This window comes from Mesorhizobium sp. SP-1A (genome assembly GCF_032460275.1).
Lineage (GTDB): Bacteria > Pseudomonadota > Alphaproteobacteria > Rhizobiales > Rhizobiaceae > Mesorhizobium.
Genome location: NZ_JAVXZD010000001.1, coordinates 908,165 through 1,020,063, shown reverse-complemented (window position 1 = coordinate 1,020,063; position 111,899 = coordinate 908,165). Strand labels below are relative to the sequence as shown.

The 111,899-nt window shown below is 65.9% G+C and carries 109 protein-coding genes and 1 tRNA gene (2 of these 110 running past the window's edge); 49 read left to right on the top strand and 61 right to left on the bottom strand.

What is annotated here, in order from left to right; translation table 11 throughout:
• From QU595_RS04860 to QU595_RS04845, 4 genes are all read left to right on the top strand, one after another.
• Positions 1-372, top strand: the 3' portion of a protein-coding gene (locus QU595_RS04860; RefSeq protein WP_315919553.1) for a TIGR02301 family protein. It extends 6 nt beyond the left edge of the window; the window shows 372 of its 378 coding nt (coding positions 7-378); its start codon lies off the left edge, out of view; it ends in the stop codon at positions 370-372.
• Positions 373-535: 163 nt separating this feature from the next.
• On the top strand, positions 536-793 hold the full coding sequence (locus QU595_RS04855; protein WP_315919552.1) for a hypothetical protein: 258 nt from the start codon (positions 536-538) through the stop codon (positions 791-793).
• Between the two features lie 206 nt (positions 794-999).
• Positions 1,000-1,710 (top strand): hypothetical protein, encoded by a 711-nt coding sequence (locus tag QU595_RS04850; protein WP_315920711.1) that lies wholly within the window; start codon positions 1,000-1,002, stop codon positions 1,708-1,710.
• A gap of 48 nt (positions 1,711-1,758) precedes the next feature.
• Positions 1,759-2,232, top strand: coding sequence for an SRPBCC domain-containing protein (locus tag QU595_RS04845; RefSeq protein WP_315919551.1), 474 nt, complete (start codon positions 1,759-1,761; stop codon positions 2,230-2,232).
• Here QU595_RS04845 and QU595_RS04840 read toward each other — a convergent pair.
• On the bottom strand, positions 2,229-3,560 hold the full coding sequence (locus QU595_RS04840; protein ID WP_315919550.1) for a dihydroorotase: 1,332 nt from the start codon (positions 3,558-3,560) through the stop codon (positions 2,229-2,231). The two genes, QU595_RS04845 and QU595_RS04840, sit on opposite strands and share 4 nt — an antisense overlap.
• 82 nt (positions 3,561-3,642) lie before the next feature.
• Here QU595_RS04840 and QU595_RS04835 point away from each other — a divergent pair, with 82 nt between their 5' ends.
• Entirely contained in the window at positions 3,643-4,521 is an 879-nt protein-coding gene (locus tag QU595_RS04835; RefSeq protein ID WP_315919549.1) for a folate-binding protein YgfZ, read from the top strand.
• Complete coding sequence (locus QU595_RS04830; RefSeq protein WP_315919548.1) at positions 4,521-5,159, top strand: HD family hydrolase; 639 nt, start codon at positions 4,521-4,523, stop codon at positions 5,157-5,159. The genes QU595_RS04835 and QU595_RS04830 overlap by 1 nt, the downstream gene beginning before the upstream one ends.
• Here the strand turns inward: QU595_RS04830 and QU595_RS04825 are convergent.
• The 15 genes from QU595_RS04825 to rpoZ form a co-directional block, all read right to left on the bottom strand.
• Positions 5,129-6,202 (bottom strand): FAD-binding oxidoreductase, encoded by a 1,074-nt coding sequence (locus QU595_RS04825; protein WP_315919547.1) that lies wholly within the window; start codon positions 6,200-6,202, stop codon positions 5,129-5,131. The two genes, QU595_RS04830 and QU595_RS04825, sit on opposite strands and share 31 nt — an antisense overlap.
• A gap of 96 nt (positions 6,203-6,298) precedes the next feature.
• Positions 6,299-7,762 (bottom strand): RimK family protein, encoded by a 1,464-nt coding sequence (locus QU595_RS04820; RefSeq protein ID WP_315919546.1) that lies wholly within the window; start codon positions 7,760-7,762, stop codon positions 6,299-6,301.
• The gene (locus QU595_RS04815) at positions 7,759-8,865 is read right to left on the bottom strand and encodes a GNAT family N-acetyltransferase/peptidase C39 family protein (RefSeq protein WP_315919545.1); all 1,107 of its coding nucleotides are present in this window, start codon (positions 8,863-8,865) and stop codon (positions 7,759-7,761) included. The genes QU595_RS04820 and QU595_RS04815 overlap by 4 nt, the downstream gene beginning before the upstream one ends.
• Before the next feature lie 196 nt (positions 8,866-9,061).
• A complete protein-coding gene (locus QU595_RS04810) occupies positions 9,062-9,856 on the bottom strand; it encodes an anti-sigma factor (protein ID WP_315919544.1) in 795 nt (264 codons plus the stop codon).
• Positions 9,853-10,371 (bottom strand): RNA polymerase sigma factor, encoded by a 519-nt coding sequence (locus QU595_RS04805; RefSeq protein ID WP_315919542.1) that lies wholly within the window; start codon positions 10,369-10,371, stop codon positions 9,853-9,855. Before QU595_RS04805 ends, QU595_RS04810 begins: the two co-directional genes overlap by 4 nt.
• Before the next feature lie 122 nt (positions 10,372-10,493).
• Positions 10,494-11,255, bottom strand: coding sequence for a DNA repair protein RecO (gene recO / locus QU595_RS04800; protein WP_315919540.1), 762 nt, complete (start codon positions 11,253-11,255; stop codon positions 10,494-10,496).
• A gap of 202 nt (positions 11,256-11,457) precedes the next feature.
• Positions 11,458-12,582 (bottom strand): porin, encoded by a 1,125-nt coding sequence (locus QU595_RS04795; protein ID WP_315919539.1) that lies wholly within the window; start codon positions 12,580-12,582, stop codon positions 11,458-11,460.
• 318 nt (positions 12,583-12,900) lie between these two features.
• A complete protein-coding gene (gene era, locus QU595_RS04790) occupies positions 12,901-13,809 on the bottom strand; it encodes a GTPase Era (RefSeq protein ID WP_315919537.1) in 909 nt (302 codons plus the stop codon).
• Positions 13,806-14,522 carry a ribonuclease III gene (gene rnc / locus QU595_RS04785; RefSeq protein WP_315920710.1) on the bottom strand — a complete coding sequence of 239 codons (717 nt, stop codon included), beginning with the start codon at positions 14,520-14,522 and terminating at the stop codon, positions 13,806-13,808. The genes era and rnc overlap by 4 nt, the downstream gene beginning before the upstream one ends.
• On the bottom strand, positions 14,522-15,271 hold the full coding sequence (gene lepB / locus QU595_RS04780; protein ID WP_315919536.1) for a signal peptidase I: 750 nt from the start codon (positions 15,269-15,271) through the stop codon (positions 14,522-14,524). Before lepB ends, rnc begins: the two co-directional genes overlap by 1 nt.
• 76 nt (positions 15,272-15,347) lie before the next feature.
• A complete protein-coding gene (acpS, locus tag QU595_RS04775; protein WP_315919534.1) occupies positions 15,348-15,761 on the bottom strand; it encodes a holo-ACP synthase in 414 nt (137 codons plus the stop codon).
• Complete coding sequence (locus tag QU595_RS04770) at positions 15,758-16,309, bottom strand: DUF2062 domain-containing protein (RefSeq protein ID WP_410000475.1); 552 nt, start codon at positions 16,307-16,309, stop codon at positions 15,758-15,760. Before QU595_RS04770 ends, acpS begins: the two co-directional genes overlap by 4 nt.
• A 74-nt stretch (positions 16,310-16,383) precedes the next feature.
• Entirely contained in the window at positions 16,384-16,962 is a 579-nt protein-coding gene (gene pyrE, locus QU595_RS04765) for an orotate phosphoribosyltransferase (protein WP_315920709.1), read from the bottom strand.
• A 29-nt stretch (positions 16,963-16,991) separates the two neighbouring features.
• Positions 16,992-19,247, bottom strand: coding sequence for a bifunctional (p)ppGpp synthetase/guanosine-3',5'-bis(diphosphate) 3'-pyrophosphohydrolase (locus QU595_RS04760; RefSeq protein WP_315919532.1), 2,256 nt, complete (start codon positions 19,245-19,247; stop codon positions 16,992-16,994).
• Positions 19,248-19,361: 114 nt separating this feature from the next.
• Positions 19,362-19,763 (bottom strand): DNA-directed RNA polymerase subunit omega, encoded by a 402-nt coding sequence (gene rpoZ / locus QU595_RS04755; RefSeq protein ID WP_315919530.1) that lies wholly within the window; start codon positions 19,761-19,763, stop codon positions 19,362-19,364.
• Positions 19,764-20,048: 285 nt separating this feature from the next.
• On the opposite strand from rpoZ, the gene QU595_RS04750 reads away from it, so the two are divergent.
• Both QU595_RS04750 and QU595_RS04745 read left to right on the top strand, forming a co-directional pair.
• Positions 20,049-20,630: an NYN domain-containing protein gene (locus QU595_RS04750; protein ID WP_315919529.1), complete on the top strand. Its 582-nt coding sequence runs from the start codon at positions 20,049-20,051 to the stop codon at positions 20,628-20,630.
• The gene (locus QU595_RS04745; protein WP_315919528.1) at positions 20,627-21,295 is read left to right on the top strand and encodes a uracil-DNA glycosylase; all 669 of its coding nucleotides are present in this window, start codon (positions 20,627-20,629) and stop codon (positions 21,293-21,295) included. Before QU595_RS04750 ends, QU595_RS04745 begins: the two co-directional genes overlap by 4 nt.
• 67 nt (positions 21,296-21,362) lie before the next feature.
• Here the strand turns inward: QU595_RS04745 and smpB are convergent, their stop codons facing one another.
• Positions 21,363-21,842, bottom strand: a complete 480-nt coding sequence (smpB, locus tag QU595_RS04740) for an SsrA-binding protein SmpB (RefSeq protein WP_315919526.1) — start codon at positions 21,840-21,842, stop codon at positions 21,363-21,365.
• Between the two features lie 111 nt (positions 21,843-21,953).
• On the bottom strand, positions 21,954-22,835 hold the full coding sequence (dapA, locus tag QU595_RS04735) for a 4-hydroxy-tetrahydrodipicolinate synthase (RefSeq protein ID WP_315919525.1): 882 nt from the start codon (positions 22,833-22,835) through the stop codon (positions 21,954-21,956).
• A gap of 261 nt (positions 22,836-23,096) precedes the next feature.
• Here dapA and QU595_RS04730 point away from each other — a divergent pair, with 261 nt between their 5' ends.
• Together QU595_RS04730 and QU595_RS04725 are read left to right on the top strand one after the other, a co-directional pair.
• The gene (locus QU595_RS04730; protein WP_315919523.1) at positions 23,097-25,121 is read left to right on the top strand and encodes a lytic transglycosylase domain-containing protein; all 2,025 of its coding nucleotides are present in this window, start codon (positions 23,097-23,099) and stop codon (positions 25,119-25,121) included.
• Positions 25,122-25,349: 228 nt separating this feature from the next.
• Positions 25,350-26,264, top strand: a complete 915-nt coding sequence (locus QU595_RS04725; RefSeq protein ID WP_315919522.1) for an alpha/beta hydrolase — start codon at positions 25,350-25,352, stop codon at positions 26,262-26,264.
• 92 nt (positions 26,265-26,356) lie between these two features.
• On the opposite strand, the gene QU595_RS04720 is transcribed toward QU595_RS04725, so the two are convergent.
• On the bottom strand, positions 26,357-27,379 hold the full coding sequence (locus QU595_RS04720) for a site-specific integrase (protein ID WP_315919521.1): 1,023 nt from the start codon (positions 27,377-27,379) through the stop codon (positions 26,357-26,359).
• Between the two features lie 238 nt (positions 27,380-27,617).
• Entirely contained in the window at positions 27,618-28,763 is a 1,146-nt protein-coding gene (locus QU595_RS04715) for a porin (RefSeq protein ID WP_315919520.1), read from the bottom strand.
• A gap of 433 nt (positions 28,764-29,196) precedes the next feature.
• Between QU595_RS04715 and QU595_RS04710 the strand changes: the two genes are divergently transcribed.
• The 3 genes from QU595_RS04710 to QU595_RS04700 all read left to right on the top strand — a co-directional run bounded on the left by QU595_RS04710 (position 29,197) and on the right by QU595_RS04700 (position 31,900).
• A tRNA-Ser gene (locus tag QU595_RS04710) sits at positions 29,197-29,287 on the top strand.
• A gap of 220 nt (positions 29,288-29,507) precedes the next feature.
• Positions 29,508-30,626 carry a porin gene (locus tag QU595_RS04705; RefSeq protein ID WP_315919518.1) on the top strand — a complete coding sequence of 373 codons (1,119 nt, stop codon included), beginning with the start codon at positions 29,508-29,510 and terminating at the stop codon, positions 30,624-30,626.
• A 161-nt stretch (positions 30,627-30,787) separates the two neighbouring features.
• Positions 30,788-31,900 carry a pyridoxal phosphate-dependent aminotransferase gene (locus QU595_RS04700; protein WP_315919516.1) on the top strand — a complete coding sequence of 371 codons (1,113 nt, stop codon included), beginning with the start codon at positions 30,788-30,790 and terminating at the stop codon, positions 31,898-31,900.
• A gap of 24 nt (positions 31,901-31,924) precedes the next feature.
• Here QU595_RS04700 and QU595_RS04695 read toward each other — a convergent pair whose 3' ends face one another.
• On the bottom strand, positions 31,925-32,530 hold the full coding sequence (locus QU595_RS04695) for a histidine phosphatase family protein (RefSeq protein ID WP_315919514.1): 606 nt from the start codon (positions 32,528-32,530) through the stop codon (positions 31,925-31,927).
• Between the two features lie 144 nt (positions 32,531-32,674).
• Here QU595_RS04695 and QU595_RS04690 point away from each other — a divergent pair, with 144 nt between their 5' ends.
• Together QU595_RS04690 and QU595_RS04685 are read left to right on the top strand one after the other, a co-directional pair.
• Positions 32,675-33,316, top strand: coding sequence for a TetR/AcrR family transcriptional regulator (locus QU595_RS04690; protein ID WP_315919513.1), 642 nt, complete (start codon positions 32,675-32,677; stop codon positions 33,314-33,316).
• A complete protein-coding gene (locus tag QU595_RS04685) occupies positions 33,285-34,448 on the top strand; it encodes an isovaleryl-CoA dehydrogenase (protein ID WP_315919512.1) in 1,164 nt (387 codons plus the stop codon). The genes QU595_RS04690 and QU595_RS04685 overlap by 32 nt, the downstream gene beginning before the upstream one ends.
• Here the strand turns inward: QU595_RS04685 and QU595_RS04680 are convergent.
• Positions 34,445-34,813, bottom strand: a complete 369-nt coding sequence (locus QU595_RS04680; RefSeq protein WP_315919510.1) for a type II toxin-antitoxin system HicB family antitoxin — start codon at positions 34,811-34,813, stop codon at positions 34,445-34,447. The genes QU595_RS04685 and QU595_RS04680 overlap by 4 nt on opposite strands.
• Positions 34,810-34,989 (bottom strand): type II toxin-antitoxin system HicA family toxin, encoded by a 180-nt coding sequence (locus QU595_RS04675; RefSeq protein ID WP_315919508.1) that lies wholly within the window; start codon positions 34,987-34,989, stop codon positions 34,810-34,812. The genes QU595_RS04680 and QU595_RS04675 overlap by 4 nt, the downstream gene beginning before the upstream one ends.
• Before the next feature lie 180 nt (positions 34,990-35,169).
• On the opposite strand from QU595_RS04675, the gene QU595_RS04670 reads away from it, so the two are divergent.
• The 5 genes from QU595_RS04670 to QU595_RS04650 all read left to right on the top strand — a co-directional run bounded on the left by QU595_RS04670 (position 35,170) and on the right by QU595_RS04650 (position 39,981).
• On the top strand, positions 35,170-36,777 hold the full coding sequence (locus tag QU595_RS04670) for a carboxyl transferase domain-containing protein (RefSeq protein ID WP_315919507.1): 1,608 nt from the start codon (positions 35,170-35,172) through the stop codon (positions 36,775-36,777).
• 51 nt (positions 36,778-36,828) lie between these two features.
• A complete protein-coding gene (locus QU595_RS04665) occupies positions 36,829-37,344 on the top strand; it encodes a DUF1993 domain-containing protein (RefSeq protein ID WP_315919506.1) in 516 nt (171 codons plus the stop codon).
• Positions 37,345-37,373: 29 nt separating this feature from the next.
• The gene (locus tag QU595_RS04660) at positions 37,374-39,332 is read left to right on the top strand and encodes an acetyl/propionyl/methylcrotonyl-CoA carboxylase subunit alpha (RefSeq protein ID WP_315919504.1); all 1,959 of its coding nucleotides are present in this window, start codon (positions 37,374-37,376) and stop codon (positions 39,330-39,332) included.
• 62 nt (positions 39,333-39,394) lie between these two features.
• A complete protein-coding gene (locus QU595_RS04655; protein ID WP_315919502.1) occupies positions 39,395-39,676 on the top strand; it encodes a type II toxin-antitoxin system RelE/ParE family toxin in 282 nt (93 codons plus the stop codon).
• 5 nt (positions 39,677-39,681) lie between these two features.
• Positions 39,682-39,981 (top strand): HigA family addiction module antitoxin, encoded by a 300-nt coding sequence (locus QU595_RS04650; protein WP_315919501.1) that lies wholly within the window; start codon positions 39,682-39,684, stop codon positions 39,979-39,981.
• 60 nt (positions 39,982-40,041) lie between these two features.
• On the opposite strand, the gene QU595_RS04645 is transcribed toward QU595_RS04650, so the two are convergent.
• Together QU595_RS04645 and QU595_RS04640 are read right to left on the bottom strand one after the other, a co-directional pair.
• A complete protein-coding gene (locus QU595_RS04645) occupies positions 40,042-41,169 on the bottom strand; it encodes a branched-chain amino acid ABC transporter substrate-binding protein (protein ID WP_315919499.1) in 1,128 nt (375 codons plus the stop codon).
• Between the two features lie 342 nt (positions 41,170-41,511).
• Entirely contained in the window at positions 41,512-41,778 is a 267-nt protein-coding gene (locus tag QU595_RS04640; RefSeq protein ID WP_315919498.1) for a sel1 repeat family protein, read from the bottom strand.
• A gap of 425 nt (positions 41,779-42,203) precedes the next feature.
• On the opposite strand from QU595_RS04640, the gene QU595_RS04635 reads away from it, so the two are divergent.
• Complete coding sequence (locus QU595_RS04635; RefSeq protein WP_315919497.1) at positions 42,204-42,548, top strand: DUF2147 domain-containing protein; 345 nt, start codon at positions 42,204-42,206, stop codon at positions 42,546-42,548.
• A gap of 113 nt (positions 42,549-42,661) precedes the next feature.
• On the opposite strand, the gene QU595_RS04630 is transcribed toward QU595_RS04635, so the two are convergent.
• Positions 42,662-43,363, bottom strand: coding sequence for a glutathione binding-like protein (locus QU595_RS04630; protein ID WP_315919496.1), 702 nt, complete (start codon positions 43,361-43,363; stop codon positions 42,662-42,664).
• Positions 43,364-43,538: 175 nt separating this feature from the next.
• Between QU595_RS04630 and QU595_RS04625 the strand changes: the two genes are divergently transcribed.
• From QU595_RS04625 to QU595_RS04610, 4 genes are all read left to right on the top strand, one after another.
• On the top strand, positions 43,539-43,688 hold the full coding sequence (locus tag QU595_RS04625; protein WP_315919495.1) for a hypothetical protein: 150 nt from the start codon (positions 43,539-43,541) through the stop codon (positions 43,686-43,688).
• A 27-nt stretch (positions 43,689-43,715) separates the two neighbouring features.
• On the top strand, positions 43,716-43,910 hold the full coding sequence (locus tag QU595_RS04620) for a hypothetical protein (RefSeq protein WP_315919494.1): 195 nt from the start codon (positions 43,716-43,718) through the stop codon (positions 43,908-43,910).
• 49 nt (positions 43,911-43,959) lie between these two features.
• Positions 43,960-45,462, top strand: a complete 1,503-nt coding sequence (locus tag QU595_RS04615; RefSeq protein ID WP_315919493.1) for an AMP nucleosidase — start codon at positions 43,960-43,962, stop codon at positions 45,460-45,462.
• A 190-nt stretch (positions 45,463-45,652) separates the two neighbouring features.
• Positions 45,653-46,711, top strand: a complete 1,059-nt coding sequence (locus tag QU595_RS04610) for an endonuclease/exonuclease/phosphatase family protein (RefSeq protein WP_315919492.1) — start codon at positions 45,653-45,655, stop codon at positions 46,709-46,711.
• Here QU595_RS04610 and QU595_RS04605 read toward each other — a convergent pair.
• Together QU595_RS04605 and QU595_RS04600 are read right to left on the bottom strand one after the other, a co-directional pair.
• The gene (locus QU595_RS04605; protein WP_315919490.1) at positions 46,670-48,451 is read right to left on the bottom strand and encodes a hypothetical protein; all 1,782 of its coding nucleotides are present in this window, start codon (positions 48,449-48,451) and stop codon (positions 46,670-46,672) included. The two genes, QU595_RS04610 and QU595_RS04605, sit on opposite strands and share 42 nt — an antisense overlap.
• 48 nt (positions 48,452-48,499) lie before the next feature.
• Entirely contained in the window at positions 48,500-50,179 is a 1,680-nt protein-coding gene (locus QU595_RS04600) for an electron transfer flavoprotein-ubiquinone oxidoreductase (protein ID WP_315919489.1), read from the bottom strand.
• Between the two features lie 238 nt (positions 50,180-50,417).
• Here QU595_RS04600 and QU595_RS04595 point away from each other — a divergent pair, with 238 nt between their 5' ends.
• The 3 genes from QU595_RS04595 to QU595_RS04585 all read left to right on the top strand — a co-directional run bounded on the left by QU595_RS04595 (position 50,418) and on the right by QU595_RS04585 (position 52,648).
• Positions 50,418-50,996: a hypothetical protein gene (locus tag QU595_RS04595; RefSeq protein WP_410000495.1), complete on the top strand. Its 579-nt coding sequence runs from the start codon at positions 50,418-50,420 to the stop codon at positions 50,994-50,996.
• Positions 50,997-51,095: 99 nt separating this feature from the next.
• Positions 51,096-51,740, top strand: a complete 645-nt coding sequence (locus QU595_RS04590) for a hypothetical protein (RefSeq protein ID WP_410000494.1) — start codon at positions 51,096-51,098, stop codon at positions 51,738-51,740.
• Between the two features lie 62 nt (positions 51,741-51,802).
• Positions 51,803-52,648, top strand: a complete 846-nt coding sequence (locus QU595_RS04585) for a uracil-DNA glycosylase (RefSeq protein ID WP_315919486.1) — start codon at positions 51,803-51,805, stop codon at positions 52,646-52,648.
• Between the two features lie 19 nt (positions 52,649-52,667).
• On the opposite strand, the gene QU595_RS04580 is transcribed toward QU595_RS04585, so the two are convergent.
• Together QU595_RS04580 and QU595_RS04575 are read right to left on the bottom strand one after the other, a co-directional pair.
• On the bottom strand, positions 52,668-53,567 hold the full coding sequence (locus QU595_RS04580) for a DMT family transporter (protein ID WP_315920706.1): 900 nt from the start codon (positions 53,565-53,567) through the stop codon (positions 52,668-52,670).
• 41 nt (positions 53,568-53,608) lie between these two features.
• On the bottom strand, positions 53,609-55,915 hold the full coding sequence (locus QU595_RS04575) for a xanthine dehydrogenase family protein molybdopterin-binding subunit (protein WP_315919485.1): 2,307 nt from the start codon (positions 55,913-55,915) through the stop codon (positions 53,609-53,611).
• Between the two features lie 155 nt (positions 55,916-56,070).
• Here QU595_RS04575 and pepN point away from each other — a divergent pair, with 155 nt between their 5' ends.
• Together pepN and QU595_RS04565 are read left to right on the top strand one after the other, a co-directional pair.
• Positions 56,071-58,713, top strand: coding sequence for an aminopeptidase N (pepN, locus tag QU595_RS04570; RefSeq protein ID WP_315919484.1), 2,643 nt, complete (start codon positions 56,071-56,073; stop codon positions 58,711-58,713).
• A gap of 173 nt (positions 58,714-58,886) precedes the next feature.
• Positions 58,887-61,202 (top strand): PAS domain-containing sensor histidine kinase, encoded by a 2,316-nt coding sequence (locus QU595_RS04565; protein ID WP_315919483.1) that lies wholly within the window; start codon positions 58,887-58,889, stop codon positions 61,200-61,202.
• Between the two features lie 112 nt (positions 61,203-61,314).
• Here QU595_RS04565 and QU595_RS04560 read toward each other — a convergent pair whose 3' ends face one another.
• The 16 genes from QU595_RS04560 to QU595_RS04485 form a co-directional block, all read right to left on the bottom strand.
• The gene (locus QU595_RS04560) at positions 61,315-61,782 is read right to left on the bottom strand and encodes a hypothetical protein (protein ID WP_315919481.1); all 468 of its coding nucleotides are present in this window, start codon (positions 61,780-61,782) and stop codon (positions 61,315-61,317) included.
• Positions 61,783-61,844: 62 nt separating this feature from the next.
• Positions 61,845-64,811, bottom strand: a complete 2,967-nt coding sequence (locus QU595_RS04555; protein WP_315919479.1) for a bifunctional [glutamine synthetase] adenylyltransferase/[glutamine synthetase]-adenylyl-L-tyrosine phosphorylase — start codon at positions 64,809-64,811, stop codon at positions 61,845-61,847.
• Complete coding sequence (locus QU595_RS04550; protein ID WP_315919477.1) at positions 64,808-66,301, bottom strand: ATP-binding protein; 1,494 nt, start codon at positions 66,299-66,301, stop codon at positions 64,808-64,810. The genes QU595_RS04555 and QU595_RS04550 overlap by 4 nt, the downstream gene beginning before the upstream one ends.
• A gap of 6 nt (positions 66,302-66,307) precedes the next feature.
• Positions 66,308-66,982: a response regulator transcription factor gene (locus QU595_RS04545; protein ID WP_315920704.1), complete on the bottom strand. Its 675-nt coding sequence runs from the start codon at positions 66,980-66,982 to the stop codon at positions 66,308-66,310.
• A 190-nt stretch (positions 66,983-67,172) separates the two neighbouring features.
• Positions 67,173-68,705: a Do family serine endopeptidase gene (locus QU595_RS04540; protein ID WP_315919476.1), complete on the bottom strand. Its 1,533-nt coding sequence runs from the start codon at positions 68,703-68,705 to the stop codon at positions 67,173-67,175.
• 195 nt (positions 68,706-68,900) lie between these two features.
• On the bottom strand, positions 68,901-69,368 hold the full coding sequence (locus tag QU595_RS04535; RefSeq protein WP_315919475.1) for a cytochrome c-type biogenesis protein: 468 nt from the start codon (positions 69,366-69,368) through the stop codon (positions 68,901-68,903).
• Positions 69,365-71,350 (bottom strand): heme lyase CcmF/NrfE family subunit, encoded by a 1,986-nt coding sequence (locus tag QU595_RS04530; protein WP_315919473.1) that lies wholly within the window; start codon positions 71,348-71,350, stop codon positions 69,365-69,367. The genes QU595_RS04535 and QU595_RS04530 overlap by 4 nt, the downstream gene beginning before the upstream one ends.
• Positions 71,351-71,361: 11 nt before the next feature.
• On the bottom strand, positions 71,362-71,805 hold the full coding sequence (ccmE, locus tag QU595_RS04525) for a cytochrome c maturation protein CcmE (RefSeq protein ID WP_315919472.1): 444 nt from the start codon (positions 71,803-71,805) through the stop codon (positions 71,362-71,364).
• Positions 71,806-71,809: 4 nt separating this feature from the next.
• Complete coding sequence (gene ccmI / locus QU595_RS04520) at positions 71,810-72,985, bottom strand: c-type cytochrome biogenesis protein CcmI (protein ID WP_315919471.1); 1,176 nt, start codon at positions 72,983-72,985, stop codon at positions 71,810-71,812.
• A gap of 112 nt (positions 72,986-73,097) precedes the next feature.
• On the bottom strand, positions 73,098-73,538 hold the full coding sequence (locus QU595_RS04515; protein ID WP_315919469.1) for a hypothetical protein: 441 nt from the start codon (positions 73,536-73,538) through the stop codon (positions 73,098-73,100).
• A 99-nt stretch (positions 73,539-73,637) separates the two neighbouring features.
• Entirely contained in the window at positions 73,638-75,047 is a 1,410-nt protein-coding gene (locus QU595_RS04510) for an ATP-binding protein (RefSeq protein ID WP_315920702.1), read from the bottom strand.
• A gap of 10 nt (positions 75,048-75,057) precedes the next feature.
• A complete protein-coding gene (locus QU595_RS04505) occupies positions 75,058-75,723 on the bottom strand; it encodes a response regulator transcription factor (RefSeq protein ID WP_315919467.1) in 666 nt (221 codons plus the stop codon).
• Positions 75,724-75,808: 85 nt separating this feature from the next.
• The gene (locus QU595_RS04500; protein ID WP_315919466.1) at positions 75,809-76,105 is read right to left on the bottom strand and encodes a hypothetical protein; all 297 of its coding nucleotides are present in this window, start codon (positions 76,103-76,105) and stop codon (positions 75,809-75,811) included.
• A gap of 127 nt (positions 76,106-76,232) precedes the next feature.
• Positions 76,233-76,439 (bottom strand): hypothetical protein, encoded by a 207-nt coding sequence (locus QU595_RS04495; protein WP_315919464.1) that lies wholly within the window; start codon positions 76,437-76,439, stop codon positions 76,233-76,235.
• Positions 76,440-76,497: 58 nt separating this feature from the next.
• A complete protein-coding gene (locus tag QU595_RS04490; RefSeq protein WP_410000474.1) occupies positions 76,498-76,905 on the bottom strand; it encodes a terminase large subunit domain-containing protein in 408 nt (135 codons plus the stop codon).
• Complete coding sequence (locus tag QU595_RS04485; protein ID WP_315919463.1) at positions 76,859-77,359, bottom strand: hypothetical protein; 501 nt, start codon at positions 77,357-77,359, stop codon at positions 76,859-76,861. The genes QU595_RS04490 and QU595_RS04485 overlap by 47 nt, the downstream gene beginning before the upstream one ends.
• 318 nt (positions 77,360-77,677) lie before the next feature.
• Between QU595_RS04485 and QU595_RS04480 the strand changes: the two genes are divergently transcribed.
• From QU595_RS04480 to QU595_RS04470, 3 genes are all read left to right on the top strand, one after another.
• Positions 77,678-79,834, top strand: coding sequence for a PBP1A family penicillin-binding protein (locus tag QU595_RS04480; protein ID WP_315919461.1), 2,157 nt, complete (start codon positions 77,678-77,680; stop codon positions 79,832-79,834).
• Between the two features lie 82 nt (positions 79,835-79,916).
• Complete coding sequence (locus QU595_RS04475) at positions 79,917-80,501, top strand: DUF1214 domain-containing protein (RefSeq protein WP_315919459.1); 585 nt, start codon at positions 79,917-79,919, stop codon at positions 80,499-80,501.
• A complete protein-coding gene (locus QU595_RS04470) occupies positions 80,494-81,045 on the top strand; it encodes a DUF1254 domain-containing protein (RefSeq protein ID WP_315919458.1) in 552 nt (183 codons plus the stop codon). The genes QU595_RS04475 and QU595_RS04470 overlap by 8 nt, the downstream gene beginning before the upstream one ends.
• A 78-nt stretch (positions 81,046-81,123) precedes the next feature.
• On the opposite strand, the gene QU595_RS04465 is transcribed toward QU595_RS04470, so the two are convergent.
• Positions 81,124-81,318, bottom strand: a complete 195-nt coding sequence (locus tag QU595_RS04465) for a hypothetical protein (RefSeq protein ID WP_315919457.1) — start codon at positions 81,316-81,318, stop codon at positions 81,124-81,126.
• 177 nt (positions 81,319-81,495) lie between these two features.
• On the opposite strand from QU595_RS04465, the gene QU595_RS04460 reads away from it, so the two are divergent.
• Positions 81,496-82,491, top strand: a complete 996-nt coding sequence (locus QU595_RS04460; protein ID WP_315919455.1) for a hypothetical protein — start codon at positions 81,496-81,498, stop codon at positions 82,489-82,491.
• Here QU595_RS04460 and QU595_RS04455 read toward each other — a convergent pair.
• The 3 genes from QU595_RS04455 to QU595_RS04445 form a co-directional block, all read right to left on the bottom strand.
• Entirely contained in the window at positions 82,478-82,825 is a 348-nt protein-coding gene (locus QU595_RS04455) for a DUF1491 family protein (protein ID WP_315919453.1), read from the bottom strand. The two genes, QU595_RS04460 and QU595_RS04455, sit on opposite strands and share 14 nt — an antisense overlap.
• Before the next feature lie 183 nt (positions 82,826-83,008).
• A complete protein-coding gene (locus QU595_RS04450; protein WP_315919451.1) occupies positions 83,009-83,779 on the bottom strand; it encodes a peptidoglycan-binding domain-containing protein in 771 nt (256 codons plus the stop codon).
• The gene (locus tag QU595_RS04445) at positions 83,754-85,556 is read right to left on the bottom strand and encodes a HAMP domain-containing sensor histidine kinase (RefSeq protein ID WP_315920700.1); all 1,803 of its coding nucleotides are present in this window, start codon (positions 85,554-85,556) and stop codon (positions 83,754-83,756) included. The genes QU595_RS04450 and QU595_RS04445 overlap by 26 nt, the downstream gene beginning before the upstream one ends.
• A gap of 490 nt (positions 85,557-86,046) precedes the next feature.
• On the opposite strand from QU595_RS04445, the gene QU595_RS04440 reads away from it, so the two are divergent.
• Both QU595_RS04440 and QU595_RS04435 read left to right on the top strand, forming a co-directional pair.
• Complete coding sequence (locus QU595_RS04440; protein WP_315919449.1) at positions 86,047-86,382, top strand: DUF5330 domain-containing protein; 336 nt, start codon at positions 86,047-86,049, stop codon at positions 86,380-86,382.
• A 159-nt stretch (positions 86,383-86,541) separates the two neighbouring features.
• Positions 86,542-86,967, top strand: a complete 426-nt coding sequence (locus QU595_RS04435; protein ID WP_315919447.1) for a SufE family protein — start codon at positions 86,542-86,544, stop codon at positions 86,965-86,967.
• A 24-nt stretch (positions 86,968-86,991) separates the two neighbouring features.
• Here QU595_RS04435 and QU595_RS04430 read toward each other — a convergent pair whose 3' ends face one another.
• Positions 86,992-87,771, bottom strand: coding sequence for a DUF6456 domain-containing protein (locus QU595_RS04430; protein ID WP_315919446.1), 780 nt, complete (start codon positions 87,769-87,771; stop codon positions 86,992-86,994).
• Positions 87,772-87,794: 23 nt separating this feature from the next.
• On the bottom strand, positions 87,795-88,205 hold the full coding sequence (locus tag QU595_RS04425) for a helix-turn-helix domain-containing protein (protein WP_315919445.1): 411 nt from the start codon (positions 88,203-88,205) through the stop codon (positions 87,795-87,797).
• A 212-nt stretch (positions 88,206-88,417) separates the two neighbouring features.
• Here QU595_RS04425 and QU595_RS04420 point away from each other — a divergent pair, with 212 nt between their 5' ends.
• Positions 88,418-88,795 (top strand): hypothetical protein, encoded by a 378-nt coding sequence (locus QU595_RS04420; RefSeq protein WP_315919444.1) that lies wholly within the window; start codon positions 88,418-88,420, stop codon positions 88,793-88,795.
• Positions 88,796-88,810: 15 nt separating this feature from the next.
• Here QU595_RS04420 and QU595_RS04415 read toward each other — a convergent pair whose 3' ends face one another.
• The gene (locus QU595_RS04415; RefSeq protein ID WP_315920698.1) at positions 88,811-89,236 is read right to left on the bottom strand and encodes a MucR family transcriptional regulator; all 426 of its coding nucleotides are present in this window, start codon (positions 89,234-89,236) and stop codon (positions 88,811-88,813) included.
• A 409-nt stretch (positions 89,237-89,645) separates the two neighbouring features.
• Here QU595_RS04415 and QU595_RS04410 point away from each other — a divergent pair, with 409 nt between their 5' ends.
• Positions 89,646-91,760: a S9 family peptidase gene (locus tag QU595_RS04410; RefSeq protein ID WP_315919442.1), complete on the top strand. Its 2,115-nt coding sequence runs from the start codon at positions 89,646-89,648 to the stop codon at positions 91,758-91,760.
• A 167-nt stretch (positions 91,761-91,927) separates the two neighbouring features.
• On the opposite strand, the gene QU595_RS04405 is transcribed toward QU595_RS04410, so the two are convergent.
• The 4 genes from QU595_RS04405 to QU595_RS04390 form a co-directional block, all read right to left on the bottom strand.
• Positions 91,928-92,878: a cytochrome c gene (locus tag QU595_RS04405; protein ID WP_315919440.1), complete on the bottom strand. Its 951-nt coding sequence runs from the start codon at positions 92,876-92,878 to the stop codon at positions 91,928-91,930.
• On the bottom strand, positions 92,878-93,315 hold the full coding sequence (locus QU595_RS04400) for a c-type cytochrome (RefSeq protein WP_315919438.1): 438 nt from the start codon (positions 93,313-93,315) through the stop codon (positions 92,878-92,880). The genes QU595_RS04405 and QU595_RS04400 overlap by 1 nt, the downstream gene beginning before the upstream one ends.
• Positions 93,316-93,500: 185 nt before the next feature.
• Positions 93,501-94,109 carry a superoxide dismutase gene (locus QU595_RS04395; RefSeq protein WP_315919436.1) on the bottom strand — a complete coding sequence of 203 codons (609 nt, stop codon included), beginning with the start codon at positions 94,107-94,109 and terminating at the stop codon, positions 93,501-93,503.
• A gap of 136 nt (positions 94,110-94,245) precedes the next feature.
• On the bottom strand, positions 94,246-95,124 hold the full coding sequence (locus QU595_RS04390) for a branched-chain amino acid aminotransferase (RefSeq protein ID WP_315919435.1): 879 nt from the start codon (positions 95,122-95,124) through the stop codon (positions 94,246-94,248).
• Between the two features lie 161 nt (positions 95,125-95,285).
• Here QU595_RS04390 and QU595_RS04385 point away from each other — a divergent pair, with 161 nt between their 5' ends.
• Positions 95,286-95,948, top strand: a complete 663-nt coding sequence (locus tag QU595_RS04385; RefSeq protein ID WP_315919433.1) for a haloacid dehalogenase type II — start codon at positions 95,286-95,288, stop codon at positions 95,946-95,948.
• A 207-nt stretch (positions 95,949-96,155) separates the two neighbouring features.
• The gene (locus tag QU595_RS04380) at positions 96,156-96,959 is read left to right on the top strand and encodes a L,D-transpeptidase (protein WP_315919432.1); all 804 of its coding nucleotides are present in this window, start codon (positions 96,156-96,158) and stop codon (positions 96,957-96,959) included.
• Between the two features lie 67 nt (positions 96,960-97,026).
• Here QU595_RS04380 and QU595_RS04375 read toward each other — a convergent pair whose 3' ends face one another.
• Complete coding sequence (locus QU595_RS04375) at positions 97,027-98,523, bottom strand: DUF853 domain-containing protein (protein WP_315919430.1); 1,497 nt, start codon at positions 98,521-98,523, stop codon at positions 97,027-97,029.
• 200 nt (positions 98,524-98,723) lie between these two features.
• Here QU595_RS04375 and QU595_RS04370 point away from each other — a divergent pair, with 200 nt between their 5' ends.
• The 4 genes from QU595_RS04370 to QU595_RS04355 all read left to right on the top strand — a co-directional run bounded on the left by QU595_RS04370 (position 98,724) and on the right by QU595_RS04355 (position 102,966).
• A complete protein-coding gene (locus tag QU595_RS04370) occupies positions 98,724-100,163 on the top strand; it encodes a methylmalonyl-CoA mutase subunit beta (protein ID WP_315919428.1) in 1,440 nt (479 codons plus the stop codon).
• Positions 100,163-102,280: a methylmalonyl-CoA mutase gene (gene scpA / locus QU595_RS04365; protein WP_315919426.1), complete on the top strand. Its 2,118-nt coding sequence runs from the start codon at positions 100,163-100,165 to the stop codon at positions 102,278-102,280. Before QU595_RS04370 ends, scpA begins: the two co-directional genes overlap by 1 nt.
• Positions 102,281-102,358: 78 nt before the next feature.
• On the top strand, positions 102,359-102,580 hold the full coding sequence (locus QU595_RS04360) for an AbrB/MazE/SpoVT family DNA-binding domain-containing protein (RefSeq protein ID WP_315919424.1): 222 nt from the start codon (positions 102,359-102,361) through the stop codon (positions 102,578-102,580).
• Positions 102,577-102,966 carry a type II toxin-antitoxin system death-on-curing family toxin gene (locus QU595_RS04355; RefSeq protein ID WP_315919422.1) on the top strand — a complete coding sequence of 130 codons (390 nt, stop codon included), beginning with the start codon at positions 102,577-102,579 and terminating at the stop codon, positions 102,964-102,966. The genes QU595_RS04360 and QU595_RS04355 overlap by 4 nt, the downstream gene beginning before the upstream one ends.
• A 6-nt stretch (positions 102,967-102,972) precedes the next feature.
• Here the strand turns inward: QU595_RS04355 and greA are convergent, their stop codons facing one another.
• Entirely contained in the window at positions 102,973-103,440 is a 468-nt protein-coding gene (gene greA, locus QU595_RS04350) for a transcription elongation factor GreA (protein WP_315919421.1), read from the bottom strand.
• A gap of 118 nt (positions 103,441-103,558) precedes the next feature.
• Here greA and QU595_RS04345 point away from each other — a divergent pair, with 118 nt between their 5' ends.
• Positions 103,559-104,929 carry a TIGR03808 family TAT-translocated repetitive protein gene (locus QU595_RS04345; RefSeq protein ID WP_315919419.1) on the top strand — a complete coding sequence of 457 codons (1,371 nt, stop codon included), beginning with the start codon at positions 103,559-103,561 and terminating at the stop codon, positions 104,927-104,929.
• A gap of 10 nt (positions 104,930-104,939) precedes the next feature.
• Here QU595_RS04345 and QU595_RS04340 read toward each other — a convergent pair whose 3' ends face one another.
• Positions 104,940-105,938, bottom strand: a complete 999-nt coding sequence (locus tag QU595_RS04340) for an asparaginase (RefSeq protein ID WP_315919417.1) — start codon at positions 105,936-105,938, stop codon at positions 104,940-104,942.
• Between the two features lie 134 nt (positions 105,939-106,072).
• Complete coding sequence (locus QU595_RS04335) at positions 106,073-107,239, bottom strand: acetyl-CoA acetyltransferase (RefSeq protein ID WP_315919415.1); 1,167 nt, start codon at positions 107,237-107,239, stop codon at positions 106,073-106,075.
• A 189-nt stretch (positions 107,240-107,428) separates the two neighbouring features.
• Here QU595_RS04335 and betI point away from each other — a divergent pair, with 189 nt between their 5' ends.
• From betI to betB, 4 genes are all read left to right on the top strand, one after another.
• Positions 107,429-108,022 (top strand): transcriptional regulator BetI, encoded by a 594-nt coding sequence (gene betI / locus QU595_RS04330; RefSeq protein WP_315919413.1) that lies wholly within the window; start codon positions 107,429-107,431, stop codon positions 108,020-108,022.
• A complete protein-coding gene (betC, locus tag QU595_RS04325; protein ID WP_315919412.1) occupies positions 108,019-109,545 on the top strand; it encodes a choline-sulfatase in 1,527 nt (508 codons plus the stop codon). The genes betI and betC overlap by 4 nt, the downstream gene beginning before the upstream one ends.
• 2 nt (positions 109,546-109,547) lie before the next feature.
• On the top strand, positions 109,548-111,200 hold the full coding sequence (betA, locus tag QU595_RS04320; protein ID WP_315919410.1) for a choline dehydrogenase: 1,653 nt from the start codon (positions 109,548-109,550) through the stop codon (positions 111,198-111,200).
• A gap of 281 nt (positions 111,201-111,481) precedes the next feature.
• Positions 111,482-111,899, top strand: partial view of a betaine-aldehyde dehydrogenase gene (gene betB, locus QU595_RS04315; RefSeq protein WP_315919409.1) — the beginning only. 1,046 nt of this gene lie beyond the right edge of the window; only the first 418 of its 1,464 coding nucleotides appear in the window; it begins with the start codon at positions 111,482-111,484; its stop codon lies off the right edge, out of view.

The window sequence follows — 111,899 nt, the reverse complement described above, 5'->3', positions numbered from 1 at the left end:
CGCGCCTCGCCCGTCCTTTCCCTTATCGTCGCAGCCGGCATGGCGCTCGCCGCACTTCCCGCGCGCGCGGCGGAGGCGCCGTTCGAGCCGGGCCTGATGCGGCTAGCCGAAATTCTCGGCTCGCTGCATTTCCTGCGCAACCTGTGCGGCGAAAAGGGCGACCAGTGGCGCGCGGAGATGGAAAAGCTGCTGCAATCGGAAAAGCCCGATCCGGAGCGCCGCGCCCGCTTCATCGCCAGCTTCAATCGCGGCTACCGCTCGTTCGACGGCGTCTACACGCAATGCACGGACCAGGCCGTTGCCGCCATCTCGCGCTACATGTCGGAGGGCGAGCAGCTCTCGCGCGACATCGCCTCGCGCTATGGCAATTGAGCCACGCCCGGCCGTTAGTTTTAACAGGCCATTAACTTTGTCCGGCAAAGCGGTCGCACACGCGCGCAGGGCTGTGCTAGAACCATTAATGGGACATTAAAGGGACGCCTCAAGTTTGATCCGAATTGTAGGGATCACCGCTTGTTAAGGGTGGATGTTGCGTATGGAACACACAATCAGCGATATCGACGCCATGGTGCGCGAGGAAAAGCGCCTCACCGCCGTCGAAAGCCACTGCGAGGCGTGGGCCGAAGGGCTCTCGGCCGGGATAGAACCGGACATCATCGCCGAGGCAGCGCTGGAAACGGCATTCGGCGAAATGTTGCGGGCGAACGGAGAGACCGCGGCCCTTGCCCTGCTCGACAGGATGCGTGAAAAGGTGGTGGCCGGCGCGTTCGTGCCAGATCAGACGCGGCACTGAACCGGCACGGCTCGGGCGGGGAGAAGCACTCCCGCTCGATGGCGCATCGACCGGGCCGGCGGCCCGGCAGCACGGAGAAGCGGTCGGTGGTTTTTCCGGTTTCATGCAAGCGGGTGGCTTCACGCAGGCTGCGCAACCTTTCTTCCGGCACCGCGCTCGGCCTGAGCCTGCTTGTGGCGGGCGTCTTTCCTCCGGCCCTTTTCGGCATGACCCATCCCGCGCTTGCCTTGTCGGAGATCAAGCGCGAGGAAGCCCCGGCAAAGCCGCCCGCCGGCGAGCAGAGCGAATCCGCGCCCGGCCCCGCCGTGCCGATGCCCGACCCCATCACGCGGCCGAATTCGCCCTCCAAGGAGCCGGCCTCCCCCGGCCAGCAGGAACCGGAACAGGTCGAGCCGGCCGTACCCGGTGCCGGCGGCGTCACCAGCCCGCGGGTCGATCCGAACGCCCCGATGCCGGAAGTGATGTACGACCTTTCCAAGCTGCCGGAGCCGGTGCGGCGCATGCACGACCTCATCGTCGCGGCCTGCAAGAGCGGCGACATCGAGAAGCTGCGCCCGCTGATCGGCACCGGCAATTCCCAGACCCAGCTGTCGCTGACCGAGGTGGACGGCGACGTGATCGAGTTCCTCAAGGGGCTTTCGGGCGACACCGAGGGCCAGGAAATCCTCGCCATCATGGAAGAGGTGCTGGACGCCGGCTATGTCCACCTCGATGCCGGCAAACCGGAAGAGCTTTACGTGTGGCCCTATTTCTTCGCCCTGCCGCTGGACAAGCTGTCCGCGCAGCAGCGGGTGGAACTGTTCAAGATCGTCACCGCCGGCGACTATGACGACATGAAACAGTTCGGCGCCTACATCTTCTACCGCGTCGGCATCACGCCGCAGGGGCGCTGGGCCTTCTTCGTGGCGGGGGACTAGGGACCGCGACCTGCCCCGCCGTGACGCCCGACGATCACGGAGGATACCATGGCAAGAACCGACACCGCCTCGAAAGCCATCCAGGCGCCGCCGCACGCGGTCTACGCGGCCTTCGTCGATCCGGCGGCCTTGCTGCAATGGCTGCCGCCCAAGGGCATGGCCGGGGCACTGGACGCTTTCGAGCCAACTCCGGGCGGCCGTTTCTGGATGACGCTGACCTACAGCGACGACCATGCGACGCGCGGCAAGACCTCGGAACACTCCGACGTCGTGCGCGGCGAGTTCGTGGAACTGATACCGGACCGGCGGATCGTGCAACGCCTGCGCTTCGAGTCCGCCGACCCCTCCTTCGCAGGAACGATGACGATGATCTGGGAACTCAATCCCGACATTCTCGGCACATTCGTCAGCGTCACGTGCGAGGACGTGCCGGAAGGCATTAGCGCCGAGGACCACGCCAAGGGGCTGAACTCGTCGCTGGAGAATCTCGCCGCCTATTGCGAGAGCGGAGACGGTGCCTAGACCGGCAGCGCCTCGGAAAACTCGACCGCCCTGCCCTGTCCGGGCGCGACGATCTCGCCCTCCCACATCACGCGGCTGCCGCGGATAAGCGTGCCGACCGGCCAGCCGGTGACCTGCCTGCCGTCATAGGGCGTCCAGCCGGCCTTCGACCCCTGCTGCGCGTTGGTGATGGTCTCGCGGCGCTTCAGGTCCACGATGGTGAAGTCGGCATCGTAGCCGGCGGCGATTCGGCCCTTGCGCGCCATGCCGAAGATGCGTTGCGGGCCATGGCTGGACAGATCGACGAAACGCTCCAGCGTCAGCCGGCCGGCATTGACGTGGTCGAGCATGATCGGCACCAGCGTCTGCACGCCCGTCATGCCCGAGGGCGAGGCCGGATATTTCTTCGCCTTCTCCTCCAGCGTATGCGGAGCGTGGTCGGAACCGAGCACGTCCACGACGCCCTGCGAGATGCCGTGCCAGATGCCGTCGCGATGGCGGCGGCTGCGCACCGGCGGGTTCATCTGGAGCAGGGTGCCGAGGCGCGCATAGTCGTCTGCGCTCATGGTCAGGTGGTGCGGCGTCGCCTCGCAGGTGGCGACGTCCTTGTGATGCTCCAGGAAGGCGATCTCCTCGGCGGTGGAGATGTGCAGCACGTGGATACGGGCCCGCGCGGCGCGGGCGATGCGCACCAGCCGCTGCGTGCAGGTCAGCGCCGCGATCTCGTCGCGCCAGACCGGGTGCGAAGACGGATCGTTCTCGATGCGCTCGCCGAGCCGTTCGCGCAGGCGGAACTCGTCCTCCGAATGGAAGGCGGCGCGGCGGCGGGTGTTGCGCAGGATCGAGGCCACGCCCTCGTCGTCCTCGACCAGCAGGTCGCCGGTGGAAGAGCCCATGAACACCTTGATGCCGGCGGCGCCCGGCAGGCGCTCCAGCTCGCCGACGTCCCTGGCGTTGTCACGCGTGCCGCCGACCCAGAAGGCGAAATCGCAATGCATGCGGCCGGTGGCGCGGCGCAGCTTGTCGGCCAGCGCTGCCTCGCTGGTGGTCAGCGGATTGGTGTTGGGCATCTCGAAAACGGCGGTGACGCCGCCCAGCACGGCCGCGCGCGAACCGCTTTCAAGATCTTCCTTGTGTTCCAGCCCCGGCTCGCGGAAATGCACCTGGCTGTCCACGACGCCCGGCAGGATGTGCAGGCCGCGGCAGTCGATCGTCTCGCCGGCCGATGCCCGGGACAAATCGCCGATGGCCGCAATGCGCCCGCCCAGCACGCCGATGTCGCGCAGGCCCTGGCCGTCCTGGTTGACCACCGTGCCGCCTGTCAGGATGAGGTCGTAGGTCTGTGCCATGGGGTGCCGGCTCTCTTGCGGGGAAGATGCGGCCGGCTTACGTAATGGCCGACCGTTTTGCAAGATCAGGCCGCCCCCGCATATGCCCTCAGCCCTTCTCAAGGATCGCGCGCTCGTCACCGTTTCCGGCCCGGACGCCGAGCATTTTCTGCAAAACATCCTGACCGTCGATCTCGACAGGCTGAAACCCGGCGAGGCCAAGCCCGGCGCATTGTTGACGCCGCAAGGCAAGATCCTGTTCGATTTCCTGATCTCACGCGACGGCGAGGACGGGTTCCGACTGGAATGCCGGGCCGACAGCGCCGACGATTTCGCCCGCCGGCTGACGCTCTACAGGCTGCGCGCCAAAGCCGAAATCGCCAAGGCGGATCAGGCGCTTGTCGCCGTTTCGTGGCGGGAAGATTCAAGCCCTTCCGAAACCGATTCAGATTCCGTCGTCGACACGCGCTTTGCCGACGGCTCCGTCCGGCGCGGCTACGGGCGGGCCGCCGGCGACGCCGACCTTGCCGGCTGGCATGCCTACCGCATCGCCCATGGCGTGGCCGAAAGCGGCCAGGACTACGCGCTGGGCGACACCTTTCCGCACGACGTGCTGCTCGACCAGAGCGGCGGCGTCGGCTTCCGGAAGGGCTGCTATGTCGGGCAGGAAGTGGTGTCGCGCATGCAGCATCGCGGCACGGCGCGGCGGCGGGTGCTGCTGGTCTCGGCGCAAAGCGCCCTGCCCGCCTCCGGCACCGAACTCACGGTGGACGGGCGGCCTGTCGGCACGCTGGGCTCCGTTTCCGGCACTTCAGGACTGGCGATCGCGCGCATCGACCGCGTCAAGGCGGCGCTGGACGCCGGCAAGCCGATCCTCGCCGGCGAGGTTCCGGTCACGCTCGCCATCCCGGAATGGGCCAGCTTCACCTTCCCCGAAACCGCCCCCGAAGAAACCGCCCGGGCCGGCGCAGAGGAAGCCTGATGGCGGCCGATCGTGCGGGCGCGCCGCCGCGCGCATGGCAGCGGATGCTTTCGGGGCGGCGGCTGGACCTGCTCGATCCCTCGCCGCTCGACGTGGAGATTTCCGACATCGCCCACGGGCTCGCCCGCGTCGCCCGCTGGAACGGCCAGACCGGCGGCGACCATGCCTTCTCGGTGGCGCAGCATTCGCTGCTGGTCGAATCCCTGTTTTGCGAGATCGTGCCTCAGGCCACGCCCGAGGCACGGCTGGCCGCGCTGCTGCACGACGCGCCCGAATATGTGATCGGCGACATGATCTCGCCGTTCAAATCCGTCATGGGCGGCAGCTACAAGGAGTGCGAGCAGCGCCTCCAGCGCGCCATCCATCTGCGCTTTTCGCTGCCGGCCGAACTGTCGGCCACCCTGAAGAGGGACATCAAGCGCGCCGACCAGATCGCCGCCTATTTCGAGGCCACGCTGCTGGCGGGCTTTTCGCTGAAGGAAGCGGGCGAATTCTTCGGCCGTCCGCGCGGCTTCTCGCCCGACCGGCTGGACCTTGCCCCGCGCCCGGTGACATGGGCGCAAAAAGCCTTCATCCAGCGGTTTTCCGCCATCGAGGCGATGCGCGCTCAGCCGGACGCGAAACGGTCCGGGCTGTAGGACGCAAGCAGCGGATCGCGGCGGCCCTCCAGCAGTTCCTCCGTCACGAACCGGCCGATGGCCGGGGCCAGCGTCACGCCGGAATGGGTGACGGCGACGTAAAGACCCTCGACGCCGCGGATGCGGCCCACGGCCGGAAAGCCGTCCGCGGGCGTCGGCCGCGCACCGACGGTGAAATGGCTGAATTCGAGCGCCTCGCCCGAGCGCAGCAGGCCGCGCAAGGCCGCGAAGGTGGCGGCAGCCTCGCCTTCAGGGTCAGTGCCCGGATCGGTGCCGCCGAAGTCGGCCCCCGCGACCAAGCAGCCGTCCGCCCGCTGGCGCATATGCAGTTCCGGCGCCATCGCCAGCCCGTTGAGCAGTTTCGGCGCCGGCTTGCTGACGACGAGCAGGCCGGGCGGAGCGTCGATCGGCAGGCCGATGCCGGCGGAGGCCAGAAGCGCGGGCGTCGCCACGCCGGCCGCGACGACGATCTCGTCCGCCTCCATGAGGCCGGCCGCCGTTTCCAGGCCGGCGATGCGGCGTCCATCGACCCGCAAGGCGGTGGCCGGCCTGCCCGTAACCGTCCGGACACCGAGCGCCGCCGCCGCCCCGGCCAGCGTTTTCGCGGCGTGGACGGGCTCTACGACGCCTTCGGCGGCGACATGCACGGCCAGTTCGGGCGGGTTTTTCAACCCCGGTTCCAGCGCGGATATGGCCTTGCGGTCGACAAGCCTGGCCGGATAGCCCCAGGCCGAATGTTCGCGCGCATAGGCTTCCAGTTCGGCCGGCGGCATGTCCCACAACAGCCCGCCGCTCCAGGCGACGTCCAGTTCGGCCAAGTCGCGGGCAAGCGCGCGCCATAGCTCCATCGAACGCATGCGCAGCCGCACATAGGGTTCGGGATTGCCGGCGCTGGCGTTGATCCAGCCCCAGGAACCGGCCGTCGCCACGCCGCCGGGCTGGGCGGCGTCCAGCAACGTCACCTGCGCCCCGGCGCGCGCCAGATGGAAGGCGATAGAGGCTCCGACGATGCCGGCGCCGACCACGATCACGCGGCGGCTCATCGCAAGAGCCTCCCGCAAGTAACGGAAATCTCGATCATACGGACACCTTTCGGCGTCGAGATGAGCACGGACCGCCCATGCGGCGCAAGCGGCCGTTCAGCGCCCGGGGCGGTCCAGCCTGTCGAGGAACCATTGCGTCAGGCGCGTCCAGACCTCGTCCTTCTCGCCCGCGTCCTCGCAGCCATGGTCGAGATTGGGATTGTCGTTGACCTCGATGACGAAGATGCCGTCCTTCGTCTCCTTCAGGTCCACGCCGTAGAGCCCGTCGCCGATGCAGCGCGCGGCCCTGACCGCCGTCTCCACCACATGCGACGGCGTCTCCTTCAGCGTGAAGGACTTGAAGCCGCCCTCCTCGGCCTTGCCGTTGGCCTTGTGGTTGACGATCTGCCAGTGCTTCTTGGCCATGAGGTAATGCACGGCGAACAGCGGCTGGCCGCCGAGCACGCCGATGCGCCAGTCATATTCGGTGGGAATGAATTTCTGCGCGATCAGAAGGTCGGAATCCTCCAGCCATTCGCTCGCCAGCGCCTTCAATTCCTCGACATTCGCGCATTTCTTCACGCCGCGCGAGAAGGCGCTGTCGGGAATCTTCAGCACCAGCGGAAAGCCGAGCGTCTGCGCCGCCGCGTCCAGGTCCGAGAGGCCGGCGATCATCACCGTCGGCGGCACCGGCACCTTGTGGCTGGTCATCAGTTCGTTCAGGTAGACCTTGTTGGTGCAGCGGATCATCGACAGAGGGTCGTCGATGACCGGCATGCCCTCCTGCTGGGCCCGGCGGGCGAAGCGGTAGGTGTGGTTGGAGATCGTGGTGGTCTCGCGGATGAACAGCGCATCGTAATTGGCGAGCTTGGCCAGGTCGCGCCTGGTGATCGGCTCCACCTCCACGCCCATCTTCTCGGCGATCTTGGCCCAGTGGCGCAGGGAAGAGATCTGCGAGGGCGGCAATTCCTCGTGCGGATCGACCAGCGTCGCGAAGGTGTAGCGGGCCGGCGTGCGCGCCTTCGAATCGCGCCATTCGCGGCCGGTATAGGTTTCAAGGCAGTGGGCGAAGCGCTGCTTGTCCTCCTCGCTCATGCGGCCGAGCGGGTAGAAGCCGATCTTGCGGATGGTGGCCCAGCCGTCGCCGTCGGCGATCGCGACTTCGAGCGCGGGGGCGCGGAACCAGTCGAATAGCAGCCGGGCGAAGCGGTCCCAGGCCTTCGAGGGGCCGATGCCGAAGAAGACATGGACCTTGGCCGGAAAGCTGCCGCCGAGTTCCTTGCGGCACTTGTTGAGCGCCAGTTCCAGCTCCGGCAAGGCGTGCTCGTAGAGCTTGCGCTCCGACAGGTCGATCATGGTCTCGACCGTCGGGATCACCCTGTGCCCGCGCGAGGAGGCCAGCAGCGAGGCGTAGTAGCCGCGGCTCTGGTAGCCGTAATTGTTGGACAGGTTGATGACCTTGGGGCGCTGCCCCCGAAACAGCGCCGGATGGGCGAGATAGTCCCGGTTGGTGATGATCTTGTGCGGCGTCGCCGCGTGGCCGAGGTCGTTCTGGCGACCGGTGAGTATGACCCAGGTCATCTTTCGTCGCGCTTCCCCAATATTATGGCGGCGCGCAATCCGTCCCGGCCGAACTGCGCCATGGTCATGAAGGAGGCATAGGGAACGGGAATGTTGGCCGCGTCGGCGGCCGTCTCCTCCCGCTCGTCCTCGACCCACGGGTCGTGGATCAGGATGTGGCCGCCGTCGTCGCCGATCGCCAGCACCCAATGGGGCACCTTCTTGCCGAACATGAGGAAGCCGCTGATCAGCACCAGCACCAGCTTGCCTCCCGCGATCGCGGCGCGGATGTCGTCGAGCACGAAGGCGCGGTAGTTGACCGGAATGCCGTGGGCTTCGGCGCGGCGGCGGAAATCGACCTGCGCCAGTTCCATGACCCGGCGCTTTTCCTCGCTGCGCACCGATTGCAGGAACAGCGCGCCGTAGAAGGACACGAAGATTTCCGCCGACAGGCCGTTGTCGCGGGCGGCGACGGCGAGGCCGAAGGGCTCGCAACCGCCCGGCCCGGACATCATGAACACCGTGGTCGCCTCCCGCCACAGGCGGATTTCCATGACCGGGTCCGGCACGAAGCCGGAATCGAAATTGGCCATGGCCATCATCAGGCAGCAGGGACCGCAGGTGAAATCGCTGGTCTGCTCGTAGAACGGCACCGTGGTCGCCGCCGGCACGCCGCCGCGCAGCGTCTTTTCGTAGCGGAGCGCGGCCTCGCCGTCCTCGTAATAGTCGGGTTCGCGGCCGATCCTGCGGTAGCCGGCCTGCTCGTAGATGCGGATCGCCCGCTCATTGTCCTCGCGGACCTCGAGCCGCAGCATCATGCGGCTGTGGCGGTAGGCCGCTTCCTCGGCGGCGGCCAGCAGCGCGCGCCCCGTGCCCCGCCCGGCGAATTCGGGCCCCGTCGCGATGGAATAGAGGCGCGCCACGGCGCTGCCCTTGCGAAACAGCACGATCGCGTAGCCTGCCACGTGGCCGTCGTTCTCCGCGATCAGGGTTTCGGCGGTGTCGCGCTCGATCAGCTTGCGGAAGGAGCGGCGGGAGATGCGGTCGCCCTGGAAAACGGCCTTCTCGATGGCGGCGAGGTCATCGACGTCGGACGCGCGGGCCGAGCGGATGGCGGCAGGCATGAGGGTTCGAAAACCTCGAGTCGCTTGATGGATAGCCCCGATCGAAATGCCGACGCAACCGCCTCGCAAGGCAATACGCCGGATTCGCTTTCGCGCCTCGATTCGGGCCGAATTGTGACGTTGCCCGCGCACTGCTCCTCACGAAGGCGTTGAACGTAAAGGCGGGTTTCGGGCGGCGCCGGGGGCTGCCCGGAACTCAGCTCTGCCTGGCGGAGAGAAGCTGGCGATAGGCGCTATCGGCGACCTCGTCCAGCCGGTTTTCGGCCACCGATCCGACCACGGCGCAGCCATAGCCGCCTTCCGTCCAGTAAACGGCGCGCGGACCGTTGCTTGCTTCGGCATAGGTGCCGCGCGCCGCGCCCCCGGCCTCGGCCGTAACGAAGATGGAGACGCGATTGCCGCTGCCGTCGTCATAGAGGAGCATCGCAGCCTTGTTCGCGCCGGCCGGCAGCAGCCGCCCGCCGACCAGTTCGAAACCCTCGGCGGCGAGATCGGGCGCGACGAGCTTCACGCCGACCCGCCTGGAAAGCCAGTCCTGCATATGGGCCTTGTCGCTGGCGGGCACATCGACGGCATGACGCTGCTCCGCGGCGTAGACGACATGGGCGGCGATCGCCTCCTCAGCGAACTGATCCGCGGCGGTGTCCTCCTGGCGGCCCATGCCGCTGACGCCGGCAGCATAGCCGCCGAGCCCGCCAACGCCGAGGAGCAGGACCGCGGCGGCCGCCAGCCACCAGCGCGACCGGGAAGAAGCGCCGCGCCGCGCCGGTTCGCCCAGCACCGCGCCCGACAGGCGCGCCGGCACCGGCTCGTCCGGAACCCTGGCGAAAGCGGCCTGCATTGCAGCCCGGTCGGAGGCGAAGCGGAAATTCTTCGCCTTCATGTCCGGATGCGCCTCCAGCCATGCCTCGAAGGCGGCGCGCTCGTCCGCCGGCATCTCGCCATCGAGCGCCAGATGGATGTCGCGTTCGGAAAAATCGCGGCCGCTCATTTCTCGACGATCCTGATCGTGCGGCGGCGGGTGGCGTCTTCGAGCAGGGCGCGCAGATCCTCGCGGCCGCGGGCGATGCGCGACATCAGCGTGCCGGCCGGGACACCGAGTATGCCGGCAGCCTCCGCATAGGAGAAGCCTTCGATGCCGACCATGACCAGCGCCGCGCGCCGATCCGGGCTGATGGCCTGCAAGGCATCGACGATCTCGCGCGAGGCGACGTTGTCCAGTTGCTCGGCCGGCACCGCGACCGCCTCGCCGGCCTCCAGCGGCAGCATGGCCGCCTCGCCGCGGCGGCCGGCCTTGCGCATCTGATCGATGAAGAGGTGATGCATGATCGTGAACAGCCATTTGCGGGGGCTTTCCCCGCTCTGCCAATTGTCGAGCCTGACCAGGGCACGTTCCAGGCTGTCCTGGACGAGATCGTCGGCGGCGTCACGGTCGCGCAGCAGCGCGCGCGCGTAGCGGCGCAGGCGCGGTATTTCGGCAAGAATCGCTGCCTTCCTGTCGTCCATGGATGCCCCGGCGCGGCCGGCCACTCGATCACCCAAGCCAAACTCTGTTTCAACCATGGCGATAACGACGCCACCGGCCGGTTTATTCCCGGCGCGTCATCGTTTCATGCAACCGCTTCGCTTCATGCGGCCGTTTCTCCGGGCAGAACCGGCGTGGCCCCATGGTGCCTGCGCAGCGCCGCCAGAAAGCCGCCGCGCGCGCCCGGCTCCTCCATGCCGCGCGGCTCGTAGACATGGCGGGCGAAGAAGAAGCCGGCCAGCCGGAAGGCGTCCTCCACCGCGGCCTGGTCGGCGCGCAGGGAAACGCCCCGCTGCAGGAAGGCCGGCAGCGGCAGCATCCTGTCGTGCCAGGGCGCACCCGCCTCGCGCGAGACGGCGCGGCCGGATTTCGGCGAGACGTAGACGAGATCGGACCGTGTGCCGGTCGCCGCGCAGCGGGTCAGGTCGAGGCCGAAGCCGAGTTCGTCCAGCACGAGCAATTCGAAGCGCGCCACCAGTTCGCCGGCGAGGTCGGCATCGCCCAGATTGCCGATCACGACGGCAAGCGTCTCGTAGAGGCCGGCATGGGTGTCGCGCTCCGGCAGCAGCCGCAGATGCGCGGCCAGAAGCTGCAAGCCGTAGACGGCGACGGCGCTGTCCAACAGCCGGGCGGCGTTCATCTCCAGCGGCTCGGCCTGGAACATGCCGAGGTGCTCGTCCAGGCGCGCGCGCCAGATGAGATCGACCTTGTTGCCGGGCTGGAGCACGGGCTGGAGCCGCCGCGAGCGGCCGCCGCGCACGAGGCCGAGGTGGCGGCCGTGCGCGCGCGTCATCACCTCCAGTATGGCGCTGGTTTCGCCATGCCTGCGGGTGCCCAGGATGATTCCCTCGTCGCGCCATTCCATGGCCGGATTGTCGGCGCGTCGGGCCGAGAGAGCAAGATGCGTTCGCTTCCGCTTGCTTGTCTCGCGCCATCTATTTGCTTCCGCCGCATCCGTGCGGCGCCAGGCGATCTCACCCGACGGCAGGCGCCCTGAAACGGGAACGGCCCGTGGCGATCACCACGGGCCGTTTTGAGAGGCTTATGCCCCCGCAGTCGGTTCAGGCTCAGAAGGAGCGCTGGAAGCGGACGATACCGCCCCAGGAGTTCTTCCGGTCGGCCTTCGTCCAGGAGCCCAGATAATCGGCCTTGCCCCAGTTGCCTTCGCGCACGAAATCAAGTTCCGGAGTGATGGTGAAGCCCGGAACGATGGTGTAGGCGACGTTGGCCGCGACGGCGAGCGTCTTGTTGTCGTCATACGAGACCTGCGCGTTGAACGCCGCCTTCTCGTTGACCTTGTAGGTGCCGCCACCCCAGACGGCCCAGTTGCCGCCCCACGGCTTGTAGAAATTGCGGTCGATGTGCTTGTCGCTGCCATAGCCGCCCATCACGAACAGCGAGAGGTCGCTGGACGCCTTCACGTCGAGGCGAATCTTGCCGGCCCACTCCTCGAAATTGCTGTTGTAGGCAACGACGCCCGTGATCGAGCCCCAGTCGCCCTTGTACTTGGCACCGCCCACGACGTGCGGAACATAGCTGTCGATCGTGTTGTCGGCGGAAACCCATGTGTCTCCGGGCCGCGTCACGCGGGAAGCCTTGCCCGACCCCTGTTCCAGCGAAACGAGCGCAGAGAACCCGCTGCCTGCGTCGAAGGTGTAGCTGATCAGGTTGGTCTCTTTGACGCCATAAGGAATCAGCGTGTCGTTGACGACGTTGCCGGCATAACCGATGAAGGTGTCGTAAGCCGTCTCGTCGGCGCCGATGCGCAGGCCGCCGAGCTGGATCCACGCGAAGTGGGCGTCGACCTCCGTCCCGCCGTTCTTGAAGTTGAAACGGGTTTCGGTGAAGGTCTTGAGGGTGCCGAGTTCCGTCTCCTGGCCGGTGTAGGTCCTCAGCGCGAAGCGGGTCAGCTTGTTCCAGCTATGCTGATCGTCTCCGTTCAGCACGTCCACGGTGTTGCGTCCACCCTTCGCACCCACGTCGCCGAAGCCGGCGTCGTAGCGGATGTAGCCGCCGACGCGCAGGCAGGTCTCGGTGCCGGGGATGTAGAAATAGCCGGCGCCGTAGACGTCGCAGATGCGGACATATTCGGCCGGTTCCGGCTCTGCGACGACGACGGCGTCGGCCGCCCGCGCACCCGAGACCGCGACCAGGGCCGCGGCGGAGCCGAGAAGAAGGCTCTTGATGTTCATTTTCTGACCTCTCCAGTCAAATTCGTTTCAGGGTTCGATAGTTCTGGCGTCGGGACACGCCGGCCCCTCCGCCACCGCCGAAAAGCAAAGCCCCACCGCCCCGGCTCGAACCGTTTCGAACCAGGCAAACGCACGGGTTGCCCAAGGCACCCGGCGACGGTTCCGGACATCAGGGACGGGTTCGCGTATAGGTTGGCCAGATGACAGTTGGACGACAAGAATGCGGCCGGCCGCGCCTCGCGCGAGCCCTGCGAAAGACCATGCGCGGCTGTGGCCGATCAGCCACAGTCCGGTCGCAGGAAGGCCCTGGTGTTCAGGTCAGTGGGGGAAGTCCAGACCCATCTCGCGATAGCGCTCGGGGTCGTCGCCCCAGTTCTCGCGCACCTTCACGAACAGGAAGAGATGCACCTTCTGTTCGAGGATGGCGGCGATCTCCTGCCGCGCCGCCTGCCCGATGGCGCGGATGGTCTCGCCCTTGTGGCCGAGCACGATCTTCTTCTGGCTGTCGCGCTCGACATAGATGACCTGCTCGATGCGCACCGAGCCGTCCTTCTTCTCCTCCCATTTCTCGGTTTCGACATGGGAGGAATAGGGCAGTTCCTGATGCAGCCGAAGGTACAGCTTCTCGCGCGTGATCTCGGCGGCGAGCTGGCGCATGGGCAGGTCGGAGATCTGGTCCTCGGGATAATACCAGGGGCCGGCCGGCAGGGCCCCGGCCAGATAGTCCAGCAGGTCCTTGCAGCCGGAGCCGGTCAGCGCCGAGATCATGAAGGTGCGCTCGAAGGCGACGCGCTCGTTGGCCGCCTTGGCAAGCGCCAGCAGCGCCTCGTGCTTCACCCGGTCCACCTTGTTGAGGACGAGGACCTTGGGCTGGCGCACGTCGACCAGCCGGTCGAGCATGGCGTCGGCATCGCCCTTGATGCCGCGCTCGGCGTCGATCAGCACCAGGACGATGTCGGCATCCTTGGCGCCGCCCCAGGCGGTGGTGACCATGGCGGTGTCCAGCCGCCGCCGCGGCTTGAAGATGCCGGGCGTGTCGAGAAAGACGATCTGGGCCGATCCGTGGGTTGCGATGCCGCGCACCAGCGCCCGCGTCGTCTGCACCTTGTGGGTGACGATGGAGACCTTGGTGCCGACGAGCTGATTCACCAGCGTGGACTTGCCGGCATTGGGCGCGCCGATCAGCGCGACGAAGCCCGAGCGGGTGGCGGGTTCTGTTTCGGTCACGCCGGGTTTCCTTCCTCTGTCCACACGCCCTCGCGCCGCAGGAACGCCGTGGCGGCCGATTCCTCGGCGGCCCTGCGCGAGCCTCCGCTGCCGAAGGACGGCATGAAGCCGGCGACCGTCACCGACACGGTGAAGACGGGTTCATGGTCGGGGCCCTCGCGCCCTTCGATTGTGTATTGGGGCCGCGCGTCGCTGATCCTGGCGATCCATTCCTGCAACTCCGACTTGGGATTGCGCGGCTTGGCCACGACGAGGCTCGAGCGCGGCTCCCAATAGCGCAGCACGAAGCTCCTGGCGGCGTCGAGGCCGCCGTCCAGATAGACGGCCGCGATCAGGGCCTCGACCGCGTCGGCAAGATAGTTGCCGCCGGAACCGCGCGAGCGCGCCTTGAGCGCGGCGTCGGCCCGCACCAGCCCCTCCAGCCCCATCTCGACGCCGATCTCGGAACAGGTGCGCGCATCCACCAGCGCGTTGAAGCGCGGCGCGATCTCGCCCTCGCGGGCATCGGGAAACAGCCGGAACAGCATTTCGGCCACGACCAGGCCAAGCACCCGGTCGCCGAGGAACTCAAGCCGTTCGTTGTTGCTCGCCGCCTTGACGGCGCTGGAATGGGTGAGCGCCGTCTCCAACAACCGCTGGTCGCGGAAGGCATGGCCCGTCGCGTCGGCCACCGTGCCGGCCAGAGCGTCGCCTGTCGGCCGCTTCAGAGCCATCAGTGGACGAAGTTGAGCAGGCGCGAGGGACGCATGTCGGTCGGCCATTTCCAGATCTCCAGCGGGCTGGCGCCGCCGGCAATGGAGAAGAAGATGACGTTGGCGCGGCCGACCAGGTTCTCAAACGGCACGTAGCCGACGCTGAAGCGGCTGTCGCTGGAATTGTCGCGGTTGTCGCCCATCATGAAATAATGGCCTTCCGGCACCACGAACTCGCGCGTGTTGTCGCCGATGCCGTTGGGCGTCAGGTCCAGCGTGTCGTAGGAAACGCCGTTGGGCAGGGTCTCGCGGTAGACGTCGACCGGGCGGTCGACCTCGGTGATGTCGGGATTGTCGATCTGGCCGACCTTCTCGCGCGGCACGCCGGTGCCGTTGATGAAGAGCTGGCCGTCCTTCATCTGGATGCGGTCGCCCGGCAGGCCGACGACGCGCTTGATGTAGTCGATCGACGGGTTCGGCGGGAACTTGAACACCACCACGTCGCCGCGCTTCGGCTCCGCGCTCCAGATGCGGCCGGAGAAGATGTCCGGGCCGAAGGGCAGCGAATAGCGCGAATAGCCGTAGGCCCATTTGGTGACGAACAGATAGTCGCCTTCAAGCAACGTCGGACGCATCGAGCCGGACGGGATCGAGAAGGGCTGGAACAGGAAGGTGCGGATGACGAGCGCCAGGACAAGCGCCTGCACGATGACGCTGACGGTCTCGCCGAGCCCGCCGGTTTTCTTCTGCGATTTGTCAGCCACGCTCATCTCGTCCTCGATTGTGCGATGTGTATAGAGTCTCGGCGTGCGCCGGGCAACGTCAATGAGCCTGTGCGAAGACGCATCACTGTGGCGCTTGTGCGACGGGGATAGCCTCGATGATCACAAAGGCTTGAGCCAGCGGGTAATCGTCGGTGATGGTGAGATGGATGGCGGCGCGGTGGCCAGCCGGCAGCATCGCGGCCAGCCGCCTGGCCGCGCCGCCGCTCAGTTCCATGGTGGGCATGCCGCCGGCGAGATTGACCACGCCCATCTCGCGCCAGAACACCCCGTGCGCAATGCCCGTTCCCAGCGCCTTCGCGCAGGCCTCCTTGGCGGCGAAGCGCTTGGCGTAGGAGGCGACGCGGTCGCGGCGGCTTTCGGCCCGCTCCCGCTCCGTTTCGGTGAACAGGCGCCGAATCAGCCGCTCGCCATGGCGCTCGAGCGCGGCCTCGACGCGGCGGATGTCGATCAGGTCGGACCCGATGCCGATGATCATCGGGTGGCGGAGCCGATGCCGCCGGTCGTTCCGGACAGCTTGTCGCGGCTATGCGCCCGCTCGGCCCGCCTGCGGCGCCGCTGCTCGCGGAACACGTTCATGGCCCAGCGGGTCAGCGCGTAGCAGATCAGGCCGAAGATGATCCCGAGCAGGGTCGCGCCAATGGCCATCGGCTCCAGGATCGGCTTCCACAGCTGCTGGAAGGACAGGTGCTGCATCATCCCCCCGAGGTCCACCGGCGCGCCGTGCGCGGGCAGGTGCCGGTGCATGACGAGCTTTCCGGTTTCCCAGGACGCTCCCCACAGAAGCGGCACGGTCAGCGGGTTGCCGCCCACGGCGGCGCCGAGCAGGGCGGCGACCAGGTTTCCGGCCACCACCCAGCAGATGACGGCGGCGATGATGAAATGCAGACCCAGCGGGAAGAAGGAAGCGAATATGCCGGCGGCCACCCCTGCGGCCACGGCATGGGGCGAGGCGTTCAGCCGCAGGATGCGCTTGGAGAAATATTGCAGCGAGCGCGAGAACGAGCGGCGCGGCCAAAGCCACACGCGCAAGCGCTCCCAAAGGCTCTCGGTTTCCCTGCGTCTGAACAGCATCTCGTCGAACTAACGCTCAAATAGGGTCAGATGTTGCGGCTGCCCGGCTTCACGGCCGGCATCGCGGCCAGTTCGGGCGGCAGCTTGTCCGCAGGATAGGCCGGAACCTCGTATTCGGCGAGAGCAATCAGCGGCACGCCGACATCGGTCTTGCCCGCCGAACGGTCGATGATGCAGGCCGCCGCCGCCACTTCGGCGCCCAGGCCCTGCAGGCATTCGATGGTCTCGCGGATCGACAGGCCGGTGGTGACGATGTCCTCCACGATGACGACGCGGGCGCCCTTTTCCATGTCGAAGCGCCGCAGCCGGAAAACGCCCTGCTCGCGCTCCACCCAGACCGCCGGCACGCCGAGGTGGCGCGAGGTCTCGTAGGCGGGGATCAGGCCGCCGATGGCCGGCCCGACGACGTAGTCGATGCTGCCCGCCACTTCGGCGCGGATCTTGTGCGCCAGCGCCTTGCACAGCCGCTCGGTCTTGTCCGCATGCATGAACACGCGGGCCTTTTGCAGGAACACGGGGCTGCGCAGCCCGGAGGTCAGGATGAAATGCCCTTCGAGAACCGCCCCGGCCTCGCGAAAAATGTCCAGCACCTCGCCCGTGCTCATGCCCTGCCCTGTCATTCGTTCCTGTTCCGTTATCCGTTGACCCGCCGCGCGTCGCTGACGCTGGCATTATCCTTGAGCTGCGACAAAAGCCTGCTCAGATGCTTGAGATCCCACACCTCGATGTCCACCAGCATCTCGGTGAAATCCGGCGCCGTGCGTACCATCGACAAGGTGTGGATGTTGGCATCGTTGGAAGCGATGACCTGCGCGATATCTGCAAGAGATCCGGGCGCATTGATGGCGGTGACGGAAATGCGCGCGGGGAAACGCTCGCGATTGTTCTCGTCGATGTCCCAGCGCACGTCGATCCAGCGTTCCGGCTGGTCGTCGAAGGCGGTCAGCGAGGGCGACTGGATCGGGTAGATGGTGATGCCGGAGCCCGGCTGGACGATGCCGACGATACGGTCGCCCGGCACCGCGCCTTCGGGCGCGAAGCGCACCGGCAGGTCGCCGCGCACGCCGCGGATCGGCACCGCGCCGTCCTTCGCCTCGCCCTTGGCCGCCTCCCCCTTGGACTGGCCGGAGCCGCGGCGTTGCGAGCGGGCGGGCAGATGGAACAGCATGCCCGCCGCGTTGCGGATGCGCGACCAGCCTTCCTCGCGCTGGCGCGGTTGCGGGACGGTGACGCGCTCGTCCTTGTAGTCGGGATAGACGGCTTTCATCACGTCGGCGGACGACAGCTCGCCGCGCCCCACGGAGGTCAGCACGTCCTCCACGTCCTTGCGGGCCAGGCGGTGCAGCACCGGCTTCAGCTTCTCCTTCGAGAAGGTCTTGCCGTTGCGCTCGAAGGCGCGCTCGAGGATGCGCGCGCCAAGCCCCGAGTATTGTTTGCGTATGGCGTTCTTGGTGGCGCGGCGGATGGCGGCGCGCGCCTTGCCGGTGACGACCACCGATTCCCACGCGGCCGGCGGCACCTGCGCCTTGGAGCGGATGATCTCGACCTCGTCGCCGTTCTTCAGCTCCGTCATCAGCGGCATGATGCGGCCGTTGACCTTGGCGCCAACACAGGAATCGCCGACATCGGTGTGGACGGCATAGGCGAAATCGATGGGCGTGGCGCCGCGCGGCAGGGCGATCAGCATGCCCTTCGGCGTGAAGCAGAACACCTGGTCCTGGAACAGCTCCAGCTTGGTGTTCTCCAGGAAGTCCTCGGGATTGTCGCCCTCCGAAAGCTGCTCGATGGTGCGCCGCAGCCATGCATAGGCGTTGGTGTCCTTCGACAGGACCGGATTGGCCCCGTTCGGCTTGCCGACGCCGTCCTTGTAGATGGAATGCGCGGCCACGCCGTATTCGGCGATCTCGTTCATCTCGCGCGTGCGGATCTGCAGCTCGACACGCTGGCGCGACGGGCCGACGATGGTGGTGTGGATCGAACGGTAATCGTTCTGCTTGGGCGTCGAGATGTAGTCCTTGAAGCGCCCGGGCACCATCGACCATGTCGTGTGGATGGCGCCCAGGGCGCGGTAGCAGTCCTGCACGTTGTCGACGATGACGCGGAAGCCGAAGATGTCGGAAAGCTGCTCGAAGGACAGCGCCTTGGCCTCCATCTTGCGGAAGACGGACCACGGCTTCTTCTGGCGGCTGGTGACGTTGGCCTTGATGTCGTATTTCGCGAACAGGGCCGAAAGCGCCTTCTCGATCTCGTCGAGAACGCCTTTGTTGCGCTCGAAAATCTCCTTCAGCCGCTCGGTCACGGTGCGATAGGCTTCGGGATTGATATAGCGGAAGGCGATGTCCTCGAGTTCCTCGCGCATGCCCTGCATGCCCATGCGCCCGGCCAGCGGCGCATAGATCTCCATCGTCTCCTCGGCGATGCGCAGGCGCTTGTCCTCGCGCATGTGGTTGAGGGTGCGCATGTTGTGGAGCCGGTCGGCGAGCTTGACGAGAAGGACGCGCACGTCCTCGGAGATCGCCAGGAGCAGCTTGCGCAAATTCTCGGCCTGCTCGGCCTTCTTGGACACGAGATCCAGCTTCTTGAGCTTGGTCAGGCCCTCGACCAGCTTGCCCATTTCGGGACCGAACAGTTCGTCGATCTCGGCGCGGGTGGCCGTGGTGTCCTCGATCGTGTCATGCAGCAGGGCCACCGCGATCGTGGCCTCGTCCATGTGCATGTCGGTGAGGATGGCGGCCACTTCCAGCGGATGCGAAAAGAACGGATCGCCCGAAGCCCGCTTCTGGTGGCCATGCTTCTGCATGGCGTAGACATAGGCCTTGTTCAGCAACGCCTCGTTGACCTCGGGCTTGTAGCGCTGGACGCGCTCGACAAGCTCGTACTGTCGCATCATGGGCGGACTCTCACAGGCGCATGGCTGAAATGAATCATGCGCCGGACGGACGTCCGACGCATGATATAGATAGCCACGAAATTGCCGCTACGAAAGTGCGGCAAAACCCGCATATCAGTAATCGTCGCTCTTTTCCGGCGGCACGAGGCCCTCGATGCCGGCAAGCAGGTCTTCTTCGGTCATGCGGTCGAAAGCGATGTTCTCTTCCGGCTCGTCGGAATCGGCCGAGGCCACCACGCCGCTCTGGTCGGCGATGACCTCGCTCTCGGCCGCCTCCGGCTCGTCCACCTCGACATGCTTCTGCAGGGAATGGATCAGGTCTTCCTTGAGGTCGCCCGGCGACAGGGTTTCCTCGGCGATCTCGCGCAGCGCCACGACGGGGTTCTTGTCGTTGTCGCGCGGGACGGTGATCTGTGCGCCCTGCGAGATCAGCCGAGCGCGATGACCGGCCAGCAGCACCAGCTCGAAGCGGTTGTCGACCTTGTCAATGCAATCTTCAACGGTTACGCGGGCCATGAATGCCCCTTTCGTGCTCTTGATGTGATGGAAATCCAGCCGGGTCCATAACCCGAACACCGTAGAAACACAAGTATTTCGCACCGCCGGTATTCGGCCCTGGCCACGTCCGTGCTATCGCCTGCCGCAAGGCCGCGATCACAATTGCTTGCGGAGCGGCCGAGCGCCTGGGAATGCCATGATCCCGACGATATTGACACTCAAGTAAGTTTTCCAGGCGCAGACCGCAACCGGCCCGCGCATCCGGGTATTATCGATACAGCCATTTCGAAAAAGGAATTTTTGATGTTCGATCCGCGCGAGAAGATCGCTCTTTTCATCGACGGAGCCAATCTTTACGCAACCTCCCGTTCCCTCGGCTTCGATATAGATTACCGCAAGTTGCTGTCGAGTTTCCAGAAACGGGGATACCTGCTGCGCGCCTATTATTATACCGCGCTGGTTGAAGACCAGGAATATTCCTCGATCCGGCCGCTGATCGACTGGCTCGACTATAACGGTTTCAAGGTCGTCACCAAACCCGCCAAGGAATTCACCGACTCTACCGGACGGCGCAAGATCAAGGGCAATATGGACATCGAGCTGACGGTCGATGCCCTGGAACTGGCCGACGTGGTCGACCACTATGTCATCTTCTCCGGCGACGGCGATTTCCGCACCTTGGTGGAGGCGCTGCAACGGCGCGGCCGCAAGGTCTCCATCGTCTCGACCATGACCTCGCAGCCGCCGATGATCTCGGACGACCTGCGCCGGCAGGCCGACCATTTCATCGACCTGGCGACGCTCAAGGCCGAGGTCGGGCGCGACCCCTCCGAGCGGCCGGTCCGCCGCCCCGAGCCGGCGGATGCCGACGAGGACGAGTTTTGACGGCGGTGCCGGCGGCCGTCGCCGCCTCTCCCGAGCCCGACCGCAACTGCCCGCTCTGCCCGCGCCTGCATGATTTCCTGGCCGAATGGCGCCGGCTCGAACCGCACTGGTTCAACGCGCCGGTCCCCGCCTTCCTGCCGCCGGAGGGCGAGGACGCGGTGCGGCTGCTTATCGTGGGGCTGGCGCCCGGCCTGCGCGGCGCCAACCGCACCGGCCGGCCCTTCACCGGCGACTATGCCGGCGACCTGCTCTATTCCACCCTGACCCGCTTCGGCATGGCGCGCGGCGAGTTCAAGGCACGGCCGGACGACGGGCTGGAGCTCATCGGCACTGCGATCGTCAACGCGGTGCGCTGCGTGCCGCCACAGAACAAGCCGGTGGGCGCTGAAATCTCCACCTGCCGCACCTTCCTGATCCCGACCATCGCCCGGTTCCGCAATCTGCGCGCGGTGCTGACGCTCGGATCGATCGCGCACCAGTCCACGGTGCGGGCGCTGGGACAGCGCGTCGCCGCCTATCCGTTCAAGCATGGCGGACGGCAGGAAGCCGGCCCGCTGACGCTGTTCTCCAGCTATCACTGCTCGCGCTACAACACCAATACGGGCGTGCTGACGCAGGAGATGTTCGTCGGCGTGTTCAGGGAGATAGCGGAGTTTTTGGGGTAACGGCCACGGGATTAAGGGAGAGAAGGCGCACAGCCCGAGTTCGGCCTTCTCCTATTCCCCTGCTGCCCTAGCCTCTTTCCTTCAGCAGCCGGCCCTTCTCGCGGTTCCAGTCGCGCTGCTTCTCGGTCTCGCGCTTGTCGTGCAGCTTCTTGCCGCGCGCCACCGCCAGAAGCAGCTTGGCCCGGCCGCGATCGTTGAAATAGATCTTCAGCGGCACCAGCGTCATGCCCTCGCGCTCGACGCTCTGGGCCAGCCGGGCGCGCTCGCGCTTGGAAACCAGCAGCTTGCGGCGCCGGCGCGGCTCGTGGTTGAAGCGGTTGCCCTGAAGATATTCGGGCAGATAGGAGTTGATCAGCCACAACTCGCCGTCCTCCAGGGACGCGTAGGATTCCTGGATGTTGGCCTGGCCCTGGCGCAGCGACTTCACCTCGGTGCCGGTCAGCGCCAGCCCGGTCTCGAGCGTGTCGAGCACCTCGTAGGAAAAGCGCGCCTTGCGGTTCTCCGCGGCGGTCTTGTTGTTGGGATCGGCCTTCTTCACCTGATTCATGGCGTCACTTGTGCGTTCAATGCATGCTGCGGCGGCCTGCACCGGCAGGCGCCGAAGGAATGCGGCAAAGAGCGATCAAATGGCCGCGGCGAAGCGATTTCGCAAGGGCCGTCAGTTGATCAGGCCGGCGTGCTTCATCGCAGCGTCGATCTTCCGCGCGGTCTCGTCCTCCACCGTCACCAGCGGCGAGCGCACGATGTTCTCGATCTTGCCGAGCCGGGAAAGCGCATATTTCGCGCCGGAAACACCCGGTTCGAGGAAGATCGCCTTGTGCAGCGGCAGAAGCCGGTCCTGCAGGTCCAGCGCCCGGGCCTTGTCGCCCGAAAGCGTCGCCTCCTGGAATTCGGCGCACAGGCGCGGAGCCACATTGGAGGTGACGGAGATGCAGCCGACGCCGCCATGGGCATTGAAGCCGAGCGCCGAGGCATCTTCGCCCGAGAGCTGGATGAACTCCTTGCCGCAGGTGGCGCGCTGCTCCGAGACGCGCTCGACCTTGCCGGTGGCGTCCTTGACACCGACGATGTTCTTGAAGTCGTGCGCCAGCCGGCCCATCGTCTCGGGCGTCATGTCGATGATCGAGCGCGGCGGGATGTTGTAGATGATGATCGGCAGCCTGGTCGCCTTCGCCACCGCCGCGAAATGCTCGTAGAGGCCGCGCTGGGTCGGCTTGTTGTAGTAAGGCGTCACCACCAGCGCATAATCGGCGCCGGCCTTCTCGGCATATTGCGCCAGCCCGACGGCTTCCTCGGTGTTGTTGGAGCCGGCGCCGGCCACCACCGGAACGCGCCCCTTGGCCACTTCCACGCAGGTCTTGACGACGTGGCGGTGCTCGTCATGCGAGAGCGTCGGCGATTCACCCGTCGTGCCGACCGGAACCAGCCCGCTGGTGCCCTCTTTCAACTGCCATTCCACGAATGCGCGAAAGGCTTTCTCGTCGAAACGCCTGTCCTTGTCGAACGGCGTCACGAGCGCGGTAAGCGAGCCTCTCAGCATGTGGTATAAACTCCCTGAAACCCCTGCGGTTTCGCAGCTTGCGTTGATCGCCGGGCTTCTAGCCCAAAGCGAGGCCGCGCACCATAGTCTCGACATCGTTGCAGGGCAAGAAAAGGCGATGATGCCAGCAAGGGGCGCTTTTCGGGTCGGTTGGTCTCGGGCAATGTCGGCAGGACTTCAATCATCGTCCCTTCCGGGAGGGGGAACAGGTTTGCGCAGGCCAAGCGGTACGCCCGTCTTCCGGGCCCGGGTTCCCTTGTCATGACGCTGGCCGGCCCCTATCGCGGCGCCCTCGCAGTCGGCGCGCTCGCCCTTCTCCTGCCTTCGCTCGCCGTCGGCTCCGACACCGACGCGCGGCTGACCGCCGCCATTCCCGCGCCCGCCGCCGAGGCCACCCCGGCGCCGGCCGACGTCGCCGGGCTGAAAGGCGGCCTCGACGCGCTCGCAACCGGGCAGACCAACGCGGCGCGCGCCGTGCGCGACACCCTGCCGGCCGGTTCGCTCGACCGTCATGTGCTGGCCTGGGCGATCGCGCTTTACGGCGGCGACAAGGTGCCGAGCGGCGACATCGCCGCGACCGCGGAAATGCTGCCCGGCTGGCCCGGCCTGACGACGCTGCGCCGCAACAGCGAACGCGCGCTCTATCGCGAAAACCCGGCGCCCGAGGTCGTGGTGCGTGCCTTCAACGGCAGCCAGCCGCTGACGAAGGAAGGGATCGTGCTGCTTTCGCGCGCCTATGTGGCGCTCGGCAACGTCGCGGCGGCGCGCTCGGTGCTCGTGCCGTTCTGGCGCACGGAGAAGCTGGAGGCAAAGGACGAGACGGCCATCATCAACGAGTTCGGCCGCATCGTCCCCGCTTCCGACCACCGCTTCCGCATGGAGCGCATGTTCTATGCCGACCGGGCGAGTTCGGCGATGCGCGTGGCCGACCTTGCCGGCGCAAGGCCGTTGGCGGAGGCATGGTCGGCCGCCATGCGCAACGGCAAGGACGCTCCGAAGCTGCTTGCGGCCGTGCCGGCGGCGCAGCGTTCGGCGGGGTATTTCTTCGCACGGGCCGAATATCTGCGCCGGCAGCAGAAATACGAAGAAGCCGCGGCGATCATACTGAAGGCGCCGACCGAACGTGCCGCATTGGTGGATGCGGACGCCTGGTGGGTCGAACGCCGGACGCTTTCGCGCGAGCTGGTGGATCTGGGCGACATGAAGACCGCCTACGAGATCGTCGCCGCGCACTCCGCCGAAAGCCCCGCCAACGCCGCCGACGCGGAATTCCACGCCGGCTGGTACGCATTGCGCGGCCTGAACGATCCGAAAACGGCTGCGAAGCACTTCGCCCGCATCGCCGATCTGGCGCAGGGGCCGATCACCCTTTCGCGCGCCTATTACTGGCTCGGCCGCGCCGCCGAAGCGGGCGGTCCCGGCAGTGCCGGCGACTATTTCGGCAAGGCGGCCGCCTACGGCACCACCTTCTACGGGCAGCTTGCAGGCGCGCGGATCGGACGCCATACGCTCAACATCGCCTACCCGGTTCCGTCCGCGGCCGAGCGGCAGGCCTTTGCCGGGCGCGAAGCCGTCGCCGCGATCAAGCGCCTGGAGGAGGCAGGCTACCAGCGCTATGCCGAGGCGCTCTACCGCGACCTTGCCGGGCAGCTGAGCAGCGCGGGCGAGCTTGCCCTTCTGGCGGTGATGGCGGAAAAGCAGGACAACCATTTCCTGGCGCTGAGGATCGGCAAGATCGCGGCGGGGCGCGGCATCGACGTCGGCGCGCTGTCGCACCCGCTGGGCGTGATCCCCGATACGGCCGACATTTCCGGTGCCGGCAAGGCGCTCGCCTATGCCGTCGCGCGGCAGGAAAGCGAATTCAACATCGGCGCGATTTCCGGGGCCGGCGCGCGCGGCCTGCTGCAACTTCTACCGGCCACCGCCAAGCAGGTGGCGCAAAAGGCCGGACTCGCCTTCTTTCCGGAAAAGCTGACCACCGACGCCGGCTACAACGCCACGCTGGGCTCGGCCTTCCTCGGCGAACAGCTCGGCCGCTTCAACGGCTCCTATGTGCTGACCTTCGCCGGCTACAATGCCGGCCCGAACCGCGCCGACCAGTGGGTGGCACGCTACGGCGACCCGCGCGGAAAGGATATCGACACCGTCGTCGACTGGATCGAGCGCATCCCCTACGCGGAAACGCGAAGCTATGTGCAGCGCGTGATGGAGAACTACGAGGTCTACAGGATGCGGATCTCCGGCAGCTTCGACATTGTCGCCGACCTGGTCAACGGCCGGAACTGAGGCATTTTCCAGGCCTGTACGGAAGCCGAACCCTGTTCCGGAGGTTCGGAAGCGTGCGGACCATGGGCAGACGGAATTATGAAAATGCGCAAGAGGAACCGCATTGCGGCTGGCCCGAGCCTCCGGTTCTCCCGTGAAATCTGGCCGGCTCTGCATGCCTTGTCGCGCGGATTTGACCTCGGCCGAGCCAGCCTTTAGCTGTCGGATGGACCAGGCCGGGGGAACAGAATGCAGGACAACGGCAGTTTCTCGGACTTTTTCTACCCTGCCCCAGACGGGCTGCGGCTGCACGCCCGGCTCTATGGCGAGGGCGCGGCGGGGTCCTGGCCCGTGGTCTGCCTGCCTGGCCTGACCCGGAACGCGCGCGATTTCCATGAACTGGCACTTCATCTTGCACGGGAAGCGCCGGCCCCGCGCAGGGTCGTGGCCTTCGACTACCGCGGGCGCGGGCTGTCCGCCCATGATGCCAACCCCGCCAACTACAATGTCGGCGTCGAGGCAGCCGACATTCTTGCCGGGCTCGATGCGTTGAAAATCGCCGAGGCCGCCTTCATCGGCACCTCGCGCGGCGGGCTGATCGTCCACCTGCTCGGCGCGATGCGGCCGAACGTGCTGAAGGCGATCGTGCTCAATGATATCGGTCCTGCGATCGAGGCGGAGGGGCTCGCGCATATCCGCAACTATCTGCATAGCGCATCGCGACCCGCGACGCTTGCCGAGGCGGCCGAGGCCCAACGCAAGGCGCATGGCGCGGACTTTCCGGCGCTCAGGTCGCAAGACTGGGAACGCATGGCGGTAGCGATCTACCGGCAGCAAGGCCGCGCATGGGTTCCCGACTACGATCCGAAACTGGTCGGAACACTGGACGGGCTCGACCTGTCGGTGCCTCTGCCGACCTTGTGGCCGCAGTTCAACGCCCTCGCCGCCGTGCCGATGCTGGCGATACGGGGAGCCAATTCCCGCCTGCTTTCCTCGGCCACCCTGGCGGAGATGCGCCGGCGGCACCCAGGCATGGAAACGATCGTCGTGGACGGACAAGGCCATGCGCCTTTCCTCGAGACCGGCGACCTGCCTGCCCGGATCGCGGGCTTCATCGAGCAGGCCGAGAAGACAGCGCAACCGCCCAAGTTCTCAAATAAATAACTTTCAAGAACAAGCAGCGCGGCCGAAGCATTTCCGACCGCCTTCGCATCGATCACGGCACCACGCAGCGCAGACTGTCTTACCGCTGAAGCCTATTTGCTTTTTCGGACCTTGGGTGCACGCTTGCGCTTCTCGGTGCACTCGCCGGTTTTGACGTCATCTGTGTCTTTCGGGCCATTCAAAGCGGATGGGCGCGCTTCGAGCACGGTGACGCAGCCGTCGAGATCGTGAGTGGCCAGATGAGCATAGCGCATGGTCATCTGCAGCGTCTGATGGCCCAGCCACATCTGCACGCGGCGGATATCGATGCCGCCCTGGACCAGCCGGGAAGCGCAGGTGTGGCGCAGGATATGCGGCACGACCTGGGTGTCGCTGCCAAGCCCGACCTCCGCCTTGGCTTCGTTCCAGATCGCGCGGTAGTGCGGCTGGTTGAGCATGGCGAACGGGCCCTTGGGCCTGCGACCTTCGCCCGAGAACGTCGCGGCCTCGCGCGCCCGATCGGTGAGCGGAATGGTGCGGCTGCGACCCGACTTGGTGATCCAGAACGAGACGCGGTGGGTCTGGATATCGTTCCAGATCAGGCCGAGCGCCTCGCCCAGGCGACAGCCGGTGTCCACCAGGAAAACGGAAAGCCTGTAGGCATCCTCGCTGCGGCTGCGGATCGCGGCAAACAGACGCGCCTCCTCGTCGCGTTCGAGAAAGCGGATTCGTCCCGCCCGCTCCTTCTGGCGGCGGAACTCGGGCAGGCTGTGGATATCCCCCATTTTGTAGGCCTTACGCAGCAATTTGCTCAGTGCGGCCATCTTGCGATTGATGGTCGCGTTGCTGTTGCCGCGTTGGCGCAAGGTGCCGATGAGGCTGTCCAAGGTGTTCTGGTCAAACGCGCTGAAGCGTTCGCCTAGCAAAATCTCGTCGATTTCGCCGATGAACGAGCTGACATTGTATTTATGTCGCCCGTCATCCCACAAAATATCACGATAAGCCGCAAACAGCTCGCCGATCCTGTACGCCTTTACTTCCCTAATACCTAGATCATATTTAATTCTGGTATTCTGCGAAGTGAAAGCAGCAAACTGATCGGAGAGACCACTCTCCTGAAACGCATTGTTGGACATTTTGTCACCACACCCCCGAGTGGATTAGGTGCTCCTAACCATTCAGCGGCGCCCTTTCAAGAGACCAAATTCGCCGACCTCAGTCCCCGCACAGCGGGAATTCCCATCGAAGTCCCGGCAAATTCGTCAGCTATCGTTTCACCCCCGATCTTCTCTTCGTTCCAAGCCCTAGACGAAAACAGCGAGACCCGGGCGCGAGACGCCCGGGTCCGGAGTTTCAAATAAGAGACAACATCCCTTAGAAGTCGCGCTGGAAGCGGATGATGCCGCCCCACGAGTTCTTCTTGTCGGCGCCGGTCCAGTTGGACTTGCCGAGGTGGACGTAATCCAGTTCCGGCGTGATGGTGAAGCCCGGAACCAGGGTGTAAGCGACGTTGGCCGCGACGCCGAGGTTCTTGTCTTCGTCATACGACACGGCAGCGTTGAACTGAGCCTTCTCGTTGAACTTGAAGGTGCCGCCGCCCCAGACGGCCCAGTTGCCACCCCAAGGCTTGTAGAAGTTGCGGTCGATGTGCTTGTCGGTGCCGTAGCCGCCCATGACGAACAGCGAGAGCTGCTCGGTGGCGTTCACGTCGAGGCGAACCTTGCCGGCCCACTCTTCGTAGTTGCTGTTGTAAGCCGCAACAGCCGACACGCCACCCCAACCCTGGGTGTACTTCGCGCCGAGCACGATGTGCGGCACATAGCTGTCGATGGTGTTGTTGTCGATAAGGGCATCCCAATCCGGATTAATATCGGCAGGAGCCATCGTGCCAGCCCGGCTGAACTTGCCCGAGCCCTGCTCGAGCGACACCAGAGCCGAGAAGCCGTTGCCGGCGTCGAAGGTGTAGCTGATCAGGTTGGTGTTGAAGCCACCGTAGGGAACCAGCGTGTCCTGGATCACGTTGCCGGCATAGCCCGAGAAGGTGTCATAGGCCGAGTCGTCACGACCGATGCGCAGACCGCCGAGCTGGACCCAAGCGAAGTTCAGCGACCAGCTGTTGTGCGCGTTACCGTCCTGGGTGTCCTGGTTACCGAAGTTGAAGCGGGTTTCGGTGTAGGTCTTCAAGGTGCCGAGCTCGGTCTCCTGGCCGGTCCAGGTCTTCAGAGCGAAGCGGGCCTGCTTCGTCCAGGTGCTCTGCTCCTTGCCGGTCAGACGGTCGTTGGTGCGGGCACCGTCGAACGAGCCGATGTCGCCGAAGCCGGCGTCGTAGCGCAGATAGCCGCCGACGCGCAGGCAGGTTTCGGTGCCGGGGATGTAGAAATAGCCAGCGCCGTAGACGTCGCAGATGCGGACGTATTCAGCGGGCTCCGGCTCGGCGACGACGACGGCGTCGGCGGCGCGCGCACCGGAGACTGCGACCAGCGCCGCAGCCGAGCCGAGGAGAAGGCTCTTGATGTTCATTTTCTGACCTCCAGTCAAAAGTTAAAAAACGGGTCTGGGTATTATTTGCTGAAGGACAGCGTTCCCTGCCCCATCCCCACTGCGAAAAAGACACGCGCACCGCGCCCCTTCTTCGAGACCGACATTACCCATCGGTCGGCGGCGTTCAACAGCGTTCGTAGCGGCTGGAAGCCTCCATGGGCGCTATCCCCAAGCCATGTTGCACAAATGACACGTTTTTGCCGACTGCGGAAAGTTCTTCTTAACCATCAGGGGCGGGAACGGTGCCGCGGGCCCGCGAAACAGGGGGCCGACAACCAGAATCGCGTCCGACTCAGCCGGCCTGATCGCGGTGAAAGAGAATTGCCGGATCGCGCCCGGACCGGCTTTTTCCCAGGCGCGCCGCAAATGCTTATTGATTGTACCCGGTCTTTTCATTATCCAGCGGTGCGCCGGAGAGGTGGCCGAGTGGTCGAAGGCGCTCCCCTGCTAAGGGAGTAGGCCTCAAAAGGGCCTCGTGGGTTCGAATCCCATCCTCTCCGCCAGTTCTTTCATCATCTTCATGGCCCCACGCGATGCCCGGGCCTGCGAAGCTGCAGGTTTCGAAACGGCTGCGCGCTTCGGGTCGGCCTCGGCGTCCAGGCATGAGTTGGAACGACGACCAGCGATGCGCTGCCTTCGCATCCATTTGAAAATGAAAAGAAATTCGGAACTCAAGGCGATGTTCGGCGCGAAATCTTCGCGATTCTGACTGGAGGTCAGAAAATGAACATCAAGAGCCTTCTCCTCGGCTCGGCTGCGGCGCTGGTCGCAGTCTCCGGTGCGCGCGCCGCCGACGCCGTCGTCGTCGCCGAGCCGGAGCCCGCTGAATACGTCCGCATCTGCGACGTCTACGGCGCTGGCTACTTCTACATCCCCGGCACCGAGACCTGCCTGCGCGTCGGCGGCTATGTCCGTTACGACGCCTCGTTCGGCGACGCCGGCTCCTTCGACGGCCGCGACGCTATCGACGTGCGCAACGGCAAGCTTCAGCGCAGCTGGGGCAAGAACGCCCGCTTCGCCCTGAAGACCTGGACCGGTCAGGAGACCGAGCTCGGCACCCTGAAGACCTACACCGAGACCCGCTTCAACTACACCAACGGCGAAACCAACGTTGACGCCCACTTCGCGTGGATGCAGCTCGGCGGCCTGCGCATCGGCGTCGACGAATCGTCGTTCGACACCTTCATCGGCTACGCCGGCAACGTGATCCAGGATACGCTGGTTCCCTATGGCGGCTTCGGCACCAACCTGATCAGCTACACCTTCGACGCCGGCAACGGCTTCTCGGCCATGGCCGCGGTGGAGCAGGGTTCCGATCAGCTGACCGGTGACATCAAGGTCGGCCCGGGTGCGGTTCCGGTCGAAGGTCCGATCGACAGCTATGTGCCGAACGTCGTCGTCGGCGCCAAGTTCGCCCAGGGCTGGGGCGCCATCACCGGCGTCGCCGCTTACGACAGCAACTGGGAAGAGTGGGCCGGCAAGCTGCGCCTCGACGTGAACGTCAACGACGCCCTGTCGCTGTGGGTCATGGGCGGCTACGGCACCGACGACCACGTTGCCCGCAACTTCTACAAGCTCTGGGGCGGCAACTGGGCCGTCTGGGGCGGCGGCACCTACAAGTTCAACGAGAAGGTCGCCTTCAACGCGCAGGTTTCCTACGACGACTCCAAGTCGCTCGGCCTGGCTGCCAACATCGCCTACACCGTTGTTCCGGGCCTGACCATCACGCCCGAAATCAACTGGGTCCATCAGGGCGACTTCACGCCGGGCATGACCACCTGGACCGGCATGCGCAAGGAAAACGCCGTCGGCGGCATCATCCGCTTCCAGCGCGACTTCTAAGACATCCTTCACGGATCTCTGTCGAACCCGGCGGGCAACCGCCGGGTTTTTCTTTTTGGCGTTATCGGCCCCGGGGCGCATGAACCTCGCGCGTCTCAGCGCTTGCGCGGAAACGGCGGGCGCTATAGCGCTGTCATCGACATTTTTCACGGACGATCCCGATGCCTACACGCCCTGCCCTCACCCCGCTCGTCGCCGCCCTGCCCGAAACCGTGCCCTTCGTGGGCCCCGAAGCGCAGGAGCGCATGCGCGGCCGCCCGTTCCGGGCCCGCCTCGGCGCCAACGAGAGCAGCTTCGGCCCTTCGCCGCACGTCGTGGCGCGCATGAAGGAGATCGCCGGCGACATGTGGATGTATTGCGATCCCGACAATTACGATCTGAAGGAAGCGGCAGCGAGGCACCACGGCATCGCTTCCGCCAATGTCGTCGTCGGCGAAGGCATAGACGGACTGCTCGGCCTGCTGGTGCGGCTTTACATCGATGCCGGCGATCCGGTGGTGACTTCGCTCGGCGCCTATCCCACCTTCAACTTCCATGTCGCGGGCGTAGGCGGGCGGCTCGTCACGGTTCCCTATAAGAATGACCGCGAGGACCTCGATGCGCTGCTGGATGCGGCCCGCCGGGAAAAGGCGCCGCTCGTCTATCTCTCCAATCCCGACAATCCGATGGGAAGCTGGTGGGAAGCGCACGACATAAACCGTTTTATCGAGGCGCTGCCCGAAACCTCGATGCTGGTGCTGGACGAGGCCTATGGTGAACTGGGCCCGGCTTCGTCCCTGCCCGGCATCGACATATCGCGGCCAAACCTCGTCAGGATGCGCACTTTCTCCAAGGCCTATGGTCTCGCCGGCATTCGCTGCGGCTATGCGTTCGGAGAAGAAAAGATGATTCGCGATTTCGAGAAGCTGCGCAATCACTACGGCGTCAGCCGCATGGCGCAGATCGCGGGCGTCGAGGCGCTGGCCGACCAGGCCTGGCTTCAGGAAGTGGTGGGCAAGGTGGACGCCGGGCGACGGCGCATCGCGCAAATCGCCGAACGCAACGGCCTCGAGCCCCTGCCCTCGGCGACGAATTTCGTGACCGTCGATTGCGGACGCGACGGCGCTTTCGCGCTGAAGGTGCTGGAAAACCTGCTGGCGCGCGACGTCTTCATCCGCAAGCCGATGGCGCTGGGGTTGGACCGCTGCATCCGCATCAGCGTCGGGCTCGACCACGAGCTTGACATATTGGCGGAAGAACTGCCGGGCGCCCTTGCCGCCGCGCGCGGCAACTGAGACGGGTTCCCGTCCGCACCGGCTTCACCCGGAAACGCCCCGCTCCGTCGCGGATTCGGGTGGTCTTGCGGTGATCCCGGTCGCACGCAGCGTCCAGCGCCGGCCGTCGCTGCGCAAATCGGTCAGGCTCAGCGGCTCGACGTCGATATGGCGTCCGCCGGCCTGCGGCGCGCCGATGACGTGTAAAATGGCCGCGCGGATGACTGAGGCGTGAGTCACGGCCACCGTGTGGCCGGGCTCGCCCACCATCCGGTCCAGCATCCGCGCCACCCTGAGGGACAGGTCGGCGAAGGATTCCCCCTTCGGCGGCGCAGCCTCGGGATCATGCAGCCAGGCGGCCAACGCCTCCGGCTCCGCCGCGCCCACCTCCGCGAAACTCCTGCCGGCCCAGGCGCCGTAGTCCAGGTCGCGCAGGTCTTCGAGTTCATCCGGTTGCAGGGAAAGCACCTCGGCGGTTCGGCGCGCGGCAAATGCCGGCGCAATCAGGGCACGGTCCACCTTGCCCAGCAGCCCGGCCAGCCCCGAAGCCCTCGCCAGGGAAGGCATGTCGGCCGGTTCGTCGCGGGGAAAAGCGCCGCGCTGGACGGCCGCCGAAACGCCGCTGCATACCAAGGTGAGACGTACGAGCATCGGGAATCGCAATCCTGCTGGCCGATGCCGAGCCTATCATGGAACGGCCACTCACCCGCAATCCGCCGGCATCCGCCGAGACAGCTCCGCCGACCCCTTGAATTAATTGAACGTTCGTTTTATTCTTTCCGCAGGGAGTGACGAATGGCCCGCACCACCGGCTCTGACGGCGAAAAAACGGAAGCGGCGATCCGCGAGGTAGCGGCCGCGCTGATCGCGCGCCATGGCTACGAGGCCGTTTCCATGCGCCAGCTCGGGCAGCAGGTCGGCGTGCAGGCAGCCGCGCTCTACCGCTATTTCCCGACCAAGGAAGACCTGCTGTTCACGCTGATGCGCGAGCACATGGAGGCCCTGCTCGCGGCCTGGGACGCCGCAAGGCCCGCGGCCGGCGGTCCTGTGGCCCGGCTCGCCGCCTTCGTGAAGAACCATATCGCCTTCCATATCGCGCGGCGCCATTCCACCCATGTCTCCAACATGGAATTGCGCAGCCTCTCGCCGGAAAGGCTGACGCAGGTCCTGAAGTTGCGCGCCGCCTACGAAAAGGAGCTGCGCGCCATCCTGCGCGAAGGCGCGGAGGCCGGCGTTTTCGACCTGGACGATATCGGGCTCACCGCCATGGCGCTGATCCAGATGATCACAGGGGTGATCGTGTGGTTCCGGCCCGACGAGCGGCTGCCGGTCGCCGGGGTCACCGCTACATATCTTCGCATGACAATGCGCCTCGTCGGCGCGACAATGGACATGGAGGAGCGGCATGTACACGCATACGCTGAGCTTCGGACTTGACGCCGACATAGAGGCGCTGCGCGATCTGGTGCGGCGCTTCGCGCAGGAGAAGATCGCGCCGCTGGCGGCCGAAATCGATCGCTCCAACGATTTTCCGTCGCATCTGTGGGGCGAACTGGGCGCGCTCGGCCTGCTGGGCATCACCGCCGGCCCCGATTTCGGTGGATCCGGCATGGGCTATCTCGCCCATGTCGTGGCCATGGAGGAGATCAGCCGCGCCTCGGCCTCGGTCGGCCTGTCCTACGGCGCGCATTCCAATCTGTGCGTGAACCAGATCAACCGCTGGGGCACGAAGGAGCAGAAGGAAAAGTTCCTGCCGGCGCTATGCTCGGGCGAGCATGTCGGCTCGCTCGCCATGTCGGAGCCCGGCTCCGGCTCGGACGTGGTGTCGATGCGGCTGCGTGCCGACAAGCGCAACGACCGCTATGTGCTTTCCGGCAACAAGATGTGGATCACCAACGGGCCCGACGCGACCACGCTGGTGGTCTACGCCAAGACCGAGCCGACCATGGGCTCGCGCGGCATCACCGCCTTCCTCATCGAGCGCGGCATGAAGGGGTTCTCCGTGGCGCAGAAGCTGGACAAGCTCGGCATGCGCGGCTCCAACACCGGCGAGCTGGTGTTCGACGACGTCGAGGTGCCGTTCGAGAACGTGCTGGGCCAGGAAAACCGCGGCGTCGAGGTGCTGATGTCGGGTCTCGACTATGAGCGCACGGTGCTGGCCGGCGGTCCGCTCGGCATCATGTTCGCGTGCCTCGACGTGGCGGTGCCCTATGTGCAGACCCGGCGCCAGTTCGGGCAGGCCATCGGCGACTTCCAGCTCGTGCAGGGCAAGCTCGCCGACATGTACACGACGATGAACGCGGCGCGCGCCTATGTCTACGCCGTGGCGGCTGCCTGCGACCGCGGCGCGACCAGGCGCAAGGACGCGGCCGGCTGCATCCTGTTCGCCGCCGAAAAGGCCACGCAGATGGCGCTGGACGCCATCCAGCTTCTCGGCGGCAACGGCTACATCAACGACTATCCCACCGGCCGGTTGCTGCGCGACGCCAAGCTCTACGAGATCGGCGCCGGCACCAGCGAAATCCGCCGCTGGCTGATCGGGCGCGAGATGATGGCGGAGGAGGGCTAATGCGTGCGGGTGCGCACCTTCGTCGTCCCCTCATCAACCCTTTTGCGAGCGACCTCAGCGAGCGTATCGGAAATCCACTGATTGATGGATTTGCCGTCATGAGCGGCCGCCTTGCTCAAAAGCGCATGAACCTCGGGAGTGGTGCGCAGCGCCAGCTTGCCCGAATAAGGCCTTTGCGGCTCCGCGCCGCGCTCTTTACAAAATGCAAGGTAGTCATCCACGCTGTCGTGGAAGGCCTTCACCAGTTCCTCCGCGCTTTCGGCTTCGAACGTCACGATATCGCGAATACCGAGCACATGGCCATGAAAGACCATGTCGTCGTCGTCGAACTCGATCGAACCGGAATATCCCTTGTAAAGCTTCACGGTCTTATCCCAACATTGATTAGAAACTGGCGAATGTCACGGATTGCCCAGCGTTTGGTATCCGGCGACGGATGCGGGCGGTGCAGAAACAAGGTCTGGCCGGCAATGGTGAATCTCACCCGCGAACCGTTTCCTTCGGACATTTCCGCCCCGCAGGCGATCAGAAGCGCTTCCACATCGCGTCATTTGATCGACCCGCTGACCGGATCGGCAAAGATCGCCTCAAGCGTTTTGCGATGTCTCGCATTCGTGCAAACCTCCAACAAGGCAGCGCAGATGGCCAGCACCTGCAATTGAAGGTCGCACGTCCTGCGCGACATATAATATCAAAATATGATATCATTTCAGGTCCGCCAATGCCCACCATCCAGTCCCAAATTTCCCCGTCCTCCGACAATTTCCGCGCCAATACCGAGCGGATGCGGGCGCTGGTGGACGACATCTCGCAGCGGGCGGCGGCGGTGCAGCGCGGCGGCTCCGACGACGCGCGCGAGCGGCACGTGTCGCGCGGGAAGCTTTTGCCGCGCGAGCGGCTGGCGCAACTGCTCGACGCCGGCTCACCCTTCCTCGAGATCGGCCAGTTCGCCGCCTACGGCATGTATGACGACAACATCGCCGCCGCCGGCATGATCGCCGGCATCGGCCGCGTCGAGGGCCGCGAGGTCATGGTGGTGGTGAACGACGCCACCGTGAAGGGCGGCACCTATTATCCGGTCACGGTGAAGAAGCACCTGCGCGCGCAGGAGATCGCGGCGCAGAACAACCTGCCCTGCGTCTATCTGGTCGATTCGGGCGGCGCCAACCTGCCCAACCAGGACGAGGTGTTTCCCGACCGCGAGCATTTCGGCCGCATCTTCTACAACCAGGCCAACATGTCCGCCGCCGGCATTCCGCAGATCGCCTGCGTCATGGGCTCCTGCACGGCCGGCGGCGCCTATGTGCCGGCGATGGCGGACGAATCGATCATGGTCGCCAAGCAGGCCACCATCTTCCTCGGCGGCCCGCCGCTGGTGAAGGCCGCGACGGGCGAGGACGTCACCGCCGAGGAACTGGGCGGCGCGGACCTGCACACGCGCGAATCCGGCGTGGCCGACCATTATGCGCTGGACGACGCCCATGCGCTGGCGATCACCCGGCGCATCGTGAAGAACCTGAATCGGAAGAAGCAGATCGGGCTCGACCTTCGCGATCCTGTCCCGCCGCTTCACGATCCGCGTGAGCTCTACGGCATCGTGCCCACCGACCTGCGGCAGCCCTACGACGTGCGCGAGGTGATCGCCCGCATCGTGGACGGCTCGGAACTGGACGAGTTCAAGGCCAATTACGGCACCACGCTGGTGACCGGCTTCGCCCATATCCACGGCATGCCGGTGGGCATTATCGCCAACAACGGCGTGCTGTTTTCCGAGAGCGCGCTGAAGGGCACGCATTTCATCGAACTGTGCTGCCAGCGCAAGATACCGCTGGTATTCCTGCAGAACATCACCGGCTTCATGGTCGGGCGCAAATACGAGGCCGGCGGCATTGCCAAGGACGGAGCCAAGCTGGTGACGGCCGTTGCCACCGCGCAGGTGCCCAAGGTGACTATGATCATCGGCGGCTCCTTCGGCGCGGGCAATTACGGCATGTGCGGGCGCGCCTATTCGCCACGCTTCCTGTGGATGTGGCCGAACGCGCGCATTTCGGTGATGGGCGGCGAGCAGGCGGCCATGGTGCTGGCGCTGGTGCGCCGCCAGAACATCGAGCGCAAGGGCGGCTCCTGGACGGCGGACGAGGAAGCGGAGTTCAAGCGCCCGACGCTGGAGAAATACGAGCGCGAGGGCCATCCGCTCTATTCCTCGGCGCGGCTGTGGGACGACGGCATCATCGATCCGGCGAAGTCGCGCGAGGTGCTGGCGCTGTCGCTGTCGGCGGCGCTCAACGCGCCGATCCCGGAAACGAAATTCGGCGTGTTCAGGATGTGAACGACGGCCGCAGAGAGACCAACCAAACTTGCCAACGGAGCCCCAGCCGACATGCCGCTTTCCCTGTACGAAATCACCGTTCCCGTCTTCATCCGCGGCCTCAGGAACCTGTCGCACAATCTGAAGAAGGGCGAAGCCTTCGCGGACGAAAAGGGCATTCCCCACGAAGAGCTGACCTCCGCGCGGCTCTATCCGGACATGCTGCCCCTGACTGCGCAGATCCAGCGCGCGTCCGACAGTTCGCGGTTCGTGGCGGTTCGCGTCGGGCAGGTCGAACCCAGGCCGATGGCCGACGAGGAAAAGACCTTCGCCGAATTGCAGGCGCGGATCACCGCGACCATCGACTATCTCAAAACCGTGCCGGCCAACTGCATGGACGGGCGGGAGGATGCCCATGTGAGCTTCAAGGCCGGGCCGCGCACGCTGGAATTCAACGGCACGAGCTACGTTCTGGGCTTCGCCATTCCCAACTTCTATTTCCACGTGACGACCGCCTACGACATCCTGCGCCACAAGGGCGTGCCGGTCGGCAAGGTGGACTTTCTGGCCGGCGCCGACGGCTCCTGAAGCCGGCCGAGAAGAGTCGAGGGACGGGCATGTTCCAGAAAATCCTGATCGCCAATCGCGGCGAGATCGCCTGCCGCATCATCCGCACCGCGCGGCGCATGGGCGTGCGCACCGTCGCCGTCTATTCGGATGCGGACGCGCGCGCCCTGCATGTCGAGATGGCGGACGAGGCGATCCGGATCGGCCCCGCGCCCGCCGCCGAAAGCTATCTCGACGCCGACCGCATCATCGCCGCCGCCAAGATCACCGGCGCGGAGGCGATCCACCCCGGCTACGGCTTCCTGTCGGAGAACCCGGATTTCGTCGACCGCGTGGTGGCCGCGGAACTGACCTTCATCGGCCCCTCTGCCGCCTCGATCCGCGCCATGGGCCTCAAGGACGCCGCCAAGCGGCTGATGGAGGGGGCCGGCGTGCCGGTGGTGCCCGGCTATCACGGCGAGGCGCAGGAGATCGTGGTGCTCGCCTCCAAGGCGCGCGAGATCGGCTATCCGGTGCTGATCAAGGCCCGCGCCGGCGGCGGCGGCAAGGGCATGCGGCGCGTGGACGACCCGGACGACTTCGCCGAAGCCCTGTCGGGCGCGCGGCGCGAGGCCAAGGCCGCCTTCGGCGACGACCGCGTCTTGGTGGAGAAATATGTCGAGAAGCCGCGCCACATCGAGGTGCAGGTATTCGGCGACGATTTCGGCAATGCCGTGCATCTTTACGAGCGCGACTGCTCGGCGCAGCGCCGCCACCAGAAGGTGATCGAGGAGGCCCCCGCCCCCGGCATGACCGAGGAGATGCGCACGGCGATGACCGAAGCGGCGGTGACGGCGGCCAAGGCGATCGCCTATTCGGGCGCGGGCACGATCGAGTTCATCGTCGATGCGTCCGAGGGGCTGCGGCCCGACCGTTTCTGGTTCATGGAGATGAACACGCGCCTCCAGGTCGAACATCCCGTGACCGAGATGGTCACCGGCATCGATCTGGTGGAATGGCAGTTGCGCGTGGCGGCCGGGGAACGCCTGCCGCTGACGCAGGACGAGATCGGCCTCCACGGCCACGCCTTCGAGGCGCGGCTCTATGCCGAGGACGCCGCGCGCGGCTTCCTGCCCGCCACCGGCACGCTGCATCACCTGAGGTTCCCCGCCGCGTCCGGCGCGGGCACGGTCCTGCGCGTCGAAACCGGGGTGCGCGAGGGCGACGCCATCTCGCCCTTCTACGATCCGATGATCGCCAAACTGGTGGTTCACGGACCCGACCGGCCAGCCACGCTGGCGGCGCTCGGAACGGCATTGGACGGAACCGAGGTGGCCGGCTCCACCGTCAACACCGCCTTCCTGGCGGCGCTCGCCCGCGACCCCAGCTTCGCGGCCGGCGATGTCGACACCGGCCTGATCGGGCGCAGGCAGGAAGCGTTGACTGCCGTGCCGCCGCCCTCGGAAGGCCTCTTAGCGGCGGCGGCGCTCGCTGCGTCCGGGCTGGATGCGCTGCCGGCGTCCGACGATCCGTGGGCGGCGCTTGCCGGCTACGCCCATTTCCATGCCGTGCCGCAGCGCACCGTCCTGATTTTCGCCGAGCACGAGATCACCGCGCGCATCGACCCGGCGGACCGGCAGAAGCAGGTGCGGTTCGAGACGGCGACCGGCCTTTCCCGGCCGGTCAAGGCACCGGCCGCACGCCTGGCGCTCTGGCCTGGGCATGTGACCGTGTTCGACGGCGCGGCGAGCTACAATTTCGCCGTGCCGGACCCGCTGCAAAGCGCCAACGAAGCAGGAGCGGGAGCGGATTCGCTGCGCGCGCCGATGCCCGGATTGGTGAAAGTGGTGCGGGCGGCCAAGGGGAACCAGGTCGCCAAGGGCCAGCCGCTGCTGATCCTGGAAGCGATGAAGATGGAGCACACCATCATCGCACCCCATGACGGCGTGATCGCCGACATCGCCGCCGAGGGCAGCCAGGTGACGGACGGCGCCGTGCTTGTGCGGTTTGTGGAGGAAGACAAGGGTTGATCTGACTTTCCGCTATTAGTATTCTGCTTGACGGAATACTATTAGCGGAATAGCTTATCATCATGATCCGATCGTTTGGCGACCGAGATACGGAGAAGTTGTTCAACGACATTCGGGTGAGCCGCCTTTCAGCTATCGACAGCGTGGCCCGCCGAAAACTACTGCTCCTCCATGCCGCAATCCGGTTGGAAGATCTGAGGGTTCCTCCGGGAAATCGACTGGAGGCCCTGAAAGGCGACCGCAAGGGTCAATGGAGCGTTCGGATCAACGATCAATGGCGTATCTGCTTCGTCTGGCAAGACGGCGCCGCCGAAAACGTTGAAATCGTCGATTACCACAGGTGACAGCCATGGAACGAAAACTCGATCCGATTCCCCCCGGCGAGATTCTTCTCGAGGAATTCCTGAAGCCGTTAGGGGTAAGTCAAAACCAGCTTTCCCGGGATATCGACGTGCCTGCAAGCCGCATCGCCGGCATCATCAAGGGTGAGCGCAGCATCACCGCCGACACCGCCTTGCGGTTGGGGAAGTATTTCGAAACGAGCCCGGAAATGTGGCTCAATCTCCAGTCGGACTATGAGCTCAGGAAGCTGCGCTCCGGTGCATGGCCGGAAACGGAAAAGCGAATAAGGCCGCTCAACGCAGCCTGATCTCACACGAAAACGGCCGGGGGGAACCCGGCCGCTTCCTTTTCGAGCCTACCGGCCGTCTCAATCCAGCGGAATCGGCGCGTATTTGCCGTCGTGCCACTGGTTGATGTCGTAGCTGGCGTTCTTCAGGTCGCCCTTTTCGTCGAAGACCACGTCGCCGACGACGGTCTTGATCGGCTTGCCGTCCTTCAGCGCCTCGGCCACCTTGGCCGGGTCGTCGCTGCCGGCCCGCTCGATTCCTTCAGCAAAGGCCTGGATCACCGCGTAGGAGAACAGCGTGAAGCCTTCCGGCTGGAAGCCGCCGGCCTTGATCTTCTCCACCGCTTCCTTGGCTTCGGGGCGGGCCTGCGGATCGGACGGGAACACGAACATGGTGCCCTCGCCGGCCGGGCCGGCAACCTGCCAGAACTCGGGCGAGGCGATCGAATCCGGCATGATGAGCTGGAACTTGAAGTTCTGTTCCGCCGCCTGGCGCAGGATCAGGCCGGCTTCGGGGTGATAGCCGCCGAAATAGACGACATCGGCCTTCAGTTCCTTGAGCTTGGTGACGAGCGCCGAATAGTCCTTATCGCCGGCATTGATGCCGTCGTAGAAGACCTCCTTCAGGCCCGACTTGTTCATGGTGTCGCGCACGGCGTCGGCGACGCCCTGGCCGTAGGCGCTCTTGTCGTGCAGGATGACGATGTTCTTGCCGGCATATTTCTTGGCGATCCACGGACCGATGAAGGCGCCCTGCGCGTCGTCGCGCGTGTAGAGGCGCATGATGGTCTTCCAGCCCTTCTTGGCGGCGTCGTCGGTCATGGCCGGGTTCGAGGAGGCGGGGCTCATCATCAGCGCGCCGGCCTCGGCATAGACTGCGGAGGCGGGAATGCTGGAGCCCGAGCAGGCGTGGCCGTCGATGAAGTTCACGCCATTGGCGACGATGCGGTTGGCGATGGACACCGCCTGCTTCGGATCGCACTGGTCGTCCTCGAAATCGAGCTTGATCTTGCGGCCGCTGACGCCGCCCTTGGCGTTGATCGCGTCGGCCGCGGCCTTCGCGCCCTGCTTGAACTGGTCGCCGATATTGGCGAGTTGCCCGGTCATCGGCCCGGCGACCGCGAAGGTGATGTCATCGGCGGCGAGGGCTGCCGACGAGCTCAACAGCAGGCCGAACAGCGCCGCCTGCAGCATCCTGGTTTTTTTCATAGTGCTCCCATTCCTCAACTCTTGCGCCGCCCCCCTGGCAGCGCACCTCTGGAGGAAGGCGACAATTCCACTCTTCTCCAATTCTGTCCAGACGCCTCGCGGCGGCCGCATCGCTTTGCGCGGCAAGCGCCGGAAAAGGCGAAAGCCGCGCCGGCCTTATCCCGGCCGGTCGCGGCTTTGGCGGCGGTCATGGCGGCGCCGAAACGCCCCTGCCCGCTTGCTTCCCTGTCTGCGCGGCCGGTACGTGCCTGCCGCGTCGTTCTTTCCCGTCGTCCCGTCACATCGTCCCGGTACGGGGCCGTTGGAGCGGCCCGCCCGCGTTCATTCCCCTCGGGGCAATCGTCAGTGCATGGTCATCCATTCGCGCGCCTCGCGCAGGGCCTGGGCGATCTCGCCCTTCGACATGGCGGCCGACAGTTCCGAGCGAACCTCGGCGGCGCGCAGCGAACCCTTGATGGCCGCGATGTTGAACCATTTGTGGGCGGCAACGACGTCGACCTCGCAGTCGCGGCCGGTTGCGTACATCATGCCGAGTTCGAACAGGATGTCGGCCTGAGCGGTCGTGCCCATCGTGCCGAAATCGGCTTCAAGCATTTCGAAACGTGCCATTTTCTTGTTCCCTGTCTGCTCCCGAGAGCCGCCCTTCTTTCGTCCGTGGGGCTGCCCTTTCGATGCTTCCGAGGATGCCGCCGAGCCTTGAATCCGCCGTTAAATGGCTTGCTTAATTTGAGGAAAACAAAGCTAAAACAATAGGTAAACGTGACGAACCGTTAAGGATAGAAAGCCCGCGATCGCGCGGTTTCGTGTAAAATTCGACGAAAATCCGAGTGGCTCGAAACAACGCTTCGCTAACCACGCGCCCAGTAGGGATTTGGTAAGACGCCCCGCCCAAGGCGGCGGCGGCAGCAGGCAGACCGCAAAAAATCGGCGCTTTCTTCCGCTGCGGCACCGCTTCCGCTTGCCGCATGACTGCACTAGCTTACGTCCGCGTAAGGCCGACAGGCCGATCCGGATTTTGCAGAGGAGGAGGAAAGATGTTTCGGAAACTCAGCCTGGCGCTCGCGGCGAGCCTGATAGTGACGGGGGCGGCGCTGGCCGACCCGATCGAAGGCAACTGGAAGACGGCTTCCGGCGCGACGGCGGCCATCGCCGGCAGCGGCGGGGCCTTCGCCATCACGCTGAAGACGGGCAAGCATGCCGGCAAGCGCATCGGCTCGTTCAAGGCCACGGGCGACGCCGGCTATGCCGGTACCATCACCGATCCGGAGAGCGACAAGACCTATAACGGCAAGGCCTCGCTGGCCGGCAGTTCGCTGACGATGAAGGGCTGCGTGCTGGGCGGCCTGATCTGCAAGAGCCAGACCTGGACGAAGATGTGAGGGAAGCGGAGGAGTAAAGCAGGGAGCGGCAGGCAACCGCCGATGGGGCACCGCCTCGTCAACGTCCTGCCCGGCCGTCAGGCTGCCGCCCCGCTCCCCTAGCTCCTGCTTTCCTACCTCGCCCGCTGGCCGAACAGCACTTTCTGCGCTTCCTTGTCGTCGGCGAGGTTGCGGCGGTGCTCCTGCCCCACCTCGACAGCCCTGACGACCGCCGGGCGGGCTGCGATCGCGTCGAACCAGCGCCTGAGGTTCGGGAAATCGTCCAGGTCCTGTCCCTGGTTCCGGTAGGAGCGGGTCCAGGGAAAGGAGGCCATGTCGGCGATGGAATAGTCGCCGGCCAGGAAGTCGCGGTCGGCCAGCCGGCGGTCCATGACGCCGTAGAGCCGGTTCACCTCGTTGGTATAGCGCTCGATGGCGTAAGGCACCTTCTCCGGCGCATATTGGCGGAAATGATGCGCCTGCCCCGCCATCGGGCCGAGGCCGCCCATCTGCCAGAACAGCCATTGGTCCACTTCCGTACGCCGGCGCTCGTCGGCGGGATAGAACCTGCCGAACTTGCGGCCGAGATATTGCAGGATGGCGCCGGATTCGAACACCGGGATCGGCTTGCCGTCCGGTCCTTCCGGATCGACGATGGCCGGCATGCGGTTGTTCGGCGCAATCTTCAGGAACGACGGCTCGAACTGTTCGCCGCGCCCGATATTCACGTATTTGACGACATAGGGAACGCCCGTTTCCTCGAGGAAGATCGTGATCTTGTGGCCGTTCGGGGTCGGCCAGTAGTGGAGTTCGATCGGGCGGGTCTGCGTGGTCATGCCATGTCTCCGGCTTGATGGATGCCCGTTGCAGATAGACATCGACGGGCCGAGCGCAACCGCCGGAACGTTCAAAACGCCGTCAATAAATTTGAACCTTCGATGAACGCAGGCCTCAGAGCGGGTTCAGGCGGCGCGATGCACTATCCCGTCATTCGATGAGGGGAATTCAAAGATGCTTGCACGCCGCTTCACCATCGTCTGTCTGCTGGTGACCCTGTTCGGCATGGGTTTCGCGCTGCTCGTCGCCGAGGCGGGCCGCCACGATCGCCATGGCGGCGATCCCCGCTGCGGCTTCGCCTGCCCGGCCGCCCAGCGCCTCTGATCCTGAAAAACCGCGAAAGCCGCGACCATGTCCCGTTCCGCCTCGAACCTCCGCCGTTTCCTCCGCGTGGCGCCGCGTGCCGCCATGATCCTGCTGATGCTCGCCGCGCCGGTGCTGGCGGTGCCGAGCCTGCGGAGCGGGGCGGGCGCCACGATCGAAGCGCCGGCGCCGCAGAAGACCGGCATGGGGCTGGTGCTGCTGGTGAGCCTGCAGCGCGGTTGACGGACGCACCCCCTCTCGAAACCGTCACGTCGTGCTCATATAATGGGCCATGGAAAAGCGAATCTACCCCGAGGCCATCGAAACCATCGTCACGCCGGAGCCCTATGCCGCGCAATATTTCACCGACGCCCGCGCCGCGGTGAAGGAACTCCAGCGTCTCTACGCCCGCAACACCGCGTTCCTGCGTGATTCCTTCTCGGCGCTGGCGACCGGCGGGGACAGCAACGTACGCTACAGGGCCTTCTATCCCGCCGTCAGCGTGACCACGACGTCCTTCTCGCTGGTCGATTCCCGGCAGGCCTATGGCCACATGCCGACGCCGGGCACCTTCACCACCACCGTGACACGGCCGGACCTGTTCGAGAATTATCTCGTGGAGCAGCTCAATCTCATCATGCGCAACCACGGCATGCCGGTCATGGTGTCGGAATCCGACACGCCGATCCCGCTGCATTTCGCGCTGATCGAGGGCACCCATGTCGACGCCTCGGCGGCCGAGCACATCAAGCGGCCGATCCGCGACCTGTTCGACGTGCCGGACCTCGACGGCACCGACGACCACATCGCCAACGGCACGCTGGAACTGGGCCTGGGCGATCCGCGTCCGCTGGCGCCGTTCACGGCACAGCGGGTCGATTATTCGCTGCACCGGCTGGCGCACTACACGGCCACCAGCCCGCAGCATTTCCAGAACTACGTGCTGTTCACCAACTACCAGTTCTACATCGACGAGTTCTGCACCATGGCCCGCCAGATGATGGCGAAGGGCGAAGGCGGCTATGCCGAGTTCGTGGAGCCCGGCAACATGGTGACCCATTCCGGCGAAACGCACCCTTCGGAAGGCGCGATGCCGCCGCGGCTGCCGCAGATGCCGGCCTACCACCTGAAAAAGCCGCACCATGGCGGCATCACAATGGTCAATATCGGCGTCGGCCCCTCCAACGCCAAGACGATCACCGACCATATCGCGGTGCTGAGGCCGCATGCCTGGGTGATGCTCGGCCACTGCGCCGGCCTGCGCAACACGCAGGCGCTGGGCGACTATGTGCTGGCGCACGCCTATGTGCGCGAGGACCACGTGCTGGACGACGACCTGCCGGTATGGGTGCCGATCCCGCCGCTGGCCGAGATCCAGGTGGCGCTGCAGGAGGCGGTGGCCGAAGTCACCGGCCTGTCGGGCTACGACCTCAAGCGCGTCATGCGCACCGGCACGGTCGCCACCATCGACAACCGCAACTGGGAGCTGCGCGACCAGCGCGGCCCGGTGCAGCGCCTGTCGCAGTCGCGCGCCATCGCGCTCGACATGGAATCGGCCACCATCGCGGCCAACGGCTTCCGCTTCCGCGTGCCCTACGGCACGCTGCTGTGCGTTTCCGACAAGCCCTTGCACGGCGAACTGAAGCTGCCCGGCATGGCGACGGAATTCTACAAGCGGCAGGTGGCGCAGCATCTCACCATCGGCATCAGGGCGATGGAGAAGCTGGCGGAAATGCCGATGGAGCGGCTGCATTCGCGCAAGCTGAGAAGTTTCTCGGAGACGGCGTTCCAGTAGCGGATCGTTCGCCCTTCTGGCACGTATTGGTACATACCCCCCTCTGGCCTGCCGGCATGGCCGGCAGGCCAGAGGGGGTGCGAAGAAGCGCCGAACGGAGCGGCCCGCCCGGCTTCTTCCACCAGCATCGTCGCACCCCAACCGCCAGGCCACCTTGAAGCCGCCGCAGTTCTGCCGCTAGAGGTTGCGCATGGAAAGGATGCGCCAGCCAAGAACGGTCCTCGCATGGGCGAATGCCGCGATGCTCCTGCTCGCGCTTTTGCTGCTGGCCGGCTTTTTCGGCCGCTTCCATCCGGCCTTCGACACGCTCGCGCATTTCCGCGCCCACCTGTCCGTGCTGGCCGCGCTGCTGGCGCTGCCCGTGCTGGCGACGAGCCAGAGATTCCTGGCGTTTTCGGTGCTGGTGTTCGCCGCGACGTCCTTCTCGACCACCTCGTTCGCCCCCCATCTGCCGGGGCAGGTGCAGGCGGATTTTTCGCCGGCTCCGGCGGACCAGCCGCTCTACCGCCTGCTGCAGATGAACCTGCGCTACGACAACGCCACGCCCGGAAAGGCGCTGTCGCTGATCGGCCGCACCAAGCCCGACGTGGTGACGCTCGACGAGGTCTCGGACATGTGGCGTTCGAAGCTGGCTTTGCTTTCCGCCGCCTATCCGCACAGTATCTTCTGCCCCTACCCCAACCTGGTCTTCGGCGTGGCGATCCTGTCGCGGCGCCCCTTCGCCGCAGGTTCGGAACCGGTGTGCTTCGAGCGCGGGGCGATGGCGGTCGCCACGGTCGATTTCGGCGGGCAGGAGATCGACGTGGCCGCGCTGCACCTCGCCTGGCCATGGCCGTCGCACCAGGCCTGGCAGATCGGCGCGATCTCGGAACCGCTGAGCGAGCTTTCGGAGAGCGCCCTGCTGGCGGGAGACCTGAACGCCACGCCCTGGAGCGCCGCGGCACGGCGCGTCGCCGAGGCCGGCGCCCTGACGCTCGCGCCCTCCGCCGGCCCGACCTGGCTCTATTGGCGCCTGCCGGGTTTGCTGCGCTTCGCCGGCCTGCCGATCGACAACGTCCTGTTCAAGGGCGACGTGATCGTCCACGATGTCAGGACGCTGGAGGAGACGGGTTCCGACCACCTGCCAGTGCAGGTGGAGTTCTCGCTGCGTCTTCCGGCCGACGAACCAGAGGACAAGCGAGAGAGCGCGATCGCCCTCGTGGGAAGATCACTTTCCTTGCTGCGCCAGAGCGGCAGCATAAGCGATTGACCATTCGCTTTCAAATAACGGCATCACTTCCGGCAGGCCTCTCGCGATCTGCTCGCGTAGCTTTTCGTTGTCCAACTCAGTCCACCCGAAGCTCGGGACGCACCGATCGGACAGTTTTTCATCCCTATTCCCGTCGATAAAACAACTATAGCTGTCCCCGATCTGGAAGCGCTTCAGCGTATTGGCAAGGAGCCGAATGTCGTTCGCGGAAACCGGCCCATCGGGCAGGTTCTTGTAGACCTCAAGCATGAATTTGACGTTGATTCCACTGTGGGACGTATCTTCATACCGTGGTTCGGAAGCATCGAGTGAAGGCGTATTGACGGATATATCGTCCTCCTTCCTCCATCCACGATAGTACTCTTTCGGCCAATAGTTCCATAAAGCAGAATTTTCATCCGTCAAAGTCCAGCTTGCCTTGAAGTTTTCTGCAAGCTCTATGACGCGATCACGGTATCGCGTATCACCGGTAATGAGATACATCTCCAACAAATCAAGTCCGAATATGTTCTGCTGATTAAAAGGTAAAACGACACCATCCGCCCAAAATTTGATACCTTTCCTAAAGATGTATCCGTCGGCAGATTTTCGATAATCTGGCTCGTAAAAATCGAAAATTTCCTTTGAAATTTCGATAATTTTCTCTTTCTGAGACTCTTCCAGCCAACCGTCCCTGGCCATCTTAAGCATGGGGTAAAGCGGCATGGCGTTATCCACCAGCAAGGCAAGCGGTTCCTTCCGGTCCAAAGCGTACTTCCTCGTCGACCAGCCAATCAGAGTTCTCGTCTTCTCATAGTTTGCCAGAAGGCAATCAACGGCAGCGGAGGCTATGGTCGCGACCGGGATCTCGCTTTCCGGTATGAGTTTTCGATATTCGGCCAGTACCATCAGCCGATAGGCGACATTCCATGAAACTCTGCCGAGATCATTACTCGAACAGGCAAGCGCCAGTGCGGGATCCTTTTGGCGAATCTCGCGCGACAAAAGGTAAGCTAGGCGCCCGCGCACGTCCTCTTTCTTGAAACAGGTGGAGTTAATATCGATCGAGCGATAGCCCGCCCCCACAAAACAATCTTCAGATGAATTGCCGACGGAAGGCATCTTCGCCACCGTGCCCTGCCGAAGATCCAGCACATAGCGCGCCGGCCCACCGGTGACGGACATACCGTACGCAACAACTTCACCTTTGGAGACAGAGAAATTATCGATATATGTATCAACACTGTAATACGATTTTGATTTACTTTCTAAATCATATACAAAAATATAACTTTTATCTTCTTTCTTATCATAAAAATCTGATATTATATTATTATAATATATAATTGAATTTTTGTATAAACCCTCTCGACCCCCTACATCAATGTCTCTGTATACTAAAACGGATTGAGATACCAAATTCGTATGCTTACTAAAAACATAGTTACCACTATCATCAATGTCAGGATCAAACATGATCGAGTTTGAACCCTCTAGCGCTCTAACGGCTGCTCTGTCATTTTCATATATATATAATGTTGGTTGCCCTCCCATAGAAACTCTGCTGAATACAGCAAATTTTCCATGCTCAGAAGCTTTAAATTGATATATCTTGTATTTTTCAAAAAACAGGAAAGATTCTCTGTCGGGATACTTCTTGTCTACTTCCGCCTTAAGCCCAACAACTAATGGGTCGTTCTGTGCCTTCGATAAAAATGCAAGAGCGACACCGAAGGTAGCGGTGACCACAAGCGTCGTCAAAACGAGCCTGCTTCTCAAATTGCGCGGCTGCAAGAACATGCTAACAAACTACATGTTCTGGTAGACCGGGCCTTCGCCGCCTTGCGGCGGCACCCAGTTGATGTTCTGGTTCGGGTCCTTGATGTCGCAGGTCTTGCAGTGCACGCAGTTCTGCGCGTTGATGACGAAACGCACGTCCTTCGCATTCGGATCGGCGGCGGCGTTTCCGTCCTTGTCCACCCATTCGTAGACGCCCGCCGGGCAATAGCGCGTCGAGGGCCCGGCATAGACGTCGTGCTCGGAGCGCTTCTGCAACTCCATGTCGCCGACGATCAGATGGACCGGCTCGTTCTCCTCATGATTGGTGTTCGACAGGAACACCGAAGACAGCCGGTCGAAGGTCAGCACGCCGTCGGGCTTGGGATAGTCGATCTTCGCATATTTCGAGGCCGGCTCCAGCGAAGCCGCATCCGTCTTGCCGTGCCTCAGCGTGCCGAAGGGCGAAACGCCGAAGATGGTGTTCAGCCACATGTCCAGCCCGCCGAGGCCGATGCCGACCAGGGTGCCGAAGCGCGACCACAGCGGCTTGACGTTGCGCACCTTCTTCAGGTCCTTGCCGATGTCGGTCGTGCGCCACGCCGCCTCGTAGGAGGCCAGCTCGTCATTGGCGCGGCCTGCGGCGATGGCCTCGGCCACGTGCTCGGCCGCCAACATGCCCGACAGCACCGCGTTGTGCGACCCCTTGATGCGCGGCACGTTGACGAACCCGGCCGAGCAGCCCATCAGCACGCCGCCCGGGAAGGACAGCTTCGGCACCGACTGCCAGCCGCCCTCGGTGATGGCGCGCGCGCCGTAGCCGATGCGCTTGGCGCCCTCGAAGGTGCCGCGGATCGCCGGATGCGTCTTGAAACGCTGGAACTCCTCGAAGGGCGACAGATACGGGTTCTTGTAGTTGAGGTGGAGGACGAAGCCCACGGCAACGAGATTGTCCTCCAGATGGTAGAGGAACGAGCCGCCGCCGGTCTTCATGTCGAGCGGCCAGCCGAAGGAGTGCTGCACGAGGCCCGGCTTGTGGTTTTCCGGCCTGACCTCCCAAAGCTCCTTCAGGCCGATGCCGAACTTGCCGGGATCGCGGCCTTCCGAAAGCTTGTACCGGGCGATGAGCTGCTTGGCGAGCGAGCCGCGCGCGCCCTCGCCGATCAGCACGTATTTGCCCATCAGCGCCATGCCGGGCGCGTAGTTCGGGCCATGCGTGCCGTCCTTTTCGACGCCCATGTCGCCGGTGACGACGCCGGTGACGGCGCCGTCCTCGTTCAGCACCAGATCGACGGCGGCGAAGCCCGGATAGATCTCGACGCCCAGAGCCTCGGCCTTCGTCGCCAGCCAGCGGCAGACATTGCCCAGCGAGACGATGTAGTTGCCGTGATTGTTCATCAGCGGCGGCATCATGAAATTGGGCAGGCGGAAGGAGCCGGCAGGCCCGAGCACAAGGAAATGATCGGCCGTCACCGGGGTCTTGAAGGGATGGTCCGCCTCCTCGCGCCAGCCGGGCAGCAGGCGGTCGATGCCGATCGGATCGACGACCGCGCCGGAAAGAATATGGGCGCCCACTTCGCCGCCCTTTTCCAGCACCACGACGGACAATTCGGGATTGACCTGCTTCAGCCGGATCGCCGCGGCGAGGCCGGCCGGGCCCGCGCCGACGATCACAACGTCGAACTCCATGCTTTCGCATTCAATATCGCTCATCAATTCCTCCGCACCGCTTGCCCTGGATATAGCTGGCTTAGCGCTCCATAGCCTATCCGTTCGCGACACGAAACTGGTGAAAAAAAGCCATTCTATTTCACGAAGGCATTTCTGTTGTGCCGATCGGCTCATGCGCCGGCTTTGCGGTTGCGGGCCGATCGGCCATACTGGCCCCATGCGCAGCCCCGATCCATCCGGATTACCGCCCATGCGCCTCGCCGTCGCGTGCCTTGCGCGCATGGCGATTCTGGCCGGTTTTTCCGTGATTTCGGCCGCACCCGCGGCCGCGCAGGAGCAAAAGGACTGGGAGAGCGGCCCCTATTCCTTTTCGGACGAGCTGGGCGGCTTCCTGATAAAGGGCGTTTCCGGCAAGGGCACCCATGACGACCCCATCGTCATCCACGAGGAGCTGGTTTCCGCGACGCCGGTGACGCTGACCATCCGCGCCATACGGCCGATCCGGCCCTTCGATTCGTCGGGCGACTATGTCAGCGGCATCATGTACATGCGCATCCACGCGCTCAACAACAGCGGCCAGCCCTGGGTGGAGTTCGAGTTCGAGCTTCAGGAAATCCTCGGCCAGCCCAGCACTTTCGGCGACGGGCTTTCCTTCGACCAGCGCTCCAAGACGCCGGAGAACATCGCCTCCCCCGATTTCGCCGATTTCGACCGCATGTTCGAACCTTACGACAGGCTGCTGTTCAAGGACGGCAAGGTCGATCCGCTGAAGACCGCGCAATTCGAATTCCTGGTGACGGACTACACCCCGCGCTGGACCTTCTACATCGTGCAGGATCCGCGCATTCCTTCCACCTGAGGCCTTCCACCTGAGGCCTTCCACCTGAGGCTTGCAACGCCGTTCCGGGGCGTGACGCGACCGCTTTTCGACGGGCTTGCGATCGGTCATACTCGCGCCATGCGCAGTCCCGGCCCGTTGGACGCCCCAGCCTGGCGGCTTTCCACCGCCAAGCGCGCCACGTGGTTCGCGCTCCTGCTCGGTATCACGGCCGCGATGCCGCCCGCCGGCCGGGCGGACGAGCTCAAGGTCTGGCCCTCGGGGCCCTATTCCTTTTCCGACGAACTCGGCGGCTTTCGCATCGAAGGGGTCTCCGGCAAGGGCACCCGCGGCGACCCGATCGTGCTCTACGAGGAGATGGACTCGGCAACCCCGGTGACGCTGACCATCCGCACGATCCGCCCGATCGTTCCCTTCGATCCGTCCGGCGACTATGCCAGCGGGCTGATGTACATGCGCATCGACGCGCTGAACAACAGCGGGCAACCCTGGGTCGAGTTCGAATTCGAGCTGCAATCGGCCCTCGGCAGGCCGAGCGACGACAGCGACGGCCTGTCGTTCGACCAGCGCAACACCAGTCCGGACAACATCCGATCCGGAAACTACGCCGAATACCACCGGGACCTGAGGCCCTTCGACCGGCTCCTGTTCAAGCACGGCCAGGTCGATCCCTCGAAGACGGCCGAATTCGAGTTCCTGGTGACCGACTACACGCCGCGCCTGACGATCTATCTGTTGCAGGAGCCGCGCATCCCGCTCATGTGAGAAAGCCGCGTCCGAACGGTTCCGGCCTTGCAAATCCGGTCCGGGCGAAGGAATGTGCGGCCATGATCGCCCCCGACACTGCAAACGACCTGCGCGCGCTGCTCGCCTTCTATGCGGAAGCCGGCGTGGACGAGGCGCTGGAAGACGAGCCGGCGAACCGTTTCGCCGAGGCTTCCTCCAGGACGCCGCCGCGCGCCGCCGCACCCATGCCGGCGCAGCGGCCGGAGCGGGAGGTTGCGCAAAGACAGGCACCGTCGGCGACGACGATCCGTCCGCCTGCGACGGCGACGGTGCCGGACGAGGCGCAGGCGGCGCTCGCCCGGCAACTGGCGGCCGGCGCCTCGACGCTGGAGGAATTGCGCGCAGCGATGGCCGGCTTCGACGGCTGCAACCTGAAATCCACCGCCAAGAACCTCGTCTTCGCGGACGGCAACCCGCAAGCGTCGCTGATGCTGGTGGGAGAAGCGCCCGGCCGCGACGAGGACCTGGAGGGACTGCCTTTCGTCGGCCGCTCCGGCCGCCTGCTCGACCGCATGCTGGCGGCGATCGGCTACGACCGGAACTCCGTCTACATCGCCAACGTCATCCCCTGGCGTCCGCCCGGCAACCGTGCGCCGACGCCGCACGAGACCGAAATCTGCCGTCCGTTCATCGAGCGGCAGATCGAGCTGGTCAATCCCAAGGTGCTGGTCAATCTCGGCGGCCCCTCGGCCAAGACGCTGCTCGACACCAGCGAAGGCATATTGCGCCTGCGCGGCAACTGGCGCGTCCACACCACCCGTTCGGGAGTGGCCATCCCGGCCATGCCGACGCTGCATCCGGCCTATCTGTTGCGCACGCCGGCCCACAAGCGGCTGGCCTGGCGCGACTTCGTGGACGTGAAGGTGAAGCTCAGGGAACTGGGCTGATCGGCTGCCGCCCCGCCCCTCACCCCTGAGGCGGCAGGATCTTGCGCGCCTTGCCGCGCGGCAGGCCGAGCCGGCGCTCGCGCCAGATGATGGCGATGCCGGCGCAAACGACGATGACGCCGCCGACCAGCGTGTTGATCGTCGGCACTTCGGAAAACAGCCAGTAGCCGACCACGACGCCGAGCAGCATGGAGGTGTATTCGAACGGGGCCACCACCGAGGCTTCGGCATGGCGATAGGCTTCCGTCATCAGGATCTGGCCGAGCCCGCCGCAGACGCCCGCGCCCACCAGAAAAACCGCCTGCGCCGGCGAGAGCCATTGCCAGCCGAACGGTATCGACAGCAGCGAGGCGACCGTCGCCGTCAGCGAGAACCAGAGCACGATGGTCGCCGTCCTCTCGGTATGGACGAGGCTGCGCACCAGGATCATGGCGACTGCCGAGATGGCCGCGGCCGCAAGCGCTGCGACGACGCCCAGCAGTTCCTGGTCGCCGAGCGCGCCGGGAGAGGTCAGCAGCGTCAGTTCCGGCCAGGAGATGACGACGACGCCGACAAGACCGACCGTCACGGCGCTCCAGCGATAGAGCCGGATGGTCTCGCCGAGGAAGATGGCGCTGAACACCACCACCAGTAGCGGCTGCGCATAGTTCAGCGTGATCGCCTCCGGCAACGGCAGGCGCGTCAGGGCGAAGAAGCCGAGCGCCATGGACGAGACGCCGACCAGCCCGCGCGCGACGTGGTTGAGCGGCCGCGTCGTCGCCAGCGCGCTGTGCAGCAGGTTGCGCCGCGCCAGGAAGATCAGGATGGGCGGGATGGCGAAGAACGAACGGAAGAAGACGATCTCGCCCGCCGGCACGTCGCCGGCGGCCTTGATGAAGGTCTGCATGGTGACGAACACCGCCACCGAAAGCATCTTCATGCCGATGCCGGTGAGCGTATTCCCCGAAACTGTCGCCGCCGTCACGCCATGGCCGTCTTGTGTATCGCCTCCCAGATGCGGGCAGGCGTCGCAGGCATCTCTATATGGCCGATTCCATAAGCGCGATAGAGCGCGTCCGTCACCGCGTTGAGCGCGGCCGGCGTGGATCCGATGCTGCCCGCCTCGCCCGCGCCCTTGATGCCGAGCGCGTTGGTGACCGAGGGCACGTTGCGCGTCTCGAAATGGAAGGACGGCACGGTGTCGGCGCGCGGCACGGCATAGTCCATGAAGCTCGCCGTCAGCAGTTGCCCGTCCTCGCCATAGACCGCGTCCTCGGTCAGCGCCTGGCCGATGCCCTGCACCACGCCGCCATGCACCTGGCCGGCCAGCAGCATCGGGTTCACGGTGACGCCGAAATCGTCGACGATGGTGTAGGCGACGATCTGCGTCGCGCCGGTGTCCGGATCGATCTCGACCTCGCAGATATGCGTGCCGTTGGGATAGGTGCATTCGTCCTGCTGGAACTCGCCGAAGCCTTGCAGGTCCTGCGGCCGCTGCGCCACCCTGGCGATGTCGGCAAAACCAATGGAGCGGTCGGTGCCGACGATGCGGGCCTCGCCGTCCGCCAGTTCGATGTCGGCGGCGGAAGCCTCCAGTTCGTCCGCCGCGATCTTGCGGATCTTGCTGGCGAGGTCCTCGCCGGCCCGTGCGGCCGAAACCCCGCCCAGCGGGATGGAGCGCGAGCCGCCGGTGCCGCCGCCCGACTTCAACTCGTTGGTGTCGCCCTGCCGCACCCTGATCCTGTCGATCGGGAGGTTGAGCTTTTCGGAGACGAACTGGGCATAGGCCGTGGCATGGCCCTGCCCGTTCGACTGGGTGCCGATCTTCAGCGTGACCGTGCCGTCGCCATGCAGTTCGACATAGGCGGGCTCGGAGCCTGGAAAGGCGCAGGCCTCGATATAGGTGGCCATGCCGATGCCGCGTATCCGGCCGCGCGCCTTCGCCTGCGCCAGCCGCTCGGAAAAACGGCTCCACCCGGCCCTTTCCATGGCCTGCTTCATGTGGCCCTCGAACTCGCCATTGTCGTAGAGGCGCCCGGTCTGGGTGCGGTAGGGGAACTGTTCGGGGCGGATGAAGTTGCGGCGGCGGATTTCGTCCGGGGCCAGCCCCATGTCGCGGGCGCAGGCGTCGACCAGCTTTTCCAGCAGGAAGGCGGCTTCCGGGCGGCCGGCGCCGCGATAGGCGTCCACCGGGCAGGTGTTGGTGTAGAGGCCGGTCACCGACACGTCGAGCGCCGTGATGTCGTAGACGCCGGTGGACATGGTGACGCCGAGATAGGGAATGAAGGGCGCATATTGCGAGATATAGGCGCCCATATTGGCCTTGAGGTCGACGCGCAGGCCGAGGAAACGCCCCTCGGCGTCCATCGCCATCTCGGCGGCGACGATGTTGTCGCGCCCCTGCGCGTCGGTGAGGAAATGCTCGGTGCGGTCGCCGGTCCATTTCACCGGCCGGCCGAGCCGCCTCGCGGCTTCCAGCACCAGCGCGTGCTCGCGATAGACGAAGGCCTTGGGGCCGAAACCGCCGCCGACGTCCGGCGTGACGACGCGCAGCTTGTCCTTGTCGATGCCGAACATCGAGGTGAGGATCTTCTGCATGGAATGCACGCCCTGCGAGCCCGTCGTCAGGGTGAAGCGCTGTTCGGCCGCGTCCCACTCGCCGATGGCCGCGCGCGCCTCCATGTAGTTGCACACCAGCCGGTTGTTGTAGAACTCGATGCGCGTGACCTTCGCGGCCTTGGCAAAGGCGGCATCAGCCTTCGCCTTGTCGCCGAAATGGTGGAAGAAGGCGCGGTTGGAGCCGAGTTCGGGCCAGACCAGCGGCGTCGCCGGATCGAGCGCCGCGGCGGTGCCGGAAGCGGCCTCCTCGGTCTCGTAATCGATCTCGATCAGCTCGGCCGCGTCCTGCGCCAGCGCGCGGCTGTCGGCCACCACGAAGGCGACGGCGTCGCCGACATACTGCACGCGCTCGCGGCACAGGATCGGGATGTCGCGCGTCGGCGCGCGGGTGCCGTCGGGCTGCTTCTGCATGGCCTCGGACCTCAGGCCGCCGAGGGGCGCGACGTCCTCGCCGGTCAGCACCAGACGCACGCCCGGCGCGGCACGCGCGGCCTCCAGCGAGCCGATCGTGAAGGTGCCCTTGGCCACGGGCGAGCGCAGCACATAGCCATGCAGGACCTGCTCGGGGCGGATATCGTCGGTATAGCGGCCCTGCCCGGTGATGAAGGAAAGATCCTCGACCCGCCGCACGGAGGCGCCCATCCCGAATTTCGGCGTGACGGCAGTCATTGAAGACCTCGCGATGACGGATTGGGAAGCGGCCCTTGAGATAAGGTCCATTGCAGTTTTGTCGAGGGTGGCTTTGGTGTAAAGAGCGCAGGCTTCAGTTTTATTGAACCCAGCGGACCGCAGCGCCGCCACATTCGTCAGGGAGCGTCTACGGAATGCGCACAGACACAGGCCAGGTTTTCAGGCTCGAGGACTACCGCCCCAGCGACTACCTCATCCCCGAAACCGACCTGACCTTCCGCCTGTCGCCCGACGCCACGCAGGTGACGGCGGTGCTGACGATGGAGCGGCGCGAGGGCGTCGCCGCGGACGTCCCGCTGGTGCTGGACGGCGACGGGCTTGGCCTCGCGGCATTGAAGATCGACGGCAAGGAAGCCGCTTCCGGCGCCTATGAAGCGACGCCCGACCGGCTGACCGTGACCGGCCTGCCGGCAACCGGGCGCTTCAAGCTCACCATCGAGACCGTGGTCGCGCCGTCGCGCAACGAAGCGCTGATGGGGCTTTACCGCTCCAGCGGCGTCTATTGCACCCAGTGCGAGGCCGAGGGCTTCCGCCGCATCACCTATTTCCTCGACCGGCCGGACGTGCTTTCCGTCTACACCGTCCGCATCGAGGCCGACGCCAGCGAAGCGCCGCTGCTGCTGTCCAACGGCAACCCGGTGGAACGCGGCCAGCTCGAAGACGGCCGGCACTTCGCGGTGTGGCACGATCCCTTCCCCAAGCCGTCCTACCTGTTCGCGCTGGTGGCGGGCGACCTCGGCAAGGTCGAGGACAGTTTCGTCACCATGTCCGGCCGCAAGGTGGACCTCGGCATCTATGTCGAGCACGGCAAGGAGAAGCTCGCCGGCTTTGCCATGGATTCGCTGAAGCGCTCGATGAAGTGGGACGAGGAGGTGTTCGGGCGCGAATACGATCTCGACGTGTTCAACATCGTCGCCGTGTCCGACTTCAACATGGGCGCGATGGAGAACAAGGGCCTCAACGTCTTCAACGACAAATATGTGCTGGCCGACCGGGAAACGGCCACAGACGCCGATTTCGCCAATATCGAGGCGATCATCGCGCATGAATATTTCCACAATTGGACAGGCAACAGAATCACTTGCCGCGACTGGTTCCAGCTCTGCCTGAAGGAAGGGCTGACGGTTTACCGCGACCACGAATTCTCCGCCGACCAGCGCTCGCGCGCGGTCAAGCGCATCGCGGAGGTGCGCACGCTGCGCGCCCATCAGTTCCCGGAGGACCAGGGGCCGCTGGCGCATCCGGTGCGGCCGCGCCGTTATCGCGAGATCAACAACTTCTACACGGCGACCGTCTACGAGAAGGGTTCGGAGGTCGTGCGCATGATCCGCACCGTCCTCGGCGCCGAGGCGTTCCGCAAGGGCATGGACCTCTATTTCGAGCGCCATGACGGACAGGCCGCGACCATCGAGGATTTCCTGAAGGTGTTCGAGGACGCTTCCGGGCAGGACCTGTCGCAGTTCTCGCTCTGGTACAATCAGGCCGGCACGCCGAACGTCTCGGTGAGTTCGACCTACGACGCGGCCGCCAGGGAGCTGGTGCTGGAGATCGAGCAGTCGCTTCCGCCCACGCCGTCCGAAAGCCGCAAGCGGCTGATGCACATTCCGCTGGCCTTCGGCCTGGTGGGCAGGGAGGGCAAGGACCTCTCCCATGGCGCCGTCGAGGGCGCGACGGTCGAGGACGGCATCATCCATTTGCGCAAGCGCCGGCACACGGTGCGGTTCTCCGGCGTTTCGGAGCGGCCCGCCCTGTCGCTCAACCGCGGCTTTTCCGCTCCGGTCACGCTTTCGGTGGAGCAGAAGCAGGCCGACCAGATTTTCCTCGCCGGCCACGACAGCGATCCGTTCTCGCGCTGGCAGGCGTTCAACACCTTGCTGACGGACGCGCTGATCGACGCCTTCCGCTCGGTCCTCGGCGGCAAGGAGCCGAGATTCGCGCCGTGGCTCGGCGAAACCGCAGGCCGCATCGCGGCCGACGAAGCGCTGGAGCCGGCCTATCGCGCGCTGGCGCTGGCGCTGCCCGGCGAGGCCGACATCGCCCGCGAGATCGGCAAGGGCATCGATCCCGACGCCATCTTCAAGGCCCGGGAGGCGCTGGCGCACACGCTGGCAAGCGCCAACCGGCACCTGTTCGGGGACCTCTACCACGGGCTGGGCGACAACGGCGACTTCAGCCCGGACGCGGCCAGCGCGGGACGGCGCGCCCTGCGCAACGGATTGCTGGACTATCTCGCCCTGCTGCCCGGAGGAGCGAAATTGGCGTCCGCGCATTTCCATGGCGCCACCAACATGACCGACCGCGCCGCGGCGCTCGCCGTGCTGGCCCAGCGCCATGCCGGTTCGGCCGAGGCGACCGAGGCGCTGGCCGCCTTCGAACGCGCCTACAGCCACGACCCGCTGGTGATGGACAAATGGTTCCAGATCCAGGCCGCCGTTCCGGGTCCCCAGGCGCTGGAAACGGTGCGGGCGCTGTGCGGCCATCCGGGCTTCTCGATGACCAATCCCAACCGGCTGCGCGCGCTGATCGGCTCCTTCTCCAGCGCCAACCAGACGGGCTTCCACCGCACGGACGGCAAGGCCTACCGCTTCTTCACCGACATCGTGCTGGAGACGGAAAAGCGCAATCCGCAGCTTGCGGCGCGGCTGGCCACCGGGCTGCGCTCCTGGCGCTCGCTGGAGCCGGCGCGGCAGGCCAGGGCAAGGGCGGCGCTGCTGTCGATGGCAGCGGCAGCGCAATCCGCGGACCTGAAGGACATCGTGGAACGCACGCTGGCTTGACCTTGGGTCGTCCCGGAAGCCTGCCGGAGCGAAGAAGCGTAAATCACCGCGCAATTTGCGTCTTTTTTCGCCCGCCCACTGGACAAGGCGAATCAGCTTTGATTCTTTACTAACGATTCGGAAGTGCGGCGTTGCCGGGTCATCAGCGGGGACAAACTATCGGGAGCCATTCCATGGCCAAGGCGGACGCGTGGGGCGCGCCCGGACGGACGGCTTTTGAGCGACACAGGCCAGCTTCGAAAAGCGGCCGCCTCGCGGGCAACATGCGTCTCATTGCCGAGCCGGCCTATGCGCGGCTGCTCGCGGCGGAACCGTTCCTGCGCCGTCTCATCCCGGCCCTGATCGTCACTTTCCTGATCGTCGTGGCGGGCATGCGCACGCTCTCGCTGATGAACTGGCAGGGCGAGATCGAACGCAACGCCAAGGCGGTGCTGGCGCTTTCGGCCGGACAGCTTGCCGAAATCGAAACCACCCCGGCCGACGGCGCGCAGGATGCGCTGGAGCGCGTCGCCCGGCGCGGCGCGCTCGGGCCGGACCACGTGCTGGCGCTGGCTGACGCGGACCTCAAGATCCGCGCCGTGACGCCGCGCTCGACCCTGTGGACCGGCCGGCATCTGGACCGCATCGTTTCGGGCGGCCAGCCGCTGTTCCTGTTCGGAGAGCGGGCCGGCGTGATGGTCGTGGCCATCGACGACACCAACTGGTATGCGGCCGTTGATCTGCGGAACGGCCGCGCCGCGGCCGCGCTGGTGCCGCAGGAGGCCGTGTTCGCGGAGTGGCGCAGGGCGGTGTCGCTCAACGTCACCCTGTTCGTGCTGACCGCGATCGTGCTGATCGTGGTGCTCTACGCCTATTTCTGCCAGGTCACGCGGGCCCAGAGCGCCGACCGCATGTATCTCGAGGCGCACCAGCGGGTGGACATGGCGCTGGTCAGGGGCCGCTGCGGCCTGTGGGACTGGGACATGGTGCGCGGGCGCATGTACTGGTCGCGCTCCATGTACGACATGCTCGGCTACGAGCCCTGCGAGAACATGCTCTCCTTCGGGGAAGTGGACGAGATCATCCACCCCGACGACGGCAACCTGTTCGAGCTGGCCAACCGCATCGTGGCGCGCGAGATCGACCATATCGACCAGGTGTTCCGCATGCGCCATGCCGACGGGCGCTGGGTGTGGATGCGCGCGAGGGCGCAGGTGGTCGATCCGGACGCGCCCGAAATCCAGCTCATCGGCATCGCCGTCGACGTCACCGAGCAACGGCATCTGGCGCTGCGCTCCGAGGCGGCGGACCTGAGGCTAAGGACGGCGATCGAGAACATCACCGAATCCTTCGTTTTGTGGGACGCGGCCGACCGGCTGGTGATGTGCAATTCCAAGTACCAGCACGACAACGGCCTTTCCGACCGCCATGTGATGCCCGGAACGTCGCGCCAGGAAGTCGAGGCGCACATGCTGGCCTTCGCTTCCGAGCGCCGGCTGGCGAATTCCAACGGGCCCGGGGCCGGCGTGACCTATGAAAGGCAACTGGCCGACGGGCGCTGGCTGCAGGTCAACGAACTCACCACGCGCGACGGTGGCACCGTCTCGGTCGGCTCGGAGATCACCCAGATCAAGCAGCACCAGGACAAGCTGGTGGACAGCGAGCGCCGCCTCATGGCGACCATCCACGACCTGTCGCTGGCCCGCCGCGCCGAAGAGGAGCGGTCGCGCGAACTGGTCGAGCTGAACCGGAAATACATGCAGGAAAAGGATCGCGCCGAAGCCGCCAACCGGGCCAAGTCCGAATTCCTGGCCAACATGTCGCACGAGCTGCGCACGCCGCTCAACGCCATCATCGGCTTCTCGGAACTGATGGAGCAGGCCCTGTTCGGGCCGCTTGGATCCGACCGCTATGAGGAATATGCCTCCGACATCAACTCCAGCGGCAAGTACCTGCTCGGCGTCATCAACGACATCCTCGACATGTCGAAGATCGAGGCGGGCCAGTTCTCGATGGACCGCGAGGAGATCGATCTCGGGCCGCTCATCAGCGAGACGGTCCGGGTGGTCTCGCTGCAGGCGAGCGAGAAGGCGATCACCGTGGAGACCCGCATCGCCGACGCCATGACGCTGACCGCCGACCGCAGGGCGATCAAGCAGATCATCATCAACCTTCTGTCGAACGCGGTGAAGTTCACCGGCCAGGGCGGACACATCGTGGTGAAGGCGCGCAATACGGCCGGCGCCATGACGCTGACCATAGAGGACAATGGCTGCGGCATTCCCAAGACCGCGCTGGGCAAGCTCGGCCGGCCGTTCGAACAGGTGCAGAACCAGTTCTCGAAGAACCACACCGGGTCCGGGCTCGGGCTCGCCATTTCCCGCTCGCTGGCGGAACTGCACGGCGGAGCCCTCAAGATCCGCTCGGTCGAGGGCCGGGGCACCATCGTGTCGGTGCGCATCCCGTCCCGGAAACCCGCGCCGCCGGCGCCGTTCAAGGCTGCTGCCTGACCTGCCGGAGTTAAAACGTCCTGAGCTTCGTCCCGCTCCGGATCAACGGTCGGGGCTCGAACAACGATCGCATCCCCGGCACCGAACGACGCCGGGGATGCCGCCTTCCGGCTTACTGCATGGCGCGGTGCTTGTCGCCCCAGCGGCCGTGATGGCCCGGGCCGCGCTTCGGCAGCTCCTTCTTCTCGATCTTGCCGTCGTTGTTCTTGTCGAGCAGGGCGAACACCTTCTTCTCGTGGCTGGTGATGTCGTCCGTCGTCAGGGTGCTGTCGCCCTTGGTGTCGTAACGGTCTATGATGCGCTTGGCCATCCGCTCGTAGCGCGCCTTCTCGAGCGCCGCGGCGAGTTGCTCGACGGTGAGCTTGCCGCCATTGTCGGCCACCATCTTCTTCAGCCTGGCGTCCATGGCGTCCGAAAACTGGTCGAAGGAAATGCCGTTGTCGGAATCCTTCATGGCCTTCTGAAGCTTCATCATCATGGGGCCGCGCATGCCGTCGTCGCCCTGCTGCTGCGCATAGGCAGCGGTGCCCAAGGCTCCGGCCAGGGCGACGAAGGCGATTGCAAGCGTTGACTTTCTCATGGTCTTCTCCTGTTGCACCGTTACCCCCGATGCGACGGAAGCGGCAGGTCCGGTCCGGCCCATCATTGCCGCTTCCCACGAAGCAGAAGGTCGAAATGCTTCCTGACCTTCTGCGACGTTTCCTTGAGATGCGCCTCCAGCACGCCGAAATCCGGCAGGTCCGTGGCCGCTAGGAGAAGGTCGGCCAGCCCGGGCGGCACATCCTTCCTGTCAAAGGCGTTCACAAGGCACAGCCTGATCATCTGCGTGAGCGCGAGATAGAGCGACCAGGCCTGCGTCAGTTCCTGCCGCACCTGCCCGTCGGCAAAGCCGGGGGCAAGCCGCGCCAAAGTAGTGGCGGTGGAAGTGCCGCGCACCGCTCCCTCGACATTGCCGGTCAGCGTGGCGACCTGCGCGATGAATTCGAGGTCGATCAACCCGCCGGGAATCAGCTTGATGTCCCACAGATCGCGCGGCGGCTTCTCCTCCTCGATCAAGGCGCGCATCTCGCGCGCCTCCTTCATCACCTTCGCCGCATCGCGCGGCTGGGCGAGGATCGTCGCGATCTCGGCTTCGAGCTCCGCCGACAGCGCCGCATCGCCCGCAATCGGCCGCGCCCTGGTCAGCGCCATCTGTTCCCAGGTCCAGGCCTCCTGGCGCTGGTATTTGCGGAAGGCGTCGATGTGGGTCGCCACCGGCCCCTTGTTGCCGGAGGGCCTCAGCCGCAAATCCAGCTCGTAGAGCACGCCTTCGGCGGTCGGCGCTGAGACGGCCGCGATCAGGCGCTGGGTGAGGCGGCTGAAATAATGCGAGGGCGCGAGCGGCTTTTCGCCGTCGGATTCCTCTGCGTCCGCGTCATGGTCGTAGAGCAGGATCAGGTCCACGTCGGAGCCGGCGGTCAGTTCGCGGCTGCCGAGCTTGCCCATGCCTAGCAGCGCCACCCGGCCGCCCTCGACCTTGCCGTGGCGGCGCGCGAACTCCTGCACGACCGCGTCGAGCGCCGCGCCGATGGTGAGGTCCGCGAGGTCCGAAAAGGCCGTACCGGCGCGCTGGGCGTCGATGGAGCCGGCCAGCAGGCGCACGCCGATCAGGAATTTCTGTTCCGAAGCAAAGATACGCAGCCGGTCCAGCACGTCCTCGTAGGCGCGGTCGCCGCCGATGAACACCGCCAGCCGCTCGGCCAGATAGGCGCGGTCCGGCAGTTCGCTGAGCAGGGCCGGATCGAGCAGGCCGTCGAAGACATGCGGACGGCGGGTGATGACGGCCGCCAGGCGCGGCGCAGCGCCCATGATCGTCGCCATCAGCCTGAGCAAGGCAGGTTTGGACTGCAACAGCGAAAAGAGCTGGATGCCGGCGGGAAGGCCGGCCAGAAACTCGTCGAAGCGCATCAGCGCCTCGTCGGCGCGGCGCGTGCGGCCGAAGGCTTCCAGCAGCGCCGGCGTCAGCTCGGTCAGCCGCTCGCGCGCCTCGGCCGAACGGGTGACGCGGTAGCGCCCGAAATGCCATGCCCGGATGACCCGGCAGATGTCGCTCGGGCGCTGGAACCCCAGCGCGGACAGCGTCTGCAAGGTGTCAGGATCGTCCACGTCGCCGGTGAAGACGAGATTGCCGACGCCGGCCGATAGTTCAGGCGCGGCCTCGAACAGCGCCGCATAATGATGCTCGACCCGATGCAGCGCCTCGCGGAAGGCGGCGGCGAACGCCTCGATGCCGGCATAGCCGAGCATGTGGGCGATGCGCTCCAGCCCCTCGTCGTCCTCGGGCAGCGTATGCGTCTGCTCGTCGGCCACCATCTGGATGGCATGCTCGACCCGGCGCAGGAACCAGTATTCCCTTGCCAGCGTGTCGCGGGCCTCTTCGGTGATCCAGCCGCGCGCGGCGAGTTCCGCCAGCATGGGAACGGTCTCGCGGCCGCGCAGCTCTGGAAAACGGCCGCCGGCGATGAGTTGCTGCGTCTGCACGAAGAACTCGATCTCGCGGATGCCGCCGCGCCCCAGCTTGACGTTGTGGCCCCTCACCGCGATCTCGCCATGGCCCTTATGGGCATGGATCTGGCGCTTGATGGAATGGACGTCGGCGATGGCCGCATAGTCCATGTATTTGCGCCAGACATAGGGTTGCAGTTCCTTGAGGAAGGCCTCACCCGCCTTGATGTCGCCGGCCAGGGGACGCGCCTTGATCATGGCGGCGCGCTCCCAGTTCTGGCCGCGCCCCTCATAATAGGTCAGCGCCGCCTCCACCGGGATCGCCAGCGGCGTCGAGCCGGGATCGGGCCGCAGCCGCAGGTCGGTGCGGAAGACATAGCCGTGCTCGGTGCGGTCCTGAAGGATGCGCGCCAGCCGCCGCGTCAGCCGCGCGAACAGGTCGATCGCCTCCAGCGGATCGGGGATCGCCGGCGCATAGGGATCGAAGAAGACGACGAGATCGATGTCGGAGGAGAAGTTCAGCTCGTGCGCGCCGAGCTTGCCCATGCCGAGCAGGATCCAGCCGGAGCCCTCGGAGGGCTTGTCGGGATCGGGCAGCCTCAGCTTGCCCTGTCCGTTCGCGTCGCGCAGCAGGAACTCCGCGCCGGCGCGCACGCAGGCTTCGGCAAGGTCGCTCAGCCTGCGCACCGTGAGCGAGGTTTGCGCCTCGCCCGCCAGTTCGGCCAGCGCGATGAGGAAATGCGCCTCCGCCTTCAGGATCCGCAGTTCCATCATCAGCGAGGCTTCGGAGACACCGTCCGCATAGGGGGTCGCTGCGATCGCTGCGGAGATTTCGGCCAGCCGCTCCCCCAGCATGCGGTCGAAAAGCGCGTCGAGCATATGCGGCCGGCGGCGGGCGAGATCGCGCAGGAAAGGCGACAGGTCGAAAACCGCCGCCAGGAACTGCTGGGCGGGGCCCGTCGCGCCGAGGAACTTTTGCAGGCGAGGAAGCCCTTCGTCGGCGGCCGCGGCGGCGATCTCCGAAAGTTCGCGGCGCGCACGCGCTTCGTCCAGCGGCGCAAGCCGGGTCGCCGGCTCCAGCAGCCAACCACCGGCGGTCCGTTTCTTCGCCGCGTTCGCCGTCATTGCTTGTGCTCCTGCCGTTCGGGAAAGCTCATGACGACGGATAGTCCGGGATTGCCGGGCACGAGATCAAGCCTGCCGTGGTGAAAAGTCATGATCGCCTTGGCGAGGCTCAGCCCCAGCCCGGAACCGGGCTGGGAACGGCTCTTCTCCAGCCGCACGAAACGTTCGGTCACGCGGGCGCGGTCGGTATCGTCGGGGATGCCCTGCCCGTTGTCGGTCACGGCCAGCCTGATCATGCCGCCAGCGCGCTCCAGGGTCACGCGCACGGTCGGCGTCGCGGTGGAATCGATGGAATATTTGATGGCGTTGTCGACGATGTTGGACAGCGCCTGCCCGACCAGCTCGCGGTTGCCGTCGATGACGAAGTGCCCATCCACCGAGGCTTCCAGCACGACCCCGGCCTCTTCCGCGACCGGCTCGTAAAGCTCGGCCACGTCGCGCACGGCGGCAGCCAGGTCGACCTCCGTCATGTGCTCTGCCGAATAGCCGGCCTCGAGCCGCGAGATCATCAGGATGGCGTTGAAGGTCTTTATGAGGTGGTCGGACTCGGCGATGGTGCCTTCCAGCACCTCGCGGTAGTCGTCGGCGTTGCGGTCGCCGGAAAGCGCCGCCTCGGCGCGGTTGCGCAGCCGCGTCAGCGGCGTCTTCAGGTCATGGGCGATGTTGTCCGAAACCTGCTTCAGCCCTTCGTTCAGCGTGGCGATGCGGGCCAGCATGGCGTTGAGGCTTTCGGACAGCCGGTCGAACTCGTCGCCGGAGCCGGTCACCGGCAGGCGTCCGGCCAGGTCGCCGCCCATGATGCGGCGGCTGGCCTCCGACATGCCGTCGAGGCGCTTCAGCGCGGCGTGGCCGACGAGAAACCAGATCAGCAGCGCGCCGAGCCCCATCATGCCGAGCGTCAGCATCAGCGCGCGCTGCACCACCTCGCGGAAGCGCTCGGGCTCGCCGAGGTCGCGGCCGACCAGCATGATCATCTGGTTGGGGAGGCGCAGCACCACCGCGATGGCGTTGTGGCCGGCTTCGGTCTGCGGCGGCGCCGGCGCCGGCGCGTCGGGCTGGTTCGATTGGGCGCCCTGGTCGCGCTGTTCGCTGTTTCGCAGCCGCTCCAGCTCGCCTTCGCCGTAGCGCCGATAGGAGAACGGAAGCTGGGTCCAGCCTTCCTTGTCGAGGATGCCCGGCTGCAGGCTCTCGACATTGCCGGCGAGAATTTGTCCGTTGCTGTCAGCGATCAGATAGAGGTTGGCGCCGGGCTGGCGCGAGCGCTGGGCCACCACCCGCACAAGAAGCGGCAGGCCGCCGCGCTGATAGGCGTGGGCGAGGCCGAGCACTTCCTCATTGATGGTTTCCTGGGTCTGCGCCGCCAGCATGCGCGTCGACAGCGAAGTCATGTAGAAGACCAGCGCGGCCGCGCACAGCGCGAACAGCAGCAGGTAGAGCGCCGAGAGCCGCGCTGCCGTCGTCCTCATGATGGCGGGCACGGAAAGCGCCATATGGCGTCATCCGCTTTTCAGCATGTAGCCGGCGCCGCGGATGGTGTGCAGGATCGGCTTGTCGAAGCCCTTCTCGATCTTGCCGCGCAGCCGCGAGACGTGGACGTCGATGACGTTGGTCTGCGGATCGAAATGGTAATCCCACACGTTCTCGAGCAGCATGGTGCGGGTCACCACCTGCCCGGCATGGCGCATCAGATATTCGAGCAGGCGAAATTCGCGCGGTTGCAGCGTGATCTCGCGCTCGGCGCGCTTCACCGAGTGGGAAAGGCGGTCCAGTTCGAGATCGCCGACGCGATAGACGGTTTCGCTCTCGCGGGCGCCGGCGCGGCGGTTGAGCACCTCGACGCGGGCCAGAAGTTCGGTGAAGGCGTAGGGTTTGGTCAGATAGTCGTCGCCGCCGGCGCGCAGGCCGGTGACGCGGTCGTCCACTTCGCCCAGCGCGGAAAGGATGAGCACCGGCGTGGTGTTGCCGCGCGAGCGCAGCGCGGCGATGACAGAAAGGCCGTCGCGGCGCGGCATCATGCGATCCACCACCATCACGTCATAGTCGCCCGCATCGGCGAGCGCGAAGCCGGTTTCGCCGTCGCCGGCGACATGGGCCGTGTGGCCGGCCTCGGTAAAAGCCTTTTGCAGATATTCGGCGGCTTCCCGATCGTCTTCGATGACGAGAATCTTCATGGGGTCGTTATATGCGATTTCGGGCGACCGGATAGAAGACATGTGATCGTCTCCGTGAAGCTTTTGCGGCAGCGGGTGATGGGGACCCGCTGCCGCCGGGGTCGGACAAGGACTGACCAGCATGTCCGGCTCCGTGTTTTCCCGCGCGCGGCTCGGGGGTTTTGAAACCGCGCGGGGAAAAAGCCTTGTGTCAGCCCTTGGCGACCGGAACGGCGACAAAACGGTTGCTGTTGTCGCGGTTGATCTGCACCAGCACCGATTTGCGGCCGGCCTTGGCCGCGTCCGCCATCGCCTTGGCAACGTCGCCCTGGCCGCTCACCTCCTGCGAGTTGACGGCGACGATCACGTCTCCGGCCTGGATGCCGCGGTCGGCTGCGGCGCTGTCGGGATCGACATCGGTCACCACCAGGCCTTTGCCGTCCTCCGAGCGGGTGACGGTGAGGCCGAGATCGGCAAGCGATTCACCGGTGTTGTTTTCCGACTGCGCCGGATGGTCGTCCGCCGAGGCCTGCTGGTCGCTTCCCGGCAGCTTGCCGAGGTCGACCTTGACGGTTTCGGCCTTGCCATCGCGCCACAGCGTCACGTCCACGGACTTGCCGGGCTGGTAGGCGCCGATCATGCGGGCCAGGTCGCGGCTGGATTCGACGTCCTTGCCATCCACCTGGGTGATGACGTCGCCGGCCTTGATGCCCGCCTTCTTGCCCGGACCGTCATCCTGCGCGGAGGCCACAAGGGCACCCTTCTGCGAGCTGAGGCCGAGCGATTCGGCGATGTCCGACGTGACCGGCTGGATTTCGACGCCGAGCCAGCCACGCGAGACGGAACCGTTCTTCATCAGGTCCTGGACGACGGTCTTGGCGGTCGAGGACGGAATGTCGAAGGCGATGCCGACGCTGCCGCCGGAGGGCGAGAAGATGGCGGTGTTGATGCCGACCACCTGGCCGCTCAGGTCGAAGGTCGGGCCGCCGGAGTTGCCGCGGTTGACCGAAGCGTCGATCTGGATGAAATCGTCATAGGGGCCGGCGCCGATGTCGCGGCCGCGCGCCGAGACGATGCCGGCCGTGACGGTGCCGCCGAGGCCGAAGGGATTGCCGACAGCCACGACCCAGTCGCCGACGCGCACCTTCGAATCGTCGGCGAAATCGACATAGGTGAATTTCTGGCCCTTGCCGTCCACCTTCAGCACGGCGAGATCGGTGCGCGGGTCGGTGCCCACCAGCTTGGCGTCAAGCTCCTTGCCGTCATTGGTGACCACGGTGAACGCCGTGCCTTCCTGCACCACGTGGTTGTTGGTGACCAGATAGCCGTCTTCGGAGATGAAGAAGCCGGAACCCTGCGCCACCGGCCGCGGCTGGCCGTCGCCCGGCGAGCGGCGGTGCGGACGCTGGCCGTTCTGGTCGCCGAAGCCGTGGAATTCCTTGAAGAAGCGGCGCAGCTGCGGATTGTCGCGGAACATGTCCGGTCCCTGGAACATGTCCATGCTGTCGTCGGTCGGCTGGACCTTGGCCTTGACGCGTACGCTGACGACGGCGGGCGTGACCTTCTCGACCACGTCGGCGAAGCTCGGCACCTGCGGCGCCTGGACGCGGACCGCGTCGGCCAGGACGGGAGCCGTGCCCGTGGTGACGGCGCCGAAACCGATCGCGCCGGCGATCGCCAGGGAAGCGACGGCGGCCATCAAACGCTTGCGGGTGCTGATAAAGGGGGTTGGAGCGGTTTTCATCGGTCTGGTGTCCTCTTGAACCGGTTTTGGCGGGATGCCCGATGGCGGCATCCTTTGACCAAGAGATAGAGCGGCCCACATTACGGGTGCCTTTCCGACGGATGAAACTTTCGTAATGTTGCCGGACCATGCGAAACCCGCCCGGCCCGACGAAGCCAGGCGGACGGGACCGGTCAAGCCAGCCGAGTGGAAGGATCAGTCGCGGCGGAGAATGGCGTCCACGGCCTTTTTCTCGTCGTCCGTCAGCGTCGGGCCTTCGGGCACGGCGGGCCTGCGCGCCGCGCGATAGACGAATATGCCGCCCACCAGCAGAAGCAGGGCCGGCGCGGTCCACAGAAGCGCGTTGCGCAAATCGAAGCGCGGCTTCAGCAGGACGAATTCGCCATAGCGAGAGACGATGTAAGCCATGACCTGCTGGTCGGTGTCGCCGGCCTTGAGCCGCTCGCGCACGAGAACGCGCAGGTCGCGCGCCAGGTCCGCGTCGGATTCGTCGATCGACTGGTTCTGGCAGACCATGCAGCGCAGCCCTTCCGAAAGCGCGCGGGCGCGGGCTTCCAGCGCGGGATCGGCCAGCATCTCGTCGGGCTTGACCGCCTGCGCCGCGCCGCTGAACAGCAGCGCAGCCATCAGGCCGAGCAAGGCAAGGGAGAGGCGCCTTTTCATGACGGGCTCGCGGCCGTGGCCGGCTTCTGCCTGCGCCGGGCCGGAGCGCCGACCCGCAACCGGCGGTCCAGCAGCGCCATGGCGCCGCCCGCCATCATCACCAGTCCGCCGAGCCAGATCAGGGTAACCAGCGGCTTCCACCACATGCGCACGACGACGGAACCGTCCGTGCCCTCGTCGCCCAGCGACACGTAAAGCTGGCTGAGGCCGATGGTCTTGATGCCGGCCTCGGTGGTGGCGGTCTGCCTTGCGGGGAAGAAGCGTTTGGAGGAGGAGACCGTGCCGACCACCTCGCCGCCGCCGCCCAGTATCTCGAAGCGGGCGCGGTCCTCGGTGTAGTTCGGCCCCCGCCCGGGATGCAGGCCGGCGAAGCGCACCGTGCGGCCCGAGATTTCGACCGTGTCGCCGGAGTGCATGGTGAGGATCCGCTCCGCGCCGAAGCCCAGCGCCCCGACCATACCGAGGATCGTCAGGCCGAGGCCGAGATGGGCGAGCGCGGTGCCGACGATGGAGCGCGGAAGGCCGACCAAGCGGCGCAGCACAACCGGCAGACGCGCCGAGCCCAGTCCGGACTTCACCGCGATATCGGTCAGCGCCCCGCAGATCAGCCAGGCGGCAAGGCCGGCTCCCGCCGCGGCCAGCGCCGAACCGCCGTCAATGACGAAAGCGGTAACCAGCATCGCCAGCAGGGCGGCCGCGAACGCGACCATCAGGCGCTGCGCCGCCGCGACAACGTCCCCCCGCTTCCAGGCGAGCAGCGGCCCGAACGGGACCAGGATGAGCAGCGGCACCATCAGCGGGGCAAAGGTAAGGTTGAAGAAGGGTGCGCCGACGGAAATCTTGTCGCCGGTCAGCGCCTCCAGCGCCAGCGGATAGAGCGTGCCGATCAGCACGGTGGCCGTCGCCGTGGTCAGGAACAGGTTGTTCAGCACCAGCGCGCCCTCGCGCGAGATCGGCTGGAACAGGCCGCCGGCCGTCAGCGTGGAGGCGCGCAGCGCGAACAGCGCCAGCGAGCCGCCGATGAACAGGGTCAGGATGACCAGGATGAAGACGCCCCGCGTCGGATCGGAGGCGAAGGCATGCACGGAGGTCAGCACCCCGGAGCGCACCAGGAAGGTGCCGAGCAGCGACAGCGAGAACGTGAGGATCGCCAGGAGCAGCGTCCAGATCTTCAGGGCGGAACGCTTTTCCATGACGATGGCCGAGTGCAGCAGCGCGGTGCCCGCCAGCCAGGGCATGAAGGAGGCGTTCTCGACCGGGTCCCAGAACCAGAAGCCGCCCCAGCCAAGCTCGTAGTAGGCCCAGTAGGAGCCCATCGCGATGCCGCCGGTCAGGAATATCCAGGCGATCAGGGTCCAGGGGCGGACCCAGCGCGCCCAGGCGGCGTCGATGCGGCCGTCGATCAGCGCGGCGACCGAGAAGGAAAAGCAGATCGAGAAGCCGACATAGCCGAGATAGAGCAGCGGCGGGTGCACGGCGAGACCGAGATCCTGGAGCACCGGGTTCAGGTCGCGCCCTTCGATCGGCGCCGGATTGATGCGCGCGAAGGGATTGGACGTGGTCAGGATGAACAGGAAGAAGGCCAGGCCGATGGAGCCCTGCACGGCCAGCACGTTGGCCCTCAGCCGTTCAGGCAGATTGCCGCCAAACGCCGCGACCAGCGCGCCGAAGAAGGTGAGAATCAGCACCCACAGCAGCATGGAGCCTTCGTGATTGCCCCATGTGCCGGTGAGCTTGTAGAGCATCGGCTGCAGCGAATGGGAATTCTCCCAGACGCTCTGTACCGAGAAATCGGAAGTGGCGTAGGCCACCATCAGCGCCATGAAGGACAGTGCCGTCAGCGCGAAGCCGGTCACCGTGACAGGGCCGGCCACCGCCATCAGGCGCTGGTTTCCGGTGCGCGTGCCGATCAGCGGCAGCACCGTCTGCACCAGCGACAGCGCGAAGGCCAGGACAAGCGCAAAATGTCCGATCTCAACCATGGTCGCGTCCGCTATTCACCCTTGCCGTCTTCCCACACGCCCTTGGCCTTGAGGCTGTCGGCGACTTCCTTGGGCATGTAGCGCTCGTCGTGCTTGGCCAGAACGCTGTCGGCGACGAAAGTGCCGCCCTGATCGAAGGAGCCTTCGGTGATGACGCCCTGCTCCTCGCGGAAAAGATCCGGCAGGATTCCCGTATAGGTCACCTTCACCGATTTCTCGCCGTCGGTCACGTCGAAGGCGACGGTGGTCCCCTGTCCGCGCACGATCGTGCCCTTCTCCACCAGCCCGCCCAGCCGGATGCGCTGTCCAGGCGCGACGGAGGCCTTGGCGAGGTCGGCCGGCATGTAGAAATAGGAGGCCTTCTGCCCGAGCGCATAGAAGGTCAACCCGGTGGCCGCGCCGAGAAACACGAGCCCGCCGAGGATCACCGACAGTCTTTTCTGCTTTCGCGTCATACGCCTACTCCGTCGCCGCCAGGCCGAGCGAGGCAGCAAAAGCCGTGAGCTTCCTGGCCTCCGCACTGTCGGCGCCAAAAGCCGTGACGCCGCGCTTGAGCGCATCGCGGGCCTGGTCGGCCTTGCCCAAGACCGTGTAGGAACGAATGAGCCGAAGCCACCCTTCCTCGTCGCGCGGGTTCTGGCGCAATTTTTCGTCCAGGCCCGCGACCATGGTTTCGATCATGGCCGTCCTGTCCTGCGGCGACATGGAGGACGCCGCTGCCATCTCGTCCTCGGTGGGCCCGGCCGCGCCGCCGGAATTCTGCGCCATCGGGGTCTTGTCGCCGGATTCGGCCAGCGCCTGCACGACCGCCCTGCGCCACGGCGATTCCGGCGGCAAGGTGGTCAGCATCTTCTTCCATGCCGCCTGCGCCTCGTCGCGCCGGCCTTCCTGCATCAGCCCCATGGCCAGATAGAAGCTAGCTTTCGGATCGGCCGGGTCAATCTTGAGCGCCGCCTCGAAGGCTTCCTGCGCCTCGGCCGAAATCACCCCGCCCGCCAGGTTGGCGATGGCTTCGCCCAGTCCGGACTGCCGTTGCGCCGTCGCGCCGTCGAGGCGGATGGCGTTGCGATAGGCGGTGACGGAATCGGAAAAGCGCCCCATGCGCAGATATACCGGCGCCAGCACGTCCCAGCCGCGGCCGTCCGAGGGGTTGGCGGCAAGATGCGTTTCGGCGCGCGCGACCAGTTCGTCCACGGAACTGTCGGCCGGGTTCTTGGCCAGGCGTTCCGCAAGCGGTTGCGACGGCAGGTCGGGCGATCCGATCTGGCTGTAAAGCCCCCAGCTTACCAGCGGCACCGCCAGCACGGCCAGGGCCGAGACGAGCCGCAGGGATCTCGGCGCCGTCGTCTTTCCCGCCTCGCCTGCGCTCCCGTTCAAACGCAGGATGCGGCGGCCGATCTCGGCGCGCGCCTGCTCGGCCTCGGCCGGCTGGATCAGGCCGCGGTCGAGGTCGCGGTCGAGTTCGGCGAGCTGGTCGCGGTAGACTTCGAGATCGTGTGAGGCGTCGTCGTCATGCGAGATATCCGGCGAAGCCGCCCCGGCGTCGCCTGTGGCCTTGGCGCCGCCGGCAAGCGGCAGCAGCACCGCCAGGCTCGCGCCCAGCGTCAGAACCGCAGCTATGACCCAAAAAACCATGCCAATTCCAATAGCGGCAGTGCCCGCCCCTGCCAACACGAGCGTGCTGCGACCCTTTGACGGTTTCGTGAAGGACCGGCCTTGATCGAGCGCAATCGGCGCCCGCATGAACTCAGGTCAAGGGGGTCCAGCTTCCGTTGGGGTTGCGGCAGGCGGTGCCCCGCGCGGTCGTGCCGGCGCCGCCATTGGCGAAGACGGTCTGCGTGTACTGGCGGCAGTCCTGCGAGCCGACCCTGTAAGGCTGGGCGGCGACCACCTCGCCGCGATGCCCGGCCGAGCTGCCGCTCCATGCCACCTTCTGGCCGCTGGCGGTGTATTCCAGCGCCTTGTACTCGGCCTCCAGCGCCTTGCGCTTCTCGCTGGTGCTCAGGCCGGCGCCGATGGCGCCCGCTATCAGGCCGCCACCCAGGACGGAGATCGGGCCGGATCCGGCGTCCGCGCCGGCTTGTCCGGAAGACGGCGCAAGCGAAACCGCCGCGCCCTTGCCCGAACCGGTCGTGCTGCATCCTGCCAAGGCGAGCAACCCGGCCGCCAGAACCATGCGAATCATCATGCCAGTACCGGTTCCCGTCTGCTGTGCCTCAAATGCCGCGTGAGGCGATAAGATTGATGTTTGGCCGAAATTTGGCCGCTTGGCCGCCACGAGTCCACCTTATTCCAGGCTGCGCAGCCGCACGGCCGCCTTCAGCCCGCCGAGACTGGAGCGCCCGAGCGCCAGTTCGCCTCCATACTCGTTGATGAGTTCCGCGACAATGGCAAGGCCGAGGCCGGTTCCCGGCTTGGTCTCGTCGAGGCGGCGGCCGCGCTGCATGGCTTCGCGGGCCTTGTCCTGCGGTATGCCGGGTCCGTCGTCCTCGATGCCGATCTCGAAACGGCCCATATCGCCCTCGCCTGCCGCCAGAAGACGGGCGGACACCGCCACCTTCCCGCTCGCCCACTTCATGGCGTTTTCGAGCAGATTGCCAAGCATCTCCTCGAGGTCCTCGCGCTCTCCGGCGAAGACGATGTCGTGCGCGGGCAAGGCGAGCGACACTTCGACATCGGGATTGAGCTTGCGCATGACGCGCACCATGCGCTCCAGCAGCGGCGTGACCGGCGTGCGGAAAACCACGCTGTCGCGCTGCGCGGCCACGCGGGCGCGCTGGAGATAGTGTTCCACCTGCTGCTGCATAGACGCTGCCTGGTCGGCGATGAGCTGGCCCTTGGCGCCGCCGAGCGCGCGGCCTTCGTTGAGCATCACGGCAAGGGGGGTCTTCAGCGAATGGGCGAGGTTGCCCACCTGCGTGCGCGAGCGCTCGACGATGCGGCGGTTGTTCTCGATCAGCGCGTTGGTCTCGCGCGCCAGGGGTTCGATCTCGGCCGGAAAACGGCCGTCGAGCCGCTGGGCGGTACCCTCGCGCACCATGGCCAGGGCATTGCGCACGCGCCGCAGCGGCTGCAGGCCAAGCAGGATGGCGATGGCGTTGATCGCGATCATGCCCCCGCCGAACAGGGAAAGATAAGTGAGCAGGCGGCGCTGGAAGGAGCCGATCTCCTCCTCCAGTTCGCTTTCATTGCCCATCACGCGGAAGCGGGCCGCCCTGTTCTTGACGTCGAGCACGAACTCGCTTTCGAACACGTCCACTACCTCGCCGTTGAGGCCGGTCGTGCGGTAGTTGCGCTGGAAGCTGGAATTGAAGGGCACGTCCGTCACGCTGGGCGAGGGAATCCGCTGCGTCAGCGAGGCGGAATGCAAATAGCCGCTGACGCCTTGCGAGGCCGGCTCGACGGACCAGTACCAGCCGGAATTCGGCTCGGAGAAGCGCAAGTCCCCGAGATCGGGCGAGCCGGTCAGCGCGCCGGCCTCGGAAATTCCCACCGAACCGATGAGATTGAAAAGATGGGCCGACAGCAGGCTGTCGAAGCCGCGTTCGCTGGCCTGACGATACAGCGTCGTGATCAGCGTGAAGATGACGACGAGGGTCAGGATCGCCCACACGGAAGAAAAGGCGACGACGCGAAAGGTCAGCGAGCGCAGCCAGAAACGGGACGACCGCGCCTTCCTGACAGGTCTGGTCTGCAGCGGTTCCGCTTTAGGCCTCCGGTTCGCGCATGCGGTAGCCCATGCCGCGCACGGTTTCGATCATGTCGATGCCCATCTTCTTGCGCAGGCGCCCGACGAACACTTCGATCGTGTTGGAATCGCGGTCGAAATCCTGGTCGTAGAGGTGCTCGACAAGCTCCGTGCGCGATACGACCTCGCCCATATGATGCATCAGGTAGGCAAGCAGGCGGAACTCGTGCGAGGTCAGCTTCAGCGGCACGCCGTCCACATCGGCCTTGGACGCCTTGGTGTCGAGCCGCAGCGGACCGCAGGTCAATTCCGACGAGGCATGGCCGGCGGCGCGGCGGATCAGCGCCCGCACCCGCGCCAGCACCTCCTCGATATGGAAAGGCTTGGCGACATAGTCGTCTGCGCCGGCGTCGATGCCGGCGACCTTGTCGCTCCAGCGATTGCGCGCCGTCAGCATCAGAACCGGCATCTTGCGGCCGTCGCGCCGCCAGCGCTCCACCACGCTGATGCCGTCCATCTGCGGCAGGCCGATGTCCAGCACCACGGCGTCATACGGCTCGGTGTCGCCCAGGTGGTGGCCCTCCTCGCCGTCGAACGCGCGGTCCACGACATAGCCCGCATCGGTAAGGGCGCCGGAAATCTGCCGGTTCAGGTCCTTGTCATCCTCGACGACGAGTATGCGCATGCCGTTCCTTGCCCGTTGCGATGATCCGCCAGTCAGGTCGGGTGAGGTATAGGCCGATTCCGGCCGGGGACAAAGGCGTGCGGCATCACTGCGGCACGATCACCTCGGTGCGGCGCGGCCGTTCCCCGTCCTTGCCGGGAACAAGCACCACGATGACGCAGACCGTCTGTCCGCCGCGCGTGGACTGCGACGCCTTGGCGAGCGTGCCGCCCTTTTCCGCTGCGACCTGCTGGCCGACCGCATAGCAATCGGACGCCACCTGCACCAGCGCGTCCTGATATTGCGGCGCGGCTACGGGGATGGCGCTTGCCGGCGAGGCGGCAAGCACGCCCAGGCTAAGCGCCAGCACGGCCGAACGGGAGCGAGAGAGCAAATTTATCATGCCGGACGGTCTAGCGCATCAGGGCTGAACGCCGAATGAACATTACGCACGAGCAATCTTTCTCCCCCCTTCGGATGTCCAGACATCCGCGTTCGTCTTTTGCCCCCAAACGGCGAACCAAGGTAGTCTAGCCTATCCTGGACTTGGCCGACAACCGCCCAAAAACGGCGATCAATCCTGAAATCGCGGCCGTCGCCTGCAAGGCGATATCGACCAGCACCGCATTGTCCGCCGCGTCGATCGGCAGGCCGACCACGCCTGCGACACCCGCCAGCACGGCAACGATCGAAGCCCATACGGTTCGCGAGAGGTACCACGGTTTCACAGCGGCCATTTCCTTTTTCCTTTCCGTTTAGGCCGCGCGCGTCCTCCCGGATTTCGGTCCAGGTGTTTCATGGGTTTCGTCCGGGTTTGAATGAAAACAGAGCCACCGAGCCGCGCGGCGAGAACATGTAGGCGACCGCGCCATTGTCCCATAGAAGCCGGCGCCGGCTGGCCTCGAAGCGCGGCCGGTCGCGGCGCGCGATGGTGGCGATGCCGGACGGCCCCTCGATCATCACGTCGCGTACGTCGGCCAGCGTCTCGCCCAGCAGGGCGATCCGGCCATGCCGGCTGCGGGCGAAGGGCGGCAGGCCATGCGCCAGCGCGTTCACCCATTCCGCGCCGAGCCGCGTCTTGCCGGCGCCGCGACCACCCGTCACCAGCCAGATGGCCGGCGCGACGCCCAGCAGCGGATATTGCTTCAGCCGCGCGCTATGAAGCCATTCGCCGCGGCTCAGCCACGCTCCCCGGTAGCCCACGTTCCTGCGCAACCAGTTGCGCTGCGAGTTCACGGGCAAGCTCGACGATGCGGCTGTCGAGGCAATCGAGCACGGCGGCCAGGTCTTCATCCTCGCGGCTCCAACTGGAGGTCGATTTGCCGGCATCTTCCGGCCGCATGATTTCGTCGATCTTCTCAAGGCCGCGGATCATGGCGACGAGACCGTCGATCTCGGCCTTGCTGATGCGCCCGCCCTCCTCGTCGACCGCCAGCGCCTCCACGCGCTGCAGAAGGGCCAGGGCAAGCACGCGCACCCGTTCCGTTACCCCTGCACCTGCGTCGGCACGCAGCGCCCATTGCCCCTTCACGGCCAGCTTGCGGACGGCGTCGAGCGTCACGCCGGCGGCATCGGCCAGCAGATCGAGCGTTGGCGCGGCGCCTTCCGCCAGCGCGCGCAAGGCACGCCGGCGCGCGTCGCTGAGACGAACGGACATCGAGGATTTCCCTGCCTGGAATGAAAAACCCGCCTGCGGCGGGAGCGAAGCGATGGCCGGAAGACGGCTTTGCGATGGTAGCGACGCCGGCGAGGGTCGCCGGTCACACTTTCTTGACGATAACCGAACACTATCAAAGCACCGTCACGGTGTCAAGAAAATATTCCTATGCCTGCCGATTTTCCGGCGAGGAACCGCGCAGGCGGGATTTTCCTTGAGACGTGCGGTAAAATGAAAGACAAGGGCCGTTCTGCGCCGGAAATCCTCCGGTCCGGCCTTATATATGTATCGCGTCGAGCCGCAGTCGGACAGTTTCGCATGGCCAACCCATCCGAGCCGAGAAAGAAGAGAGGTCCGATCGCAGCGCGGTTGCTGGCGCTCGACGCCTGGCTCGATTCCACCCTTTACGAGTTGCGCTTCAAGGCGGCCGAATTCTGGGAAACGGCCACCATCTTCTCGCGCAAGTTCAGGGTCAAAGGCTGGCGCCGCGGCATCATCGAGGTGCTGAGCGAAGGCTTCACCATGGGCGCGGCGGGGTCCGTGGTCATGCTGGCGCTGGCGCTGCCCGCCTTCCAGGACACGGCCGGGGACTGGCGCGCGCAGGACGATTTCGCCGTCACCTTCCTCGACCGCTACGGCAACGAGATCGGCCAGCGCGGCATCATCCAGCGCGATTCGGTGCCGGTGGACCAGATGCCCGACCACGTCATCAAGGCCGTGCTCGCCACCGAGGACCGCCGCTTCTTCGAGCACTACGGCATCGACGCGCTGGGCCTCGTGCGCGCGCTGACGCAGAACGTGCGGGCCAATTCGGTGGTGCAGGGCGGCTCGAGCATCACCCAGCAGCTCGCCAAGAACCTGTTCCTGAACAACGAGCGCACGCTGGAGCGCAAGATCAAGGAAGCCTTCCTGTCGCTGTGGCTGGAGGCCAACCTCTCCAAGAAGGAGATCCTGCAGCTCTATCTCGACCGCTCCTACATGGGCGGCGGCACCTTCGGCATCGAGGCGGCGGCCGATTTCTATTTCGGCAAGGGCGTCAAGGACCTGACGCTCGCGGAAGCCGCCATGCTGGCGGGCCTGTTCAAGGCGCCGACCAAATATGCGCCGCACATCAACCTGCCGGCGGCCCGCGCCCGCGCCAATGTGGTGCTCAACAACCTGGTCGACAGCGGCTTCATGACCGAGGGCCAGGTGCTGGAGGCGCGGCTGCACCCCGCCGACGTGGTCGACCGCGGCGAGCGCAAGAGCCCGGACTATTTCCTCGACTGGGCCTTCGACGAGGTCAAGCGCATCGCCCCGCCCGGCACGCATTCGCTGGTGGCGCATACCAGCTTCGACGCCAACATCCAGAAGGCGGCCGAGGAATCGATGGAATTCCACCTGCGCCAGTTCGGCAAGGACTATCACGTCAGCGAAGGCGCCATCGTGGTGATCGAGACGAACGGCGCCGTGCGCGCCATCGTCGGCGGACGCGACTACGGCGCCAGCCAGTTCAACCGCGCCACCAAGGCGCTGCGGCAGACCGGCTCGTCCTTCAAGCCCTATGTCTACGCGACCGCCATGGAGCACGGCTTCACGCCGGACTCGGTGGTTTCGGGGGGCGCGGTGAGCTGGGGCAACTGGTCGCCGAAGAACTACAGCGGCGGCTTCGGCGGCAAGATCACGCTGCTGAACGCCTTCGTCAGGTCGATCAACACCGTGCCGGTCCGGCTTGCCAAGGACTACCTCTCCATCCCGCCGATCAAGAAGATGGCGGAGGCCATGGGCGTGGAATCGCCGCTCGAATCGCACAAGACCATGGTGCTCGGCACCTCCGGCATGACGGTGATGGACCAGGCCACGGGCTACAGCGTATTCGCGCAGAACGGCTTCGTCGGCTCCCGCCACGGCATCACGCAGCTCGTCACCCACACCGGCAAGGTGGTCTATGACTGGGCGAAGGACGCTGCCCCGCCGCACCGGGTGCTGTCGGAACAGGCACTGCGCTCCATGAACTTCATGCTGACCCAGGTTCCGGTGATCGGCACCGCGCGCCGCGCGGCGCTGCCCGGCATCGTTTCCGGCGGCAAGACGGGCACCACCCAATCCTACCGCGACGCCTGGTATGTCGGCTTCACCGGCAACTACACCGCCGCCGTCTGGCTGGGCAACGACGATTTCAGCCCCACCAACAAGATGACCGGCGGCTCGCTGCCGGCCATGGTGTGGCAGCGCCTGATGGCCTACGCCCACCAGAACATCGACCTCAAGCCCATACCCGGCATCGACCATCCGTTCGTCAGCGAGGAGGTCGCGGCCAAGGCCGACGAGGCGGAAAAGAAGAAGTCAGAGGAGGAGGCCGCGAAGGCTGCGGCGGAACGGCCGCCGGTGCTGTCGGGCCGCACCACCCAGACGCTGCGCGACATGACGACGATGTTCCGCAACGCCCCCGCCCTGTCGCCGCCTTCCGAACCGCAGACGCTTTCCGCGCTTTGAGGGCGACATCTCCCACCTGGCGCCTTGTCATGCGCCGCCGCCTCGCGATATGTGCTGAACGCAGTTCCCGCCGCCGGTCTTCATGCTGAAAAACGCGTTCCTCACCTTCGTCGCGCTTGCCATAGCCATAGGCCTGGGCGGCGGCAGCGTCTGGTATGCGCTCGACGCCCAGAGCGGCATCGGCGCCATCAGGATCGGCCCCTGGACCGCCTTTCCCGACATCGGCACGCCAAGCGCCGACCCCTATTCGCAGGCGCGGGTGGCGCGCGAGGGCGTGCTGGCGCTCGGGCGGGCCGAGGGGCTGGCCTTCGTGGCGGAGCACGACGACAGCGGCGAACCGCTGCGGCGCGAATGCGCCTACACCATCAAGGGCCGGTTCCCGACCGCCCGGTTCTGGACCCTCTACGCCGCCGACCAGTCGCTCGACGTCATCTCCACCGGCAAGCCGCGGCCGGCTGCGCTGCATTCCTACGAGATATTGCGCCAGCCGGACAATTCCGCGGCCATCGCCGTCGGCGGCAACCCGTCGCCGGGCAACTGGCTGCTGGTTCCGGGCTCCGGCGCGCTCTATTTCGTGCTGACCTTCTACGACACGCCGATCGCCAGCAGCACCGGGCTTTCCGACGTCACCCTGCCCGGCATCGTCAGGGGGCGCTGCGGTGCGTAGGCTGCTCCACGCCATCGCGGTCGGCCTCGTGGGCGCGGGCATCGTCCACATCGTCGTGCTTTTGCTGGTGCCGCAGTTTTCCGAGCGCGATGCCTGGTCGCGGCTGTCGATGAAATCGGAGCTGTACACGATGGCCGAGCTGAAGTCCGAAACCGGGGGAGCGCCGGTAGTGAAATCGGTCGATCCGCTGTTTCGCGCCGCCGCCTGCCGCTTCGATCTCGACGACGGCATGGTCAAGGTCAAGGCGCCGGGCCAGGTGCCGTTCTGGTCGCTCTCCGTCTACGACCGCAACGGGCACAACGTCTATTCGCTGAACGACCGCGGCGCGACGGGCGGAGCCCTGAACGCCATCGTGCTGACACCCGCCCAGATGGCCGAGGTGCGCAAGGAACTGCCGGAAGGGCTGGAAGGCTCCGTGTTCGTCGAGGCGGACATCGGCGAAGGCATCGCCGTCATCCGGGCTTTCGTTCCCGATCCGAGCTGGCTGCCGGCGGTCGACCGCTTCTTCGCCCAAAGCTCCTGCGAGTTGCAGGAACAGGACTGATCCCCTCGCCGCCCCGGCCGGCCTCCGGCGCCGTATCTTCCGGAAAGCCGGTGCCCTACCCGCGCGCCCTGAGGAAATTCAGTGCCTCGGCACCGGTCCCGGCAAGACGGGCCGCGCGCCGGCGGCTTTGCTGCCGTCGGCCCTGTCGGCGCCCTCCTTCGGCCGCTCGTAGCGGATGCCCGGAAATATGATGACCGCAGCCGCGGTATCGAAGGTTCTCGGCGGCTGGCCGCCGGCCGCGGAACGCGGCGTGAAAGACAGTACCCTGCCCATGTTCGCGTATTCCTCTCGGTTGCCCCGGAGCACAACGCAACGCCTCCAGAGAGGATTAAGGCCACCAGACAGTTAACGGAACGCTAACGGATCGCTTCTAGTTTGATGTTTGTCGCAGCCGCTCCATTCCTGTCGGGGCGGGCCGACGTGTAGCATGGCAGGCGTAGGCGTAAACTCGTGTCCTCCTCGGATTTCCGGCACATCGCAATCCGCTCCGAATCCGGGAAAAGCGACCGGCTGCTGCGCGCGGCCGTTTCGGCCTTCTGCTCCCTGCCGCGCCCGTCGCGCCGCGAAATCTCCCAGCTCGAGGATCTGGCGCTGCCGCTGTTCGACAGCGCTTCCACCGAGTCGCTGCGCTTCGTGGCGGCGGCGCTGTGCGAATGCGAGCAGGCGCCCGTGGAAGTGGTCCGGCGGCTGTGCGAAATGACGGTGGACATCGCCGCTCCCCTGCTCATCCGCTCGAAGGCGCTGGCGGATATCGACCTGATCGCCCTGATCGGCCGCCACGGCCTGCCGCATGCGCGCGCGATCGCCCGGCGCAAGGGACTGAACGCGGCGATAGCCAACCTCATCCGGGTCATGGAAAAGCCGACGCTGGTGCGGGCGCAGGATATCGGCGGCGACAAGGTCGTGGCGCTCGACCTCTCGACGCCGGCCGATGCGAATGCGGGCTCCGCCCCGACGGCGGAGGACGTGCGCCGGCAATTGCGCGCCATGATGCACGCCAGGCGCGACGACAGGCAGAGCGCCGCCAATCCCGCCAAAGGGACGGGCCTCTATGCGAAGCTGCGCGAAACGGCCTTGACCGGCAACGCGGCCCTGCTCCAGACGGTGCTGGCCGACACGCTGGGGATCGGCTTCCCGGCCGCGCACGCCCTTGTCTCCAGCGCAGACTACGCGCCCCTGCAGACGGCCTTGCGTGCCCTCGGACTCGGCGAGGACAAGGCCTTCCTGATCGCCGTGGCCGCCTTCCCCGCGCTGTTCCCGGACCCGCAGGCCATACGCCTGTTCCTCGACCGCTACCGGATGCTGAAGCCCGACGCCGCGCGGGAGCAGGTGCGGCAATGGCGCGACGGTTCGACATCCGTCGCCGCCAGCATGGCGCGGCAGGCCACGGCCAATGGCGACGCGCCCGCCCCGCCGCCCGGCGCCAAGGCCTTCAAGGCGTCCTGATCGCCAGAAGCTCCTCGACCGGCACCGTGCCGGCCTCGATCTCGACGACCCATATGTCCGGATCGAACCGCCTCTCGCGGGCAAGGCGGGCGTCCACCGCCTCCGCGTCGGCGCTCTCCTCCAGCAGGCTGAAAAAGCGCTCGTCCGGCTGGGCGTCGTCATAGCTGGTCTGCGGCGCGGGCCCGTAGAGCGTGACCTGCCCCATGCGATCGCGGACCGTGACGAACACCGCGCCCGCCTCGGTCGCGCCGCGATCGACCACGGCGGCGAAACCGGAGGACGCAAAGACGCGGCGGATGAGTGCGGAGACCCAGAAATCGGTGGTGACGCGCATGACAAATTCCCGTTGCCGGGCATGAATAGACGGGAATGGGCCGCGCGGCGAGTGGCGCCCGGAGCGTGTCCGGAAATATGCCGGTGTCGGGAACCGGCGCCCGGCGCGCATGAAAGCGCGTGGGCAGCGGAAGCGTGGGGATCGCCAGCCGCAGCTCGTCCTCACGCATTTGCGGGCAGGACCTCAGTTGGTAAGGCCGGTCTCGCGCATCTTGTTATAGGTGAGCTCGTCGGGTTCGCCCGTCTCGGGCAGACCGAACAGGGCCTGGAATTCCCGGATGGCGGATTTGGTGCGCGCGCCGATGACGCCGTCCAGCTTGATGTCGTTGTTGCCGAAGGCCTTCAGGCCGGCCTGGATCTTGATGATGCGCTGGTCCGCGCCTTGCGCCGGCGCCGGTTGCGCGGCGCTGGACGTGTCCGGACGCGGCGCGGGCCTGGGCGGCACCGAAGCGGTTTTCGGAATGGCGCCGAGCTGTTCCAAAAGCGTGTCGTCGATCGCGCCGCTGGCGGCTATGCCGACCTTGTGCTGGTAGGAGGTGATGGCGGCCTGCGTGGCCGGGCCGGAAACGCCGTCGACCGTGCCCTGATAAAAGCCGAGGTCCTTCAGGATGCCCTGCACCTGTTCCACCGTGGCGTCGCGATGCGCGGGCGCGGGTGCCGCCGTGGGCACGGGCACTTCCGCGGGCCGCTCGATGTTGATCGTGGTCACCGGCTCGCTCGACTGCCGGGCCGGAAAACTTTGCAGGCTGCGCGTGGCGAAAAAGGCGCCGGTATGCGGGAAAGGCTGATACCAGAGCGCGTTGGCCGACACGTAGAACAGCGTCACCATGAAAGCGGTCGAGCCGCCGACCAGCACGGGGTTGCTGGCGATCATGCCGCCCAGTGCGATCGCGCCGGACTGGAAGGCATTGCGGCGCCGCTTGCGGGCTTTAGCCCGCTTTGCGGAACGGGCCATGCCGCGCCTCCCTCCTGGCTGCGTGGTCCGAAGACGCCTGGGCCGAAGAGCCGGACGACAGCGGCAGCACGACCGACTTCTCCTCCCCGGCGCCTTCCTTCGGCCCCGAGCGCGGGCCTTCCACCGGCAGGCTGATCGTCACCCTCGTGCCCCTGCCGGGAGCGCTTTCCACCGACATGGTGCCTTCGTGCAGGGCGACCAGCCCCTTCACCAGCGAAAGGCCGAGCCCGGTTCCCGCGAAGCGGCGCGTATAGTCGCTCTGTATCTGCATGAACGGCTTGCCGAGCTTGTCCAGATCCTCCTCGGCGATGCCGATGCCCGTGTCGCTGACCCAGAAATGCAGCCGCGAGCCGACCCGCTGCGCGCCGATCGACACCTTGCCGCCATCGGGCGTGAACTTGATCGCGTTGGACGCCAGGTTGATGAGGATCTGCTGGACCGCGCGGCGATCCGCGTTGATCTCGCCGCAGTCGGCCGACACGTTCGACGTCAATTCGATATGGCGCGTCTCGGCCTGCACGGCCATCATGGAACGGCACATCTCCACGGCTTCGGCGAAATGGAACGGCTCGGGTTCGGCCGTGTAGGCGCCGGCCTCGATGCGCGAGACATCGAGGATGGACGTCACCACGTCGAGCAGGTGATGCCCCGAATCGCGCACCAGGCCGACATATTCCTTCTGGCGCGGATCGCTGAAGCCGCCGAACATCTCGTTCAGCAGCATGTCGGAGAAGCCGATGATGGCGTTGAGCGGCGTGCGCAGCTCATGGCTGACGGCGGCCAGGAAGCGGCTCTTGGCCACTTCGGCGCCGGAAGCCGCCTCCCTCGCCTTGGCCAGCGCCGCGCGCAGCTCGACGAGCTGGTCGTTCTCGCGCAGCAGGCCGATGAAGGCGTTTTCCGCCCCCGCCTGCCCCGCGACGGCCATGAATTCCAGCACGAAAGGCCGGTAATTGTCTCCGGCGGCGCCCGGCTCGGCCTTCGGCAGGCGGATGCGCAGCTCCACCTTGCGCATGTCCGCGCCCTCGCGCATGTCGGCCAGCGCGGTGAGATAGGGCAACCGGTCGGACAGATGAACGCGGTCGAACAGGCCGGTGCCGGCAAGAAGCTCCGGCGCCAGCTTCAGCACCGATCTCGCCTTGCCCGACCCTTCCAGCACCTCGCCATTGGAGGCGAAGCGGAAGACGACCCCGTCGATCACCTCTTCCAGCCCCTGCTCGGCCGGCGGCTCATCCTCCCCGGAGGCCGAATCGCGGAAATGCCCCAGGCGCGGCAGCAGCGTCGCCCCCCAGGCCAGCGGCACGAGCCAGTGCCATGCGGCGGGCTGGGCAGCCGGCCACAGCGGCGCAAGAAAGAACTGCGCGGCAAGGCCGGCCGCGGCGGCCAGCAGGCCGCACAGCGCGGCGCGGCGCGATCCGCCGACCCAATAGGCCTCGACCGGCAGCGCCGCCGCCAGCAGCATGACCGGCGATGCCGGGCCGCCGGCTGCCGCGACGAGGCCGGCCAGCCCCGCAGCCGCAGCCGCCAGCGCCAGGGCCCCGGTTGGCACGAGGCGGCCGGTCGCGGTGACGAGCAGCGCCAGGAACCAGCAAAGACCGAAGATGGAAAAGATCGCCGCGAGCGTGACATCCGCGCCGAGGCTGGCCGTGACCAGCGCCACGCAGGCGCCGACAGCCAGCAAAGGCGCGGCCAGCATGACGCCGATGAAGCGGCGCTGGCTGCGGCGTTCGCCCTCTCCGGTGACGGAAGGATGGACGAGACGCGCGCAGCCGGCGGCCATGGCGTCGGTCAGGTCAACGTATCCGGTCGCACTCGAGTTCACGCAACGCACTCACATCCGTCTGCTTCGCAGATCGATTTTGGTTATCCCGAAACTCGCATCCAGCCTTTAAGGAATGAATAAAGCGGCGCGATATCCGCGCGGTTCCGGGCGCATTTTTGCGCCTTCCGCCGCTGTCGCCGGACCGATTGCGGCCATAGTAAACGGCGGGTTAGCCGCGGCGGCCGGGTTTGATTCCAATGCCCGAAAAGACGCCGCCGAACCGGGTCCAGCAAAATCAGCAAGTTACGTGGTTAGCCCTTGCCTAAGAAGTTTCCCCGCATTCGAACGGCATCAAATTCAAAAGCGAAGCTTGCGGATTTGCCTAAAATTTGAGGAAAATTGTCGGCCCCGAAGAAAGCCGTCCTTTGAACAGGCATGTCATTGTCGCCAGCAACGAAACGAGGCCGCCCGCAAAGAGGCAGCCCGGTCACGACGAGAGGACGAACACATGGGCTTCCTGATCAGAACCGCTTTCTGGTTTTCCCTGGTGTTGCTGATGCTGCCGCTGAACATCGGCACGGACGCGTCGGGACGCGACGCCGTCAGCCCGCTGCAGGCCCTGCTGGCCGCGCGTGAAGCGGTCGGGGACATCGCCGGCATCTGCGAACGCAAGCCGGAAGTCTGCGAAACCGGCAAGTCGGCCATGCACACGATCTCCACCCGGGCCAGGGAGACGGCCAAGATCGCGGCCGAGATGCTGGACAGCGAAGGCGCATCCGGCACCGACGCGACCGCCACCGGCACCATTCCGGTGCCGCAGCCGGCGCCCAAGGACCGGCAGTAGGCACAGACGGTGCTCCCGCACGCCGACGTCCGGCAGAACTGACAGTTTCTCTTCCCTGCCCCTTTCGAGTGGCACCACCGCAGGCGCGCTTCCTCTCGGCGCCTGCGGTGTTTTTTCTTTTTCCGTGACGTGGCCGCGCGGCATGACTATATCGGCGGCATGGCTGCGACGATCGAGGCAATCCGCGACGACTTTTCCCTGCTCGACGAGTGGGAGGACCGCTATCGCTATCTGATCGAGCTGGGCGAGGCGCTGCCCGCCTTCCCGGACGACGAGCGCATACCGGCCAACAAGGTGCCCGGCTGCGTCAGCCAGGTCTGGCTGACGACCTCGATCGGGCAGGACAGCGACCCGGTGCTGACGTTCCAGGGCGATTCGGACGCGCATATCGTGCGCGGGCTGGTGGCGGTGATGCTGGCGCTGTTTTCCGGCAGGCGGGCCAGCGAAATCCTCAAGGCCGACGCCGAGGAGACATTGAAGGCGCTGGGTCTCGACGAACATCTTTCGCCGCAGCGCGCCAACGGCCTGCGCTCCATGGTCAAGCGCATCCGCCGCGACGCCGAAACCGCGATGCAGACCGCCTGACGCCAGACGGCCTGCAATCCGGGATCAGCAGATGCTGGGTCGGTAATCCTCGGCGCCCCAGTGCAGCGGCTTCGCGCGGCGGGCCGAGTTCTCCTGCGGGAAATAGTGCCGCGCCAGCACTCCCAGCGCCGTCTTCAGCACGATCTTGGGCGAGCGCACCGGCCAGCCCCGTTCCATCTCGACCTGTTCGAGGCCCTTCAGGAAGCAGCAGACGTCGACCAGCACGCCGGCAAGCTCCGGGCCGACGGCCTCGATGGCCTTGTCGACGCGCCGGCGGGCACCGAGCGCGGCGTCCGTAAGCTCGGCCATGCCGCCGCCGTCGGCACGGCGGCCGGACGCCACGGAGGCGACCCAGTTCGCCCCCAGCCGCGGCATGATCTGGCCGCGCGTGTAGTCCGCGCGCAGGCGCTCGCCCGCCTCGAACTCGCGGATCGCTAGGAACGGCCGGCCGTCCCTGCCCTTGCGGCGCATAAGCTGGGCGAGCGGCGATTCCGACAGATTGGCCAGGGCTGCGGCGGGGCCGGCCCCGCCTTCCACCGTCACCAGCTGCAGGTCGCGCCCACCCTGCCCGGCCATGGAAGACGCCAGCCGCCGCGCCAGCGCGGCGCCGGTCCCCGACAGCGCGACGCTGTGCGAAGCCCTGACCACCACGCCCTGCCCGACCATCTTCTCCAGAACGTGTTCTTCGATCGCGATCGCGCCGCGTTCTTCCGCTTCCAGCAGAAGCCTGCCACCGGCGGCGGCCGGGCGCAGCGAGGCCGGGCCCGAAGCCAGGAAGCGCAGCACGCGCTGGCCGTTTTCCATGGAAATCGCTCCGTCCCGCCGCCTCAAAGCCCGATTCTCCCTCGAAACGCCGCCTGGGCGACGCCTTCCACCATCGCAACCACCCGGTCGAATTCGGGATCGTCGCGCATGTCCTCGATCACCCGGCAGGCATGAACGACGGTGGTGCGGTCGCGGCCGAAGCCGTTTCCCACCTCGCGCTGCGACAACCGCAGCACGACATGGGCGACATACATGGCGATCTGGCGCACCCGCGTGACCGGTGCTGAGCTCCTGCTGGCCCGGCGCAGTTCCTTGCTGGAGACCGAGAACACGGCCGCGACGATGTCGATCAGACACTCGCATAATTCCAGCGCGATCTCGTCATGCCGCTTCGGGGTCGGACGGAACCGGTCGGGCGGATGCACCGCATCTTCGGCCAGGCCGGCAGGTGGTTCGAGACAGGATGCCTTCACGGAACGCCCTCCAAATTAGGAATATGTTCCTTATATTCACCAAGCCCCAATGTGTGAACAAATAAAGAACTTGCAGACGACCGGTTTCTCTACAACCCATTGTTTTCACAGAGTTTATTATTTGCCGTGGGAAAAATTTCCTGCCGCTGGCTCCCCGCCCCGCCGGGGCGATCGATAGTTCGGTCTCATCCCTTGCAAAGACGAGACGGACCATGCATCGACTGGAACAGGAAGCGAGCGCCTTCAGGACGGAAAAACAGGAATGGGCGGCGCACAGCCGGCAGATCGCGGCGGCCAGCCTGTCCTGCGGCATCGATCTCGACCGGGCGCTGGACACGACGGCCGAACAGCGGGAGCATCTCATCCGCCGCGTGGAGCGCGTGATCGAGCGCGAAAGGCTCAAGGGGATGCGGCGCCACTGGAGCTACGATCTCAACCGCCACATCGCGCTCAAGCAGTTCCTCGACAGGCTGCGCGGAACCGGCTGTTCCGCCGGCGGCAAAACAACCTCGCGCCGCCATGCCCAGGCGCAGGAACGACAGCAAAAACACAAACGGCGCCCTGAGGCGCCGTCGAATGTCGGACCCTGAAAGGCCGGATCGGGCTCAGCGGGTCTTGCGCTTGCGGCCGAGCCCCATCTTCTTGGCCAGTTGCGAGCGCGCGGCGGCATAGTTCGGCGCGACCATCGGATAGTTGGCGTCCAGGCCCCACTTCTCGCGATACTGGTCGGGCGTCATATTGTAGTGCGTCATCAGGTGGCGCTTCAGCGACTTGAACTTCTTACCGTCCTCAAGGCAGACGATATATTCGTCGTGGACGGAGCGCTTGGGGTTGACCGCAGGCTTCTGCTTGTCGACCGCGGGCTGCTCCGTCGAGCCGCCCACCCTGCCCAAGGCGGAATGCACGTCGGCGATGAGATTCGGCAGCTCTCCGACGGGAACCGGATTATTGCTGACATAGGCTGCCACCACATCGGCGGTAAGCTCGATCAGCATGTCACTGTTTCTGGCAGGTGTTTCGGCGACTTCCATGGTTTTCAGGCCCCAACGATGATTATGGTTGTCATGCCCGATCTTCATGGAACGGACATCGCGCGATTTTGTAGTGGGTCTGAAGCCCACGATTCGTATCACACGGCATTTAATGAACCTGCTTAATCGTTAAGTCAATTCACCAGTTGGTTAGAATTACCATTTCCGAAGATATATTGACCTATCAATTCTGGAACTTAAAAAGCCATACAACTTAAACGTTATGATACCCAAGCATCACCTGCGGCCCGTTTCACTATAATCGAAGTTTCAGCAAGCATAGTTGATGCCCGGCAGGGGCCCGGCCGGCGAGAAGCCGGGTTGCGCGGCGGGACCGAGGCTTCGGCCTTGAACTGAAGCGCCGGCCATGTTCATTCATGCCATCCAGCGTCCCAATCCGGAAAGACCGATGACCAGACCAGCGCCGTTTCCTACCGCAGAGGCTCCCCGGGCCGCCAGGCATCCGGCCTCGGACACGCACCACGGCGTCACCCGCACCGACGATTATGCGTGGCTGCGGGCCGACAACTGGCAGGAGGTCTTCCGCGACCCCTCGGTGCTCGATCCGCGGATCCGGGCGCATCTGGAGGCGGAGAACCGCTACCAGGCCGAGCTGATGGCCGACACCGCCGACCTGCAAAAGACGCTGTTTTCCGAGATGAAGGGCCGCATCAAGGAGGACGATTCCTCCGTTCCGATGAAGGACGGGCCTTTTGCCTACGGTTCGTCCTTCCGGCTGGGCGGCGAGCAGCCGCGCTATTTCCGCACCCCGCGCGAGGGCGGCGCGGAGGCGATCCTGCTGGACGGCGACGCGGAAGCCTCTGGCAAGGCCTATTTCCGCCTCGGCGGCATCGACCATTCACCCGACCATCGCCGCCTGCTGTGGGCGTTCGACGACAAGGGCTCGGAATTCTACACGCTATGCGTGCGTAACCTCGAGGACGGCGGCGACCTTGCCGAGACGGTTTCCGACACCGGCGGCTCGGGCGCATGGACGGCGGATTCGGACGGTTTCTTCTACACTCGGCTCGACCCCAACCACCGCCCGTCGAAACTGTACTTCCATGCCGTCGGAACCGACCCGGCAAAGGACAGGCTGGTCTATGAGGAGACCGATCCCGGCTTCTTCATGAATGTCGGCGGCACGCGCTCCAACGAGTGGATCCTGATCGGCATCAACGACCACGAGACCTCGGAATACCGCATCCTCAGCGCGGCCGACCCTTCCGCCGAGCCGAAGCTGGTGGCGGCGCGCGAGACCGGCCTGCAATACGATCTCGAGGAAGGCGGCGACGTCTTCTTCGTGCTGACCAATGCCGACGGCGCCAAGGACTTCAAGATCATGACCGCGCCGGCCTCCGATCCGGCACGCGCCAACTGGAAGGAACTGGTGCCGCACGAGCCGGGACGGCTGATCCTGTCCATACTGGCGTTCAGGCATTTCCTGGTGCGGCTGGAGCGCAGGGACGGCCTGCCGCGCATCGTCGTGCGCGAGCGGGCGAGCGGCGAGGAGCATGTCATCTCCTTCGAGGAGGAGGCGTTCTCGCTCGGCCTTTCGGGCTCCTACGAATACGATACGGAGGAGATGCGCTTCACCTATTCCTCGATGACCACGCCGGCGCAGCTCTTCGACTACAACATGCGCACGCGCGAGCGCAGGCTGCTCAAGACGCAGGAGGTGCCCTCCGGCCACGATCCGGACCGCTACGTCACCCGCAGGCTGATGGCGCCGGCCGCGGACGGCGAACTGGTGCCGGTGTCGCTGCTCCACCGCGCCGACACGCCGCTCGACGGCTCGGCGCCATGCCTGCTCTACGGCTACGGCTCCTACGGCATCACCATTCCGGCGGCCTTCAACACCAATTGCCTGTCGCTGGTCGATCGCGGCTTCGTCTATGCCATCGCCCACATCCGCGGCGGCAAGGACAAGGGCTACGCCTGGTACGAGGACGGCAAGCGGGCGAAGAAGGAGAACACCTTCAAGGACTTCATCGCGGTGGCGCGCTTCCTGGTCAGGGAAGGCTATACCGCGCATGACCGCATCGTGGCGCAGGGCGGCTCGGCCGGCGGCATGCTGATGGGCGCGGTGGCCAACATGGCGCCGGAGGCCTTCGGCGGCATCGTCGCGGAGGTGCCCTTCGTGGACGTGCTGACCACCATGCTGGACGCGACGCTGCCGCTGACGCCGCCGGAATGGCCCGAATGGGGCAACCCGATCGCCTCGGCGGACGATTACCGCACCATCGCGGCCTATTCGCCCTACGACAATGTCGGCGCGCTGGACTACCCGCCGATCCTCGCCGTCGCCGGCCTCACGGATCCGCGCGTGACCTATTGGGAGCCGGCCAAATGGGCGGCGCGGCTGCGCGAACTCAAGACCGGCAGCAATCCGGTCCTATTCCGCATCAACATGGATTCGGGCCACGCCGGCGCCTCGGGGCGCTTCTCGCGGCTGGAAGAGATCGCCTACACTTATGCCTTCGCGCTGAAGGTGGCGGGCGGGACGCAAACGACGGTTCGATAGCGAAAATCCGTTTGACGATCATCGTTGAGGCCGTACTCCGCCGCCCCCCTCTGCCCTGCCGGGCAGAGGGGGTGACGCAGAGCACAATAGCTCTATCGTGGGCCCACTCCCCGCCATCTCCGGCTTCGCTCATTCCTGGCGGGGATGACGAGCAATGAAATGCCCGGTCAGTTCGTGGCCGGTTTCTTCGCCGGGTAGCCGTTCGGATGCGCGGGCACGGCCTTGAGATAGGCTGCGATCGCCGCGCGGTCTTCCGGCGTCAGTTCCGCCATGTTCTTCTGCACGTCGACCATGGCGCCGCCCACCGTATCGAATTCCGGCGTGAAGCCGGTCTCCAGATAGCCGGCGATGTCTCCGGCCGACCAGTTTCCTATGCCGCCCTGCCCCGGCGTGATGTTCGGCACGACGCCGCTGCCTTCGGCCGCCACCGCGCCTGCAAGCCATTCGGGCTTCTTCAGGCCACCGGTGGAATCGCGCGGAGTATGGCATTCGCCGCAATGGCCCGGACCTTCGACCAGATACCTGCCGGCCTCGACAGTTTCAGGCGCGCCGGCCGGGAAATCGACCACGGGCTTGCGGTCCAGATAGAGCAGTTTCCAAAGGCCGAGCCCCCTGCGGATATTGAAGGGGAAGCCCAGCCGGTGGTCCGGAGCCTTGCCCGCCACGGCCGGCAGCGTCTTCAGGAAAGCATGGAGATCGGCGATGTCCGCCGGCTTCATGCGCGCATAGGACGTATAGGGAAAGGCCGGATAGAGGTGCTGGCCGGTGGGCGAGACGCCCGCCATCATGGCATTGGCGAGGTCACCGACCGACCAGGCGCCGATGCCGTCCTGCTTGTCCTGCGAGATGTTGGGCGCGACGAAGGTGCCGAAGGCGGTCTTCAGTTCGACGCCGCCGCCGAGCTTGAAGCGCTCGTCGCCCTCGGCCTTCGGCTTGGCATGGCAGGAGGCGCAGCCGCCCGCAAAGAAGATGCGCCTGCCGCGCTCCGCGTCGCCCGGCTTGATTTCGGCCAGCGTCGCGTCGTCGAGCTTCGCCGGCGCCGACAGCACCCACCCGGCGCCACCGGCCGCCACCGCCAGAACAACGACGGTGAGGCCGATCTTTTTCGCCAGGGGCATCAGCTCTTCTTCAGCCGGAACGTCTCATGGCAGCCGCCGCAGCTCTTGCCGATCGCGCCGACCTGCGCCTTCAGCGCATCGACGTCGGCCGGAGCCGCCGCGGACGCGGCCTTGGTGGCCTGGAGATATTTTTCCTCCGCGGCCTTGAAGCCGTTCATGTCTTCCCAGATCTTGGGCGAAGCCTCGGTGTCGCCCGTGTCGGAGCCGGCCGGGAACAGGGCTTCGATGTCGGTCTTTTCGGCGTTCGCCTCGAGCGCCTTCAGCGCGGTCAGCACCGCGGCCGCGTCGAACTCCTGCTCACCTTTCACCACCTTGGCGAGGCTGCCGACCAGCTTGCCGCGCTCCTTCATCAGCGCCTCGCGCTCCTTGACGACGTCTGCCTGGGCAACCGAAGCGCCAAGCGCGAGCACCGAGATGGCAAGTATGAGCTTTCTCATTCCGTAGGGCTCCATGGTTGGGGGAACAAAGACGAGTATGGATGATCAATGTTACGTGAACGAGAAAGGTGGCGAAAAAATTCCCGCTTTTCTCCTCACGGTTGCGTGAACGAGATTTTATAACCGTAGCGCGCACAAAAAAAGCCCCGGCCGAGCCGGGGCTTTCGCGGCGAAGCCGCGCAGGATCAGGCCGAGGCCTTCTCGTACATCTCCAGCACGTAATCCCAGTTGATGAGATTATCGATGAAGGCTTCGAGATATTTCGGCCGCGCGTTGCGGTAGTCGATGTAATAGGAGTGTTCCCAGACGTCGACGCCCAGGATCGGCTTGCCGCCATGGACGAGCGGGTTCTCGCCGTTCGGGGTCTTGGAGATTTCCAGCTTGCCGTTCTTCACCGAAAGCCAGGCCCAGCCCGAGCCGAACTGGGTCGCGCCGGCATTGGCGAAATCGGCCTTGAACTTGTCGTAGCCGCCGAGGTCGCTGTCGATCGCCTTCTGCAGCTTGGCCGGCAGCTTGTTGCCGCCGCCACCCTTCTTCATCCACTTCCAGAAATGGATGTGGTTGTAGTGCTGGGCGGCATTGTTGAACAGACCGGCGTTCTTGCCGAAGGAGTCCTTCACCACCTGTTCGATGTTGGCGTTGCTGGCGTCGATGCCGGCCTCCGCGGCCAGCTTGTTGCCGTTGTCCACGTAGGCCTTGTGGTGCTTGTCGTGGTGATACTCGAGCGTCTCCTTCGACATGTAGGGCTGAAGCACCTCGTAGTCGTACGGCAAAGCGGGCAATTCAAAAGCCATGGATCATACTCCCTCATGGAAATCCGGTGTGGTCACCGGTCTAAGATAGGTCCGGGTCGTCCCGGGGCAACAACTCCGGCAGCGACGCGCGGTTCCTTTAGAGCGTTTCACGGCTCCAAGGAAGCATTGTGCCGGTTCAAACCGGCGAAGTCGAATGCGCCCACTCCCAATAAAGCTCGCGCGCCTTGCGTGCGACCGGGCCGGGCTGAAGTTCGCGATCCTCGATGCGGATGACGGGCACGACCTTGGAATGGTTGCCGGTGGAGAAAATCTCGTCCGCCTCCAGGAAGTCGCGCACCGACAGCGTCTTCTCGATGGTGCGGAAGCCGTAGTCGCCGAGCAGCGAAATGGTGCGCAAGCGCGTGATGCCGGACAGGAACGTGCCGTTCGCGGCGGGGGTGAAGACATGGCCGTCCTTGACCATGAAGATGTTGGACGAGCCGGTCTCGGCGACGTTGCCCAGCATGTCGAGCACCAGCGCGTTGTCGAAACCGCGCGACTTGGCTTCCAGTATCGCGCGCCCGTTGTTCGGATAGAGGCAGCCGGCCTTGGCGTTGGTCGGCATGGTCTCGATGGTCGGGCGCCGGAACGGCGACACGGTGATCGAGAAGCCTTCGGGCGGAAGCATCGGCGATTCGTAGAGGCAGAGGCAGAAGCGCGTGGAGGCGGGATCGGCCGGCACGCCCATATAGCCGCCATGCTCGGCCCAATACATCGGCCGCACATAGACCGCCGTGCGGCCGTCGAATCGCTTCAGGCCTTCTAGGGTCAGCGCGGCGATGTCCTGCGCGGCCATCGTGGGGTGGAGCCCGAGCGCCAGCGCGGACGCGTTCACCCGCGCGCAATGAAGATCGAGGTCGGGCGCGACGCCCTCGAACCAGCGGGCGCCGTCGAACACGGTCGAGCCCAGCCACATGGCATGGCTGCGCGGTCCGATCAGGGCGACATTGCCCTCGTACCAGTCGCCGTCCACATAGGTCCATGTCGCCGATTGCGCGGCCGCCGCCAGTGTCATCTTTCCGATCCGTTCCGATTCAAAATCCGGGAAATTCCATTCATTGGACAATGGTTTAGCGCGATGCGTCAACCTGCGCATGGCGGATTTGTTGGTCCAGCGACCAATTCGCGGACAATCGCCGCTTGCACGCGGGGCGGTCAGGCTCCAAAACTTGCGCCATGCAACACGCAGCCTATGTCTTCGACGCCTACGGCACCCTGTTCGACGTGCACGCCGCGGTGCGCCGCCATGCCGGCGCCATCGGTCCCGACGGCCAGTTCCTGTCGGAGATCTGGCGCGCCAAGCAGCTCGAATATTCCTGGGTCAGGTCCATGATGGGCGCCTATGCCGATTTCTGGCAGCTGACCGAGCAGTCGCTGGATTTCGCGCTGGCCAAGGTGCCTTCCGTCGATCCCGCGCTGCGCACGCAACTGCTGGAAGCCTATTGGCAACTGGACTGCTATCCGGAGGTGCCGTCCGTGCTGAAGGCGCTCAAGGCCTCCGGCGCGCGGCTGGCGATCCTGTCCAACGGTTCGCCGGCGATGCTGCAATCGGCGGTGAAGTCGGCCGCGCTGGACCAGATCCTCGACGACGTGTTCTCGGTCGACACCGTGCGGCGCTTCAAGACCGATCCGGCGGTCTACGACCTCGTCGCCACCTCATGGCGGCTCTATCCCGAGGCGGTTTCCTTCCAGTCGTCCAACCGCTGGGACGTGGCTGGGGCCACGAAGGCGGGTTTCCGCACGGTCTGGATCAACCGCACGGCCCAGCCGGACGAATATGGCGACCTGCCGCCGAACCTGATCCTGCCCTCGCTGGAAGGGCTGCTGACGAGCGGCTGACAGGCGGCTGACAGGCGGCTGACGAGCGGCTGACGGGCCGGAAAGGGACAGTTGCATAATGGCAACAGTGGCAAAAGCATCACGGCCCCGCCTTTGTTTGTCCACTTTAAGGCCAAAATCGGCAACGCCTATCGCCCTACGCCGTTATAGCGGAGACGCGACTTTCCGCGTTTTCGTTTCGATCTCCCGTCCGAGAAAAGTCCCCACATGTCCAAGCATCCGCCCTTTTCCTCCCGCCTGAACCGCCGCGGCCTGCTCAATTTCGCGGCCCTCGGCGCGGCTTCGGTCGCCGTTTCCGCCTGCACCACCATCCGAAGCCAGCCGCCCGTGGACTACGGTCCGCCGCCCGCGCCCGAACCGGACATGATGGATTACGACACCATCTACGGGCCGGTGACCGACGAAGGCTTCGAGATCCCCGCCGTGCCGTGGCGCAAGATCAAGAAGGAGTTCCTGCGGCAATATGTGCAGGACCCGACCGGCGCGAAGCCCGGATCGATCGTCGTCGACACCACCGGCCATCACCTCTATCTGGTGCAGGGTAACGGCCAGGCGCTGCGCTACGGCGTCGGCCTCGGCCGTGCCGGCTTCGAATGGTCCGGCAACGCGGTGGTGCAATGGAAGAAGAAGTGGCCGAAATGGACCCCGCCGGACGAGATGGTGGCGCGCCAGCCCGAGCTTGAAAAATACAGCGTGCGCAACGGCGGCATGCCGCCCGGACTGATGAACCCGCTTGGCGCGCGCGCGCTCTACCTGTTCGAGAACGGCCAGGACACGCTCTATCGCCTGCATGGCTCGCCGGAATGGAGTTCGATCGGCAAGTCCGTGTCCTCGGGCTGCGTGCGCCTGCTGAACCAGGACATCATCGACCTCTACGACCGCGTGCCCAACAAGACGCCGGTGCTGGTGACGTCCGGGCTCGGCGAGCCGGTGGCCGCGCAGGGCTACCACAAGGCCATCCCCATGGATGCCGGCGTGCCGGATTCTTCGCAGGACGATTCCTGGTTCTGACCAGAAACTGAAGGGCGCTCCGCTCCGATCGAGCGCCCTTCCCCTCGTTGCAAGGACCTGCTCGCGGTCAGCGCCCGCGCGAAAAACCGCCGAGGATACCGCGCACGATGGCGCGGCCGAGCGAGGAGCCGACCGAGCGCACGACCGACTTGATCGCGGCTTCGGTCACGGTCTGGCGGTTGGAGGAGCGGCCGCCCCTGGAGCCGCCGCCGAAATCCGGCAAGGTCCAGCCCGATCCGCCCTGCGCCCCGGCCTGAGCTTCCGAGGCCTTCTTCTGCAGCATCTCGAAAGCCGATTCGCGGTCGATCGCCTGGTCGTACTGGCCGGCCACCGGGCTTTGCGCCATGACCTGGCCGCGCTCCTGCGGCGTGATCGGCCCGATGCGCGAGAATGGCGGGCGCATCAGCGTGCGCTGCACCATGGAGGGCACGCCCTTTTCCTCCAGCGTCGAAACCAGCGCCTCGCCGGTGGCGAGCTGGGTGATGGCCTTGGCGCAGTCGAAATCGGGGTTGGGCCGGAAGGTCTCGGCGGCGGTGCGCACCGCCTTCTGCTCGCGCGGCGTATAGGCGCGCAGCGCGTGCTGCACGCGGTTGCCGAGCTGGGCGAGCACGGTTTCGGGCACGTCCAGCGGGTTCTGGGTGACGAAATAGACGCCGACGCCCTTGGAGCGAATCAGCCGCACCACCTGCTCGACCCGCTCGACCAGCGCCTTGGGCGCGTCGTCGAACAGCAGATGCGCCTCGTCGAAGAAGAACACCAGTTTCGGCTTTTCGGGATCGCCCACCTCGGGCAGCTGCTCGAACAGTTCCGACATCAGCCACAGAAGGAAGGTGGCGTAGAGGCGCGGATTGTTCATCAGCCTGTCGGCCGCCAGCACGTTGATGGCGCCGCGCCCGTCGCGCGCGGTGCGCATCAGATCGTTGATGCGCAGGGCCGGCTCGCCGAAGAAATGCGCGCCGCCCTGCTGCTCCAGGATCAGCAGCGAACGCTGGATGGCGCCGACGGACTGCTTCGTCACATTGCCGTAGCGCGCCGCGATCTCGGTCGCGCGCTCGGCGATGTGGGCGAGCAGCGCCTGCAAATCCTTCATGTCGAGGAGCAGGAGCCCGTCCTCGTCGGCGATGCGGAAGGCGATGTTCATGACGCCTTCCTGCGCTTCGGTCAGGTTCATCAGCCGCGACAGGAGCAGCGGCCCCATTTCCGACACCGTGGCCCGGATGGGATGCCCCTGCTCGCCGAACAGGTCCCAGAAGATCACCGGGAAGTCCTGGAAATCATAGGGCGTGAGTTTCACCTGCTCGGCGCGCTTCAGCAGGAAATCCTGTGCGGCGCCCTTCATGGCGATGCCGGACAGGTCGCCCTTCACGTCGGCGCAGAACACCGGCACGCCGGCATCCGAGAACCCCTCGGCCATGATCTGCAGCGAAACCGTCTTGCCGGTGCCGGTGGCGCCGGTGACGAGACCGTGCCGGTTGCCGTATTTCAGCAGCAACTTCTCCGGGCGCTGGTAGCTGTCGTCCGGTTTGCGGCTGGCGCCAAGGAAAATGCTCGCGTCGTCGGCCATCGGTCCTGATGTCTCCACAAACCTGTTCTGTAATCTGCTCAACCTGGAATGGTTGCAGCTACAGAATGCCGCCGCGAAATCGATGCCGCAAGTTGGCGAGCGCCACTTCTGTTGCATTGCGGTATGGACGAAGGGCCCTTAGAGTGTCTTCCCAAGGCTGGTGCGGCCGCCAAGGGAGACTATGCAATGAGGCCGAAGCCTTGAGCAAAACCGAGGACAAGAGCAGCGCGACCGATGATGCCGGGCGGGCGAAATGGCTCGCGCTGGCCGAGAAGGCGCTGGCGGGCGCCTCCTTCGAGGACAAGCTGGTTTCCCATACCGACGACGGCCTGCGCATCGAACCGCTCTACGAGCGCGCGCAGGGTCGCGGCCACAGCCTCAGGGCGAATCCCGGCCAGCCCTGGATCGTCAGCCAGCGCATCGACGACACAGACGTGGAGCGCGCCGCCGCCCAGGTGGCGGAAGACCTGGCGCAGGGCGCCACCGGCCTGTCGCTGGTGTTCCAGGGCGCGCCCAACGCCTTCGGCTACGGGCTGCCGACGGAGGCGGCGACGCTGGAGCGGCTGCTCAAGGACGTGCCGCTCAACCAGACCCATCTGCGCATCGACGTGCACCCCTGGAGCCGGCCCATGGCCGACTGGCTGGTCGGGCTGATCGGCAGCCGGCGCGTCGATCCGGCGCGGCTCAGCCTGTCCTTCGGCATCGACCCGGCGGCGATCTTCGCCGGCACGGGACGGCTGCGCATGTCGATCGAGGCGCTGGAAGCCTCGATGCCGCAGTCTCTGGCGCATTTCTTCGCCATGGGCGTGCCGGGCACCCTGCTCGAGGCCGACGGCCGCGTCTACCATAATGCCGGCGCCACCGAGGCGCAGGAACTGGGCATCATGCTGGCTTCGGCCGCCTTCTATCTCAAACTGTTCGAAACGGCCCGGCAGGCGCTGATCTATGCCGCGCCGCATATCGGCTTCGCGCTGAGCGTCGACCAGGACCAGTTCGTGTCCATCGCCAAGATCAGGGCGCTGCGCCGGCTTTGGGCGCGCGTGCTGGAGGCCTGCTCCATCCCGCCCTCGCCCACCTATGTCCACGCCGAGACCTCCTATCGCATGATGGCGGCGAAGGACCCCGAGACCAATATCTTGCGCACCACCATCGCCGGCTTCGCCGCCGCCGTCGGCGGCGCCGATTCCATCGCCGTGCTGCCGCACACCGTCGCGCACGGGCTGCCGGCCGGCTTCGCCCGCCGCGTCGCGCGCAACACGCAACTGGTGATGGCGCGCGAAAGCCATCTCGACCACGTTGCCGATCCGGCCTTCGGCGCCGGCGGCGTGGAAGCCCTGACGGAGGGGCTGTGCGAGGCGGCATGGCGCGAGTTCGGCCGGATCGAACAGGAAGGCGGCGTGCTGGCCAGCCTGCGCGACGGGCACATCCAGCGTCGCGTCAAGGCGGCGCGCGAGGAGCGGGCGCAAGCCTACCGCTCGGGCAGGCGCGTCATCGTCGGCACGACCCTGCATCCCCTGAAAACGGAAGCGCCGGTCGAAACGCTGGCGGCCGAGCGGCGGCCCGACCCGACCGAAGGCGTGGTGTTCTGCGAGACGATGCGGCCTGTACGGCTCGACGAGTTGGTTGCGGGAGACGCCTGATGATCCCCGATTTCAGCCGCATGGCGTGGTCGGCGGCGCATATGGCGCCCGAAACGGCCGCCGGAACGTGGAAGACCCCGGAAGGCATCGAGGTCAAGCGCCTCTACGGCGAGGCGGACCTTACCGGCCTTCCGAACCTCGAGACTTGGCCGGGCATGGCGCCCTTCCTGCGCGGCCCCTACCCCACCATGTATGTGCAGCAACCCTGGACGATCCGGCAATATGCGGGATTTTCCACGGCCGAGGAATCGAACGCCTTCTATCGGCGCAACCTCGCCGCCGGCCAGAAGGGCCTTTCGATCGCCTTCGACCTCGCCACCCATCGCGGCTATGACAGCGACCATCCGCGCGTGGCGGGCGATGTCGGCATGGCCGGCGTGGCGATCGATTCCATCCTCGACATGCGCCAGCTCTTCGACGGCATTCCGCTCGACGAGATGACCGTCTCCATGACCATGAACGGCGCGGTGCTGCCGATCCTGGCGCTCTACATCGTGGCGGCCGAGGAACAGGGCGTGGCGCAGAAGGACCTCGCCGGGACCATCCAGAACGACATCCTCAAGGAGTTCATGGTCCGCAACACCTATATCTACCCGCCCAGGCCCTCGATGCGGATCGTGTCGGACATCTTCTCCTACACCTCGCGCAACATGCCGAAGTTCAACTCCATCTCGATTTCCGGCTACCACATGCAGGAAGCGGGGGCGACGGCGGACCTCGAACTCGCCTACACCATCGCCGACGGCATCGAATATGCCCGCGCCGGGGTGGCGGCGGGCCTCGACATCGACAAGTTCGCGCCGCGCCTCTCCTTCTTCTGGGCCATCGGCATGAACTTCTTCATGGAAGTGGCCAAGCTGCGCGCCGCGCGGCTGATCTGGTCGCAGCTCATGCAGAAGAATTTTTCGCCGAAGGACCAGCGCTCGCTGTCGCTGCGCACCCATTCGCAGACCTCCGGCTGGTCGCTGACGGCGCAGGACCCCTACAACAACATCATGCGCACCATGATCGAGGCGATGGCGGCCACGCAGGGTCACACGCAGTCGCTGCACACCAATTCCTTCGACGAGGCGCTGGCGCTGCCCACCGACCATTCGGCGCGCATCGCCCGCAACACGCAGATCGTGCTGCAGAAGGAAAGCGGCACCACCCGTATCATCGATCCCTGGGGCGGCTCGGCCTATGTCGAGCGGCTGACGCACGACCTCGCCGCGCGCGCCATGGCGCATGTCGAGGAGATCGAAAAGCTGGGCGGCATGGCGGCCGCCGTCGAAAAGGGCATTCCCAAGCTGCGCATAGAGGAAGCGGCGGCGCGCACGCAGGCGCGCATCGATTCGGGCGAGCAGATGCTGGTGGGCGTCAACGCCTATCGCCCCGGGCGCGACATCGAGGTGGACGTGCTGAAGATCGACAACGCCGAGGTGCGCGCCCGGCAATTGTCGAAGCTGCAGCAGCTCAAGGGCACCCGCGACGTGTCCGCCGTGGAAAGCGCGCTCGACGCGCTGACCAGGGCGGCGCAGCGCGACGACAACCTGCTCGAATTCGCCATCCGCGCGGCACGGGCCAAGGCCACCGTCGGCGAAATCTCGCTGGCGCTGGAGAAGACGTTCGGCCGCCATGTGGCCTCGATCCAGACCATTTCAGGCGTCTACCGCAAGGAACTGGGCGAGAATCCCGGGGTCGGACGGCTCGAGGAGAAACTGGCTGCCTTCGAGAAGAAGACGGGCGGCAAGCCGCGCATCCTGATCGCCAAGATGGGCCAGGACGGCCATGACCGTGGCCAGAAGGTGATCGCCACCGCCTTCGCCGACCTGGGGTTCGACGTGACGGTCGGCGCCATGTTCCAGACGCCCGAAGAGATCGCCAGGCTGGCGGTGGACAACGACGTGCACATCGTCGGCGCGTCCTCGCTCACCGCCGGGCATCTGACGATGATCCCGGAACTGAAGCAGGCGCTGAAGAAGCTCGGCCGCGACGACATCCTGATCGTGGCCGGCGGCGTCATCCCGCCGCAGGATTTCGAGGCGGTGCGCAAGGCAGGCGCGACCGACATCTTCCCGCCCGGCACCGTGATCCCGGAAGCGGCGGAGCGGCTGATGGAACGGCTGCTGGCCTAGGGCACAAGCCTGTTATAATCCTCGTTGCAACATGTGCGCGCCGATGTTATAAGACATGTTCTAACATGGAGCATGGTTATGAACACGGTCGTGCGCAAGATCGGCAATTCGGAAGGCGTCATCCTGCCGAAGGAACTGCTTGAGCGCCTGCATGTCAAAGCCGGAGACCAGTTGGCGATCATCGAAACGGCGAATGGTCTCACTCTGGAACCCGTCGACGACAGCTTCGAGCAGCAGATGAAAGCCGCCCGCGAGATCATGGACAAGTACAAGGTCGCGCTGCAGAAGCTTGCCGAATGACCTGGCAGTTTCTGATCCGCCGCGCGGTGGAGGCCATGCACGCCGAGCAATTGCGGCGGCATGGCGGAGCACATGGGCTAAGGGACGAAAACGCCCTCGAATCGGCCCTCGCCCGCGCCGAGAACAAGGCCGCCTATGGCGAACCGACGATCCATGAACTTGCGGCCGCTTATGTCTTCGGCATCGCCAGGAATCATGCTTTCGTGGACGGCAACAAGCGGACCGCCATCGTGGCGGCCGGCGCCTTCCTTCTGATCAATGGCCACACGCTGACGGCAGACAACGGCACGGTCTACGAATTCGTCATGGGCGTGGCCGCAGGCGAGATCGACGAGGAGGGAGCGGCGGCTTTCTTTCGCGATCACACCGCGCCGGTCGAAGCCTGAAGCACCTCACTTTAGACCGACGATCTCCCATTCCTTGCCGTTGACGCTCACCGCGTCGCCGCTGGAACGTCCGAACAGGGCCCTCGCCATGGGCGAGACGTGCGAGATCGTGCCCTGCGCCGGGTCGGCCTCGTCCTCGCCGACGATGCGCCAGGTCGCGGCGCTGCCGTCCTCGGCCTCCAGTTCCACCGTCATGCCGAAGCGCACCACGTCGCTGCCGTCCTCCGGCACGGAAAGCTCCGCGCTTTCGCGGCGGGCGTTCCAATAGCGAAGGTCGCGCGAGATCATGGCGATGCGCTCGCGGTCGCCTTCGGATTCCGCCCTGGCGAGTGCCTCGCGCAGGCCGGCAAGCTCGGCCTCGATCCGGGCGAGTCCCGTCGGCGTGACAAGGTTGCGATGTTGGCTGACCGGCCGTTCGCCGATGCCGGCGATGGCGTTTTCGCTGTCTTCTTCGCGCGTGAATGCTCTGCTCATGGACCTGAACCTAGAAAAGGAAAAGTGGCATCACAAGCCACGGGCGGATGCGCATATCCGCGCACCCGGCGGCGTGGTCCGTGCTATGACAAACCATAACATGGGAAATCGGTTCCCGATGCTGAACAGACGCAAACTTCTCGCAGGCACCGCCGGCTTCATGGGCCTGTCGCTCGGCCGCGCGGCGGCAAGCCAGCCGGCCGGCCTCGAACTCGCCGCGCTGCGCGGCTTGCGCGACGCCACGGAACTGGGCGTGCGGCCCGACGCGACCGACGACCAGAGCAAGGCGTTCGAGCGCATGCTGCGCAGGGCGGCGGAAGGCGACCAGCCGCTGTTTCTGCCGCCCGGCACCTATGTGGTTTCGAACATCCCGCTTCCGGCAAGGGTGCGGCTTTCGGGCGTGCCGGGCGCGACGCGCATCCTGCTCGGCGGCGCGGGCCACCTGATGCGGGCTGCGAGCGCCGACCATATCGAGCTCTCGGGCCTGACATTCGACGGCGGCAAGCTGCCGATGGAAGGAGACGCGCAAGGCCTGCTCGACCTCGCCGCCGTCGGCCGTCTCGCCATGGACGATTGCCGCGTCGCCGGCAGCGCCGGCAACGGGCTCAGGCTCGAGCGGGTGGCCGGACGGATCGAGCGCTGCACGCTCTCGGGCATCGGCGACGCCGGCATCTGGTCGGTGGACGCGGCCGGCCTGACGATCGCCGGCAACAATATCTCGGATTGCGGCAATGGCGGCATATTGGTGCACCGCCGGGAAACGGGCGAAGACGGCACCATGGTCACCGGCAACCGCATCGCGCGCATCATGGCGAAGTCCGGCGGCACCGGACAGAACGGCAACGGCATCAACGCCTTTCGCGCCGGCGGCGTGGTCGTTTCCGGCAACGTCGTCGCCGATTGCGCCTTCTCGGCGATCCGCGCCAACAGCGCCAGCAACCTGCAGATCAGCGGCAACACCTGCCTGCGCTCGGGCGAGACCGGGCTCTATTCCGAATTCGCCTTCGAGGGCGCGATCATCTCGGCCAATATCGTGGACGGCGCGGCCAACGGCATCTCCATCGTCAACTTCAACGAAGGCGGGCGCATGGCCGTCTGCTCGGGCAACATCGTGCGCAACATGTCGACGACCGGCCCATACCCGGCCGAAAACGGCGGCTTCGGCACCGGCATCAGCGTGGAGGCCGACACCACCGTGTCCGGCAACGTCGTGGAAAACGCGCCGCTTTCCGGGCTGCAACTCGGCTGGGGCCCCTATCTGCGCAATGTCGTGGCCACCGGCAACATCATCCGCAAGGCGGGCACCGGCATCGCCGTGTCGGTGGTGGAAGGCGCGGGCGCGACGATCATCGCCGACAACATCATCGAGGACGCCGAAAAGGGCGCGATCATCGGCCAGCGCTGGGCCGACCCGGTGACGGGCGATCTGGCGCAGATCGGCAACGCCGGCTACCGGCATCTGACGGTCGAACGCAACCGCGCGGGCTGAAGTGCTGGAATCAGGCGAGCGCCGCCGTCGGCCGCAGCGCGCCGACATGCCTGTCCATGCGGTTGCGAAGGGTCGGGTTGGCAAGCCCGGTCAGCTTCGCAGCCGCGTCGTCCTTCCCCAGCAGCTTCGCCAGCACGGCCGCGATCATCACCTCGGCGGCGCGGATCTCGCCGTCGTCGCATTTCAGCGCAATGCCGAGCCCAAGCTCCGGCAAAGCCGCGCAATAGACACCCTCGGCGCCGACCTTGACGAAAATCCGGCCGGGAGCGGCCTGCATCAGGGGCACGTCGCCGCGCCCGGTGCCGGCGACGAGAAAGGGCTCGGCCATGCAGGCAGACAGCAGGCGCTTCGCCGCGCTGGCCCGCTCGGGGCCGAGACGCGCGCCGGTCGCCATGCGGGCGAAGCCGTGCGCGAGGTTCTTCAGCGGCACGGCGTAGGTGGGGATCGAACAGCCATCGATGCCGCGGTTTTCCTCGCCATGCGCGGCGCCCGTCACCGCAACCATGGCCTCGCGCACCATTTCCTGCGAGGCATGTCCGGCCCCGACATAGCCGCGATGGTCGATGCCGGCGTGGCAACAGGTGCAAAGAAAGCCGGAATGCTTGCCCGAGCAGTTGTTGTGCAACTGGTTCGGCCGCCCGCCTGCGCCGGCCAGCGCAATGGTCGCGGCCTCGCTGGTCGGCCAGTGCGCGCCGCATTCCAGCGCCGTTTCGTCCAGTCCGGCCCTGGCCAGCATGGCACGGGCCAGTTCGACATGTTCCGGCTCGCCGGAATGGGAGGCGCAGGCCAGCGCCAGTTCGCGATTGCCGAAGCCGTAGGCGTCGGCCGCGCCCGTCTCGATCAGCGGCAGCGCCTGGATGGCCTTGACCGCCGAGCGCGGAAAGACCGGGCGGTTCGTGTCGCCGATCTCCCACACGGCTTTGCCATCACCATCATAGACCGACACCGCGCCGCGATGGGCGCTTTCGACCATGGCGCCGCGCAGCACCTCGACCAGAACCGGATTCATGTCTCACCCCCTGCTGTCACGGCAAAGTCCTATTGCCTCGCGGCGCCGGCGGCAAGGTAAAGGTATTCGGGCGGAAACGCCCGAGCCGATCCGCCTTGCGGCTCGACCCTCCCCGCAAGGGAAAGGATAAAACGTCAGCGGATTCGATCCAGGATCGACACGTAGTTGGCCACCGCCGCGCCGCCCATGTTGAAGACGCCGCCGAGCCTGGCGCCCGGCACCTGCATGCCACCCGCCTCGCCGACAAGCTGCATCGCGCTCAGCACATGCATGGACACGCCGGTCGCGCCGATGGGATGGCCCTTGGACTTCAGCCCGCCGGACGGATTGACCGGCAGCTTGCCGTCCTTGGCCGTATAGCCTTCCATGGCAAGATTCGCGCCCTCGCCGCGCCTGGCCAGTCCCATCGCCTCATATTCGATGAGTTCCGCGATGGTGAAACAGTCATGCGTCTCGACGAAGGACAGGTCGGCCAGCGTCACGCCGGCCTTCCTCAAGGCGCGCTCCCAGGCCTGTTCGCAGCCCTCGAACAAGAGAATGTCGCGCTTCGACATCGGCAAAAAGTCCTGCACGTGCTCGTTGGCGCGGAAGGCGACGGCGCGGCGCATGCGCAGGGCGGTGTCGGCGTCGGCCAGCACCAGCGCGGCGGCGCCGTCGGAAACCAGCGAGCAGTCGGTCCGCTTCAGCGGCCCGGCGACATAGGGGTTCTTCTCGCTCTCCTGCCGGCAGAAGTCGAAGCCGAGATCCTTGCGCATCTGCGCATAGGGGTTCTCGACGCCGTTCCTGTGGTTCTTGGCCGCGATCATGGCCAGCGCGTCGGACTGGTCGCCGTGGCGCTGGAAATAGGCCTGCGCGATCTTGCCGAAGACGCCCGCGAAGCCGGCCGGCGTGTCGCCGTCCTCCGGCAGATAGGACGCCTTCAGGAGGTTCCTGCCGATCTCGGGACCGGGCGTGGTGGTCATCTGCTCGACGCCGACGACCAGCACGACGCGGGCGGCGTTGGACTCCAGGGCGCGGATGCCCTGCCGCACCGCCGCCGAACCGGTGGCGCAGGCGTTCTCCACGCGCGTCGCCGGCTTGAAGCGCAGCCGATCGTCGGTCTGGAGCACGAGGCTTGCGGTGAAGTCCTGCGGGGAGAAGCCGGCGTTGAAATGGCCGAGCACGATCTCGTCCACGTCCTCAGCGCCGATGCCGGCATGGTCCAGCGCTTCCGCCGCCACCTTGGTGATCATGCCTTCCAGCGTCTCGCCTTCCAGCTTGCCGAAGCGCGAATGCGCCCAGCCGACGATGCATGCGGTCATGGCTCGTTCCTTCCAGATGCTTCCCGGATGCCGGGTCCGCCGCGCCCGCGTCTCCCGCGGGCGTTTCCCTCAAGATGGACATCGCGCGGCGCCGCGTAAAGGCCAGTTCGGGGCTGGCACAAGCTTTGGTGCGATTTTTGTTGATTGATGCGTCAATAAAAAATAAACTAGCCGCGAGGGAGAAGGAAATTGCCGAAAGTCGGAATGGAACCGCTGCGCCGCAGGGCGCTGATCGACGCGACGATCTCGGCGATCGGCGAACGCGGCTCGCTCGACGTCACCATGTCGGAGATCGCCGGCCGCGCCGGCGTTTCCCCGGCGCTGGCGCATCATTATTTCGGCGCGAAGGACGAGTTGCTGCAGGCCACCATGCGCCATCTGCTGTCGGAATTGGGCGCCGACGCGCGCGCGGCGCTGCACGACGCGACCGGCCCGTTCGAGCGCGTCAGGGCCGTCATCGCGGTGAACTTCTCCGACAAGCAGTTCCAGGCCGAGACCATCGCCGCATGGCTCGCCTTCTATGTCGAGGCGCAGAGATCGCCGGCGCTGCGCCGCCTGCTCAGGATCTATGCGGTGCGGCTGCATTCGAACCTGATGAGCGGGCTCGTGCGCGTCATGGCCCGCGGCGAGGCCGAGCGCGTGGCCGAAGGCATCGCGGCGCTGATCGATGGCTTCTACATCCGCCGCGCGCTGAAGGACGGCGCGCCGAACGCGGCAAGCGCCATCTCGGTGATCGAAGACTATCTCGAAACCAAGCTTCTACAGCAGAAAGCGGACCAATGAGCTCCCGCCCCAACATCCTCATCGTCATGGTCGACCAGTTGAACGGGAAGCTGTTCCCGGACGGCCCGGCCGACTTCCTGCATGCGCCGAACCTGAAGGCGCTGGCCGCCCGCTCGGCCCGCTTCCGTAACAACTACACGGCCTCGCCGCTGTGCGCGCCGGGCCGCGCCTCCTTCATGAGCGGGCAATTGCCGTCGCGCACCGAGGTCTATGACAACGCCGCCGAATTCGCCTCCTCGATCCCGACCTTCGCGCATCATTTGCGGGCCGCCGGCTATCACACCGCGCTTTCGGGCAAGATGCATTTCGTCGGCCCCGACCAGTTGCACGGCTTCGAGGAGCGGCTGACGACCGACATCTACCCGGCCGATTTCGGCTGGACGCCGGACTACCGCAAGCCGGGCGAGCGCATCGACTGGTGGTATCACAATCTCGGCTCCGTCACCGGCGCGGGCGTGGCCGAGATTTCCAACCAGATGGAATATGACGACGAGGTCGCCTTCCTCGCCGCGCAGAAGCTCTACGAGCATGCGCGCGCTTCCCAGGACCCGCAGCGCCGCCCCTGGTGCCTGACCGTCTCCTTCACCCATCCGCACGATCCTTACGTCGCGCGGCGCAAATACTGGGACCTCTACGAGGACTGCCCCGAGCTGGAGCCCGAGATCGGCTTCATCGCGAAGGAAAGCCAGGACCCGCATTCGCAGCGGCTCTACCTCGCCAGCGACTACGACAGCTTCGACATCACGCCCGAGCAGGTGCGCCGCTCGCGCCGCGGCTATTTCGCCAACATCTCCTATCTGGACGACAAGGTGGGCGAACTCATCTCGGTGCTCGAGCGCACCCGCATGCTGGACGACACCCTCATCCTGTTCTGCTCCGACCATGGCGACATGCTGGGCGAGCGCGGCCTGTGGTTCAAGATGTGCTTCTACGAAGGCTCGGCACGCGTGCCGCTGATGGTCGCCGGTCCCGGCGTCGCGCCCGGCCTGATTGCGGCGCCAACCTCCAACCTCGACATCTGCCCGACGCTCTGCGACCTCGCCGGCATCGACATCGCCGGCATCATGCCGTGGACCGACGGGGAATCGCTCAAGCCGCTTATTAAGGGCCGCAAGCGCACCGCGCCGGTGCTGATGGAATATGCCGCGGAAGGCTCCTATGCGCCGCTGGTGGCGATCCGCGACGGCAAATACAAGTTCGTGCATTGCGAGATCGATCCGCCGCAACTGTTTGATCTGGAATCGGATCCGCTGGAACTCACCAACCTGGCCGCCGATCCGGCCAATGCCGCGCTGGTCGCCGGCTTCATGGAAAAGGTGCGGGCGCGCTGGGACATGGCCGGTTTCGACAAGGCGGTGCGCCAGAGCCAGGCGCGGCGATGGGTGGTCTATCCGGCGCTGCGCAACGGCTCCTACTTCCCGTGGGATTTCCAGCCGCTCCGGCAGGCATCAGAGCGCTACATGCGCAACCACATGGACCTCAACGTGCTCGAAGAGCAGAAGCGTTTCCCGAGAGGCGAATAGGCATGCAGGAAGCGGATTTCGTCATCATCGGTTCCGGCTCGGCCGGCTCGGCCATGGCCTACCGGCTGTCGGAGGACGGCAAGCACTCGGTCATCGTCATCGAGTTCGGCGGCACGGACGCCGGCCCGCTGATCCAGATGCCCTCGGCGCTGTCGATCCCCATGAACATGGCGCGCTACGACTGGGGCTTTTCCAGCGAGCCGGAGCCGCATCTGGGCGGGCGCGTGCTGGTCACCCCGCGCGGCAAGGTCATCGGCGGCTCCTCCTCGATCAACGGCATGGTCTATGTGCGCGGCCACGCCCACGATTTCGACCACTGGGCCGAGCAGGGCGCGGCCGGCTGGAGCTATGCCGACGTGCTGCCCTACTTCAAGCGCATGGAGAACTCCCATGGCGGCGAGGACGGCTGGCGCGGCGCCAGCGGCCCGCTGCATGTCCAGCGCGGGCCACGCACGAACCCGCTCTACGCCGCCTTCGTCGAGGCCGGCAGGCAGGCGGGCTTCGAGCTGACCGACGACTATAACGGCTCCAAGCAGGAAGGCTTCGGGCCGATGGAGCAGACCATCCACAACGGGCGGCGCTGGTCGGTCGCCAACGCCTATCTGCGGCCCGCGCTGAAGCGGCAGAACGTCAGGCTGATCAGTGGCTTCGCGCGGCGCGTGGTGATCGAGAATCAACGCGCGGCGGGCGTCGAGATCGAGGCGCGCGGACAGGTCCAGGTGATCAGGGCGCGCCGCGAGGTGATCGTCGCCGCCTCCTCCATCAACTCGCCGAAGCTGCTGATGATGTCCGGCATCGGACCGGCGCGGCACCTGAAGGACAACGGCATCGCCGTGGTCGCCGACCGGCCGGGGGTGGGCGCCAACCTGCAGGACCATCTGGAGCTTTACATCCAGCAGGAAGCGACCAGGCCCATCACGCTCAATTCCGTGCTCAACCCCTTCTCCAAGGCGCTGATCGGCGCGCGCTGGATGTTTTTCAAGACCGGGCTCGGCGCCACCAACCATTTCGAGGCGGCAGCCTTCGTTCGCTCCAGGGCGGGCGTCGATTATCCTGATATCCAATATCATTTCATCCCGGCCGCCGTGCGCTATGACGGCAAGTCGGCCGCGAAATCGCACGGCTTCCAGGCGCATGTCGGGCCGATGCGGTCGAAGTCGCGCGGTTCGGTGACGCTGCGCTCGCCCGACCCGAAGGACAAGCCCGTCATCCGCTTCAACTACATGTCGCATCCGGACGACTGGAGCGACTTCCGCCACTGCATCCGCCTGACCCGCGAGATCTTCGGCCAGGCGGCGTTCGATCCCTATCGCGGCGAGGAGATTTCGCCCGGCCGAAGCGTGCAGAGCGACGCCGAACTGGACGGATTCATCCGCAATCACGTCGAAAGCGCCTTCCATCCCTGCGGCACCTGCCGCATGGGCCGCAAGGACGACGCGACGGCCGTGGTCGATCCCGAATGCCGGGTGATCGGCGTGGACGGCTTGCGCGTGGCCGATTCCTCGATCTTCCCGCGCGTCACCAACGGCAATCTGAACGGCCCGTCGATCATGACCGGCGAAAAGGCGTCCGACCACATCCTCGGCCGCACGCCGCTCGCGCCGTCCAACCAGGAGCCCTGGATCAACCCGCGCTGGCAGACGAGCGACCGGTGAGCAGCGGTTCTACCCTCCCCCTTGTGGGGAGGGTCGGCGCGCAATTGGAGCGACGCGGAAATTGCAAGACGGGGTGGGGGTTGTTCGTGCAGACTTGGCTTCCACCCCCACCCCGGCTTAAACATCTCGCCGGCTCGATGTCTTCGCCGACCCTCCCCACAAGGGGAGGGTAAAGCTCCGCGCTGGCAGGCGAGCGACAGGTAGCGCGTTTGCCACCCCTCTGCCGGCAGGCCAGAGGGGGGTATGATATCATCCAACTTCACCAGACCCGGGATCTTCTCATGAAAGCCCAGCCCAAGGCATCGCATTACATCAACGGCCGCTTCGTCGAGGACGAGCAGGGCGCGCCGCTGCCCGTGATCTACCCCGCGACCGGCGAGACCATCGCCACGCTGCATTCGGCCACGCCCAACGTCGTGGAACTGGCGGTCGAGGCCGCGCGCGCCGCGCAGGGCGCCTGGGCGCGGCTGAAGCCGGTGGAGCGCGGGCGCATCCTGCGCCGCGCCGCCGACCTGCTGCGCGCCCGCAACGACGAGCTTGCGCGGCTGGAAACGCTCGACACCGGCAAGGCGATCCAGGAAACGCTGGTGGCCGACGCGCCCTCCGCCGCCGACTGCCTGGAATATTTCGCGGGCGCCATCGGCGCCTACAATGGCGACTTCATCGATCTCGGCGGGCCCTTCGCCTATACGCGGCGCG

Bases quoted from the DNA above. Each gene is read 5' to 3' on its own strand.
- QU595_RS04855 (WP_315919552.1), top strand. From the start codon at position 536: ATGGAACACACAATCAGCGATATCGACGCCATGGTGCGCGAGGAAAAG.
- QU595_RS04850 (WP_315920711.1), top strand. From the start codon at position 1,000: ATGACCCATCCCGCGCTTGCCTTGTCGGAGATCAAGCGCGAGGAAGCC.
- QU595_RS04845 (WP_315919551.1), top strand. From the start codon at position 1,759: ATGGCAAGAACCGACACCGCCTCGAAAGCCATCCAGGCGCCGCCGCAC.
- QU595_RS04840 (WP_315919550.1), bottom strand. From the start codon at position 3,560: ATGGCACAGACCTACGACCTCATCCTGACAGGCGGCACGGTGGTCAAC.
- QU595_RS04835 (WP_315919549.1), top strand. From the start codon at position 3,643: ATGCCCTCAGCCCTTCTCAAGGATCGCGCGCTCGTCACCGTTTCCGGC.
- QU595_RS04830 (WP_315919548.1), top strand. From the start codon at position 4,521: ATGGCGGCCGATCGTGCGGGCGCGCCGCCGCGCGCATGGCAGCGGATG.
- QU595_RS04825 (WP_315919547.1), bottom strand. From the start codon at position 6,202: ATGAGCCGCCGCGTGATCGTGGTCGGCGCCGGCATCGTCGGAGCCTCT.
- QU595_RS04820 (WP_315919546.1), bottom strand. From the start codon at position 7,762: ATGACCTGGGTCATACTCACCGGTCGCCAGAACGACCTCGGCCACGCG.
- QU595_RS04815 (WP_315919545.1), bottom strand. From the start codon at position 8,865: ATGCCTGCCGCCATCCGCTCGGCCCGCGCGTCCGACGTCGATGACCTC.
- QU595_RS04810 (WP_315919544.1), bottom strand. From the start codon at position 9,856: ATGAGCGGCCGCGATTTTTCCGAACGCGACATCCATCTGGCGCTCGAT.
- QU595_RS04805 (WP_315919542.1), bottom strand. From the start codon at position 10,371: ATGGACGACAGGAAGGCAGCGATTCTTGCCGAAATACCGCGCCTGCGC.
- recO (WP_315919540.1), bottom strand. From the start codon at position 11,255: ATGGAATGGCGCGACGAGGGAATCATCCTGGGCACCCGCAGGCATGGC.
- QU595_RS04795 (WP_315919539.1), bottom strand. From the start codon at position 12,582: ATGAACATCAAGAGCCTTCTTCTCGGCTCCGCCGCGGCCCTGGTCGCG.
- rnc (WP_315920710.1), bottom strand. From the start codon at position 14,522: ATGGCTCTGAAGCGGCCGACAGGCGACGCTCTGGCCGGCACGGTGGCC.
- lepB (WP_315919536.1), bottom strand. From the start codon at position 15,271: ATGAGCGTGGCTGACAAATCGCAGAAGAAAACCGGCGGGCTCGGCGAG.
- acpS (WP_315919534.1), bottom strand. From the start codon at position 15,761: ATGATCATCGGCATCGGGTCCGACCTGATCGACATCCGCCGCGTCGAG.
- pyrE (WP_315920709.1), bottom strand. From the start codon at position 16,962: ATGAGCACGGGCGAGGTGCTGGACATTTTTCGCGAGGCCGGGGCGGTT.
- QU595_RS04760 (WP_315919532.1), bottom strand. From the start codon at position 19,247: ATGATGCGACAGTACGAGCTTGTCGAGCGCGTCCAGCGCTACAAGCCC.
- rpoZ (WP_315919530.1), bottom strand. From the start codon at position 19,763: ATGGCCCGCGTAACCGTTGAAGATTGCATTGACAAGGTCGACAACCGC.
- QU595_RS04750 (WP_315919529.1), top strand. From the start codon at position 20,049: ATGTTCGATCCGCGCGAGAAGATCGCTCTTTTCATCGACGGAGCCAAT.
- smpB (WP_315919526.1), bottom strand. From the start codon at position 21,842: ATGAATCAGGTGAAGAAGGCCGATCCCAACAACAAGACCGCCGCGGAG.
- dapA (WP_315919525.1), bottom strand. From the start codon at position 22,835: ATGCTGAGAGGCTCGCTTACCGCGCTCGTGACGCCGTTCGACAAGGAC.
- QU595_RS04730 (WP_315919523.1), top strand. From the start codon at position 23,097: ATGACGCTGGCCGGCCCCTATCGCGGCGCCCTCGCAGTCGGCGCGCTC.
- QU595_RS04725 (WP_315919522.1), top strand. From the start codon at position 25,350: ATGCAGGACAACGGCAGTTTCTCGGACTTTTTCTACCCTGCCCCAGAC.
- QU595_RS04720 (WP_315919521.1), bottom strand. From the start codon at position 27,379: ATGTCCAACAATGCGTTTCAGGAGAGTGGTCTCTCCGATCAGTTTGCT.
- QU595_RS04715 (WP_315919520.1), bottom strand. From the start codon at position 28,763: ATGAACATCAAGAGCCTTCTCCTCGGCTCGGCTGCGGCGCTGGTCGCA.
- QU595_RS04705 (WP_315919518.1), top strand. From the start codon at position 29,508: ATGAACATCAAGAGCCTTCTCCTCGGCTCGGCTGCGGCGCTGGTCGCA.
- QU595_RS04700 (WP_315919516.1), top strand. From the start codon at position 30,788: ATGCCTACACGCCCTGCCCTCACCCCGCTCGTCGCCGCCCTGCCCGAA.
- QU595_RS04695 (WP_315919514.1), bottom strand. From the start codon at position 32,530: ATGCTCGTACGTCTCACCTTGGTATGCAGCGGCGTTTCGGCGGCCGTC.
- QU595_RS04690 (WP_315919513.1), top strand. From the start codon at position 32,675: ATGGCCCGCACCACCGGCTCTGACGGCGAAAAAACGGAAGCGGCGATC.
- QU595_RS04685 (WP_315919512.1), top strand. From the start codon at position 33,285: ATGTACACGCATACGCTGAGCTTCGGACTTGACGCCGACATAGAGGCG.
- QU595_RS04670 (WP_315919507.1), top strand. From the start codon at position 35,170: ATGCCCACCATCCAGTCCCAAATTTCCCCGTCCTCCGACAATTTCCGC.
- QU595_RS04665 (WP_315919506.1), top strand. From the start codon at position 36,829: ATGCCGCTTTCCCTGTACGAAATCACCGTTCCCGTCTTCATCCGCGGC.
- QU595_RS04660 (WP_315919504.1), top strand. From the start codon at position 37,374: ATGTTCCAGAAAATCCTGATCGCCAATCGCGGCGAGATCGCCTGCCGC.
- QU595_RS04655 (WP_315919502.1), top strand. From the start codon at position 39,395: ATGATCCGATCGTTTGGCGACCGAGATACGGAGAAGTTGTTCAACGAC.
- QU595_RS04650 (WP_315919501.1), top strand. From the start codon at position 39,682: ATGGAACGAAAACTCGATCCGATTCCCCCCGGCGAGATTCTTCTCGAG.
- QU595_RS04645 (WP_315919499.1), bottom strand. From the start codon at position 41,169: ATGAAAAAAACCAGGATGCTGCAGGCGGCGCTGTTCGGCCTGCTGTTG.
- QU595_RS04640 (WP_315919498.1), bottom strand. From the start codon at position 41,778: ATGGCACGTTTCGAAATGCTTGAAGCCGATTTCGGCACGATGGGCACG.
- QU595_RS04635 (WP_315919497.1), top strand. From the start codon at position 42,204: ATGTTTCGGAAACTCAGCCTGGCGCTCGCGGCGAGCCTGATAGTGACG.
- QU595_RS04630 (WP_315919496.1), bottom strand. From the start codon at position 43,363: ATGACCACGCAGACCCGCCCGATCGAACTCCACTACTGGCCGACCCCG.
- QU595_RS04625 (WP_315919495.1), top strand. From the start codon at position 43,539: ATGCTTGCACGCCGCTTCACCATCGTCTGTCTGCTGGTGACCCTGTTC.
- QU595_RS04620 (WP_315919494.1), top strand. From the start codon at position 43,716: ATGTCCCGTTCCGCCTCGAACCTCCGCCGTTTCCTCCGCGTGGCGCCG.
- QU595_RS04615 (WP_315919493.1), top strand. From the start codon at position 43,960: ATGGAAAAGCGAATCTACCCCGAGGCCATCGAAACCATCGTCACGCCG.
- QU595_RS04610 (WP_315919492.1), top strand. From the start codon at position 45,653: ATGGAAAGGATGCGCCAGCCAAGAACGGTCCTCGCATGGGCGAATGCC.
- QU595_RS04600 (WP_315919489.1), bottom strand. From the start codon at position 50,179: ATGAGCGATATTGAATGCGAAAGCATGGAGTTCGACGTTGTGATCGTC.
- QU595_RS04595 (WP_410000495.1), top strand. From the start codon at position 50,418: ATGGCGATTCTGGCCGGTTTTTCCGTGATTTCGGCCGCACCCGCGGCC.
- QU595_RS04590 (WP_410000494.1), top strand. From the start codon at position 51,096: ATGCGCAGTCCCGGCCCGTTGGACGCCCCAGCCTGGCGGCTTTCCACC.
- QU595_RS04585 (WP_315919486.1), top strand. From the start codon at position 51,803: ATGATCGCCCCCGACACTGCAAACGACCTGCGCGCGCTGCTCGCCTTC.
- QU595_RS04580 (WP_315920706.1), bottom strand. From the start codon at position 53,567: ATGAAGATGCTTTCGGTGGCGGTGTTCGTCACCATGCAGACCTTCATC.
- QU595_RS04575 (WP_315919485.1), bottom strand. From the start codon at position 55,915: ATGACTGCCGTCACGCCGAAATTCGGGATGGGCGCCTCCGTGCGGCGG.
- pepN (WP_315919484.1), top strand. From the start codon at position 56,071: ATGCGCACAGACACAGGCCAGGTTTTCAGGCTCGAGGACTACCGCCCC.
- QU595_RS04565 (WP_315919483.1), top strand. From the start codon at position 58,887: ATGGCCAAGGCGGACGCGTGGGGCGCGCCCGGACGGACGGCTTTTGAG.
- QU595_RS04560 (WP_315919481.1), bottom strand. From the start codon at position 61,782: ATGAGAAAGTCAACGCTTGCAATCGCCTTCGTCGCCCTGGCCGGAGCC.
- QU595_RS04555 (WP_315919479.1), bottom strand. From the start codon at position 64,811: ATGACGGCGAACGCGGCGAAGAAACGGACCGCCGGTGGTTGGCTGCTG.
- QU595_RS04550 (WP_315919477.1), bottom strand. From the start codon at position 66,301: ATGGCGCTTTCCGTGCCCGCCATCATGAGGACGACGGCAGCGCGGCTC.
- QU595_RS04545 (WP_315920704.1), bottom strand. From the start codon at position 66,982: ATGAAGATTCTCGTCATCGAAGACGATCGGGAAGCCGCCGAATATCTG.
- QU595_RS04540 (WP_315919476.1), bottom strand. From the start codon at position 68,705: ATGAAAACCGCTCCAACCCCCTTTATCAGCACCCGCAAGCGTTTGATG.
- QU595_RS04535 (WP_315919475.1), bottom strand. From the start codon at position 69,368: ATGAAAAGGCGCCTCTCCCTTGCCTTGCTCGGCCTGATGGCTGCGCTG.
- QU595_RS04530 (WP_315919473.1), bottom strand. From the start codon at position 71,350: ATGGTTGAGATCGGACATTTTGCGCTTGTCCTGGCCTTCGCGCTGTCG.
- ccmE (WP_315919472.1), bottom strand. From the start codon at position 71,805: ATGACGCGAAAGCAGAAAAGACTGTCGGTGATCCTCGGCGGGCTCGTG.
- ccmI (WP_315919471.1), bottom strand. From the start codon at position 72,985: ATGGTTTTTTGGGTCATAGCTGCGGTTCTGACGCTGGGCGCGAGCCTG.
- QU595_RS04515 (WP_315919469.1), bottom strand. From the start codon at position 73,538: ATGATGATTCGCATGGTTCTGGCGGCCGGGTTGCTCGCCTTGGCAGGA.
- QU595_RS04505 (WP_315919467.1), bottom strand. From the start codon at position 75,723: ATGCGCATACTCGTCGTCGAGGATGACAAGGACCTGAACCGGCAGATT.
- QU595_RS04500 (WP_315919466.1), bottom strand. From the start codon at position 76,105: ATGATAAATTTGCTCTCTCGCTCCCGTTCGGCCGTGCTGGCGCTTAGC.
- QU595_RS04495 (WP_315919464.1), bottom strand. From the start codon at position 76,439: ATGGCCGCTGTGAAACCGTGGTACCTCTCGCGAACCGTATGGGCTTCG.
- QU595_RS04485 (WP_315919463.1), bottom strand. From the start codon at position 77,359: ATGTCCGTTCGTCTCAGCGACGCGCGCCGGCGTGCCTTGCGCGCGCTG.
- QU595_RS04480 (WP_315919461.1), top strand. From the start codon at position 77,678: ATGGCCAACCCATCCGAGCCGAGAAAGAAGAGAGGTCCGATCGCAGCG.
- QU595_RS04475 (WP_315919459.1), top strand. From the start codon at position 79,917: ATGCTGAAAAACGCGTTCCTCACCTTCGTCGCGCTTGCCATAGCCATA.
- QU595_RS04465 (WP_315919457.1), bottom strand. From the start codon at position 81,318: ATGGGCAGGGTACTGTCTTTCACGCCGCGTTCCGCGGCCGGCGGCCAG.
- QU595_RS04455 (WP_315919453.1), bottom strand. From the start codon at position 82,825: ATGCGCGTCACCACCGATTTCTGGGTCTCCGCACTCATCCGCCGCGTC.
- QU595_RS04450 (WP_315919451.1), bottom strand. From the start codon at position 83,779: ATGGCCCGTTCCGCAAAGCGGGCTAAAGCCCGCAAGCGGCGCCGCAAT.
- QU595_RS04445 (WP_315920700.1), bottom strand. From the start codon at position 85,556: ATGGCCGCCGGCTGCGCGCGTCTCGTCCATCCTTCCGTCACCGGAGAG.
- QU595_RS04440 (WP_315919449.1), top strand. From the start codon at position 86,047: ATGGGCTTCCTGATCAGAACCGCTTTCTGGTTTTCCCTGGTGTTGCTG.
- QU595_RS04435 (WP_315919447.1), top strand. From the start codon at position 86,542: ATGGCTGCGACGATCGAGGCAATCCGCGACGACTTTTCCCTGCTCGAC.
- QU595_RS04430 (WP_315919446.1), bottom strand. From the start codon at position 87,771: ATGGAAAACGGCCAGCGCGTGCTGCGCTTCCTGGCTTCGGGCCCGGCC.
- QU595_RS04420 (WP_315919444.1), top strand. From the start codon at position 88,418: ATGCATCGACTGGAACAGGAAGCGAGCGCCTTCAGGACGGAAAAACAG.
- QU595_RS04415 (WP_315920698.1), bottom strand. From the start codon at position 89,236: ATGGAAGTCGCCGAAACACCTGCCAGAAACAGTGACATGCTGATCGAG.
- QU595_RS04410 (WP_315919442.1), top strand. From the start codon at position 89,646: ATGACCAGACCAGCGCCGTTTCCTACCGCAGAGGCTCCCCGGGCCGCC.
- QU595_RS04405 (WP_315919440.1), bottom strand. From the start codon at position 92,878: ATGCCCCTGGCGAAAAAGATCGGCCTCACCGTCGTTGTTCTGGCGGTG.
- QU595_RS04400 (WP_315919438.1), bottom strand. From the start codon at position 93,315: ATGAGAAAGCTCATACTTGCCATCTCGGTGCTCGCGCTTGGCGCTTCG.
- QU595_RS04395 (WP_315919436.1), bottom strand. From the start codon at position 94,109: ATGGCTTTTGAATTGCCCGCTTTGCCGTACGACTACGAGGTGCTTCAG.
- QU595_RS04390 (WP_315919435.1), bottom strand. From the start codon at position 95,124: ATGACACTGGCGGCGGCCGCGCAATCGGCGACATGGACCTATGTGGAC.
- QU595_RS04385 (WP_315919433.1), top strand. From the start codon at position 95,286: ATGCAACACGCAGCCTATGTCTTCGACGCCTACGGCACCCTGTTCGAC.
- QU595_RS04380 (WP_315919432.1), top strand. From the start codon at position 96,156: ATGTCCAAGCATCCGCCCTTTTCCTCCCGCCTGAACCGCCGCGGCCTG.
- QU595_RS04375 (WP_315919430.1), bottom strand. From the start codon at position 98,523: ATGGCCGACGACGCGAGCATTTTCCTTGGCGCCAGCCGCAAACCGGAC.
- scpA (WP_315919426.1), top strand. From the start codon at position 100,163: ATGATCCCCGATTTCAGCCGCATGGCGTGGTCGGCGGCGCATATGGCG.
- QU595_RS04360 (WP_315919424.1), top strand. From the start codon at position 102,359: ATGAACACGGTCGTGCGCAAGATCGGCAATTCGGAAGGCGTCATCCTG.
- QU595_RS04355 (WP_315919422.1), top strand. From the start codon at position 102,577: ATGACCTGGCAGTTTCTGATCCGCCGCGCGGTGGAGGCCATGCACGCC.
- greA (WP_315919421.1), bottom strand. From the start codon at position 103,440: ATGAGCAGAGCATTCACGCGCGAAGAAGACAGCGAAAACGCCATCGCC.
- QU595_RS04345 (WP_315919419.1), top strand. From the start codon at position 103,559: ATGCTGAACAGACGCAAACTTCTCGCAGGCACCGCCGGCTTCATGGGC.
- QU595_RS04340 (WP_315919417.1), bottom strand. From the start codon at position 105,938: ATGAATCCGGTTCTGGTCGAGGTGCTGCGCGGCGCCATGGTCGAAAGC.
- QU595_RS04335 (WP_315919415.1), bottom strand. From the start codon at position 107,239: ATGACCGCATGCATCGTCGGCTGGGCGCATTCGCGCTTCGGCAAGCTG.
- betC (WP_315919412.1), top strand. From the start codon at position 108,019: ATGAGCTCCCGCCCCAACATCCTCATCGTCATGGTCGACCAGTTGAAC.
- betA (WP_315919410.1), top strand. From the start codon at position 109,548: ATGCAGGAAGCGGATTTCGTCATCATCGGTTCCGGCTCGGCCGGCTCG.